Raw genomic sequence first — 106666 nt, 5'->3', positions numbered from 1 at the left:
CGACGTTCATCGTCGTCATGCCGCTCACCACCTGGCCGCCGCCGAAGACCTTGGCCTCCATGGTCATCCGGCTCGCACCCCGCTTCATCATCTCGTTGATGAGCAGTTCCATGGCATAGGAGCCGTAGCGGCCGGAGTCACCGGCGCCGTCGGGCAGCATGAAGTGGTTCATGCCGCCCACCTTGGCATTGCGGTCGTAGATGCAGGCCGCGATGCAGGAGCCGAGCGTGGTCATGATCAGCATGTCTTCGTTGTGCACGAAGTACTCGCCGGGCAGGATCTTCACCGCATCGTTCTTGAAGTGGGCGTCGTAGAAGAAGAAGGAGGCCTCGCCGGGCTTGCGGGGGGCGGCCTTCAGCCGCTCGAGCCGTGAGGGCGGCGGGCTGGTCGTCGAGAGAAGGGCCATGGGAGGATCCGGTTTCGCCAGGAGGTGAGGGTGCGTTCGCCCGGGGCGTCAGACACGCTCGTAGATCGTCTTGCCACGCAGGCGGAAGAGATCCTTCGATTCAGTGAAGTTCTCGGAATGGCCCACGAAGAGCAGGCCGCGGGGTTTCATCACCGCATGGATGCGCTCCAGCACCTTGCGCTGCGTGGGGGCGTCGAAGTAGATCATCACGTTGCGGCAGAACACGATGTCGAACGGTTCGCCGAGCGACCATCGGGTGTCCATCAGGTTGTGGACACGGAACTCGATGAGCCGCGCGAGTTCGGGTTTCACCCGGATCGAGCCGCTGTTCTCGCCCTTGCCGCGCAGGAAGTGGGCACGCAGCCGCTCGGGGGTGAGGCCGCGTGATTCGGCGGTGTACACGCCGCGGCTGGCCGTGGCCAGCACCTTGGTGTCGATGTCGCTCGCGATGATGCGCACCGGCGCATTGGCGCCCAGCGCCTCCACGCAGGTCATGGCGATCGTGTAGGGCTCCTCGCCGGTGGAGGCGGCGTTGCACCAGATGCGCAGGTTCTGCCCGGCGCGCGCCTTGAGGTCGGCCAGCAGGGAAACGAAATGGTGCTCCTCGCGGAAGAACGAGGTGAGGTTGGTGGTCAGGCAGTTGACGAACTCCTGCCATTCCTGCTCGGCGGCGGCGCCGGTGGCGCTCTGCAGCCATTGCAGGTAGCGGGCGAAGGAGGTCTGGCCCGTCTCGCGCAGGCGGCGCGAGAGGCGGCTGTAGACCATCGCCTGCTTGCCGGCATGCAGGCTGATGCCGGCGCGCTGGTAGATGAGGGCGCGCACGCGCTCGAAGTCCTCGGCACCGAAGGCGAATTCCTGGTCCCCGCCGGGTTGGGCCAGGCTGCGCAGGGCGGCCAGTTCGGCAGGAAGTGCAGCGCTCATGAAGGCTCCAGGGTTGAACGGTTGAACGCATCCGCACCGCGGGCAACGCGGTTCGGACGTGTTGGGTATATCGGCCAGGAGTCTGCGGAGCTTGAGGTGTGTCAAACGACCGAGGTGCGCCGGAATCGAGGTGCATCTCTCATTCCTCGGGCCGGAAGCCGCTGCTAGACTGCGCCGCATCAGGCCGTCTGCAGTGAATCCGCCCCTCCATTCCGACCCCTCCGACCCGGCTGCCGCGCCGTCGCCGGCCGCGCCTTTCCGACAGGAAGAGGGCCCGCAACGGCTCAACCTGGCGCCCGCGCTGCAGTTGCTGGCCCAGTCGGGGCACCGCCTGGACAACGCCGGCCCCGAAGGTTCGGCCGCCTGGCTTCAGGCCGTGGTCGACGCCTTGTGCGACCTCTCCAGCCGCGATCCGCTCACCGGGCTCGCGAACCGCCGGCATTTCGAGCTGGCGCTGTCGCGCGAGATCGACCGCGTGGCCCGCGTGGGAGAACCTGCCCTGGTGCTGGCCGTCGACATCGACCGCTTCAAGCAGGTCAACGACACCCACGGCCATGCCGCGGGCGACCAGGTCATCCGCTTCGTCGGCGACGCGCTCCTCGACTGCGTGCGCCCCATGGACACGGTGGCCCGCTACGGTGGCGAGGAATTCGCCGTCATCCTGCCCAACTGCCCGCCTGCCTTCGGCCAGGCCGTGGCCGAGCGCATCCGTCGCAAGGTGGAACGAGGCAGCGTGCGGCTGCCCACGCAGCAGGACCTGGCCGTGACGATCAGCATCGGTGGCGCCTTCGCACCACAGTGGGTGCGATCGTCCATCGCGCTGTGGATGGAGCGGGCCGATCGCCAGCTCTACCGGGCCAAGGCCGAGGGCCGCAACCGCGCCTGCCTGGAGCAACCGCCGGTGTCCATGGTCACCGCAGAAGAAAAGGGGCTGCTGTTCGGCACGTCCCAGTTCCACGACTTCGACTCCCAACCATGACAACGCCCACCACCTCCTCCAGCCCGCTCGCGGCGAGCGCAGGCAAGCGGGCGCGCATCGTGGCCGTGACCAGCGGCAAGGGCGGCGTGGGCAAGACCTTCGTGTCCGCCAACCTGGCCGCGGCGCTGGCCCGCATGGGCGAGCGTGTGCTCGTCCTGGATGCCGATCTCGGACTGGCCAACCTCGATGTGGTCCTGAACCTGTCGCCCAAGATCACCCTGCACGACGTCTTCACCGGCCGGGCGCAGCTGGCCGACGCCATCCTGCCGGCGCCGGGCGGTTTCTCGGTGCTGCTGGCCGGGTCCGGCCTCGTCGAGTACTCACGCCTCACGCCCGAAGTGCGCGACCAGCTGCTCGAGATCATCGAGACCGTCGCGCCTCGCTTCGACCGCATCATCATCGACACCGGCGCCGGCATCTCCGACGTGGTGTTGTACGCCGTGTCGCTGGCCGACGAGGTGCTGGTCGTGGCCACGCCCGAGCCGACATCCCTCACCGACGCCTATGCCACCATCAAGGTGCTGGCCACCCAGCAACAGCGGCATGCCGTGCTGATGGTCGTGAACCAGGTCGGCCGCGCGGGCGAGGGGCGTGCCATCCGCAGCCAGCTGCAGCAGGTGGTCGATCGCTTCGTCACACCGATGCTGGCCGCGCCCGCCCAACCGTTCCGACTCGAGCTGATCGGCGAGATTCCTTCCGACCCCTCGGTGCGCGAAGCGGTGCAGAAACGCCAGTTGATGATCGAGACTTTCCCCGGGTGCGAAGCCGCCAAGGCCATCGTCGCCATGGCCACCCGCCTGTCCAGCCCCTGATGTCTGCTCCCTACGACACCCCCTTCGAATGGATCGGCGGCGAGTCCGCCGTGCGCGCGCTCGCCGACCGCTTCTACGACCTGATGGACCTGGAACCCGGCTACGTCGGCATCCGTGCATTGCACCCGCCTTCGCTGGACGACTCCCGGCAGAAGTTCTTCTGGTTCCTCTGCGGGTGGCTCGGCGGACCGGCGCACTACGTCGAGCGCTTCGGCCATCCGCGGCTGCGTGCGCGGCACATGCCGTTCACCGTGGGCCTGCGCGAACGCGACGAATGGCTCGCCTGCATGGCCCAGGCCATGGAAGAACTCGGTGTCGACCCCGATCTGCGCGCCCGGCTGAACGACTCCTTCTTCAAGACGGCCGACTTCATGCGCAACCGCGGCGGCTGAGCGCCGGTCCCTCGTCCGGCGACGCCGACGAGGAGACGATATGCTGCGGGATGCCAGCCAGCCGCCCATCCCTGCCCGCAAGGGACCCCCACCGCCATTCCTTCCTCTCCGGCGGCGGCCGGATGGGCGCGCTGATGCGGGCGCAGGACTGGGCCGCCACGCCGATGGGACCGCCGGACGGCTGGCCCCAGTCGCTGCGATCGATGCTGTCGGTGTGCCTCAACTCCCCGGTGCTCGGCACCGTCCTGTGGGGCCCCGAGTTGCGCATGCTCTACAACGACGCCTACATCCCTTCCATGGCGGACCGGCATCCCGCCGCGCTCGGTCGGCCGGTGGCCGAGGTCTGGGACAGTGCGTGGGAGCAGGTTGCGCCGGCGTTCATGCACGCCATGGCCACGGGCGAAGGTTTTTCGCAGCGCCATGTCGAGCTGCCCATGATGCGGCGCGGTCGAGCCGAGGTGACGTGGTGGGATTTCAGCGCCTCGCCCATCCGTGGCGAGACCGGTGAGATCGTCGGGTTGTTCAACCAGGGCTTCGAGATCACCGAGTCGGTCCTGGCGGCGCGGCGCGCGGCGGAGGAGGCGGCACGGCAGCGGCTGATCTTCCAGCAGATGCCCGGATTCGTCGGCCTCATGAAAGGACCCGAGCACGTCTACGAGTACGTGAACGACGCGTTCGTCCACATCGCGGGTGATCGCCCGCTGGTGGGCCAACGCTTCAAGGACGCCTTTCCGGAGCTGGCCACGCAGGGGTTCCACGCGCTGGTCGACGACGTCTACCGCAAGGGGGAGGCGTTCTCGGCCCAGGGACTGCGCATTCGCCTGACCGGTGAAACCGAGGACCGCTACGTCGACCTGCTCTACCAGCCCGTCCGGGACGAGCATGGCACGGTGGCCGGCATCTTCACCGGTGGCTACGACATCACCGAACGGGTTCGCCTCGAGCGCCGCCGCGATGCGCTGGCCGCGTTGACCGACCGCCTGGCCGGCGCTGGCCAGGCGGGCTATGAGGGCGCACGGATCGTGGGCATGAACCTGCAGGCCAGCCGGGCGGCCTACGGGACCGTGCAGCACGACACCGGAGAACTGGACGTCGCGCGTGACTGGGTCGCCGATGGTGTGGAGTCGCTGGCCGGCATCACGCCGCTGGCCGCCTACGGCGAGCACATCGACGCCCTGCGGCGCGGCGAGGCAACGGTGGTGCAGGACGTCCGGCTCGATCCGGGTGTGCCGGACCCCGAGTCGGCGTCGGCCCTGGAGGCGCTGCACGCCCGGTCCTTCGTCAACGTGCCGGTGCTCGAAGGCGGACGCCTGGTGGCGGTCCTCTTCGTGCACGATGAGCGGGCGCGGCACTGGACCGCCGAGGAACTGGCCTTCATGCACGAGGCTGCGTCACGAACGCGCACGGCGGTCGAGCGGGCCGCCGCCGAGGCCGAGCTGCGATCGAACGAGGAGCGCTACCGGTTGCTGAACGCCGAGCTGGCCGAGGCCAGCCGCATGAAGGACGAGTTCCTGGCCACGCTCGCCCATGAACTGCGCAATCCCCTGGCCCCGGTGCGCAATGCACTGGCGCTTCAGCGGCTGCGCGGGGACGAGCCGGCGGTCATCGCGCAGACCCGGGCCCTCATGGAGCGACAGTTGCAGCACATGGTCCGGCTGATCGATGACCTGCTGGACCTGTCGCGCTTGAGCCGGGGCACGGTGGAGCTGCAGACCGAGCGGGTGTCACTGGCTTCGGCCATCAGCCTGGCCATCGATGCGAGCCGCCCCTTCATCGAACAGGCCTCGCATGAACTTTCGCTGACGCTGCCGGGCGAGGACCTGGTGGTGCTGGCCGATCCGGTGCGACTCGCGCAGGTCATCACCAACCTGCTCAACAACGCCGCCAAGTTCACACCTACCGGCGGCCGGCTGTCGGTCTCGCTCGAACGGGAAGGCGAGTGGGCGCTGATGCGGGTGGCTGACAACGGCATCGGCCTGCGCGCCGACCAGCTCGACCGCATCTTCAACATGTTCGAGCAGGTCGATCGATCGCACGCCCAGGTCAGCGGCGGGCTGGGCATCGGCCTCACGCTGGTGCGCCGCCTCGTCGAGGCCCAGGGCGGCCGCGTGGACGCCCGGAGCGAGGGCCTGGGCCTCGGCAGCGTGTTCCTCGTGCGGCTGCCGATCGCCGCGCCATTGACCGCCAGCCGGGCAGGAGCAGGGGCGGAGAGCGGGGTGGCGGCCGCACGTGGCCTGGCGCAACGCGTGCTGATTGCCGACGACAACGAAGACGCCGCACAGAGCCTCGCCATGTTGATGGAAATCGCGGGCCACGAAACCCGGGTCGTCTCCGACGGGGCGAGTGCCGTCGCCATGGCGCGCGAGTTCCGGCCGCATGCCGCCATCCTCGACATCGCGATGCCGATCCTGGATGGGCTCTCCGCCGCAAGGTCGATCCGGGCCGATGCCGCGGGCGGTGACGTCTTGCTCATCGCGCTCAGCGGGTTCGGCCAGGAAGCGGACCGTCAACGGTCCACCGAGGCCGGATTCGACGCGCACCTGGTCAAGCCGGTGGACCATGGTGACGTCGAACGCCTGCTGCTTGCTCATGCCGGGTACGGCCGTCGCCCGGCGCCGACTGCGGACTCGGCGCCTTGACGGCGCGTCGTCCCGGGTCGCTCCGGGTCAGCGTGTCGAGGCGCCCGCCTCGAACCAGCGCTTCAGCAGGTCGCGCTCGGCGTCGGTCATGCCCGTCGCGTTGTTGAGCGGCATCTGCCGCAGCGTCACGACCTGCTGGTGCACTTGCACGGCATGGCGCGCCACCGAAGCGGCGTCGTCCAGGGCGATTCCCTTGTTGGCAAGGCCGGCGTTGTGGCAACCGATGCAGCGCTCGGCAAGCACGGCCTGGACGGCGGGCCAGGTGGCCGACGTCGGCGTGGAGGCGGCGGCCTGCGGGCGTGCCGCGGGCGCCATGCCGACGATCACACCGCCCAGCAGCGCAACCCCGAACCACGCCCAACGCCACGGCACCGGCTGTCCGAAGGCCAGCGCCTTGTGACGCAGCACGAATGAGAGGCGGATGAGCGCACCGGCCAGCATCACCAGCACCAGCCAGAACCAGTTGTGGGGCGACCCATGCAGGAAACCGAAATGGTTGCTGAGCATCGCGATCAGCACCGGCAGGGTGAAGAAGGTGTTGTGGACGCTGCGCTGCTTGCCGCGGCGTCCATGCACCGGGTCGACCGGCTGGCCGGCGCGCAGCGCGGCCACCACCTTCCGCTGGCCGGGGATGATCCAGAAGAACACGTTGCCGCTCATGGTCGTGGCGAGCATGGCCCCCACGAGCAGATAGGCGGCCCGCCCGGCGAAGAGCTGGCAGGCGAGCCAGGCGGAGGCGACCACGAGCACGAAGACGAGCGCGCCGACCACCCTGTCCCCGTGGGCACGCTGGCCGAAGAGCCGGCAGATGAGGTCGTACAGCGCCCAGAAGCCCGCCAGCAGGCCGAGGGCCGAGGCCACCGCGGCCGCAGGCGACCAGTCATGCACCGTGCGGTCGATCAGGAAGGTGCTCGCGTTGAAGAGATAGAGCACGGTGAACAGGGCGAATCCGGTCAGCCACGTGGAATAGCTCTCCCACATCGACCAGTGCAGACGCTCGGGCAGCGTCCGGGGAGACACCGGGTACTTCTGCTGGTGGTAGAACCCACCGCCATGCACGGCCCACAGTTCGCCGCCGATGCCCTTGTCACGGGCCGAAGGGTCCGCCGGCGGCGTCAGGCTGTTGTCGAGCGCGACGAAGTGGAACGAGGCGCCGATCCATGCCACGGCGGTGATGACGTGCGCCCAGCGCAGCAGCAGGTTGAGCCAGTCAAGCAGGTAGACGTCCATCAGCGGCGCGCTCGTTTTGTATACAGAATCGGCGACGCCGCTCAGCTGCCGCGGTAGGTGGTGTAGGACCAGGGGCTGGCGAGGAGCGGCACGTGGTAGTGGGGCTGCAGGGCGTCCATGCCGAATTCGATCGGCACCTCTTCAAGAAAGGGTGGCTCGGCCAGCGTCGCACCGCGCCCGCGGAAGTAGGCGGCCACCTGAAACACAAGACGGTATCGGCCGGGACGGAACGCGTTGGCATCGAGCATCGGGCCGCCCGCCCGCCCATCGGCGTCGAGCGTGACCTCGCGCAGCAGCACGGCGCTGGCGCCATCCAGGCGATAGAGGGCGACCTGCATGCCTGCGGCAGGGCAGCCGTTCATCGTGTCGAGCACATGGGTGGTGAGTTGGGCCATCGTCGGTCGACACCGGGGGTTGCAGCAGTCTCAAAAGTGTATACAGTTTGTGTGCCCACGCAAGCCCGCTCCAGAGCGCTGCCCGCCCATGCCCCGAACCGGCCCTGTTCCCCGCAAATCGCGTGCCCCGGCCTTGTCCGTGGTGCCCGGCCCCGGTGCGTCCGGCCGCGACATCGCGCAGCGCATCATCGACGCCATCACGGCCGCCATCGTCGAGCGCCGCCTGATGCCCGGCACGCGGCTCGCAGAACAGAAGATCGCCGACATCTTCAAGGTTTCACGCACCATCGTGCGGCAGGCGCTGCACCAACTCAGCCGCGACAAGCTCATCACGCTCGAGAAATCCCGCGGCGCGCGCGTGGCCCAGCCCAGCGTGGAGGAGGCAAGACAGGTGTTCGAGGTGCGCCGCATGCTCGAAGGCGCGATGATTCGCCGTGTCGCCGCCGGCCTCTCCGCCGAGCAGGTCGCCCTGCTGCGCCGCCATCTCGAGGCGGAGCGCGCGGCGGTGCAGCGCACTGATGTGCCCGGCCGCACGCGGCTGCTCGCCGACTTTCATGTCACGCTGGCCAGGCTGCTCGGCAACGACACCCTCGCCGACATCCTGCGTGACCTTCTCTCGCGCAGTTCGCTCATCTCGCTCATGTACCAGTCGGCCCATTCGGCCGAGCACTCCTGGGCCGAGCATGTGGCCATCGTCGACGCCATCGAGCGCCGCGACGCCCGAGCGGCGGAGCGACTGATGGTCTCGCACCTGGAGCACGTGGAACACAACCTGCAGACCCTGCCGCGCGTGCCTGACCTCGCCGCCGTGCTGCGGCCCCATCCAGAAAGCCAATGACCACCTCCGCCGACCTGCCTGCTTCCGCTCCCGGCCCTGCGCCGGCGTACCCGCGCGACCTTGTCGGCCACGGCCGCCACCCGCCGCACGCGCGTTGGCCCGGCGGCGCACGCATCGCCGTGCAGTTCGTGCTGAACCACGAGGAGGGCGGCGAGAACAACGTCCTGCATGGTGACCCGGCCTCCGAGACCTTCCTGTCCGAGATCATCGGCGCGCAGGCGTATCCCGACCGCCACCTGAGCATGGAGTCCATCTACGAATACGGCACACGCGCCGGCGCATGGCGGCTGTTGCGGGAGTTCGAGCGTCGCGGTTGGCCGCTCACCATCTTCGGCGTGGGGATGGCCCTGCAGCGCCATCCGGAGCTGACCCGTGCCTTCGTGGAGGGGGGGCACGAGATCGCCAATCACGGTTGGCGCTGGATCCACTACCAGCAGATGCCGCCCGCCGAGGAGCGCGAGCACATGGCGCTCAGCACCCGCGTCATCCGCGAGCTGACGGAGGGCGCCTGGCCGCTCGGGTGGTACACCGGCCGCGACAGCCCCAACACCCGCCGGCTGCTGGCCGACCAAGGCGGCTACGAGTACGACAGCGACTACTACGGCGACGACCTGCCGCTGTGGATGCCGGTGCTGCGCAGCGATGGCGTCACCGAACAGCGGCTGGTGGTGCCGTACACGCTCGACACCAACGACATGCGCTTCGCCTCGCCGCAAGGCTTCAACACGGGCGACCACTTCTTCCAGTACCTGCGCGACGCCTTCGATGTGCTCTACGAGGAGGGTGATCCCGAAGGCCTGGACCGGCCCAAGATGCTCAGCATCGGCATGCACTCCCGCCTGCTCGGGCGCCCGGGCCGCTTCAAGGGCCTGGTGCGGTTCCTCGACCATGTGCAGCAGCATCCGCAGGTCTGGGTGTGCCGCCGCATCGACATCGCGCGCCACTGGCGAGCGCATCACCCCGCACCGCAGGATGCTTCATGACCCTCGACGCTCTCAACGCCGCGCCGCGTGATGCGGCGGTGCAATGGCTGCAAGGCCTGTACGAACTGTCGCCCTGGGTGGCGGAGGCCGTCGTCGATGAGCGGCCCTTCGCGAGTGCCGCGCAGTTGAAGTACCTCATGGCCCGTGCGGTGCGCGAGGCGCCTCGCGAGGCGCAGCTCGCCCTGTTGCGGGCGCACCCCGAACTGGCCGGCCGTCTGGCAGAGGAGGGCGGGCTGACCGCCGAGTCGGCCCAGGAGCAACGGCGGGCGGGCCTCACGGCCTGCTCGCCCGAGGAACTGCAATGGCTGCGCGACTTGAACGCCGCCTACCGGGCCCGGTTCGGCTGGCCCTTCATCGTGGCCGTGCGGGGCCCGCGCGGCACGGGCCTCTCGCGCCAGGAGATCATCGCCACCTTGGAGCGGCGCCTGGCGGCGCATCCGGACGCGGAGTTCGGCGAGTGCCTGCGTCAGGTGCACCGCATCGCCGAACTGCGGCTGAATGACAAGCTGGGCATCGAGCCGCACCTCGGCCACCAGGTGTGGGACTGCGCCGAGCTGCTGGCCCGGCATACCGACCCGGGGTTCGAACCGCTCGGCCAGCTCACCGTCACCTACCTCACGCCGGCCCACCTCGATTGCCAGGCGCAGCTTCAGCGCTGGATGAGCGACTGCGGGTTCGACGAGGTGGGTGTCGATGCCGTGGGCAACGTGGTCGGGGTCTACCACGGCACAAGCCCCGAGGCTCCGCGTCTGCTGACGGGCAGCCATTTCGACACCGTGCGCAACGCCGGCCGCTACGACGGCCGGCTGGGCATCTTCGTGCCGATGGCCGCCGTGCGCGAGCTCCACCTGCGGGGACGCCGGTTGCCCTTCGCCATCGAGCTCGTCGCCTTCGCCGAGGAAGAAGGGCAGCGCTTTCCGGCAACCTTCCTCGCGTCCAGCGCGGTGACGGGCCGCTTCGATCGCGGCTGGCTCCAGCAGCGAGATGCCGGCGGCCATACCTTGGCCGAGGCCATGGCCGAGGCCGGGCTGGATGTCGATGGCATCGACGCCGTGCGCCGCGATCCCGCACGCTACCTCGGCTTCGTGGAGGTGCACATCGAGCAGGGGCCGGTGCTGACCGAGCTCGACTTGCCGCTCGGCGTGGTGAGCTCCATCAACGGGAGCGTGCGCTATCGCGGCGAGGTGACCGGTGTCGCGAGCCACGCCGGCACCACGCCCATGGACCGCCGTCGCGATGCGGCGTTGGCAGTGGCCGAGCTCGCGCTCTACGTCGAGCAGCGCGCGTCGGCCCAGCCCGATGTGGTCGGCACCATCGGCATGGTGGACGTGCCCGACGGTTCGATCAACGTGGTGCCGGGCCGCTGCCGGTTCAGCCTCGACTTGCGGGCCGGCACCGATGCGGCACGTGACGCCCTGGCCGCCGACGTGCTGGCCGCCCTGCACGGGATCGTGGAGCGGCGAGGCCTGCGTGTGCAGATCGAGGAGACCTTGCGGGCCGCCGCCGCGCCGTCGGACGCCGCCTGGCAGCTGCGCTGGGAGTCGGCCGTGCTGGCCACCGGCGTGCCGGTGTTCCGCTTGCCGAGCGGGGCCGGCCACGACGCGATGAAGCTGCACGAGATCATGCCGCAGGCCATGCTGTTCGTGCGCGGCGGCAATGGCGGCATCAGCCACAACCCGCTCGAGACCGTCACCAGCGACGACGCGCAGTTGGCCGTCGTTGCCTTCCAGCACCTCATCGACCAGCTGGCCCAGGCCATGCCCACGCCATGACGCTTCCCTTCGACGCCCTCGACACCTGGATCGACGCCCACTTCGACGAGGAGGTGGCCTTCCTGCAGCAGCTCGTGCGCGTGCCGACCGACACACCGCCCGGTGACAACGCACCGCACGCGGAGCGCACGGCGGCCCTGCTGGCCGGGTTCGGTCTTGTCGCCGAAGCGCACCCGGTGCCGGCCGACACCGTGCGGGCGGCGGGCCTCGGGTCCATCACCAACCTGATCGTCCGGCGCCGCTACGGGCCCGGCCCCACGATTGCGTTGAACGCCCATGGCGACGTGGTGCCGCCGGGAGAAGGGTGGACGCACGATCCGTATGGGGGTGAAGTGGTCGACGGCCGCCTGTACGGCCGCGCCGCCGCGGTCAGCAAGAGCGATTTCGCCACCTTCACCTTCGCCCTGCGGGCGCTCGAGTCGCTCGGGCTGCCGCTCAAGGGCGGGCTCGAGTTGCACTTCACCTATGACGAGGAATTCGGCGGCGAACTCGGCCCCGGTTGGTTGCTCGCGCAGGGGCTCACCCGGCCGGATTACGTGGTGGCCGCCGGCTTCAGCCACCAGGTGGTGACGGCCCACAACGGCTGCCTTCAGCTGGAGGTGACGGTGCACGGCCGGGCTGCTCACGCCGCCATTCCGGACACCGGCATCGATGCGCTGCAGGCTGCCGTGCACATCCTCCAGGCCCTGTATGCACTCAACGAGGTGCACCGCGGCATCCGTTCGACGGTGCCTGGCATCGCGCACCCCTACCTGAACGTCGGGCGCATCGAGGGCGGCAGCAACACGAACGTGGTGCCGGGCAAGGTGGTGCTGCGGCTCGACCGCCGCATGATCCCGGAGGAGACACCGACCGAGGTGGAAGCCGCGGTGCGGCGTGTCATTGCAGAGTCCGCTGCGGGCTGCCCGGGCGTGACGGTCGAGGTGCGGCGGCTGCTGCTGGCGCATCCGCTCAAGCCCTTGCCGGCGAACCGACCGCTGGTGGACGCGCTGCGTCGCCATGCCGAGGCCCTGTTCGGCGAGCCGGTGCCGGAGCAGGGCACGCCGCTCTATGCCGATGCGCGCCTCTACGGAGAGCACGGCATCCCGGCGGTGATCTACGGCGCAGGGCCACGCACCTTGCTCGAATCGAACGCCAAGCGGGCAGACGAGCATGTCGTGCTCGACGACCTGCGAGGGGCCACCAAGGTGGTGGCGCGCACGCTGCTGGAGCTGCTGTCGGCGACGTGAGCCCCGGCCGGCGCCGGCTCGGGCCTCAGTAGCTGCGGCCGCCTTTGTACTGCGCCGTCGTGCGGGCCTCGCGCTGGGTGGCGCGGTCGATGGCGGCGAAGGCGCGCGCAGCATGGGCGTGGCAGATCGCCAGTCCGAGGGCATCGGCGGCATCCTTGCCGGGCAGGCCCGGCAGCTGCAGCAGCCGCATCACCATCTCCTGGATCTGCGCCTTCTGCGCCTGGCCATGGCCGGCGATCGCCTTCTTCATCTGGACCGCGGTGTACTCCGACACAGCCAGCCCGCCGGCCACCAGGCCGGTGATCGCGGCCCCACGGGCCTGGCCCAGCAGCAGCGTGCTCTGCGGATTCACGTTGACGAACACGATCTCGATGGAAGCGCAGGTGGGTTGGTAGCGTTCGGTGATCTCGCGCACGCCGTCGAAGATGATCTTCAGCCGGGCGGGCAGGAGGCCGGCGTCGACGGCATCGGTCTTGATGGTGCCGCTGGCCACGTAGTGCAGCTGGGTGCCTTCGACATCGATGACGCCGAAGCCGGTGGTCCGCAGCGCAGGGTCAATGCCGAGGACTCTCATGCGCCGAAATACCAGCGGACGGAGTGGAAGAACACCGGTGCGGCAAAGCACAGGGCGGCCACCCGGTCGAGCAGGCCGACGGCGCCGGTGACCGAGCCCTTGCCCCAGCGCTTGACGCCCGCGTCGCGCTTCATCGCCTTCACGACCAGCTCACCGAGGGTGCCGCAGCCGGCCGCGATGGCGCCGATCAGAAAGGCCTGTGGCGGCTTGAACGGCGTGACCCAGTAGAGCAGGCCGCCCACGAGGCCACCGGCCAGGGCGCCTGTGCCCCAGGCACGCCACGAGAAGCTGCGACTGATGTGACGGGCCACCGGGCGGCGCCGCATGCGGCGGCTGGCAAGACCCTGGGCCACCTGCGCGACGGCCACGACGAGGACGATGTACAGCACGAGGAAGGCGCCGCGCTGCTCATAGCCGCGAAAGCTCAGCAGCAGCAGCGCGGGAGCATGGCTCATGCCGTACACGCAGACCATGGTGCCCCACTGGATCTTGGCCGTGCGCTCGAGAAAACGCGTGGGGTCGTTGCCCAGGGCGGCCAGGATGGGCAGCGCCGCGAAGGCATACACCGGGATGAAGACCGAGAAGAGGTTGAACGCCCGGCCGCCGGCCAGCACGTACTGCAGCGGCAGCACGACGAAGAACGCCGCGAGCAGGGCGCGGTGATCCGCCCGGCGGGTGTGGGTGAGGGTGATGTACTCGCGAAACACCAGGAACGACACCACGGCGAAGAGCAGGGTGGCGACCACCGCGCCGAGCGCCCAGGAGATCCAGAACAGCACCGTGCCGATCCACACGGCGCGCAGGTCGCCCACGAGGCGGTCGTGCAGAGCACGTCGTTCCGGCGTCATGTCGCGCAGGGAGCGCATCATGATGGCGATGCTGGCGAGGGTGAGCACGCCGAAGATGGTCACGAAGAGCAGGCCCACCTGCTCGGTGACGGTGAGCTGCCGCAGCGCGCCCATCAGGCGGCCTCCTTCTTCAGCGCCAGCACCGCGTCACGGGCGCGGCTCAGGAAGTTGCGCTTGTCCTCGCCGGGCTCCAGCCGGACCGGTGCGCCGAAGGTGACCGAACAGAGGATCGGCACCGGTACCACCTCGCCCTTGGGCATGACCCGCTGCACGTTGTCGATCCAGGTCGGGATGAGGTAGACGTCCGGGAATTGCTCGGCCAGGTGGAACAGGCCGGCCTTGAATGCCGCCGGATCGCCCTTGTTGCCGCGGGTGCCTTCCGGGAAGATCACCAGCGAGTCGCCGTTGCGCAGCGCTTCGGCGAGCGGCTCGAGCGGGTCTTCGTCCTCGCTGCGCGTGCGGCTCACGTAGACGGCATTGAACACCTCGCGGGTGATCCAGTGCTTGAGCGGCGAGGCGGTCCAGTAGTCCCGTGCGGCGATGGGCCGCGTATGCGCCCGCAGGTCGCGGGGCAGGGCGGCCCAGATCAGCACCCAGTCGAAGTGGCTCTGGTGGTTGGCGAAGTAGATGCGCTGCTCGGCCTTGGGCGAGCAGCCGTGCCAGTGGCCCTGGGCCCCCGTGATGAGGCGGGCCAGGGTGGAGAGGGCGAGGCCAACGGCTTCTGCACGTGTCATGAAGCCGATGTTACCGATGCCTCAATGACGGAAGTGGCGCACGCCCGTGAGCACCATCACGATGCCACGCTCGTTGGCAGCGGCTATCACCTCGTCGTCACGCATGCTGCCACCCGGCTGGATGACGGCCGTGGCGCCCGCGTCCACCACCACGTCCAGTCCGTCGCGGAACGGGAAGAAGGCGTCGCTTGCCACCGCCGAGCCTTGCAGGGTCAGCCCGGCGTTCTCGGCCTTGATGCTGGCAATGCGGGCGGAATCGATGCGGCTCATCTGGCCGGCGCCCACGCCGAGCGTCATGCCGCCGCCGCAGAAGACGATGGCGTTGCTCTTCACGTACTTGGCGACCTTCCAGGCAAACAGCAGGTCGGTCAGTTGCTCGGGCGTCGGCTGCTTGCTGCTCACGACCTTCAGCTCGGAGGTGGCGAGCTCGCGGTTGTCGGCGGTCTGCATCAGCAGGCCGGAGCCGACCCGCTTGACGTCCTGCAGGTTGCGGCCCTGGTCCCAGGCGGTGGCCCCGCCCGGCGGCAGCGCGATCTGCAGCACCCGGGTGTTGGGCTTGGAGGCGAACAGCGCGAGCGCTTCTGGCGTGAACGACGGCGCGATCAACACTTCGACGAACTGCTTGGCCACGAGCGCAGCGCCAGCGGCATCCAGCTCGGTGTTGAAGGCGATGATGCCGCCGAAGGCGGAGGTGGAGTCGGTCTTGAAGGCCTTGCCATACGCCTCGGCGGCGTTGGCGCCCACGGCGACGCCGCAGGGGTTGGCATGCTTGACGATCACGCAGGCCGGTGTGTCGAAGCTCTTCACGCACTCCCAGGCGGCGTCGGCGTCGGCGATGTTGTTGTACGAGAGCTCCTTGCCCTGCAGCTGGCGCGCTGTGACGAGCGAACCCGGAGCGGGGTGCAGGTCGCGGTAGAACGCGGCGCTCTGGTGCGGGTTCTCGCCATAGCGCAGGTCCTGCAGCTTCACGAAGCGGGCGTTGCTCTGGGCGGGATACTCGCTGCGGGTCGGCGTGCCTTCGCCTTCGTAGGTCAAGGCGGACAGGTAGTCGCTGATGGCCGCGTCGTAGTTCGAGATGCGGTTGAACGCCGCCACCGACAGGGCGAACTTCGTCTTCGTGCTGACGCTGCCGCCGGCCTTGAGCTCGGCCAGCACGCCGGCGTACTGGGAAGCGTCGGTCAGCACCGCCACGTCCTTCCAGTTCTTGGCTGCCGAGCGCACCATCGCCGGGCCGCCGATGTCGATGTTCTCGATGGCGTCTTCCAGGGTGCAGCCGGGCTTGGCCACGGTCGATTCGAACGGGTACAGGTTCACGACCAGCAGATCGATGGTCGGGATGCCGTGCTGGGCGATGGCCGCCATGTGCTCGGGCAGGTCGCGGCGGGCCAGCAGGCCACCGTGGATCTTCGGGTGCAGCGTCTTGACGCGGCCATCGAGCATCTCGGGAAAGCCGGTGTGGTCGGCGACTTCGGTGACGGGCAGGCCGGCATCGGCGAGCAGCTTGGCGGTGCCGCCGGTCGAGAGCAGCTTGATGCCCAGGGCGTGCAGTTCGCGGGCGAAGTCGAGGACGCCGGTCTTGTCGGAGACGGAAAGGAGGGCTTGCATGGAGAGCTTTCGGAAGTGGGTCTCACCACGGGGGGCGAGACAGGCGCCCGGCAGGGCCGGGTTGGCGCGCGGGGCGAAGCGCCCCGACGCGTCACTTGATCATCTTGTGGTCGAGCAGCTTGCGCCGCAGGGTGTTGCGGTTGATGCCGAGCCATTCGGCGGCCTTGCTCTGGTTGCCGTCGGCCTGCTTCATGACGACGTCGAGCAGCGGGCGCTCGGTGACCTTCAGCATCATTTCGTACATGGCCGTGGGTTCCACGCCGCGCAGGTCCTTGAAGTAGGCCTCCAGGCTGTCGCGGATGCACTCCTCGATGTGCTTCCTGCTCATCGTGCCTCCGTGGGAAACGCTCCCCAGTGTTGGTTTGTCATGTCGTGTGTTCTTCTTCGGTTGCGGTAGGCACCCCGCCGGCGTTCGTGGGCAGACGCGGGTGCTGACCGGCCAGTTCGTCGAACCAGTCGGTCACGGCCCGGACCTGCGTGTCGCAGGTCTCGAGCGTGTTCATGAAGCGGCGGAAGGACTCGCCGCCGGGCAGGGCGCGCACCGCCCAGCCGATGTGCTTGCGCGCCGTGCGCACGCCGGCGTACTCGCCATAGAGGCCGTAGTGGTCGAGCAGGTGCTCGAGCAGCCAGGCCTTCGCCTCGGCGGTGTTCGGCGGCGGCAGGTGCTCGCCGGTCGCGAGGAAGTGGCCGATCTCGCGGAAGATCCAGGGCCGGCCCTGCGCGGCCCGGCCGATCATCAAGGCGTCGGCGCCGGTTCGGGCGAGGACGTCGCGCGCCTTCTCCGGGGAATCGATGTCGCCGTTGGCCACCACCGGGATGCGCAGCGCCTGCTTCACCGCGGCGATGGTGTCGTACTCGGCCTGGCCGGTGTAGCCCTGCTCGCGGGTGCGGCCGTGCACCGTGACCATGGCGACGCCTGCCTGTTCGGCGGCCCGGGCGATGGCCACGGCGTTGCGCTCGGTGTTGCACCAGCCGGTGCGCATCTTGAGGGTGACCGGCACGCCGCGCGGGGCACAGGCCGCCACCACCGCTTCCACGATCTGAAGCGCGAGCGGCTCGTCCTGCATCAGGGCGGACCCGGCCCACTTGGTGCACACCTTCTTGGCCGGGCAGCCCATGTTGATGTCGATGATCTGGGCGCCGTTGTCGATGTTGTACGCGGCCGCCTCGGCCATCATGCCCGGTTCGGTGCCGGCGATCTGCACGGCGATGGGCGCCACTTCGCCGTCATGGTTGGCGCGGCGCGAGGTCTTGAGGCTCGTCCACAGCTCGCGCCGGGACGTCACCATCTCGCTCACGGCGTATCCCGCGCCCAGCCGCTTGCACAGCTGGCGGAACGGCCGGTCCGTCACCCCGGCCATGGGGGCGGCGAACAGGCGGTTCGGCAGGGAAATGGGGCCGATGTTCATGGCGCGCAGCGGGCGAAAGGGGGGTGGGGTCTGCCGAAAAAAGAGGCAGAGTATAGCCGCTGGCGGCAGGGGGCCGGACGACATTTCCGACTGCGCATAATGCCCCGCCATGGACACCCTGATCGAGTCGATGAAGGCGGTGCTGCTGGTGCCCGCCTACGGCCTCGGGGGGCTCTTCGTTTCCGCCTTCGTGTCGGCGACGCTGCTGCCGTTCGGGTCCGAGGCGGTGCTCTTCGGCCTGCTGCGCCTCGACCCGTCGCTGCTCTGGCCGGCGCTGGCCACGGCCACCCTCGGCAACACCCTGGGAGGCGCCGTCACCTGGTGGATGGGGCGGGGCGCCGAGCGCGCCTACGAGCGCCTGGCCGACGCGCCCCGCCACGATCGCGGCCTGCGCTGGCTCACCCGCTTCGGGCCCAAGGCCTGCCTTCTCGCGTGGGTGCCGGTGGTGGGGGACCCGCTGTGCGCGGTGGCGGGCTGGCTGCGCCTGCCGTTCTGGCCCTGCCTGGCCTACATGGCCGTGGGCAAGTTCCTCCGATATGCGTCCTTGACCGCGTTCACTGCGTGGCTGTAGCGGTGTTGGGGGGATGGCCTGTGCGCGCGGGTGTGGCACGATGGCTGCTGTGACTGAACCGATCCTGCCCCCGTGTTGATGCGCGCTCCGACCCCATCCTCCGCCAAACGGCCCGCGGCCCGTGCCACCGGCACCTGGGCCCGTGCCCGCCGATGGATCCAACGCCTGCTCGGGCGAGCGGCACGGGAACCCGAGGCCCGCACGCCGCGCCGGGCGTCCACCCTCGACAAATCTGAGCTGGAGCGCGTGCGGCAAGACCTGGCGGCGGTGCTCGACCAGCACCCCGAGTCTCGCCAGGTGATGCGCCATGCGCGCGCGCTCGAGCGCGGCCTGGAAAAGCGTGGGCGTTTCGCCCTCGACGACCTGCCCGTCAAGGTGATCCGGCGCGCGCTCGAGCAGCTCGACACCCTGGTCACCGACTGGTCGGTGGAGGGCCTCTCCACCTTGCGCTCCAAGGCCGCCGTGGCGGTGGCCGATCGCGAACGCGTCGAGAACGAACGCGACGCCGTCCGTCGCAGCGCCACCGAAGGCGAAGTGGAAGTCGAGGAGGCGAGCGTCACCACCTTCATGCGCGCGAGCGAGGAGTGGGAGCGCTCGTTCACCGGGCGCAGCGACCGCACGCCGCTCGACGAGGCCGCCGTCGAGCCCGACGCGCCGCCTGCCGGCGACAAGGCGGGTCAGGCGCCGCGCGACTGACCCGGCCGCGGCGTCACGTCAGACGCTGCGCTTGCGCACCGGCGTCTTGCGCGGCGTGGCCGCGGTTTCGCTGCGCGCTGCCGAGCGCTTGACCGGCGCGCGCTTGCTGGCCGCCCGCTTGGCCGCCGCACCCTGCGGCGCGGCCTTGGCTTCGCTCATCGCGGCCACCACGCCTTCCAGCGCGGCCAGGCGCGCCTCCAGCGCCTGCACGTAGCGCGCCGTCGGCACCCCGAGGCGTTCCAGCGCACGCGCCGTGCGGTCCTCGAAGATCGACTCGAGCTTGTCCCACTGCTGCGTGGCCTTGGCGCCCATCTCGCCCGCCATGCCGCTCATTCGGGCGCCGACGTCGCCGAACTTGTCCTCGGCAGCCGCCTGCGTCTTGCGCTGCACGGTGCTGCCTTCCTTGACGAGCGACTCGAAGACCTTGCTGCCTTCGGCCTGGGCCTTGGCGAACGCGCCCAGCCCGGCCAGCCAGATCTGCTGGGCGGAGTCGCGCACGGTGTTCACGAAATCGGGGTTGTCGGTCTTCTTCACCATCGGGGGTCCTTCGGTCGGATGAGGGCCCACTATAGGAGCGGCGTGCGGTCTTGTTTAGGGCGGCGACTCTACGCGGCGCGCTCCTTCGGTCCGCCGCGCCCTACAATTTGCCGGAGTCCCACTTTCTCCTTCTTCGGAAAGCCCGCCAAATGAACAACGAGCCCCCCGCTGCCAAGCCTGCCCCCGAGCTTGACGGCGGCCCCGACCTGTCCCACATCGCGCCGCGCGACAAGGCCGAGATCCTGGCCCAGGCGCTGCCGTACATCCGCAAGTTCCACGGCAAGACCATCGTCATCAAGTACGGCGGCAACGCCATGACCGATCCGGCCCTGCAGCAGGACTTCGCCGAAGACGTGGTGCTGCTCAAGCTCGTGGGCATGAACCCGGTGGTGGTTCACGGGGGCGGCCCCCAGATCGAGGACGCGCTTGCCAAGATCGGCAAGAAGGGCACCTTCATCCAGGGCATGCGCGTCACCGACGAGGAGACGATGGAAGTCGTCGAATGGGTGCTCGCCGGCCAGGTGCAGCAGGACATCGTGGGCCTCATCAACGTCGCAGGTGGCAAGGCCGTGGGCTTGACCGGCCGTGACGGCGGGCTCATCCGCGCCCGCAAGCTGCGCATGGTGGACCACAAGGACCCCACCCTGGTGCACGACGTCGGCCAGGTCGGCGAGATCGTCTCCATCGACCCGTCGGTGGTCAAGGCCCTGCAGGACGACCAGTTCATCCCCGTGATCTCGCCGCTCGGTTTCGGCGAGCACAACGAGAACTACAACATCAACGCCGACGTGGTCGCCGGCAAGCTGGCCGAGGTGCTCAAGGCCGAGAAGCTGATGATGCTGACCAACATCCCCGGCGTGCTCGACAAGTCCGGCCAGCTGCTCACCAACCTCTCGGCGCGCGAGATCGACGACCTCTTCGCCGACGGCACCATCAGCGGCGGCATGCTGCCCAAGATCGCCTCCGCCCTCGACGCCGCGAAGAACGGCGTCAACGCCGTCCACATCATCGACGGCCGCGTGCCGCATTCCATGCTCCTGGAGATCCTCTCGGAGCAGGCCTACGGCACGATGATCCGCAGCCACTGACTGTTGGCCCCCCAGTCGCTGGCGCTCCTGCCCCCAGGGGGCGCCACGGGTCGTCCGGGGGACCCGGACTCGCGTGTGGCTTGAGGGGCGCTTCGCTTCGCTTGCTGGGCTCGGCGGCACGGCCTTGGCACGAGGGCCTGTGTGTGCGGCGCGGGGCGGTGTTGTCGATCGAGCGCCCGCACACAAGAGCTTCTGATCAAGCAGACCTGGAGAGACGTCCTGGCTTGGCGAAGTCCTCGGCGTTCATCGCGCGTAAGACCTTCACATTACCAACGATACGAATAAGCTGAAGCTGGTGTTCAAGCGTTCTTGGTTCCTTTCTGGCGCGCCAGAAAGGGACTCGGCTGCCGGGCCGAGTCCCGGCGCGGCGGTGCCGCCGAGCCTCGTTCCCGTGAGGGACAACGGCCACGGCAAGCCGCTTCGCCTCTAAGCGGCGCGCTGCGGTCGCCGGCCGGAGATGATGAGCGCCAGGAGTTCGTCCTCGGTCGTACCCGCCGTGTCACCTTCGCCGACGAGCCGACCGTTCTTCATGACGGCGTAGCGGTCGGAGAGTTCGGTGACCTCGGCCATGTCGTGCGTGATGAGGAAGATGCCGACGCCGCTCGCCTTGAGGCGGCGCACGAGGTCGGCGACCATGGTGCGTTCGTGCGGGCCGAGGGCGGCGCAGGGCTCGTCCATGATGAGCACCCGCGCATTGAAGTGCAGCGCGCGGGAGATCGCCACCACCTGGCGCTGGCCGCCGGAGAGAAGTCGCACCGGCACGCGAATGTTCGTGAAGTTGGGGTTGAGGCGGCGGAAGACCTCGCGTGCGGCCACCTCCATCGCGTCGTCGTCCATGGTGCCCCAGCGGGTGAGCAACTCCCGGCCGAGGAACAGGTTGGCGACGCTGTCGAGGTTGTCGGCCAGGGCCAGCGTCTGGTGAATGGTCTCGATGCCCAAGGCTTGCGACGCCGCGGGCGACGCGATGCGCGCCGCGTTGCCGTTGACGACGATCTCGCCGGCGTCGATCGGGTAGGCCCCGGCCAGCATCTTCATCAAGGTGCTCTTGCCCGCGCCGTTGTGGCCGAGCAGGGCCACCACTTCGCCGGCGTTCAGGTGCAGCGACACATCGTCGACGGCGCGCACGCCGCCGAAGGCCTTGTGGATGCCGCGCAGCGCGATCAAAGGCGTTGTGGTCATGCCGCCGTCCGATCGCCGGTCCAGCGGCGGTAGAGCACGTCGAACACCACGGCGGCGATGAGCACCTGCCCGATGATGACCATGCGGGTGCCGATGCCCACGTCCAGCAGGAGGAGGCCGCTTTCGAGGAACTGGATGATGAGGGCGCCGAGCACCGAGCCCAGCACGGTGCCGCTGCCACCCGACAACGCGACGCCGCCGATCACCGCGGCCGCGATCACGTAGAGCTCCATGTTGGAGCCGAGCGAGTTGGTCCCCGCGTTCAGGCGTGCGACGGACACGACGGCAGCAACGGTGACGAGCACCGACAACAGCAGGAACAGCTTCAGGACGACCCGGCGTACCGGGATGCCCACCAGCAACGCCGCCTCCGGGTTGCCGCCAATGGCGAACACGTACCGACCGAAGCGCGTGCGTCGCACGATGAAGGCCATGCCGGCCACGACCGTGCCCCAGATGAGCACGGGAACGGGCACGCCCTGCGCCTCCGGCTTGCCGTCCAGCTGATAGGCACAGGTGAGGGCGACGAACCCGACGATGACGGCGACGAGGAACGCCCCCAGCAGCACGTCGAACCACAGCGGCCGCAACGAGAAGCCGTGACGGCCCCGGCTGCGGCGGCGCGCCGCGATGTTGTGGACCACGAGAACGGCCAGCGCCGCAGCCAGCAGCCAACTCCAGGTCGGTCCCAGTGCGCCGTCGAGTCCGCCGCCCAAGGCCAGGAAGTCGGGGTCGGTGACCGGCTGCGTCTTGCCGTCAGCCACGAGGAACGCCGCACCCCGGAAGGACATCAGGCCGCCGAGGGTAACCACGAACGACGGCACGCCGAGGAAGGCCGTGAGCCAGCCGTGGTACAGCCCGACGACGAGCGCGACCGCCAGGCCGGCCAGGGAGGCCGGCACCCAGTGCCATCCCTTGCTGTACTGCAGGAAGGCGATCAGCACGCCGACGAAGCCGAGCACCGAGCCGACCGAGAGGTCGATGTGGCGGGCCACGATGATGAGCACGACCGCGGTGGCGACGATGCCGACGACGGCGGTCTGCTGGGCCAGGTTGTAGAGGTTCTCCGGCGTGAGGAACGCGCCGCTCAGCATGTGGAAGACGACCGCCATCGCAACGAGCACGGCCGCCATCAAGGTCAGCCGCAGGTCGAGGGCGCTGATCTGCAAGTGGTTCAACATCGTGGAAAGGGGCGCAACGTCGTCGACAAGGACGTCGGCGCGCAGGCGCCGACGTCAGCGGGGTCACTTGCAGGCGGCTGGCGCCGTGGCCGCGGCCACGTTGCGGCAGAGGTCGGCCTTGCTGATCCAGCCGGCCTGCACCACGGTGTCGAGGTTGGCGGCCGTGATGGCCACCGGCTTGAGGAACTTCGAATTCATCGACACCTTCTTCTCGCCCTCCGCCCAGGTGACGGCGCCGGCGACCGGCTTGCCGGCGGCGAGCGCCACCGCGGCGTCGGCTGCCTCCCGTCCGAGCACGCGGGCATCCTTCCAGACCGACACGGTCTGGAGTCCGAGCGCCACCCGGTTGAGCGCCGCATGGTCGCCGTCCTGGCCGGAGACGGGCACGCCGCGGATGCCGCGTGCGGACAGCGCGGCAATGGCGCCGCCGGCGGTGCCGTCGTTGGACGCGACCACGGCATCCACCTTGTTGCCGTTGCGGGTGAGGATCTGCTCCATGTTCTTCTGCGCCACCTCCGGCTTCCAGCCCTCGGTGTACTCCTCGCCGACGATCTTCACCGCGCCCTTGGCCACGGCGTCGGCCAGCACTTCCTGCTGGCCCGCGCGCAGGAAGTCGGCATTGGGGTCGGTGGGCGAGCCCTTGATCATCACGTAGTTGCCGCTGCCCTTGGCGGCGAGAACGGCCTTGGCCTGCAGGCGGCCCACCTCCTTGTTGTCGAACGTGATGTAGAAGACGCCGGGCTGTTCGATGAGGCGGTCATAGGCCACCACCGGCACCTTGCGCTGCTTCGCCTTGGCCAGCGCCGGCACGATGGCGTCCTTGTCCATGGCGAGGATGATCAGCGAGGTCGCACCCTTGGCCAGCAGGCTGTCGATGTCGGAGATCTGCTTCTCGGGCGAGCCGCCGGCGTCGGCGCTGATGTACTTGGCACCCAGCTTGGCCAGCTGCGCCTTGATCGCGGCCTCGTCGGTCTTCCACCGCTCCTCCTGGAAATTCGACCAGCTCACGCCCACCGTGGCCTGCGCCAGGGCGGTGCTGGCCAATGCCGAGAACATGGCGCCCGCGAGCGCTTTGTGAAAGGTCTTCATGTCGGTTCCCCCAGCTTCGATGGATGCGTCGCTTCGATTGCCCGGACGCTTGAGGCGAGGCCGCTGTGTGCCGGCTCGGGCGCAGTATGAAGCGGGGTAGCCGGGGGGTTGAGAGAGGAGAATCCCTTAGTTGGTTTGAGGGTCGAACTAAAGAAATGCGGTTTCGGGTCGCGGATTTCGGGGACCGGTCCGGTGGGCCGAACCCGCGGCGCGAATGCGCAGCCGGCCGGTGAAGCGGCCGGCGTGGCCGCACGGTCAATCGATGGCGACGCCGTAGTAGTCGTGGACGCGGCGCCCATACGTGTCGTTGAACTCGGGGTCCTCACCCATGCCGTACTTCGGGGCGCGGTCGAGCTGCGCCTTGTCGAGCGGGACGACATAGCCGTCCCGCTCGGTGTCGTAGGTCAGCAGTTGCCACGGCACGGGGTAGCGGTCGGTGCCCATGCCAAGGAAGCCGCCGAACTCGAGGGTGGCGTAGCGAACCTGGCCCGAGACCTTGTCGATCACGAGGTCGTCGATCGAGCCCAGCTTGTCCCCGCGGTCGTTGTAGACGGTGGTGCCCTCGACGCGCGAAGCCGCGATGCAGGGACGTCCGGTGGTTTGGGTGGTGGCAGTCATGGCGATCTCCTCAGGTGGTGGGGGCAGCGACATGCCGCCCCGTCCAACCGCCTTTATCGCGCCATGCGATGCCCATGACCACCCGGGCAGCGCCCCGACTGCAGGTAGGAAGCTCCCTACTGCCGCCATCGGGCCAGCCCTGGCCCGCTTGCCACGCGGGCTCGCCACGGAATAACTCCACGGCGCGACGACGCGTCGCTGTCACATCCTCAGCATGCCACCCGGTCAGCCGCCGCGAGGGCTGAGCGTCAGCGCAGCAAGGTCAGGTCCACCGCCTGGGCCATCGCGGCGTAGCCGGCGTCGTTCGGATGCAGGTGGTCGCCGCTGTCGTATGCCGCCTTCAAGGCGGAAGGCCGCGACGGGTCGCGCACGGCGGCATCGAAGTCGACCAGCCCGTCGGCATGGCCCGGGGTACGGATCCAGGCATTGACGGCTTGCCGCTTGGTTTCCCCCGCGGTGCTGAAATAGCGGGCGCCCTCGTAGGGGAGCAGGGTGCCGAGGATGACCTTCACGCCTCGGGCGCGGGCCTTGCCGATGGCGGTGCGCATGGCGTCGATCAGCGACTCGGCCGACACGGCCTGGTCGGGCGCGAACTGGGCGAAGCCGATGTCGTTGACGCCCAGCAGCACGACGGCGTGCGTCACACCCGAGACCTCCAGCACGTCGCGCACGAAGCGGGATTCGCCGCTGGGCCCGATGACGTCGTTGAGCCAGCGGTTGCCCGAGATGCCGGCGTTGACCACGGACATGCGCAGGCCGGCGGCCTTCAACCGGTCGTCGAGAACATCGGGATAGCGGCGGCTCTGGTCGGCACTGGCCGCATAGCCGTCGGTGATGGAGTCGCCGAAGGCCACCAGCACCGGCGGGCGGCCCTGCGCGATGACGTCCACCCCGGCGAGCCAGTGATACGAGCCGAGGAACTGCGGATAGGGGAAGGTGGTGGCGCTCGCCAGCGCCCCTGGCACCACGTAGGCCGTCTGCCTTGCCAAGGTGTGCTGGGTGCCGAAGGGCGCGGCCCCGCTGGCCTGGATGCTGACGGCGAGGAGGCTTTGGGCGCTGACCGGCAGCGCCACCGTATCGCTCCAGAGTTCGGTGCCCGGTGCAAGCGTGATGCGTGCCAGTCCGTTGTGGGTGACGGCCCGATCGGTGGACGGGTCGATGCTGGAGGCGGCGGTGGCACGTGCGATGCGGACGGCGTCGAAGGTGACAGGTGTGCGGCCGAAGCGATTGGACAGTTTGACCCGGACCCCATCGCCACCGAGCGATGCCCGCACCACCTGGCGCAGAGTCTGGCCCTGCAAGCCGGCCTCTTCAGGTTTCTGCCATCCAGGCAGCGGAATGCGCTCGAAGCGGTCCTGCTGGGAGGCATTCCAGGTCGCGACGTAGTCGGTCGGCGGGCCGGCGAACCAGGCGCAGCCCGAGAGCCCGCTGAGCGCTCCCGCGGCCAAGGCGCCGGCGAGCCAGGCGCGACGAGTGAGGAATCGAACCCGGGAGAGCAGGGGGTGCATGCAGGCCTCCATTGGCGTCGCATCTTTGTAGCGCCGGCCCGGCCCTGCAACAATGCGGCAAACCCCCTCCACGATGTCTCCGAATGTCCCGACCCCGCACCGTGTGGCTGTTCGACCTCGACAACACGCTGCATGACGCGTCCGCAGCGGCCTTCGGTCCGACCAACCAGGCCATGACCGACTACATCGTCGAGCATGTGAAGCTGCCGCACGCCGAGGCGTCGGCTTTGCGCCAGCACTACTGGGACCGCTACGGCGCCACCCTGCTGGGCCTGGTTCGCCACCACGGGGTCAAGGCCCATCACTTTCTCGAAGAGACGCACCGCCTGCCCGGGTTGGAGGCGCGGCTGCGCACCAGCAGCCATGACCGCGCCGCGCTGCGGCGGCTGCGCGGCCGCAAGTACATCCTGACCAATGCGCCGCGCGCCTATGCCTTGCGCGTGCTCACCACCCTCGGGTTGCTGGACTGCTTCGACGGCATCCTGTGCATCGAGGACATGCACATGTTCGGCCATCCACGCCCGAAGCCTGACGCACGCATGCTGCGCTTCGTGGCAGCACGACTCAAGACGCCACCATCGCGCTGCATCCTGGTCGAAGACACGCTGCAGCACCAACGCTCGGCACGCGGCATCGGCATGCGCACGGTGTGGATGCAGCGCTACCTGAAGGGTGCGAAATCCAGCACGGAAGTCGGTGTTCACCCTTGCCCGAGGCCCCCCTATGTGTGTGCCAGAATCCGGGCGCTACGGGAGCTCCAAGGGTTCTGACAACCCCTAGTTTCAGCCCGTGATCCGCCCGCTTTTGGCCCGTTTCGCCAGTGAATTCGCGTGCCGGTCCGGCCGCATCGAACTGCCCCTGTCGTGTGTGAACAGACCCAGAGACTGCAATGACCGACACCTCGCCCCGCCCTGAAGATTCGGTCGCAGTTCCCGCCGGCACCGTCGAGGCCCCTGCCCGCAAGCGCCCGAAGCCGGGCGAGCGCCGGGTGCAGATTCTCCAGACGCTCGCGGCCATGCTGGAGCAGCCGGGCGCCGAGCGCATCACCACGGCGGCCCTGGCCGGCCGGCTGGAGGTGTCGGAGGCGGCCCTGTACCGACACTTCGCGAGCAAGGCGCAGATGTTCGAGGGCCTGATCGAGTTCATCGAGCAAAGCGTGTTCACCCTCGTGAACCAGATCGCCGAACGCGAACCGTCCGGGGCGATGCAGGCGCGCCAGATCCTCACGGTGGTGCTGCAGTTCAGCGAAAAGAACCCGGGCATGACGCGCGTCATGGTGGGCGACGCCCTGGTTTTCGAGAACGAGCGGCTGGTGACGCGCATGAACCAGTTCTTCGACCGCATCGAGTCACAACTGCGCCAGAGCCTGCGCAGCGCGGCCGAGACCACCGGGTCGGCGTCACCGACCGTGGATGCCAATGCGCAGGCCTCGGTCCTGACCGGCTTCGTCGTCGGCCGACTGCAGCGCTACGCCCGCTCGGGCTTCAAGCGCAACCCGGTCGAGCACCTGGACGCCGCCCTGAACCTGCTGGTCGGCTGAGGCCCGCGCGGCCGGGGTGCCGCGCCCGCACCGGACGGCGTCTCATCGATGAGCGGAGCGGCGAATGCCCGCCCCAGGCGGACCGGCTTCACTGCACCATCTTCACGTCTGCCTGCGCCCGCAGCGTGGCCAGCCGCGCCTGCACCTTGTCGTGCAGCACCTTCGGCACGAGCCATGCACTCGCTTCCTTCAGGTCGGGTCGCTTGGCCGACGTCCGCCGGGCGTCGAGCCGGACGACGTGCCAGCCGATGTCGGTGTGCACCGGCGCGGTGGCATGGCGGCCGGGCTTGAGCTTGCGCACGACCGCGGCCACCTCGGGTTTCATTTCGTGAACGGCCCGCCAGTCGAGTGAACCGCCCTGCGCGCGCGTCCCCTCGTCGATCGAGTGCTCGCGCGCCAGGTCAGCGAACGGCTTGCCGCGGCCCAGCTCGGCGATGAGCTCGCGGGCCTGCGCTTCATCGGCCACGACGATCTGGCTCAGCTTGAAGTCGTGGGGCGGCACGTCGGTGCGGTAGACGGCCTGCAGCTCGGCCGGTTTCACCTGCGTCTGGGCGATGAGGTGGCGCACGTACATCCGGCCGCCCGCCGTCTTGGCCTGGAGCTCGGCCTCGGCCATCACCGACGGGTTCTTGTCGAGTCCGCGTTCGCGCGCCTTGTGGGCGAGCAACTCCACCATGACCAGTTCGTCCAGGGTGCTTTCGCGCCCGACGATGCGCGTCGCAGCCTTGCTGCTCCCCGACGATGGCGCCGGACCCTCGATGCCGTTGCGCGCGAGCACGAGCTGCTCGAGCATGGCCCGGGACACCGGCCGCCCATCGATCGTCGCCACGTCGCCCGACACGTCATCGAGCGGCTTGTCATCCAGCGGCTGCAGCAGCTTCACGTCGGCGGCCTCGCGCCACGCCGCCACCTGTGCATCGACCTTCTCCTGCACGATGCGCGGCGTCAGCCACTCCCGGGCCGCTTCGAGCGTCGGCGGCTCGGTGCTCTTGCGAGACTCGAGCAGGATGACGTGCCAGCCCGAGTCGGTCTGCACCGGCGTGCGGGTGTAGTCGCCCGGCGCGAGCGTGATGGTGGCCTCGGCGAATGCGGGCACGAACGCGGTCGCGTCGGACGTGGGCAGCAGCCCGCCATGCTCGCGGGTGTCCTTGTCCAGGGACAGCTCGCGGGCCAGCGCCTTGAATGCCGCTCCGCCTTGCAACCGGCTGATGGCCTTGCGGGCGGCCGCTTCGTCGCGCAGCAGGATGTGGCGGGCGCTCACCAGGTGCTCGGTCTTCATCTCGCGGTGGCGCGCGGCCACCTCGGACTCGTCGGCCTGCGTCTCCTGGGCGAGCAGGCGCAGCAGGCGCTGGCCCAGCACCTGGTCGCGCTGGAATTCGAGCTCGGCCCGGGCGAGCGGATGGCGGGTCAGACCTTCCGCCTCCGCCCGCTGCATCAGCAGCTCCATCTGGATGATGTCGTCGAGCGCCCGCTGCCGGTCAGCGAGCGTGACGGGTGCGAGGGGGCGGCCGGGTGCCGTGGCGGCTGCCGCGCCGGCACGTTGGTTGAGCAGTTCCACGAGGGTGGTCCGCTGGACTGGCTGGCCATTCACCCAGGCCACCGGGGTGTCCTGCGCCTTGTGGGCGGCCGTTGCGGCCGAGCCGAGGGTCAGCAGGCAGGCGGCCAGGCCCATGCGCAGCGTGCGCTTTCGATCAAACAGCATCGTCAAGTCTCCATCGGTTTTCTTGTGTCCGTCACGCGGCCGGGCGGCGGTGACGGTGCCGGCACTTTGCACCGAACCGAAAACCCTACGCAAGCAGGCAAACCCGGCGGCCCGTGCGGTCGGGCAGGGCGGGGCACCAGGGCGCCGGCCGGTAAACTGGCCGGCTTCGCTGTTTGCCTGCCGCCGCCGATGCCCCTCGCCCCTGACGCCCTGCAACACCTCATCACCCGCGCCGAGGCGCTGATCACGCGGCTGGAGGCGGTGCTGCCGCATCCGCTCGAAGCGCCGGACTGGTCCGCCTCCGTGGCGTTCCGCTACCGCAAGCGCGCCGGTGGCAGCCGGCTCGAACCCGTGCGCCACGTGGCCCACATCCGCCTGGACAACCTGGTGGAGGTCGAACCGCAGAAGGAGCGGCTGCTGCGAAACACCGCGCAGTTCGTCGGCGGGCACCCGGCCAACAACGTGCTGCTGACCGGCGCCCGCGGCACCGGCAAGAGCTCGCTCGTGAAGGCCTGCCTCAACGAGTTCGCTGACCAGGGCCTGCGCCTGATCGAGGTCGACAAGGCCGATCTCGTCGACCTGCCCGACCTCGTGGACCTGGTGGCGGAGCGGCCCGAGCGCTTCATCGTGTTCTGCGATGACCTGAGCTTCGACGACGGCGAAGCCGGCTACAAGGAACTGAAGTCCATCCTCGACGGCACCGTCTCGCAGGCGGCCGACAACCTCCTCATCTACGCCACCAGCAACCGGCGCCACCTGTTGCCCGAGTACATGAAGGAAAACCTCACCTACAAGCACACCGAGGACGGCGAGGTCCATCCCGGCGAGGGCGTGGAGGAGAAGATCTCGCTCAGCGAGCGCTTCGGCCTGTGGGTGAGCTTCTACCCCTTCAGCCAGGACGAGTACCTGGCCGTGGTGGCGCAATGGCTGCGCGGATACGGCGTGTCCGAAGAGGACATCGTCGCCGCGCGCCAGGAAAGCCTGGTCTGGGCGCTGGAGCGCGGGTCGCGTTCGGGTCGCGTGGCTTTCCAGTTCGCCAAGGACTTCAGCGGGAGGCGCGGATGAGCGGCGAGCGCGCGCCCGTCGACGTGGCCGTCGGCGTGCTGATCGACGGCGATGGCCGCTTCCTGCTGACCTCGCGGCCGGAGGGCAAGGTCTACGCCGGCTACTGGGAGTACCCGGGCGGCAAGCTGGAGGCCGGCGAATCGGTGGAAGCGGCATTGCGCCGCGAGCTGCACGAGGAGCTCGGCATCACCATCGGCGCCGTGCACCCCTGGCGCATCGAGCTCGTCGACTACCCTCATGCCCGGGTGCGACTGCACTTCTGCAAGGTCTACGAGTGGTCCGGCGACTTCGAGATGCGCGAGCAGCAGGCCATGGCCTGGCAGACCTTGCCGGTGGCCGTTCGACCGGTGCTGCCGGGCACGGTGCCGGTGCTGCAGTGGTTCGCCGAGGAGCGCGGCTTCGCGGGCGCGACACACGCCGCATGATGGTTACACTGGCCCGATGAATTGGCTCGACGACATCCAGTGGGACCCCCAGGGGCTCGTGCCCGTGATCGCGCAGGAAGTCGGCACGAACGACGTGCTGATGTTCGCCTTCATGAACCGCGAGGCACTGGCCCGCACCGCCGAACTCGGTGAAGCGGTGTACTGGAGCCGCTCACGCAAGCGCCTGTGGCACAAGGGCGAGGAATCGGGGCACATCCAGACGGTGCACGAGATCCGGCTCGACTGCGACAACGATGTGGTGCTGCTGAAGGTCACCCAGCGCGGGCACGAGCCGGGCATCGCCTGTCATACCGGCCGGCACAGCTGCTTCTTCAAGAAGTACGAAGGCGGCGCCTGGCAAACGGTCGAGCCGGTGCTGAAAGACCCGGAGCACATCTACAAATGAGCACCTCCCACGGCAACGACACCCTGGCCCGGCTTGCGGAAGTCATCGCTCAGCGGCGCGGAGGCGACCCTGACAAGAGCTACGTCGCCCGCCTGTTCGGCAAGGGCACCGACGCCATCCTCAAGAAGATCGGCGAGGAAGCCACCGAGACCGTGATGGCCGCCAAGGACGGCGACCCGAAGAAGGTGGTCTACGAGGTGGCCGACCTGTGGTTCCACTCGATGCTCGCCCTCGAGGCCTTCGGGCTCAAGCCGGCCGACGTGCTGGCGGAACTGGAGCGGCGCGAGGGACTCTCAGGGCTGGAGGAGTTCGCATCCCGCAAGCTCCAGGCAAGGGAAGGGGACGGCACATGAACGAACTGATCAGCCTGACTCAGAAGGAACGGTCGCTCAAGACCATCGGCCACATCAGCTACGCGCTGCACGCCTTCGTGGCCGTCTGCGCCTTGCTGCCGGGCGCCCAGGCGAGCATCGTGCTGCTGATCGTGGCCTTCGTGCTCGACCTGGTGAAGAAGGATGATGCGACCGGCACGTGGCAGGAGTCGCACTTCCGCTGGCGCATCAGCACGGTCCTGTGGGCAGGTGTGGCCTATGTGGTCACGGCGCCCCTGTGGCTCCTGCTCGTGGCCCCCGGCTGGATCGCCTGGACCTTGATTTCCATCTGGTTCCTCTACCGCATCGTGCGGGGCTGGGTGAACCTCAACTCCAACACGCCGCTTCCGAACTGAGGGTGCCGCCTCCCATGAACGTCGACCACAACTGCATCTTCTGCAAGATCGTCGCGGGCCAGATCCCGAGCCGCAAGGCCTACGAGGACGACGAGTTCCTCGTCTTCCACGACATTGCGCCATGGGCGCCGGTGCACCTGCTCATCATCCCCAAGGCGCACATCGCTACACTTTCCGACATCGACCCGTCACAAGACGCTGGCATGCTGGGCAGGATGCTCGCCCTGGCGCCGCGCCTGGCGCGCGAGCATGGTGCGACCAACGGGTTCCGCACCATCATCAACACCGGGTCCGACGGCGGGCAGGAGGTCTATCACCTCCACATGCACGTGATCGGTGGGCCCCGGCCTTGGGCCAAGGGATGATGTCGGCCGTCAAGCCGCCGCATTCTTCCTTCGCCTAAAATCCTCGTATTCCTTCAGGAGATCGTCATGGGTTCGTTCAGCATTTGGCACTGGCTCATCGTGCTGGTGATCGTTGTGTTGGTGTTTGGCACGAAGAAGCTGAAGAACATCGGCTCCGACCTGGGTGGCGCCGTCAAGGGCTTCAAGGACGGCGTGAAAGACGGCTCGGCCAGCGCCGACCCGGCCGCTCCCTCCCAGCAGGTCACGACCAACAAGGCCGCCGACCCCAACACCGTCGACGTGGAAGCAAAGTCCAAGTCGTGAGCTTTCGCACGCGCCTGGCGCTGCGCTGAACCGGGCGCCCCTCCAGCATGATCGACTTCGGTTTTGACAAGATCGCCCTCATCGGCGCGGTCGCGCTCATCGTCATCGGCCCCGAGAAACTGCCCCGGGTGGCCCGCACTGTCGGCCACCTCATCGGCAAGGCGCAGCGCTATGTCTCTGACGTGAAGGCCGAGGTGAACCGCTCCATCGAGCTCGACGAGCTCAAGAAGATGAAGGGCGAGTTCGAGGACGCGGCCCGCAACGTCGAGAAATCGGTGTCGGAGCAGATCCACCAGACCACGAGCGAGCTCAACAGCAGCTGGAACGATGCCGAGCCGGCGCCCTTCAGCGGGGACTACCACGAAGGCCTGACCCCGCCGGTCCCGAGCTACAAGCACCCCAAGAAGAACTGGCGGCTGCGCCGTACGGCCATGCCGCAGTGGTACAAGCAGCGCAACGGCGTGCGCCATCGCGCGCAGTCCGGCGCCGCCCGGGTGGCCCGCTTCCGCCCACCGCGTTCATCGGCTTGACCGATGACCCCCGACCACATCGCACGTTGCCCGACCGCGGGCCGGGATTCCCATGAATGACGAACTGGAAGGGACCGAACAGCCCTTCGTCTCGCACCTGATCGAACTGCGGGACCGCCTCATCCGTGCGGTCATCGCCATCGGCGTGTGCTTCGGGGCACTGGCCCTGTGGCCGGGCCCCACGGGCCTGTTCGACCTGCTCGCCATGCCCATGGTGTCGAGCCTGCCGTCCGGCGGCGCGATGATCGCCACCAGCGTCATCTCGCCGTTCATGGTGCCGCTGAAGGTGACGCTCATGGCGGCCTTCCTGCTGGCGCTGCCGGTCGTGCTGTACCAGGTATGGGCCTTCGTCGCCCCGGGCCTGTACCTGCACGAGAAGAAGCTCGTGCTGCCCCTCGTCATCTCCAGCACGCTGCTGTTCTTCCTCGGCGTGGCGTTCTGCTACTTCTTCGTCTTCGGGCAGGTGTTCACGTTCATCCAGAGCTTTGCCCCGAAGAGCATCACCGCCGCGCCGGACGTCGAGGCTTACCTCAGCTTCGTGATGAGCATGTTCATCGCCTTCGGTGCCGCCTTCGAGGTGCCCGTGGTGGTGGTGCTGCTGGCCCGCATGGGCCTGGTGTCGATCGAGAAGCTCAAGGAGTTCCGCGGCTACTTCATCGTCATCGCCTTCATCATCGCGGCCGTCATCACGCCGCCCGACGTCGTCTCCCAGCTGGCGCTCGCCATCCCGATGTGCCTGCTCTACGAGGCCGGCATCTGGGCCGCCGTCATCTTCATCCGCAAGACGCAGCCGCCGGCGGACGAGGACATGCCGGTCGCCTGAGACTGCCTGCCGGAACCTGCGGGGGTCAGCAACAGGCGGGGTCAGGCCCGCCAATTCGCATCCGTTGGCCTCGCACCCCTCACGAAGCGGCTGGACAGCAAGGCGGGGTCAGGTCCGCCATTTCGCACCGTCCGCGCCCCGCCCATTGAGCAGCTGCTGAAATCAATCGCGGCCCCACCTGGACTTCGCGAGGGGCTCGCTCACGCCAAGAGCTGCGAAATGGCGGACCTGACCCCACAGCTTGCGAGTCCACCGCCTGACCAGGTCGCCGGGTTTGAATAAACTGGGTTCATGCACGGTTCGATTGCCAGGAAGAGCGCATCGCCATCGTCGCCCGCTGCAGCGGACGTCTCCAGGCGATTCAGCGAAGAGGGCTGTGTGCGCCTGCGAGGCCTTCTTCCGGCCTCGCGCTTGGCGGGCGCCCGTGAAGAGATACTGGAGCGGGTCGAGCGTTGGCTGGGCGCGTCGGGATATGGGCGGCTCCGCAAACTTCCCGTCTTCCAGCAGATCACGCGCCTTGGCGCCGCGGTGAAACCTCGAGCACTGCAGGACCTTCTGCTGACGCCCGCGTTGCTTTCGCTGGTTGCGGAACTCGGTGATTCAGCACTGTCGACTCAGGCAGATATTCAATTCCTGCTGTCGCCACCCCTGCAGGGTGACTGGACGCTTCAGGGCTTGAACTGGCACGTCGACGTGGCCACGGCGTCGCCAGACCGACTGCCTGGCATCCAGGTGTTCTTCCTTCTCGACGATGTCGCGCCTCGCGGCGGAGCCACGCTCGCGCTGGCGCGTTCACATCGCCGCGAGGTCCGGACAGCCGCCCGCGGCACGGCACTCCGGAGCGCGCTTAGAGCGGGGGCGGACGCCGACCATCTGCGTCAACTGGGCGTGGAGGTGGTCGAGATGTGCGGCCGGGCGGGCGACGTCTTCGTGATGGACATGCGCGTCATGCACACACCATCGATCAACGCGTCGAAGAACCTGCGCATGATGGCGACGACCCGGTTCCTTCGCCAAGGCTGAAGGGATTGGCGGGGGGGCGCTCGTGATAGTACGCATCGCCCGCCCTCAGCTCACTCCGGCTGCACCTGCCGCGGCGGGGCCTTCGGCCGTTGTGCCACGGTCACCTTCAGCTCCAGCGCCTTGTCGCCGCGCTGGACGCGGATGGTGGTCACCTCGCGGGGCTTCAAGGCGGCCACGGCGGTCAGGAGCTGCGAGGTGTTGGTGACATCGGCGTCGCCGACCTTCACCACCACGTCTCCCGGGCGCAGGCCGCCGGCGCTGGCCGGGCCGTTCTGCAGCACGCCGGTGATCAGCACGCCTTCCTCGATGGGCAGGTTGAAGGTCTCGGCGATCTCGGGCGTCAGGTCGCGCGGTTCGACGCCGATCCAGCCTCGGGTCACCTGGCCGTCCCGGATCAGGCCTTCCATCACCTGGCGGGCGGTGGTGACGGGGATGGCGAAGCCGATGCCCATGCTGCCGCCGCTGCGGGAGTAGATGGCGGTGTTGATGCCCAGCAGGTTGCCCTGGGCATCGACCAGGGCGCCACCCGAGTTGCCGGGGTTGATGGCGGCGTCGGTCTGGATGAAGTTCTCGAAGGTGTTGATGCCGAGCTGGTTGCGCCCGAGGGCGCTCACGATGCCGGAGGTGACGGTCTGGCCCACGCCGAAGGGGTTGCCGATGGCGAGCACGACATCGCCCACTTCGAGCGTGTCGGCGCTGCCGAAGGTGATGACGGGCAGCTTGTCCAGGTCGATCTTGAGGACGGCGACGTCTGTCTCGGGGTCGGTGCCCACCACCTCGGCGCGGGCGCGTCGCTGGTCGGCGAGTTGCACCTCGATGTCGTCGGCGCCCTCGATGACGTGGTTGTTGGTGAGCAGGTAGCCCTCCGGCGAGACGATCACCCCGGAGCCGAGCCCGACCTGGGGCTGCGTCTCGTTGGGTCCCTGGTCACCGAAGAAGAACTTGAACCAGGGGTCGTTGCTGTGCGGGTTGCGCGCTGGCGCCTTGCTGGCCGTGATGCTGACCACCGCCGGGGTGGCGCGCTTGGCTGCGGCGCTGTAGCTCTGGGCGCGCAGTACGCCGCTGGCAGAGTCGGCGGGCGCCTCGATGATGGACACGATGTTGGGCAGCATGCCCTGCTGGCCGCTGCGGCGCAGCCAATCCGGCTTCAACGTGGCCACCACGAACAACACCGCCACCGACACGGTGACCGCTTGGGAGAAAATGAGCCACGTTTTGCGCATCACCGAGATCCTGTTCCATGACCCCACGCACCGACATCGAGTCGTACTTGAACACCCTGCTCGAGGTGGGGAAGTTCCGAGATTATGGGCCGAACGGCCTGCAGGTCGAGGGTGCGCCGCAGGTGCAGCGCCTGGTCTCCGGCGTGACGGCCAGCCGCGCGCTGATCGAGGCGGCGGTGGCGCACGGAGCCGACACCCTGCTCGTGCACCACGGCCTCTTCTGGAAGGGCCATGACGGCCGCATCACCGGCTGGCTCAAGCAGCGCATCGAACTGCTGCTGCGCCACGGCATCAACCTCCTGGCCTATCACCTTCCGCTGGACGCCCACGCCCTGTACGGCAACAACGCCCGGTTCGGCGAGCGGCTGGGATGGCAGGCCGACGGCCGCTTCGGCGAACAGGAGCTGGGCTTCATCGGCACGGCCAGCGAGCCGCTCACCGCAGGCGCCCTGGCCGCCCGGGTGGCCGAGCGACTGGGCCGCGAGCCGGTGCTGGCCGAGGGCGAGGCAGGTCGCCCCTTGCGCCGCGTCGCCTGGTGCACCGGCGGTGCGCAGGGCTACTTCGAGTCGGCGATCGCCGCGGGCGCCGACGTGTTCCTGACGGGCGAGATCTCCGAGCCGCAGGCGCACCTCGCGCGCGAGACGGGCGTCAGCTTCATCGCCTGCGGCCACCACGCGAGCGAGCGCTATGGGGCGCCTGCGCTGGGAGCGCACCTGGCCGAGCGTTTCGGCCTCGAGCACACCTTCATCGAGATCGGCAACCCGGCATGACCGCTCAGGGCTCCCTGCTCATCACCCAGGGCGACGTCGCGGGCATCGGCCCGGAGGTCGTCGCACGGGCCTTCCTCTCCGGCGCGCCGAATGGCCCGGCCGTGGTGGTGGGGGACGTCGGCGTGATGCGGCGAGCGGTCGCCTGCATCGGCGGCGGCCTGGCGGTACTGCCCGTGACATCACCGCAGTTGCCGGCGGACTGGCCCGCGGATACGGTGCCGGTGTGGCAGGTGCCGGGCCTGCCGCCTGACCTGGCGTCGGTGCCCTTTGGTCGCATCGACGCGCGCGCAGGCGCCGCCGCGGCCGCCTGCATCGAGGCCGCGGTGCGTGTCGTTCGGGCCGGGCAGGCGAGCGCCATCGTCACGGCGCCCATCCACAAGGAAGCGCTGGCGGCGGCCGGTGTGCCCTACCCGGGCCATACCGAGATGCTGCAGGCGCTGTCGGTCGACGCCGGCGCGCCACTGCCACCAGTGCGCATGATGCTGGCCAACGACGAGCTGCGCACGGTCCTCGTCACGATCCACATGTCGCTGCGGCGCGCCATTGATGCGCTCGACTTCGACGGCGTGCTGCAGACCATCCGCATCGCCCATGGCGCGATGCAATCGGCCGGCATCGCCAGACCCCGGATCGCCGTGGCCGGCCTCAACCCGCATGCGGGTGAGGGCGGCCACTTCGGGGACGAGGAACTGCGCTTCATCGGCCCGGCGGTGGCCGCTGCGCGCGCGGACGGCATCGACGCCCAAGGGCCCTTCGCGCCCGACACGGTCTTCATGCGCGCCCGCCACGTGGCCTCGCACCCCGGCGAGTTCGACGTGGTCGTGTCCATGGTCCACGACCACGGACTCATCGCGGTGAAGTACCTGGGCGTGGAGCAAGGCGTGAACGTCACGCTCGGCCTGCCCTTCGCTCGCACCAGCCCCGACCACGGCACGGCCTTCGACCTGGCAGGCACCGGCCGGGCGGACCCGTCCAGCCTGCTGGCGGCGATGCGCATGGCGCGCGAGATGGTGGCCCAAGGTCGAGAGCGCGCGCCGGGCTGAAGTCCGGCCGGCGCCGTGCTCGACCGTGCCGCGAAAGACCGGGTCGACCGGCGTTCGGCCGGGCGGCGCCCGGCTCAGCGCTTGCCGAGTGGCGCGCGGTCGCTCGGCTTCTCGGACTTGCCCTTGGTGAGCGCGGCGAGCTGCTTGCGTGCCCGGGCCGTGGCCCGCTCCATCAGGTAGGCGCTCTCGAAGGCCCGGAAGCGGCCCGTCTCGCACATGCGGGTCAGCATGCGCGAGGTGAGCGACACCGTCTCGGTGTGGCGCTTGCCGCGGGTGAACACGAAGAAGGCCCGCCCCGGGCTCACGTAGCTCAGGCGCACCTTCTGCCATTCACCGTTGAGGTTCATCTGGTAGGCGAAGCCCAGGCGCACGTGGTCGATCAGGCCCGGGCCCTGGGTGGGGGCCTCGGCCGGGTCGGGCGGGGCGTCGAGGTTGATGTCGATGCCGAGCGCCGACAGGTCGATGTCCAGGTCGGCCGGCGCCGTGTCGGGCCCGCTCGGGGCCGGCTCCGTGTCGGGGCCGGCGGACAGGTCGATGTCGATCTCGCCCGACCAGTTGACCGCGCTCTCCTCGACGAGGCCGATGCGCTGCGCTTCCTCGGGGGTGAAGTGCGGTTCGATGGGTGCCGAACCCGAGCTGGTCATGGGCACGTCGCGCAGCAGCGCGTCGGGCTCGGGCACCGGCGTGTTGAAGACGCCTTCCAGCTGCTTGGCGAGGAGGTTGTATTCGAGCTCGGTGAGCGGCTGGCCCTTCAGGGACTCGGCGTGCGCCGGCAGCAGCTTGCCGAAGAACTCCTTCTGTGCCGCTTCCGGCCAGCCGATGAGCCGAAGGCCCTCGTTCAGGTCCTTCATCAGCGGCGGCAGCTGCATGAGGAACTTCTTGCGCAGCGCCGGCGAGCCCTTGGGCTGCACGCTCATGACGAGGTCGCGCCCGGCGCGCTTCAGGCGCTGCACGAGCTCGGACTGCGGACCTTCCTTGCGCGTGCCGTGCGCCAGCGCTTGGCTCCACACCTGCGCCAGGAAGTCGCGCAGGTAGTCCTGCAGGGGCAGGGGCACCAGCGCGGTCCGGAGCTGCAGCATGTAGCGCTGCTGCACGCGAAGGTCGGTCTCCTTGTCGTTGACGACCGACACCGCTTCGGATGACTGGTTGGCGTCGTCCTTGGCCTGCTGGGCGATGAAGTGCTCGAGCGCGTTGACCTTGGCGGTGTAGACCTCCATCTGGTCGAAGTCGCCCTGGACGATCTCCTGGACGAGGTCGCGCACGCGGGCCAGGAACTGCTTGCCGGGGCCGCTGTCCAGGTCCTCGAAGGCAAGCGCCAGGGAGGCGATGCGGTTGACGAAGCGCCGCACCGGGTGCTTGCGCGACGAGAAGAAGGTCTGGTCGGCCAGCGCGACGCGCAGCACGGGCAGCTGCAGGCGTGCGATCTGGCGGGCCATCTGCGGCGGCACCCGCGGGTCGGACAGGATCTGGTCGAAAAGGCTGCCGACCACGTCGATGACCATGTGGTCGAGCGTGCCGGTCGAGGCCTCGCGCAGCTCGTCGCGGTGCGCGCGGATCATGTTCACGGCCATCAGCGCAGGCTGGCCGCCGCCGCCTCCGCCTCCGCCTCCGCCCGCACCCGTGCTGCCGGCGCGGCTTGCCCCGAAGCCGCTCGCGCCCGCATCCATCGGCATGCTGCCCGTCGCGCCGTCCGTCAGGTCGGCGGGGCGGCTGGCGAGGAAGGTCAGCCGCCGGATGAGGGTCATCAGTTCGGCGTCGGCCTGCGGCGAGACACCGGGCCGGGGGGTGAAGCGTCCGCTGGCCGGGCCGGGGCCGCGGCCCGAGGTGCTGGCGTTCCAGTTGCCCGGCCCGCTGCGCACGCCGCTCACCGAGGGATGGCCGCCGGGGCCGGTCTGGTGGGGCAGGGCGCCGCTGTCGAAGCCCGATGCGGAGGTGGGGCCGAACGCGCCGGCGCGGGTGGAGGTGCCGGTGTCGCGGAGGGTGTCGTAGCCGGAGATGACGCGGTCGCGCGTCATGTCGTTGCCGGGGCCTTCGACTCCTCGAACCGACAGGCTCACCGGCACGATGCCGCGGGCCCGGAAGTCCTTGACGATGTCGGCGTAGCAGGTGGGCATCACCTTGGACAAGGCGTTGCCGAGTTCGCGGGCGATGAGCTTGCGCGTCTCGAGGTCGTTGGTGACGCTCGTGATGCCGCGGTAGACGGCGGCCCCGACGATTTCGGGGCGCAGCGGATTGCGGTCGTGGTCGGCCCGGCCGAGGCCCAGCATCGCGCCGGTGTAGGCCGCCAGGTCGCGCAGCTCCCATTCGCAGCCGTGGGTGATGGCCTGGGCGATGCGGTCGCCCAGCATCTGCTCCTCGACCTGGCTGTCGTCGACGAGGCTGAGCGATTGCCAGTCGGTCTCGGCCAGGCGGCGGCTGTCGCGGTCCGGGTTCACTTCGCGGGCGAGCCGCTTGCTGAGCGTGTCACCCAGCACGAGCACGTAGGTGCTCATGTTGCGCCGCAGGTCGATTTGGGCGGTGATCAGCGCGTCGCGCTCGATGATGCGCGTGGACGCCGACGCCAGGATGCCCAGGTGCGTCGCCACGCGATCCGCCACGGCCGCGGTGGTCGTTCGGATGTGGTTGATCGCCGCATCGAAGGCGGCTTGGGATCGTGGATCGGTCAGGTTCATTTCGAACAGAGACGCGGGAACAGGCGCGCAGGCGGCCAAGCCGACGCGCAGGTCCTGCAAGTATGAGCCCAAACCAGGGCCACCCGCTGCGCGGGCGCAACACCCGTGATTCGCCGGGTGCCAAGCAGTTCACGCCCCGCAGCCCCCGGGGCAGGCGACCCCGGGATGGGGGGTTACCGCTTCAGGGAATCCCGGATCTCGCGCAGCAGGGCCACTTCCTCGGGCGGCGCGGCCGGCGGGGGCGCCGGCTCGTTGCGCTTGAGGCGGTTGATCTGCTTGACCATCAGAAAGATGATGAAGGCCAGGATGATGAAGTTCACCAGCACCGTCAGGAAGTTGCCGTAGGCGAAGAGCGGCACACCGGCCTTGGTGAGCGCTTCATACGTCATCGGCCCGCTGTAGCCCGCGGGCGGGTCGGACAGCATGATGAAGTAGCTCGAGAAATCGAGCCCGCCGACCACCTTGCCCACGAGCGGCATGATCAGGTCCTTGACGATCGAGTCGACGATGCGCCCGAACGCCGCGCCGATGATCACGCCCACGGCCAGGTCGACGACGTTGCCCTTGATGGCGAACTGCTTGAACTCCGAGACGAAACTCATACCTCTCCCTCCTGTTGGTTGGCAGCCGCCGGTGGCGACCCGCCGCGTATTGTGACCCCCGCTGATGATCTTTGCGAAGCCGGCCATGACGAGGCCGAGGCGCACCCGGCACGGGCGACCTGAATCACCTTGTTGACGGTTCGCAACCCCGCTCAAGCGAACTCTTCGTCGCACCCCTTGACACCTCCATTAGAATTCCGGGTTACCCAAGATCAGAAGTCTTCGTTCGAGGAATCCCATGAGTGACCAGCAAGTCGACAGCGGTAAACGCACGTGGCTCATTGCCTCCAGTTGTGCCGGTGTGGCGGGAGTCGGTGCCGTCGCCGTCCCGTTCGTGAGCACCTTCCAGCCGTCCGAGCGCGCACGCGCCGCCGGCGCCGCTGTCGAGGTTGACATCGGTGGCCTCAAGGAAGGCGAGAAGCTGACCGTCGAATGGCGAGGCAAGCCCGTCTGGGTCGTGCGCCGCACGAAGGCCCAGCTCGACGCCCTCGCCAAGATCGAGGGCCAGCTGGCCGACCCGAACTCCGAGCGCAAGCCCGCCGAGCTCACCCCCGAGTACGCGCGCAACCAGTACCGCTCGATCAAGCCCGAGTTCCTCGTGGCCGTGGGCATCTGCACCCACCTCGGCTGCTCGCCCTCGGACAAGTTCACCCCCGGCCCGCAGCCCTCGCTGCCGAACGACTGGGAAGGCGGCTTCTTCTGCCCCTGCCACGGTTCGACGTTCGACATGGCTGGCCGCGTCTACAAGAACAAGCCCGCACCGGACAATCTCGAAGTGCCGCCCCACATGTACCTGTCTGACAGCCGCCTGATCATCGGCGAAGACAAAAAGGCCTGACCGCAGTCAGACACGGCATTCCAGGAGATTTTCCCCATGGCTGAATTCAAACAAGTCGCCGCCAACGCCCCGATGGGCGAGAAGCTGATGAACTGGGTCGACAACCGGTTCCCGGCCAGCAAGCTCTACAAAGAGCACATGAGCGAGTACTACGCTCCGAAGAACTTCAACTTCTGGTACATCTTCGGCTCGCTCGCCCTGCTGGTGCTGGTCATCCAGATCGTCACCGGCATCTTCCTCGTGATGCACTACAAGCCGGACGCCAACCTGGCGTTCGCCTCGGTCGAGTACATCATGCGCGATGTGCCCTGGGGCTGGCTGATCCGCTACATGCACTCGACGGGCGCCTCGGCGTTCTTCATCGTCGTGTACCTGCACATGTTCCGCGGCATGATCTACGGCAGCTACCGCAAGCCGCGCGAGCTCGTCTGGATCTTCGGCTGCGCGATCTTCCTGTGCCTGATGGCCGAAGCCTTCATGGGCTACCTGCTGCCGTGGGGCCAGATGTCGTACTGGGGCGCCCAGGTGATCGTGAACCTGTTCGCCTCGGTGCCGTTCGTCGGCCCGGACCTGGCGCTGCTGATCCGCGGTGACTACGTCGTCTCCGACGCCACCCTGAACCGCTTCTTCAGCTTCCACGTCATCGCCGTGCCGCTGGTGCTGCTGGGCCTCGTCGTCGCGCACATCATCGCGCTGCACGAAGTGGGCTCGAACAACCCGGACGGCGTCGAGATCAAGGCCAAGAAGGACGCCCTGGGTCGCCCGCTCGACGGCATCCCGTTCCACCCGTACTACACGGTGCACGACATCTTCGGTGTTGGCGTGTTCCTGATGGCCTTCTCGGCGATCCTGTTCTTCGCACCGGAGTTCGGCGGCTACTTCCTCGAGTACAACAACTTCATTCCGGCTGACCCGCTCAAGACCCCGCTGCACATCGCGCCGGTCTGGTACTTCACGCCGTACTACTCGATGCTGCGTGCCACCACGACCGAGCTCGTCTACGTGCTCGTCGCCCTGGTCGCTCTGGGTGCCGTCGTGGCGCTGGTGAAGGGCCGCTTCTCGGCGATGGGCAAGATGATCATCGCCGTGGGTGCACTGGTTGCGTGTGCGCTGCTGCTGGTCTTCGAGCCGAAGTTCTGGGGTGTGGTCGTGATGGGCGGCGCCGTCGTCATCATGTTCTTCCTGCCCTGGCTCGACTACGCCGAAGCCAAGTCCATCCGCTATCGCCCGACCTGGCACAAGTGGATGTACGCCGTTTTCGTCTTCGTCTTCTTCGTGCTGGGCTACCTCGGCGTGCAGCCGCCGTCGCCGGTCGGCGAGCGCGTCTCCCAGATCGGTACGCTGTTCTACTTCGGCTTCTTCCTGCTGATGCCGTGGTGGAGCCGCATCGGCCAGTCGCGGCCCGTGCCCGACCGCGTGACCTTCCACGCCCACTGAGTCGACGCCCAACGGAATCCACACCATGAAGAAACTGATCCTGATTTTCCTGGCGTCGCTCTGCATGTCGACGCAGGCGTCCGCGGCTGGCGGCGGCGTGGCCTGGGACAAGTTCCCGATGGCCAAGATGACCGACGTCGCGGCGCTCCAGAACGGCGCCAAGCTCTTCGTCAACTACTGCCTGAACTGCCACTCGGCCGCGTTCATGCGCTATAACCGCCTGCGCGACCTGAACCTCACCGAGGAACAGATCAAGCAGAACCTGATGTTCACGACCGAGAAGGTCGGCGAGACGATGAAGATCGCCATGGACCCGAAGCAGGCCAAGGACTGGTTCGGTGGCACGCCGCCCGACCTGACCGTGATCGCCCGTTCGCGCGCGGACATCGGCAAGGGTTCGGGTGCGGACTACCTCTACACCTACCTGCGCACCTACTACCGTGACGACACCAAGGTCACCGGCTGGGACAACCTCGCCTTCCCCAACGTCGGCATGCCGCACGTGCTGTGGGAGCTGCAGGGCCAGCGCGCGGCCAAGTACGTCGAGGAGAAGGACCCGCACGGCGGCACCGAGACGCATCACCGCTTCGTCGGCTTCGAGCAGATCACGCCGGGGACGATGACCACCCAGCAGTACGACGACACCGTGGCCGACCTCGTGGCCTACATGCAGTGGATGGGCGAGCCGGCCCAGCACCACCGCGTGCGCCTGGGCGTCTGGGTGCTGATCTTCCTGGCGATCTTCACTGTCATTGCCTGGCGCCTGAACGCCGCCTACTGGAAAGACGTCAAGTAAACCGACCGGCCCGACGGGTCGCCGCTTGGCGGCCCGTTGCCCGGCATGTTCCCGTGCGACGACGGAGTAGAGGCCGCCCTGGCGGCCCGTCTGCTCCGTTTGCGCTTTTCACGACTTCATTGCCAGCCCAAAAGGAGCCGTCACCATGATGGTGCTTTACTCCGGAACGACCTGCCCCTATTCGCACCGTTGCCGCTTCGTTCTGTTCGAAAAGGGCATGGACTTCGAGATCCGCGACGTCGACCTGTTCGCCAAGCCCGAAGACATCGCGCTGATGAACCCGTACAACGAGGTGCCCATCCTCGTCGAACGCGACCTCATCCTGTACGAGTCGCACATCATCAACGAGTACATCGACGAGCGCTTCCCGCACCCGCAGCTGATGCCAGGGGATCCGGTCGCCCGCGCCCGCGTGCGCCTGTTCCTGCTGAACTTCGAGAAGGAGCTGTTCGCGCACGTGAACGTGCTCGAGTCGCGCGGCGCCAAGCCGACCGACAAGCAGCTCGAGAAGGCCCGCGCCCAGATCCGCGATCGCCTGACGCAGCTCGCGCCCATCTTCCTCAAGAACAAGTTCATGCTGGGCGACGACTTCTCGATGCTCGACGTGGCCATCGCCCCGCTGCTGTGGCGCCTGGACTACTACGGCATCGACATGTCGAAGAACGCCGTGCCGCTGCTCAAGTACGCCGAACGCATCTTCTCGCGTCCGGCCTACATCGAGGCACTGACGCCGTCCGAGAAGGTCATGCGCAAGTGAGCGCGTTGCAGCACGAGATCCTGGTCCCATGATTCCTTCCGCACCCGGCAACAGTGGCAGCTCGACCCGCCCGTACCTGATCCGTGCCCTGCACGACTGGTGCACCGACAACGGCTTCACGCCGTACATCGCGGTGTTCGTCGACGCCAGCGTGCGGGTGCCGATGGAGTACGTGAAGAACAACGAGATCGTGCTCAACGTGGGCTTCGAGGCCACCACCGGCATGAAGCTCGGCAACGAGTATGTCGAGTTCAAGGCCCGCTTCGGCGGCACCTCGCGCGACATCGTCGTGCCGGTCGACCACGTGATCGCCATCTACGCCCGTGAGAACGGGCAAGGCATGGCGTTCCCGGCGCCGACCGAGGCACATGTGCCGTCGGCGGTCGAGCCGCCGGGTGGCGAGGCCGGCCCATCCGGCGAGCGGGCGGCGCCTGCGGGCGGGCTCCGCCTGGCCAGCACGGACCGGCCGGCTCAGCCGCAGACGCAGCCGCAGCCCGCCGATGTCGAGCGGGACGCAGGCGACGACGAGACGCCGCCCGAACCGCCCGCACCGGGCACCGGGCGTCCCTCGCTCAAACGCATCAAATAGTGACCGGCTTCGGCCGCTAGAATCACAGATTCAGCCCTTGTAGCTCAGCTGGTAGAGCAGCGGTTTTGTAAACCGAAGGTCGCGGGTTCGATTCCTGCCGGGGGCACCATCTCCAGACGTCGCGCGCAAGGCGTGACGTGCATCACGCAAAAGCGCGCCCGAGCCCGGGTGATGCGCTTCAAAATCATCTGAAGTCGTTCGGTGCCGTGCCGCTTGCAGCCCGCTGCTGCCTGGCCTGTGCGGCGGCTTGGCCGCGGCCGGTAGCCGGCGAGCATGCTCAGACCGGCGCATTCGCCCGAGGCAAACGGTTACCGAACCCTCAAACGTATTGAAGTAACCTGCAGTCCCCGTGCCCGGAGGGCCTCTTCCAGGCGCGGCATGAGTTGACGCAGCTTCGACGCCACGGCGGCATTGGCGACCAGCAGGGTCCAGCCCTCTTCATCGAGCGGGCCGGCCTTCAGGTGGGGACCGAGCGCTGACGGCACGACCGATCGGACGACCGCCAGGCGGGCCTCCGATTCCTTCAGCAGGTGCTGGAGGCGGGCGAGCGGCGAGCTGCGGCTCATCGCCTCTTCGATGCGAAGGGCGTTGGGGGTCATGGGGCGCCGAGGGTTCACCGCAAGGAGTTTAACGAGATGCAGATCCTGATCACCCACGGGACACTGGCCAAAACCCGGGTCCTGAGCTTCAACCGCCTGCAGCTGGCAGCCGGCCTGCTCGCGCTGGTGATCCTGCTGATGGGCCTGTCCGGCACCATCTACCACGCGGTCTTCCTGAAAGCCGCACGGGAGGGATGGCCCGTCGTCAGCCAGGTGGTGCGCCTGGTCGTGCGCGACGAATTCGCCCAGCGCGACCGCTTCATGCGCGAAAACCTCGACGCCATGGCGCGCAAGGTGGGCGAGATGCAGGCCAAGCTCGTGCGCCTGGAGGCCATGGGTGAGCGGGTGTCCGGCCTGGCCGGATTCAAACCCGATGAACTGCGCCAGATGGTCGCACCTTCCGCGCCGGCCAAGCCGGGTGGGCAAGGGGGCCCGTTCATTCCCGCCTCGTCCCCGTCCCTCGACCAATTGAACGCGCTGGTCGCCTCTCTCGATCTGACGGCCGACCAGAGCAACGATCTCTTCACGCTCGTGGAGTCGCGGCTCTTCGAGCGCCGCCTGGCCTCGCTGATGATTCCGAACTCGCGCCCGGTGGATGCGCCGGTGGGCTCCCGCTTCGGCTTCCGCAGCGACCCCTTCACCGGCCGCGCCGCCCTGCACACCGGGCTCGACTTCGCAGCCGACACCGGCACCCCGATCATGGCGGCGGCTGGCGGCGTGGTGCGCTCGGCCGACCTGCACCCCGCGTACGGCAACCTGCTCGAGATCGACCACGGCAACGGGCTCGTCACCCGCTATGCGCATGCCTCGCGCATCCTGGTGAAGCCGGGCGACCTGGTCAAGCGCGGCCAGCGAGTCGCCGAAGTGGGGAGCACGGGCCGATCCACCGGGCCGCACCTGCACTTTGAGGTCATGGTGGAGGGGGTGCTGCAGGACCCGGCGAAGTTCCTCGCCGGCAAGGGCCTCGAGCCGTTCGATCTGCCGCATGGCGCCCACGCGGCGCAGGCCAAGGCCCCCGCGGCCGGCCACTGAAACCCGTCGCCGGCCCGTCCTGGGCACGGCGAACCCCGGTGCTAAAATCCGCGGCTTTGCCGCCGAGCCGACGTGATGGGCGCGCTCCCTCGAGGGAACGTACCGATGCTCGACGGCTCCATCGAGCCTGTGGGTCGGGTGATGCCCGGCCCTTTCGCATGTTCGCCCGCTGCCTTCCAGCCCCTACTTCCCCCAAGCTGCATGTTGCCCAAGCTTCTCACCCAGATTTTCGGTAGCCGCAACGACCGGCTGCTCAAACAGTACCGTCAGGTGGTGCAGCGGATCAACGCCCTGGAGCCGCAGTTCGAGGCCCTGGACGACGCGGCCCTTCAGGCCAAGACGGTCGAGTTCAAGCAGCGCGTGGCCAATGGCGAAAGCCTCGACCAGCTGCTGCCCGAGGCGTTTGCCGTGGTCCGTGAAGGTGGCAAGCGCGTGCTGAAGATGCGGCACTTCGACGTGCAGCTGATCGGCGGCATGGCGCTCACCAACGGCAAGATCGCCGAGATGCGCACCGGCGAAGGCAAGACGCTGATGGCCACCTTGCCGGTGTACCTGAACGCCCTGACCGGCAAGGGCGTGCACGTCGTGACCGTCAACGACTACCTGGCCCGGCGCGATGCCGAGTGGATGGGCAAGCTGTACAGCTTCCTGGGCCTGACCGTCGGCGTGAACCTGCCCAACATGCCGCGCGAGCAGAAGCAGACCGCCTACGCCGCAGACGTCACCTACGGCACGAACAACGAGTTCGGCTTCGACTACCTGCGCGACAACATGGTCTACGAGACGGCCGACCGCGTGCAGCGCGGCCTCGAGTACGCCATCGTCGACGAGGTCGACTCCATCCTGATCGACGAGGCCCGCACGCCGCTGATCATCAGCGGCCAGGCCGAAGACCACACCGAGCTCTACGTGCGCATCAACGCCGTGGTGCCCAAGCTCAAGAAACAGATCGGCGAGCTCGACCTGCGCACCGGCGAAGGCGTCATCGAGCCGGGCGACTTCACGGTCGACGAGAAGTCGCACCAGGTCTACCTCACCGAAGACGGCCACGAGAATGCCGAGCGCATCCTCTCCGAGGCCGGCCTGCTGGCCGAAGGTGCCAGCTTGTACGACGCCGCGAACATCTCGCTGATGCACCATGTGTACGCCGCACTGCGCGCGCACAACCTCTACAACCGCGACCAGCACTACGTGGTGCAGGATGGCGAGGTGGTGATCGTCGACGAGTTCACCGGCCGCCTCATGACCGGCCGCCGCTGGTCCGACGGCCTGCACCAGGCCGTCGAGGCCAAGGAAGGCGTCAAGATCCAGAGCGAGAACCAGACCCTCGCCTCGATCACCTTCCAGAACTACTTCCGCATGTACGGCAAGCTCGGCGGCATGACCGGCACGGCCGATACCGAGGCCTACGAGTTCCAGGAAATCTACGGCCTCGAAACCGTCATCGTCCCGCCGAACAAGCCCACCGCCCGCCGCGACGAGCTCGACCTCGTCTACAAGACCGACCGCGAGAAGTACAACGCCGTCATCGAGGACATCCGCGACTGCCACAAGCGCGGCCAGCCGGTGCTCGTGGGAACCACGTCCATCGAGAACTCCGAACTGATCTCCGGGCTGCTCAAGCAGGCGGGCCTGCCGCATCAGGTGCTGAACGCCAAGCAGCACGCCAAGGAGGCCGAGATCGTCGCCCAGGCCGGCCGCCCGGGTGTCATCACCATCGCCACCAACATGGCCGGCCGCGGCACCGACATCGTGCTGGGCGGCAACGTCGAGCGCCAGGTGCAGCTGATCGAGGCCGACCCTTCGCTGTCGCCGGAAGAGAAGGCCGCCCGCGCCAAGCAGCTGCATGACGAGTGGCAAGGCCTGCACGAGCAGGTGAAGGCCGCCGGCGGCCTGCGCATCATCGCCACCGAGCGCCATGAGTCGCGCCGCATCGACAACCAGCTGCGCGGCCGTTCCGGCCGTCAGGGCGACCCGGGCTCCTCGCGCTTCTACCTCTCGCTCGAAGACTCGCTGATGCGCATCTTCGCGGGCGACCGCGTGCGCGCCATCATGGACCGCCTGAAGATGCCCGAGGGCGAGGCGATCGAGGCCGGCATCGTTTCGCGCAGCATCGAGAGCGCCCAGCGCAAGGTCGAGGCGCGCAACTTCGACGTGCGCAAGCAGCTGCTCGAGTACGACGACGTCTCCAACGACCAGCGCAAGGTCATCTACCAGCAGCGCAACGAGATCTTGGAGGCGGCCACGCTCGACGAGCAGGTCACGAACCTGCGCAAGAGCACGCTCACCGACGTCGTGCGCACCTACGTGCCGGCCGAAAGCCTCGAAGAGCAGTGGGACCTGGACGCCCTGGAGCGCGTGCTGCGCGATGAGTGGCAGCTCGAGGTGCCGCTCAAGGCCACCGTGGAAAAGAGCAATGCCATCACCGACGACGAGATCGTCGACATGGTGGTCAAGGCCGGCGACACCACCTTCGACGAGAAGCTGCAGCGCGTCGGCGCCGACCAGTTCCTGCCGTTCGAACGCATGATCTTCCTGCAGTCGATCGACCAGCACTGGCGCGAGCACCTGGCCGCCCTCGACTACCTGCGCCAGGGCATCCACCTGCGCGGCTACGCCCAGAAGAACCCGAAGCAGGAATACAAGCGCGAGGCCTTCGAGCTCTTCAGCCAGCTGCTCGACGTGGTGAAGATGGACGTCACCCGCATCCTGATGACGGTGCGCATCCAGAGCCAGGAGCAGGCGGCCGAAGCGGCCGAGGCCATCGAGGACCGTGCCGAGGCCATCAGCAACGTCACCTACACCCACCCGGCCGAGGACGGCAGCGTGGTCCAGGAGGCCGATGCGAGCACCTTCCCTGGCGGCGGCCTGCCCAAGGTCGGCCGCAACGACCCCTGCCCCTGCGGCAGCGGCAAGAAGTACAAGCAGTGCCATGGCAAGCTGACTTGATCGCCCCGCGACGCTGACCCGAGCTCCACCGCAGTGGAGTTCCGACACGGAGCCTTCGGGCTCCGTTTTTTCTGGCACGGTACTTTGCGATCGGCGCGCTTGGCGTTACGCTGGCTGCGCGCCGAGTGGCAAGGTGCCTACCGCATGACCAGCATGCGCGCCGGCTCCTTTTCCACTCCTTTCCACCGACCGCCCCCGAGTCCCGACATGCCCGTCAACCTGCAAGCCCCCAACCCCAGCGACCTGTTCCCCGTGCCCGGCATGAAGCTCGGCATCGCCATGGCCGGGGTGCGCAAGGCGAACCGACGTGACCTCACCGTCATCACCCTCGCCGAGGGCTCGCAAGTCGCGGGCGTGTTCACCCGCAACCGCTTCTGTGCCGCGCCCGTGCAGCTGTGCCAGAAGCACCTCGCCGCAGGCGTCGGCACCCGCGCCATGGTCGTCAACACCGGCAATGCGAACGCCGGCACGGGCGAGGACGGCCTGGTGCGCGCCTTCTCCACCTGCGTGGCCCTCGCGCGGCATCTCGAGCTGGCCCCGGAGCAGGTGCTGCCGTTCTCGACCGGCGTCATCATGGAGCCGCTCCCGAATGACCGCATCGCCGCCGGCATGCCTGCCGCCATCGCGGACTTGAAGGAAGATAACTGGGCCGTCGCCGCCGAGGCCATCATGACCACCGACACGCTGCCCAAGGCGGCGTCGCGGCAGATCACGCTCGGTGGCCGCACGGTGACGATCACCGGAATCAGCAAGGGCGCCGGCATGATCCGCCCCAACATGGCCACCATGCTCGGCTTCCTCGCCACCGACGCGGCGCTCGCGCCCGGCCTGGTCCAACAGCTCGTGACGACCGCGGCCGACCTGTCCTTCAACCGCATCACCATCGACGGCGACACCTCCACCAACGACTCCTTCGTCGTGGTGGCCACGGGTCAGGCCGGCAACGCGCCCATCACTTCGCTGGACAGCGGCGATGGCGCACTGCTGCGTGACGCCGTCGTCGCCGTGGCTCAACAGCTGGCGCAGGCCATCGTGCGTGACGGCGAAGGCGCGACCAAGTTCATCACCGTGCAGGTCGACGGCGGCCGCACCGAAGACGAGTGCCGCCAGGTGGCCTATGCCATCGCCCACTCGCCGCTCGTGAAGACCGCCTTCTTCGCCAGCGATCCGAACCTGGGCCGCATCCTCGCCGCGGTCGGCTACGCCGGCATCGCCGACCTGGACCAGACCCGCATCGACCTCTTCCTCGACGACGTGTCGGTTGCCATCGACGGCGGCCGCAACCCGGCCTACCGCGAAGAAGATGGCGCGCGAGTGATGAAGCAGGCCGAGATCACCGTGCGGGTCAACCTGAAGCGCGGGCCCGCAACGTCGACCGTCTGGACCTGCGACCTCAGCTACGAGTACGTGAAGATCAACGCGGACTACCGCAGCTGAAGCCGGAGCATCCATGGGTGACGCCGCCGACCTCGTCTTCCTGAAGCCGCACACCAAGACGCTCTCGCCCGGCTTCACCGTGCGGCGCACGTTGCCGGCCGTGCAGCGGCAGGCCGTGGGCCCGTTCCTCTTCTTCGACCATTTCGGTCCGGTCGAGGCAGGGCCTGCGGACGACCATGACGTGCGTCCCCATCCCCACATCGGCCTGGCCACCGTCACCTACCTCTTCGAGGGCGCCATGATGCACCGGGACAGCACCGGCGTGGTCCAGCGCATCGAACCGGGTGCGATCAACTGGATGACCGCCGGCCGCGGCATCGTGCATTCTGAGCGCACGCCGGACGACCTGCGGGCCGTGACGCGCCGAAGCCATGGGCTGCAGCTGTGGGCCGCCCTGCCGGCCGAGCATGAGGAAGACCCGCCGGCGTTCAGCCACACTGGGGCCGACGCCATTCCGGGCGTGACGCAGGATGGCGCCACGCTGCGCATCCTGGTGGGTGCCGCATTCGGCGAACGCTCGCCGGTTCCCACCTTGTCGCCGGCCTTGTATGTCGACATGGCACTATCGCCGAGCGCGACGCTGACGGTGCCGGACGCCGCGCCCGAGCGGGCGCTGTATGGCATCGATCAAGCGTTCCTGCTCGACGGCACGCGCATCGAACCGCAGCAGATGGTGGTGCTCCCGCCAGGCGCAACGCCAACGCTGACCGCACCGGACGGCGCGCGCCTCGTCCTGATCGGCGGCGAGCCGCTCGGCCACCGGCACATGTGGTGGAACTTCGTGTCCACGCGCAAGGACCGCATCGCCCAGGCCGCCGACGAGTGGGCGGCGCAGCGGATGGGGCAGGTGCACGGGGAAACGGAGTTCATCGAGGCGCCGGTGTTTCGGCCGCGTTAAAAGGGCCGGGCGGGCGGCGCATTGGCCGGCATGGGCACGGACCGAGCGCTGGCGACTGCGCCGTGATTGGTCATCGGTCCTCTGTCCTCGGTCCTCTGTCCACGGTTCTCGGCAACGCGGCGCCCGCTAAGCTCTGCGGCCAGTCCCCACAATGATCCGTTCGCTCGGGACCGAGACCTTCGCGTCGGTGCCCGGAAGCATGCGCAACCGTGGTCAGGCCTCCTGCCTGAGGATCACCTCCCCTCGTGGTTTGACCGATGCCTGCACGGAGCGGCCGGCATCGCGGTCAGAGGGCATCCAGCGGACTTCGAATGCCCCGGCCTCCACGGTTCAGCACGTGGGTGTAGATCATGGTGGTGCTCACATCGCTGTGGCCCAACAACTCCTGCACCGTCCGGATGTCGTAGCCCGACTGCAGCAGGTGCGTGGCGAACGAATGCCGTAGCACGTGGGGCGACACGGGCTTCGCGCACTCCGTGCGCCGCGCCGCTTCACGCACCGCCCGCTGCACCGACTCCGGCTGCACATGATGGCGGCGCTCGACACGCGGCTCGCTGCGCGGATCGACGGACCGAGCCGCCGCAGGGAACACCCACTGCCACCCCCACGCGCGGCCCGACTTCGGGTACTTCACGGCCAGCGCATGCGGCAGGTGCACATCGCCGAACCCCGCAGCCAGGTCTCGGTCATGCACCGCCTTCGCGCGGCTCAGCTGCGCTCGCAACGGCTCGATCAGGTTCTCCGGCAACACCGTCACCCGGTCCTTGTTGCCCTTGCCTTCGCGCACCACGATCTCCCGCCGCGCGAATTCCACGTCCTTCACCCGCAGCCGCAGGCATTCCATCAGCCGCATCCCCGTGCCGTAGAGCAGGCTCGCGATCAACCACATCGGCCCGTTCAGCTGCCCCAGCAGGTCCCGCACCTCCCGCTCCGTCAGCACCACCGGCAACCGCTTCGGCGTCTTCGCCTGCACCACCTCATCGAGCCAGGGCAGAGAGAGGTCCAGCACCTGCTTGTAGAGGTAGAGCAGTGCGGCCTTGGCCTGGTTCTGCGTCGAGGCGGACACGCCGCGCACCTCGGCCAAGTGCGAGAGAAAAGCTTCCACCTCGCCAGGCCCCAGGTCGCGCGGGTGGCGCATCTCATGGAAACGGATGAAGCGGCGGACCCAATCGACATACAGCTGCTCGGTGCGGATGCTGTAGTGGCGAGTGCGGAGGTGCGTGCGCAGCTGGTCGAGCAGGCGGGGCGGCCGCGGCGGGCCGATGAACGCGGCTCCGTCCTCCTCGGGCGTTGCGGCATCGCTTGTTTCCATCCGCTGATTCTTAGGCCTCCCTTCGGCGCATAGCCTTCGCCAGTGCGCCGTTTAGGGCGGATGCTGTTAGGCGACGTTCGGCAGGGAGCCGCAAGGTCGGGGCGATATGCCGCCTATTCCGTTAGGTGCGACGAGCAGCGGTCGCATTTCTCGATCTCTTAGGCTTGGTCGAGTTGCTCGACCTGCGATGGCGTAGCATCCTGAGCAATCTAATTGACGTTAGGCCCGGTGAGGAAAACGTTGGGAACGTTAAATCTACTTCCGTCCAGATCGTCGCGGGCTCTTCTTCTACCCATCGTTGGTGTGGCGAGTTTTATTTGCTTCTGGGTATTGAGCGCCGATGTGGATTGCGGAATTCAGCGGTTGATGTGCGGCGCATTGTTTGGCGTAGCAGGTATTGCGCTAGTTGCCGGCCTGGGTTTCGGCGCGCTGTTCACGGCAGTTCTTATTCTCCTGAGCTTCGCCGTTTCCTGTGTCTACAGAGGCGCGAAGGTTCTTGAATCTGGTTACAGGGCTTGGCCTGTCTCAGGCATTCTCATCGCATTGCACTTCGCTGCATTTTGCTTTCTCAATCTGCTGGGCACTTTACCTATTGGCTGGGACTGGTGGCATGGGGCGTTCGGTGTTCTCGCCTCGCTTAGGGATGGGCCGGTGATTTATGTGGGACCATGAGCATGGCAATGCCTAACCCCTCCATCGAGCGGACGCGCCGCGGCGGGCTTCGCCCACCGCGCCCCGCCGCTCATGTCAAACGTTAGACCCCAAGGCCACCGGCATGGATGAACGAGCGCTGAAGATCCTGTTGGATGCATTTTGGGCGCCTGGAGGCTGGAAGGCCGATACCGAGCAGGGTGCTTCATCGGAGGACCTCGCGTATGCGAAGTCGAAGCGGATGATGTTCGAACCGCTCGAGCTGGATCACGCCGAGACTCTGAAGCAGCTCTCGAGCTTGGTCGAACGGCTCAATCGGCGCAAAGTTGCTGATGCTTTCCTTGCCAGCCTTTCATCGCGCAGGCTCGATTGGCGCTCTGCCCTGGGAAGCTACGCAGTGTTCCAACACCTCCCGGCCCACAATGCCGGAACCGGTGAACATCGTTGTCAGGTCTGCGGCTTCTATCTGCGCGAGCGCGTGCAAGACTTGAACGTTCTAAATTTCGAACGATTTAAGTGGGGTGGCGTACGACACGACCAAGTAGCGTACGCTGCCTTGGATCTGGGCCTTTTTCTGGAAGCCGCCATTCCCAGTCCAACCGTCGAGGACATCCGGATCTTCCGAACAATGGTCTCGGCAATCGACGCTGCACCGTCAAAGGCTACTAGTGGAGCGCTGCACTCGTACTTCGGGAAGGTTCTGAAGTCCAACAAGGCCGAACGCGATGTCGTGATCGCAATACTCGGCTTCTGCGGAATCCTTGGAACTCCGGCTCATCCCGGCTTCTCGGACGCGTTCGTACCAATCGATCAGCGCCAACTTCCCGACCGGCACTTCGTTGACATGCCATACCCGGCCTGCTGGTGGCGCGCTGAGTCTGGCATCAATCAATCCAAGCTTGCAGAGTACTTTGGCCATGTGTTGTGACGTGTGGCCTAACCCATCCATCGAGCGGACGTGCCCCGGCGGGCTTTGCCCGCCGCGTCCCGCCGCTCATGTCAAACGTTAGGCTCGCATGCAAAGGTGAAGGCCGGAGCGGTTCGGATGCTGCTAGTCGTGCCGGCAACGCTCCTGTTGTTGGCCATGCCGAACGAGCGCGGCGCGCATGGCTCCGTCGTCTGCTTCTTCGCGCAAATCGAGCAACGCAGCGGCATGCGTCGCCGCTCGCCATGGCGGGCGCTTGTAGGGTAGGGGGCAATCAGAATGGCAAGCGACTTGAGGGATCCTACAGTTGCGCCGAGGCACGGCAATGAACACCGGCGGCTCGTTTGGCTTTGTTTCCTCACGCTTGGCATATATGGAGCTTACGCAGTCCTTCGTGACGGGCACATCATCGGGCGGTTGACGGGCAAACATTGCGTGGGATTTGCAAAAGGTGTGCTTCTCACGGTGCTCACCTTGGGCATATTTCCGGGCATCTATGTCGTCGTACTTGCGTTTGATTTGCAACGCTATTCGGAGGCGCGCAGCACCGTCGGACGGCAACGCTATTTGGGTTCTATGGTTTTGGCGGGGGATGCTCTATCCTTGGCGCTCGCTGTGGCGTCTGGTGGCTTGGCCCTCGTGCTTTCAGTGGTCCTGTGGACCTATTGCTGCTACCTCCTTTCCCGCGAACTCGCCCTGTATGGCTCCGCTGCAGCCTAACCCCTCCATCGAGCGGACGCGCCACGGCGGGCTTCGCCCACCGCGTCCCGCCGCTCATGTCAAACGTTAGGCTCGCATTCACAAGTGAAGGCCGCGGTCGATCGTGACGTTGTGCTCCGCTCCGGCGCCGCTCGTGCTGTTCGCCTTGAATCCGTGACGCTGCCCTCGCCAGGGCGCCGATCATGCCGTTCGCCCGACGATCGATGCGAGCTTGGACCGATGGAGGTTGACGGTTTGTATCCTATAGAATACAGTTCGCCATGCGCGTTCAGATCACTGAGGTCTATCGAGATTGGCTCAATGGGCTCAGGGATCGCGCAAGTCGCGCTCGTATCCAAGTGCGCGTTGATCGTCTTGTGCATGGCAATCCCGGACAACATCGCAATCTCACTGACGGTGTCTCCGAGCTCAAGATCGACGTAGGTCCCGGGTACCGGGTCTATTACACAGAGAGGAACGGTGAGCTCATCATCCTCCTGGCCGGCGGAGACAAGTCCAGTCAGGCACAGGACATCAAAGCCGCAATTGCGCTTGCACGAAACCTCTAGGAGTATCGCGATGGCCAAAGCAAAGCCCGCCCAAAAGACCAAGACTGTCGCCTACGATGTGGCAGAACAACTGCGTACGCCTGAAGAGATGGCGGCTTACCTCGATGCTTGGTTCATTGAGGCGCCTGACGACGCTTCGGGAATCGCCCGAGCACTAGGCGATATCGCTCGCGCCAAAGGTATGACAGAAGTTGCACGTGATGCGGGCTTGAGCCGAGAAAGTCTGTACAAGGCTCTCAGCGAGAACGGAAACCCAAGCTTCGCCACAGTTCTGAAAGTTGCTCGCGCGCTGGGCGTTCGTCTGCACGCGGAGGCCGCGTAGGCCCGGCGTGCCAAGGCGGTGAGGCCTAACCCATCCATCGAGCGGACGTGCCACGGCGGGCTTTGCCCGCCGCGTCCTGCCGCTCATGTCAAACGTTAGGCTCGCATTCACAGGTGCAGGCCAAGGCCGTTCGTGACGCTGCTACTCGCGCCGGCTAAGCTCGTGTTGTTCGCCGTGCCAAACGGCGCGAGCGCGGCGCGCATGGTCACGGCTGGCCTGCTTCTTCGTGGAGCTCAGGCCAACGCCACCGGCATGTGGCGCCGGTCTTCATCGCCGGTGCTGGTAGGGTAGGCCGTCAGTTGGTGCGCCGGCTTGCTGGGCCATCATCTATTCGCGCGCTCGCGCAACGTTCGCCTACTGCATGCCGTCCCTTGCCTGGTGCTCCGGCAAGGCAGCGCAAGCGCGCGGCAGAACGGACAAGCCGGCGTTGTTCGTGGCGCTGGGCATTGTGTTCGCCGGCAACTTTGGCAAGAACCGCAGAGGTCGGCGTAAAGCGGGCCGCGTCGGCACCGCTCCCTCGCTGCCAGCAGCTGTGGCATTCGCAGGCTGCAGTGTCGGTTTCCAAGTCTTCTGCTCGGCCTGCGCGTTATGCTGCTCGCCACCTTGGCGGTGCTGCGGCTTGTGTTTGAAGAGGTTCAGGTATCGGCCCGCCTAACCCATCCATCGAGCGGACATGCCGCGGCGGGCGTTGCCCACCGCGTCCCGCCGCTCATGTCAAACGTTAGGCTCGCATTCACAGGTGAAGGCCAGAGCCGTTCGTGACGCTGCGGTTCGCGTCGGCTTCGCTCGTGCTGTGCGCGTTGCCAAACGTCGCGAGCGTCGCGCGTCTGTGTTCGTTGGCCTGCTAGCCGCGAAGCTCGGGCAATGCATGCAGTAGCTTTCGCGACTTGTCGTCGTCGGTCGCCCGAGGGCAAGCTCTGGCCATGCGGTGAGCGGCTCGTTGCGCAGCTATTGGTTTCTCGCTCAGTCGTGCCGTTCCTTCACATCGAGCGGTGCTGGGTCCTGTGCTTCGGCAACGCCCTGAAAGTTCGCGAGGGAAGGGCCGCGCCGGAGTGGCTCGTGGCGCTGGGCATCGTGTTCGCCGGCAACGCCGGCAGTCAACCGCAGAGGTCGGCGTAAAGCGGGCCGCGTCGGCGCCGTTCCCTCACTGCTAACAGCTGCGGCATTCGCACGCTGCATTGATCGGTTTCCAAGTTTTCTGCTCGGCCTGCGCGTTATGCTGCTGGCCATCTTGGCGGTGCTGCGGCTTGTGTTTGAAGAGGATCGGGTATCGGCCCGCCTAACCCATCCATCGAGCGGACGTGCCACGGCGGGCTTTGCCCGCCGCGTCCCGCCGCTCATGTAAAACGTTAGGCCTCACGGAGGCGCCATGTCCACTACGTTTGAGGTCTACCCACGCACCACAGTCGCGCCGTCGTTCGCCGAGGTGTTGGATCTCGGGACTCGACGCGTTCAACAACATCTGCTCGCGCGCGGCGTGCGTGCGACGCCAGAACTGGGCGTGACAGTGCAAGGCAACGGCACTCATCAAATGGTGCCGATTGATGTTTCCCGCCCAGCGATCTGGGACTCGTCCGAGTATGCGTGGTTCTTTGTTGATGGGGTCGCTGGGGGCACGGACGTGTCTTACATGTCGATCTCGACCGACGACCTCGACTACTGGAAGTCTGTGCTTGAAGAGCATGGTCCGGCACGGAAACGAAAGGGCGAAATCTTGGCTTGTCTGTCTAGCGGTTCTTACTGGTCGTTCCGACGATCCACCGGGCAACCTGCAGTGATTAACTTCGCTTATGGGATCCTCGCGGCGGTGTTTGCTGAGTTGACCAATGGTTTCGTGTTCTCGGACGATTCGGCGTGGGACTATGAGAGATTCCCTGCCACAGCGGACGAAATGTACGAGTGGTACTTCGATCCGGAGAAGACGAGCGACCCAGGCAAGGCCGACTGGGCGCGAGCTTGTTTGGCCGCCATTGCCGAGGAAGGTTGTGCCTAACCGATCCGTCGATCGGACGTCACCAAAGCCGCTTCGCCACTTAGGTGCCGCCGCTCATATCAAACGTTAGAGATTACGATGACAAACGTTCTTGCACTGCTCATAGTTGCATCAGGATTCTCGGCGGCTGTCGAAACGAAGTCGGGCTTCGTCGAGCGAACGTTCTCGAATACTGCCGCTGGCGTGGAGGAGTTCTTGGACTTCGCGGAGCCACTTGCTGAGGCAGCCGGACAACCGATTAAGGTCTGCACTGTCACCCTGACGGAGGATGGCGGTGCGGTCATGGATTGGTTGCTCGAAGAGTCCATGGGACCAGCGTCACTTTCAACGCAGGCCTATCTGAAGTACGCGAAGAAGCACAACGAATCGGCTGACTCGCCCACTACGGTTGCAAAGGCATGTTTGGCGCTACTTCCGATTCGACCAAGAAAATAGCGATCGTACGTGGCGCGTGATCTCTAACCCTTCCATCGAGCGGATGTCCAACCGGCTACGCCGGTCGGCCACCGCTCATGTCAAACGTTAGGCGTCAATAACACCGCCATGGATCTTCAAAGTCGTCTTCGCTTCATCCTCAGTTCCTTGTCGCGCCAAGGTTTCGATGCGCGTCCTCTCGTCTTCCGACCACCTGCATCCGAGGCGGAGCTCGTCGAGGTCGAGCATCAGCTTCGAATCGAACTTCCTTCCAGCCTGCGGGATGTGCTCGCGTTTGCTAGTGCGCATGTCGAGTTTCGCTGGTTCGCACCTAAGGACAGGCGTTTCCCGGAGCCGTTTCATCAGAACTTCTCGGGCGACATACATTGGTCTCTACCTCTATTGGTCCAGTACGCCCGAGACAAGCAGCAGTGGATTGAAACCGTATTCAAGAATCCAGATGATCCCTACGATCGGGTGTGGCACAACAAACTCGCGTTCCACGAAGTAGGGAACGGTGACTACCTTGCAATCGACCTTGACGCAGCTTTGCAAGGGAGGGTTGTCTACCTGAGCCACGACGACGGGCAAGGCCACGGCCATGTCCTTGCAGCATCGTTCGCCGAACTGCTTGAAGCCTGGGTGCCTCTGGGGTGTCCGGGCGCAGAAGACTGGCAATGGATGCCCTTCACCGATAACTTCACAGGCCCGATCGATCCGGCGTGTGCGAACGCAAGGCAATGGCGTGAGCTACTCCGACTTGACGCCTAACCCTTCCATCGAGGGGACGTCCACAAGCGGGCTTCGCCCACTTGCGGCCGCCCCTCATGTCAAACGTTAGGCTCGCACTCACAGGTGAAGGGCGGAGGCCCTCGTAACGCCGCATGGCATCTCGTCCCCCAGCCGACTCGAATTGATCTTTCTCCGCAGACGGATATGAATCGCACACATTGGCACCTCACCTCGGGTGTTGTCTGGCTCGTCACAGTCTTGGTCGTTGCGGTCAACACCGTTTCGCATACCGCTGACTTTGGAGCGAACCAGTTTCGTTCGCAGCTCGCGTCCCTAATGGCAGCTGTGGGTCTTGGGGCAATCTTCCTATCGTGGGCGAAAGCCGATGCGCCGGCGCATGGCAAACCCGAGGCGTCAGCTTTCGTCTTCGCCGCGCTTTGGCCGATTCTTTTCTTTGTTGCGCATGTCGCTTACCTTTTCTACACAAGAGGTTTGCGCAATGGAGTTCTCGCGATTCTTAAGTTTGCCTGCTTTGTCATGGCGTCCCTCATCGTGCTATTCGTCGCAGGCCGGCTCGGGAGTTCCATCGTCAACTAGTTCGCTCTGGCAGTGCACTTCGGCGCGGCGTGAACGCAGGTCCGTCGGGTGTCGTGCCGCCAGGCTGTGATTAGGTGTTCAGGAGGGTACGCCGCTTCTGATTGCCGGCGGCCGCGGGGCGATCCTCCCGTCGTGACCGCGTGGCGATAGGTTAGGGCTACTGTCGGCCCGTGCGCCCCATTCCTCGGAATTCGTTTGTCAGGCACTGCTATAGTGTTGATGCATGCCGGCCTTGCTGATTATCAGTTAGCCGGATTTGCGATTAAAGAACAAACGACCATGGGGAAGCCGTGAATATTTTCAAAGCAAGCATTTTGGTGTGCAGTACATTGCTGTCCGCCTGCGTAACACGTTATTCTGTCCCCGAAAACTCGCCAACGGCGTCGCTGAATATAAGCACGACTAGGATCGGTGTGAGAGTGCAAGTTTATGACGATGTCGCTTGCACGAAGAGTCCGTATGGCAACAGACTGGCATCCTTTTTCTTGGACGGCTCGGATCCACGTACCGGCGTTGACAAGTTGATCGCTGCGGAAAAGGACTTTGTTCACACCTACGCATATTCGGTGATATATCCTTCTGGAGATACGCAGTGTAACGTTACTATCGCATTCAAGCCGACTGCCGGGCAACGGTATAAATCACGATTCAGCGTCCAAGGGAACCAGTGCGGCGTGACAGTCGAGCGATACGCTGACGCGAAAGGCGGCTCGGACACAGTGCCTGAGGAAACGGTTCGCCAGATCAAGCCAGCCTGCGTAAACAATCTGACGGACTGAGCATGCGGTCATTTATAGGAACAGCGTTCCAGCTCGGCGGGAGGGCGGTCGCGCTGCCCCTAGGTGGCGAGGTAAGCTGGTCGGCAATTTGGCGGTGCTCCGGCCTCTGTTCGACGAGAGGTTAAGTATCGGCCCGCCTAACCCATCCATCGAGCGGACGTGCCCCGGCGGGCTTCGCCCTCCGCGTCCCGCCGCTCATGTCAAACGTTAGACCGCAGAATGCAGATTGATCAACCCACTTGGTGCCTGACAAGTCCGCGCTGCGCCTGTTGTGCGCTGCAAGGAAAGTTGTGCTTCTCGGCATGCCCAAAATGCGGTGCCGTTGTCCTAGTGTGCGATGAGGTGGGGACTGTGTATCCGATGCTCGGAGATTTGGAGCACGCCGTGCATTTTGGCTGGCAAGATCCGGCATGTGTCTGCCCGAGCTGCCGTGAAGTTCCAATTGTGAAGTTTCGGAATCCCACATCAAGCGAGATCCAAGCGCTTGGCTATCAAGTTGGCCAGTATGAGTAGCCCGCTGCGGTCTAACAAGTCGTTCGACACGGACACGCAACAGCATTGCGCCGCGAGCCGTGCGCGGAAGCATACGTCTCGCGGCGCAATGCCGCTGCGTGCCGGTCAACTCCGACGTTAGGCTCTAGACACTGCCATGTCGAAGGTTCTTCGAATACTTGTCATGTCCGCGGTTGCGCTCGTAGTGGCGCCAGTGGTTCTCAGAAGGCTGTTCCTCGCACCGGTTCTTCGATTGACAGCGTTCGCGGCTTGGCAGCTAACTCTCGGGCGCAGGGGCGTCCGCGCATTGGCGGTGTACTCGAACAGTCCCAGATGGCAGGGCCACTTCGAAACGCATGTTGTTTCGTCGCTTGGCAAAAAGGCAATGGTCGTCAACATCACCTCGCGGTCCGATTGGCTCAGTTCGAAAGGTATCGCCCGGAAGGTGCACAGCACACGGGGAGGCGGGCAGAATCACACACCGATCGTGATCTGGTTCCCTCGTGTGCTGGGCCGAGTCGAGGTCGTTCGCTTCTACGAAGGCTATGGGCGCGCTGCACACCGAAGAGAAGATGACCAGCTGCTCGTCGCTGCGGTGAGAAGAACTCAGGATCTCGTCAATGCATCGGCCTAACCCATCCCTCAAGCGGCATCACCAAAGCGGCTTCGTGACTTTGGAGTCGCCGCTCTTTTCAAACGTCAGGCCGCCACAATGCAAGCCACCTTCTCTCTAACCGACTCCGACTTCGCCCGACTCCAGAAGATCGTCTCGAAGCGGTTCCGTTCAAGTGGTTCGGCATTCACGTTTGCGTTCGTACTCCGAGTGCTCGTTTGGATGTGCATTGGGTCGGCGGGGGCGGCGTACGTAAGAGTAATGCAGGCGTTCCCAGAAGCGTCACCCGCGCTCGAACGGCTCGCGGTCTTGCTCGTGATCGCTGTTGTCGCCATCATGGCCACGCCGTATGCGGCGCAGAGCGCGTTCAGGCGGCAGACGCTTGCCCCCGACGGCGCCTTTCTCTCCGAGCAGACGGTCTCCCTCTCGGATTCGCACCTGCGGGTCACCTCGGCCCGTGGAACAACTGAGATCCCTTGGTCGGGCTTCCTTGATCGGGCCGACGATGAAGTCAACTGCTACCTGTTTATTGATCGCATTCAAGCATTGGTCCTGCCCCGCGCAGCAACTTCGGCCTTCGGTGCGAAGCTTGATCAATATAAGGTTCGCCTCAAGAATGCGGCCTGACCTTTCCTTCGAGCGGCCGCGCCACAGGAGGCATCGCCTGCAGCGTCACGCCGCTCAAGTCAAACGCTAGGCATAGATATGTGGGAAGGCCAGGCAACTTCCAGGCGGGCGCAACAGTTGGCAGGTGTCGCGCTTGCGGTGGCCTCGTTGCCGTTCGCGTCGCTTGGCGCATTCGGAGTCTGGGTTTGCATCGTCAGAACTGGAGCAACACACGCGGTGGTCGCAACTGCGGCGGTGGCGCTGTTCGTTGGACTGTGGGGACTAACGATCGCGTATCGAATCTTCTTCGGTAGAGGTGTGCGTCGGGCCGGCGGAGTGATGTCGCCGCTGGCCCTTCGGGTTGGTGGTCTGTCCTCGCTGGCCCTTGCAACCATCTTTTCATACGATGCCTTGGTGAATAGCAAGGGGAGCGTAGTGGGAGTTGCCGCTACGCTGTTCATTTCGTTCCTGTTCTTCGTCGCGGCCCGGCACCGGGGCGCAATGCGTTCCACGGAATAGGCATGGTCGAGACGCCCATGGTGTTCCAACACAGAAGGTGATTGCATGTTGATTCGGAGCCCGAGTGCAACGCGGCCCAACCCATCCATCGAAGGGACGTGCCACGGCGGACTTCGTCCCCCGCGTCCCGCGGCCCATGGCAAACGCTAGACGCCAAATATCATGGACGCACACCCGTCGCCATACCTCAGCAATAGCCGCCGCTTGCCCGATGTTCTGGCAGCAATTCAGCTCATGGGTGCGTACACGTTTTCCAGTCTCAAGTACGAAGCCTGGGTCGACAAGCTGGGCGGACCCTTAAGCGCCAAGGATTGGAGAGTCATCTTCTCCGAGCACCCTGAGTTCTTTCGCCTAAGCGATGAATGGGTTTCGCTGCGGTGGCGTCACGGCTACGACCGCACCTACAGTCACGAGCAAGGTCGCGATCTCACGCACGATGAGATCTCGACTCTTGGCGAAGATCAAAGGGGCAAGCTCACTCGAAAGCCTCTCACGTCCGACCAGCTTGAGGCACTGATGAAGACCGCCATTGAGTTGCACAGCCGAGAAATTGCTCACCAACAGGAGCGCCGATGGTTGTCCCCGCTACTTTTCGGACTTCTCGGCATCGTCTTAGGCAGCATCTTGCAGGCCGCACTCAAGTGACGCGTAACCCTTCAATCGAGCGGACGTGCCACGGTGGGCTGCACCCACCGCGTCCCGCGGCCCATCTCGAGCGTTGTTCATCATGAGCGACACCGCAGCGAGTCCTGCGCTCGTACTCTTTCTTCTTGCCCTGATGGCTGCTGCATGCACAGCATTCTTCGGCTGCCGCTGGATCTTGCAATCGCATCGGCTCCAACACTTGCCACGCCCAATCGTCTGCGCTGCCCTGTGGGCTCTGCCGTCTGCCCTCCTTCTTCTCTCAACACTGCCGCTTGCGAGGCACCCGAGAGATCTGCTTGAAGTCTCACCACTGCTTCTCGTCATTGCATTCCTCGGCTTGTGCTTCGGAGGAATCTTCCGCTTGCTGACGCGATCAGGAATCAAAGGGTATTGGTACCAAAGAGCATTCGTCGGCGGTCTTGTAGGCTTGGCCGTGGCGGTCGCGTGCGGGGCAATGGTCCACCACTTTCTCACTGGGTGGGGTGGGCCTGGAGGCGGGGGCTTCCGGCGCCTAGGCATCGCCGAGGCGACCCTGCTGTTTTCGTGGCTCGTTCCTCTCTTGGCCATGGTTGGCATTGCCACGCCGCTCCGGGCAGTGATGCCTGACCCTTCCAATGCGCGGCAGGTCCCAGGGCTCTCGCCCCTGCACGTGCCTCATATCAAACGTTAGAACAGACCGAATGACCTGGCTCGTTCCGCTCCTCTTGCTGGCGGTCGCAAACGTCGCCGTGTCCACCGCTGTTGCCAAGAGTCATCTGTACAGTCACGGGCAGGTAGTAGCCCAGTTGTGCATCGTTTGGTTGGTACCGGTAGCTGGGGGGCTTGTCGTCGGCTTGTTCTTGTGGGGGCAACGCTTCCCGGGAAAATCGCGGTTGGGGCAGGGCGCAGACCCGGCGAGTTGGCAGAACGCAGAGAATCCGCCGCACCTACAAGGGGACTGAAATGAGCTGGCCCCCTGAATGACCGGACGCAGCCTATCGCTTATCTTACGGATAGGAATAGGACTGTGAGTATGACTAGGCATACGGAGACCATCGAGGTCATCACGAGGGACCAGCGCCGCAGGCGTTGGTCCCTGGTCGAGAAGGCCGCGCTGGTGAAGCGCACGTACGAGCCCGGCATGAGCGTGTCGCTCGTGGCCCGACAGGAAGGCGTGTCGGCCAGCCTGCTGTTCCAGTGGCGCAAGCTCGAACGGCAAGGTGCTCTGACGGCCGTCTCCGCCGGCGAGGCCGTGGTCCCGGCGTCGGAGCTGGCCGCGGCGCGGGTGGAGATCGCGAAGCTGCAGCGCGTGCTCGGCAAGAAGACCTTGGAGAACGAGATCCTCAAGGAAGCAGTGGAGTACGCCGCCGAAAAAAAGTGGATTGCGCGCTCGCCCTTGTTGCCCGGGGACGAGGAATGACGCGCGTGTGCGAGGCACTCGGTTTGGCGCGATCAAACGTTCATGCACGCGCGAACCGATCCGAGTCGTGGGCCGATGGCCGCACGCAGCGAACGCCCGACACCGACGAGCAGTTGCTGACGGACATCCGCGAGCAGATCGCTGCGTTGCCCAGCTACGGCTATCGGCGCGCTTGCGCGCTGGTGAACCGCCAACGCGCGAGGGTCGGCGGAGCGCGCGTGAATCCAAAGCGCGCGTACCGCGTGATGTCCGGCAGCGGGCTGCTGCTGCCCAGAGCCCCAAGGCGTCGCCAGTCCAGCAGGCCTCATGAGGGCAAGGTCGCGGTGCCGGCGAGCGATCTGCGCTGGTGTTCCGACGGGTTCGAGATCAAGTGCGACTCCGGCGAGACGGTGACGGCGACCTTCGCGAAGGACTGCTGTGATCGAGAGATCCTTGCCTTCCGCGCGTGGAACGGCAAGGGCCTGCCTGGCGAGCCGGTCTGCGAAATGCTCATCGAGGCCGTGGAGAAGCGCTTCGGCAGCGTTGAGGCGATCCCTGCCACGCACACGCTGGAGTTCCTCAGCGACAACGGCAGCGCGTACATCGCTCACGCTACGAGGAACGTGGCCAGGTCGCTGGGACTCAAGCCGATCAACACGCCGGTCTGCAGCCCTCAGAGCAACGGCATGGCCGAGAGCTTCGTGAACACGTTCAAGCGCGACTACGTCAGCCGGATGGACCTGAGCGATGCCGTCGTCGTGCTGGCGCAGCTTCCGGCCGCGTTCGAACACTTCAACGAGATACACCCGCACTCGAGCCTGAAGATGAAATCGCCGCGCGAGTTCAGGCGGCACCTTGCTGAGCAATCCCGCCGCGCTCAGCTCGAACAACCGGCGCTACATTGCGCATAGGCTGCGTCCGGGAATGCAGGGGCAAGATCATGAAATGAGCTTTCACCCTTTCTTGAAGCGAACGCCTGACGGCGCTGACTTCGTCAAACGTCAGGCGTCGGAGGTCCACAATGGAATCGTTCGGCATCCGCTTCAGGAGTGACCGCCTTGACCTGTATCCGCCGCTCGTAGCGATGTTCGAGGCATTCAAGCAAGCCCAGATTCACGAAGAGTTTGGCGAAGTCGACGAGTCGGAAGCCAGGCTAGCCGCGCCAGCGCGGACGTTCTTTCACTGGCCGACCAAGTTGGAGCAAGAAGAATGGTCAGCCGTCCGCGCCAGCCATCCCACGATCGTTACCCGACCCGAAAACGCGTGGGGTCAGTAATGGAACTCCGGCAGCCTCTTGGATGCCCATCAGCCACGCACCTCGGTAGGATTGACCTGCTCGGCTTCTTCGAGCCATTCATTCCTGGAGGACGGCTCGGTTGGGGACGGGGCGATATTGCTGTTTGAACTCGTTCGGGGTCAAGTACTCCAGACTGCTGTGCGGGCGGACTGCGTTGTAGTGGCGACGCCAAGCCTCAATGACGACCGCCGCCTCTCGGCGTGAGCGGAACCACTCCAGCGAGAGGCACTCGTCCCGGAACTTGCCGTTAAAGCTCTCGTCGGTTCCGTTCTGCCACGGCTTGCCGGGATCGCTCAGGGACGTCGCGATGCCCGCCTGGGCGATCCACTCGAGGATGGCGTGGCTGACGAATTCGGGGCCGTTGTCCGAACGCATGAACAACGGCGCACCGTGCAGGCTAACCAAGCGCGTCAGCACCTCTATCACACGGGCCGATCTGATGGACCCCGCGACGTCGATGGCGAGGCATTCACGGGTGTACTCGTCCACAACCGTCAGGCACTTGATCTGCTGCCCTGCGGCCGTCGTGTCGAACACGAAGTCATAGGCCCAAACCATGTTCGCTTTGAACGGCGTGTGCGCCCGAGGCCTGCCTGCAGCGATCCGGCGCCTCGGGCGCCGCTTGGGCAGGAGCAGCTCTGCTTGGCGCCAGATGCGATGCGTGCGCGACCAGCTCAGCTCGAAGCCTCGACGGCGCAGGAAAATGCGAATGCGCCGGTAGCCATAGCGTGGGTACTGCCCGGACAGCTCGCGCATGGCAGCGACGATGGGCGCGTCCTTAGCTGGCAATGTGGGTTCGTAGCTCAATGTCGACCTCGCCATTCCGATCAGCCCACAGGCTCGCCGCTTGGACAGGCCTCGCTGGCATGCGAGGTCTACCTGCTGGCGCCTGCTCTGCGGGCTCACCATTTTTTTGCGTTGATCTCCTTGAGCACCTCGATGTCGAGCGCCGCCTCGGCGAGCAGCTTCTTCAGGCGGCCGTTCTCCAGCTCCAGTGCCTTCAACCGCTTGACGTCGGCAGCCTCCAGCTGGCCAAAGTGCTTGCGCCAGGCATAGATGCTCGCCTCGCTGACCTTGTGCTTCTTGGCGACCTCGCCGACGCTCGTGCTGTCGGCCTCTCGCAGGATGGCGACCATCTGCTCTTCAGTGAATCGACTCTTTCTCATGGGCTCCTCTCGGATGGGGAGCCATCTTCCTAGAAATTATTGGTCCGAAGAAACCGGGCAGGTCAGGGGGCTCGTGCCGCTATGTGGTGCTGGACAACCTCAAGGAAGGCGTGCTCAAGCCGGATCTCTACGAGCCGCTGCTCAACCCGGTATACGCCGCAACGCTGGCCCACTACGAGGTCGTGGCCGACCCGGCGCGGGTGCGTGACCCCAACCGCAAAGGCACCGTGGAGAACGCCATCGGCCACACGCAGGCCACGGCGCTCAAGGGCAAACGGTTCGAGACCATCGAGGAGCAGAACGCCTACCTGGAACACTGGGAGAGCAAGTGGGCTGCCTCGCGCATCCATGGTTCAGAGCGCCGGCAGGTGCAGGCCATGTTCGAGGAGGAACGCGCCCACCTGCAGCCGCTGGCCGAGTGGCCGATGCAGTACTTCACCGACCAGCAGCGCACGATCTGGGATGACGGCTGTGTGCGCGTCGATCACTGCAGCTACGCAGCACGGCCAGCCACCATCGGCACGAAGGTGCTGGTGCGGCTGTACGAGCGTCGACTGGAGATCCGTGACCCGCAGACCCAGGCGCTGCTACGCACGCATGCGCGCGCCGAGCGACCCGGCACTGTGGTGCTGCCGGAGGCCGAGCGCGTCTTCAACCCCTCGCGTGAGACGCGCTCGATCCTGAAGCAGGCCAACGCCATCGGCGCGCAGGCCGCGCGGCTGTGCCAGATGCTGTTCGCCATCGAGGGTCGAGTGGGCCAACGCAAGCTGTGGGGCATCGTTCACTTGGCCGACCGCTACCCACGGCAGATGGTGGACGCCGCGTGCGCGCAGGCGCTTGACGACGGCCTGCACAGCTACCGCCACGTGAAGGCCATCACCGAGCGCTTGGTGGCCGCTGCGCTGCAGCGCATGGACGAGGCCGCGGCGGACGCCGCGCAGGCGTCGGTGACCACGCAGAACCACGACCTCATCCGCAGCCCGCAAGAGTACGGCGACCTGTTCGCCATGGCTGCCGCGTCCATCCCTCAAGGAGACCTCTTCGCATGAACACGAACGACATCGAACTCACACTGCGCAAGCTGCGCCTCTCGGGCATGGCCGAGACCCTGCAGACCCGCGTGATGCAGGCCCAGGCCGCCCAGGAGCCCTTCATGGACACGCTGGCCGCACTGCTGCAGGACGAAATGGATCGTCGTCGGAGTCGACTGATGGCGCGGCGCTTCAAGCTCTCCGGGCTGGACGAGCGGCCGCAGGTTGCCGACTTCGACTGGCGCTTCAACCCGAAGCTGCCGCGGGCGGCCTGCTTCGAGCGGCACACGTTGAAGTTCGTCGGAGAAGGGGCCAACGCGCTGATCGTCGGCAAGCCCGGCACGGGCAAGAGCCACATCGCCAAGGCCGTGGCCTACCAGGCCACCTTGCAGGGCTACGACGTCTGCTACGTCGAGGCCGACAGCGCGTTCGCGCGCTATGGCATCGCCGACACCGAGGAACGCGCGCGGCAGCTCAAGAGGTGGGTGAGCGCCGACCTCCTGGTACTCGACGATCTGTTCCTCCCCCGGCGTATCAGCGAGCACGCCGCCGATCTGCTGCAGACCCTCGTGCACCAGCGCTACAAGCTGCGCCGGTCAGTCGTCATCACCTCCAACCGCATTGTGCAGGACTGGGGCCGATACCTCGGCGACGCGACCATGGTCACCACCGTCCTGGACCGGCTGATGCACCGCTGCGCGATGCTCGAGTTCGAGGGCAGGAGCTACCGGCTCAAGGAGGCCGCCGCGCGGCTGGCCATCACCTCAGACCCCGCATAATTGCCCCATCCTGCCTGGAGCAGTTTGGGGTGGCCATCGGGCGTGCAGAACAGCGCGCGGAGGCTGAGCTCAGCAGGCCGGCTCTCCCCCGCGCCGGAGAGCCTGGGGCGACGGCGCTCGCAGCCCGCTCAGATGCTCGCTGCACTTGAGCCCCTCACCTCTAGACAACAGAAGCTTGCCGCAGCTAGACTCTCTACTCACGTGAAGCCAACTCTGTTGGCCCAACTGCTGGTCAGCCCTTTCACCAGCGCGCCGTTTCGCCGGGGCTCTCGTTCTCGTCAGCTGAATACTCAGCGCACGTCGTGAGGCGTGTCCCGTTCTATCCCTCCGGCCGCTGAAGCCAGAAGCGTTGGAAGCACTGACACCAAAGGCCATTGAGGCGTGCCACTGCGGGCAGCCGAGCCGGCAGCCCGCAGTGCCCCCCCGTCTCAGCGAGACGACACCGTCGCCACCCCGTTGTGGCCGACGGCAACGAAACGTCCGTTCCCGAAAGCGACGGCCAGCAATCGACCGGTGACGCCGCTGTCCCGCAGGTGCCACTTCGGCCCGCCGGAGCCGGTGACCACCTGGCCGCTCTCACTCGAAAACACATACCGGTCCTGTCCATGGGCAAGTGCGAGGAGACCCCCCGCGCCGGCCGGCATGTAGAGCGGTGTCCAAGAGATGCCGTCCGGGCTCTCCAGTGCAAACGGGCCGACGGCGATGAACCGTCCCGCCGCGTGGATGACGGCCCGCAGGTTGTAGCCCACCGCGTTCAAGGGAACACCGACGGCCCCCTGTTCGGTCCATGTCTGACCGTCCGTGCTGGTGGCCACGAACCCGCGATCGCCAACGACCATGTAGCGGCCGCCGCCGAACGCGACGGCCTGGACCATGGGATCACCGTTCAAGCGTGCCAGCAGAGACCAGCTCGAGCCATCGAGACTTTCGTGCACCTCGCCGGCGGTGGTCACCGCGAGGAAGCGGCGGCCGTCGTGGACCAGGCTGGCGCAGATCCCGATGACCTCGCCAGAAAGGGCCGGCGTCCACGTTCGCCCCCCGTCATTGCTCGACGTGAAGGCCGCGGCGCCAGGCTCTTCCCACTCCGGATTGGCACGCAGATCGACCCCTTGTCCGCACGCCGCGACGACGCCGCCGCCATGCGCCACGGCGCGAGCATCCAGGAAACGGGTCATCGGGCCGATGGTGAGGTGGCGGCGCTCCCAGGCCAGCCCGTCGGCGCTGACCAGGGCCCAGCCGCGGCTCGAGACTGCCACGAACTGGCCGTCCGCGACGGTGATGGATTGCAGGTGACCGGGGCTTCCTTCCACGGTGTCCACCCAATCGCTGCCGTTGGCGCTCGAGCCGATCGCGCCGAGGCGGGAGACGCGCACGTATCGGTCCGGCGACGCGGCCACCTTCGCGAAGTGGTGGTGCAGATCCGGCGCCACGCGCGTGAGCCACTGCTCACCGTCGCTTGAATAGGACATCGATTGCTGGCCAGACGCGAAGAAGAGGCCGCCTGCGAAATTGATGGGGCCCGCCACGTCGGCACCGGCATTCACCTGGCGCCAGTTCTGCCCGTCGACGCTGATGAACTGTGTGGATCCACCCCAGCTGGCGACGAAGCGCCCGTTGCCGAATGCCATCGACCGAATGCCCGCTGGCGCCGTCGGAATCGGCGTCCACGCGAGCGCGTCCGTGCTGACCCATGTCCTCCGATCCAGGAAGGAATCGCTGCTCGCGACGAACACGCCATTGCCGTACGCGATGGCACCGCCGCCTCCGGACAGAGTCCGGCTCCAGACCTGGCCATCCGGGGACACGTGCGTGCCGTCCGCCGCGACGACGACGTACATGCCGTTGGCGTGGAACACCTGCTGCACATTGCCGGTGATGGGCGCGCGGGGCAATTCGGACCACGACTGTCCGTCGACGCTGGTCCAATGGGCACCGTAGTCCCCCACCGCGAGCCACCCCTGGGCGCCCCAGGCGACGCCTGCCAGAGGTTTCGTCCCTGCGGGCAAGCGCTGTGGCGACCAGGCCAATCCGTCGCGGCTGTACATCACCAGCCCTTCGCTGGGTCCGACGGTTTCGCTCAACTGGGCGTCGGTGTAGCTGCCGACCGCAACGAAGGCGCCGTTCGCCCAGGCGACGTCACGCCAGCGCCCGGCCGGCGGGCGAGCGCGGGTCCAGGTCAGGCCCTGCACCTCGACGGGAGACAAGGACAGCGTCACACGGCCAAGCCCGCCTCCGGTGAAAGGCAAGGAGGCCGTCACCGTGACTTCGGCGGCAACGTTGTGCTCCTCTGGATCGGGCGGCAGGTAAATCACCGAAGCCCCCTGGCCTGTGCTGAGGCTGCCGGGACCTTGCAGTTCCCAGAGCGGCGTCTCGGTGCTGTTGCGGACTGTCGCGTGGAGTGTGACGCCTGCACCACCGGTGGACACCGACATGCGTTCGGCCGACACGGTCACCTCGGGGCGGGGCGGTTCCGTCACGGCGGCGGGAGTGGCTCCACCGCCCCCGCCACCGCACCCTGCCAACGCCACCAACAGACCCGCTGAAAGCCAATGGCGCATCCGGTCGACGAAACCGACGCGCGCGCCCCACCTTCCTCGGTGCCCGAGCACGTTTTCCTTGTCCACGTGGAACCCCCTGATGTTTTTTCGTTATTGACGCGGTGTCTACGCACGGCAGTGGATGCAGCGCGCAGCCCGTGGCCGCATTATGAACAGACCGCCCATGCGGTCAACGTTCAGATCGAGGGCGGCACGGCAGACCCCGCATAATTGCCCCGTCCTGCCTGGAGCAGTTTGGGTGGCCATGAGTGGAGCAGTTTGGGGTGGCCATCGGGGATCCGACCATTGATCTCTATTGAACTGACCGGACGTGAAAGGCTCCGCGCACCATGCCCCACCCCTCAGACAACCGACAGATCTCTCGCATGCGGAATCTCATTGCCCTCGCTATCGCACTGCTGACCGCAGTGGCCGCGTACGCGCATTGGCCGAATGCTGCATTGCCCGAAGGCGTGATGGCGGATCGGGTCGTCGTGCACAAGGCGGAGCGGCGGCTGCGACTGTACGCAGGCGGGGCACTGCTGCGCGAGTACCGCGTCTCGCTCGGCTTCAACCCGGTTGGAACAAAAGAAGTCGAAGGTGATGGCAAGACGCCTGAGGGCAGCTATGTGATCGACAAGCGAAACCGGAAGAGCCAATATCATTTGTCTTTGCACATTTCATATCCCAGCGCTGAACAGGTCGCTAGAGCGAGGGCATCGGGTGTCGACCCCGGCGGTCTCATCATGATCCACGGTATTCGGAATGGCTTGGGGGCCATCGGGCGCCTGCACTTGATCTCCGACTGGACGGCCGGGTGTATCGCAGTGACGAACGATGAGGTCGAGGAGATCTGGCGCATCGTCCCGGATGGAACTCCCATCGAGGTCAACGCCTGAGGTGAGCACGCTTTTGCCCTTTCGATGGGCAGAGGTCCTCCGGCTGCTGTGCTCGTACACAGCGCATGTCGCATGTCGCATGTCAGGACCGCGCGTTGCGGTCCGCGAATCCGAGAGGGCGCTGATGAACCAGGCAGGCGGGGTTGTCGACCCGCTCGAAGCATTCCGCGCAGGGAGGCGCTTGCGTGGCACTGCGCATCAAGCTGGAGGAGAGCGAACGAATGAAATACCTGTGTCTGTGCTACTACGACCCGGCAGTCGCCAACGCCTTGTCGGCTGACGAGGCGCAAGAGCTTGCTGCGGTCTGCAAACCGCACTACCGGATGTGGCAGGAGTCCGGGCGCCTCGGTGCCATCGGAGCCCTGTCGGATCCGCGAGCATGGAAGACGATCCGGCCAATGGACTCGTCCGGCGACACCGACGCCGACCCGCAGGTTGCGGACGGGCCGTACCTACCGGACGGGCATCGCATCGGAGCGTTCTTCTTCGTTGAGGCATCGAACATCAACGAGGCCGCAGAGATCGCCGCCAAGCATCCGAGTGCCCACGCGGGCAGGTTTCTGGGCGGGGGCATCGAGGTCTGTGTCTGCGAGGGGTGCGACGAGCTTGCGCCCAACGCAAGTGCGGACTGAACTTGCCGGCAAGGTCCGTGACGTCGGCTTGCCCCCCCACGAATTTTCGCGTCGATGCTGGACGCACTTCTCGGCGCCGAGATGGCGTCTTCGCGGCTCGAATGAGGATTGGCGATGCAGGGTACCGGTAGTTTTGTGAGCGCGACGCCCGTGCTGGCGTCCTTGGACATCAATAGAAGTGTCGACTTCTTCTGCGCCAAGCTCGGTTTCGCCGAGGTCTACGCTGAGCAAGGGTCTTACGGGATCGTGTCCGCTGGACCCGTGAGCATTCATTTCTGGGCTTGCTCGGACAGGAGAATTGCTGAGGCGACAGCGTGCAGAATCGGCGTCCAAGGGATCAGCGAGCTGTTCGCGCGGTGCACCGGGCATGGGATTGTTCACCCCAATGCTCCTCTGGCCATGACACCGTGGGGCAACATGGAGTTCGGCATCCTGGACCCCGACGGCAACCTCGTCACCTTCCATGAGCCACAAGCGGATTAACCGGCCGTCTAGCACCCAGCCGGTGCTCGTATTCACCGTTGCTCCGAGCGCGTTCGCGTCACATGTCGGGAAACAAGGCGTATGTCAGAGTCACATGAATCCATAAGCAAGTTCCTGAGTCTTGTCTTGAGACATTCTCCAGAAACGATCGGCCTGCAGCTGCACGAAGGCGGCTGGGCCAGCATCGACGCACTCATTCGACTGGCTACCGCGCATGGACGCCCCCTGTCTCGCCAGTTGGTTGAGCAGGTCGTTCGCGAGAGCGAGAAGCAACGGTTTGCGTTGAGTGATGACGGTCTGTCGATCCGCGCCAACCAAGGCCACTCGGTCAAGGTCGAGCTGGGACTCGTCAAGGTCGTGCCGCCTGATGAGCTGTTTCACGGCACAGCGACCCGGTTCCTTGATTCGATTCGTTCCAACGGTCTCTGGCGCGGGTCGCGGCACCATGTGCACTTGTCTGAAACTCGCGATACAGCCAGTGACGTCGGCAAGCGGCATGGCAAGCCGGTAGTTCTTTCGGTCCGGGCAGGAGCAATGCACGAGTTTGGGTATTCCTTCTTCCGGTCTGAAAACGGGGTGTGGCTGACCGAGTCGGTCCCTTTCGAATTCCTCGCCTTCCCGTCGGATGTCTGACCTTTCCACTCAGCAGGAGTGCCAGGGGCTTGTTCCTGGGCGCCACGGGACTTGTCGTCCGCTCGACGCGGTGCCCAAGGCCGCTGACGGTGAAGCAAAGGAGGAGTCTGTCACCGGGGGCCTTGACCCCCGCAGCTCGTGACCATGGGATTCCGGTGGCTTGACGTGCGTAGTACAAGTCGGAGTTGCGGTGCAAGTCGAAGCCAAGTGGCTTCCATCCATGGGTCGGCCTGACGCGGCAGAGGCGAGTCGGACGCCGCGCCTGCTGTTGAACCCCAGTCCGGCCCGCTTTTGCCAAAGGAACTCATCTTGAAGCTTGGCTACACCATCATCTACGTGCCCGATGTCGCGGCGTCCCTGGAATTCTTTGAAGCGGCATTCGGCATGCAGCGCAAGTTCCTTCATGAGAGCGGCACCTACGGCGAGCTTCAGACCGGTGAGACGACGTTGGCCTTTGCCGCACATGAACTCGGCGAGATGAACTTTCCTGCTGGGCATGTGCATGCCAGCAGTTCGGCCCAACCGCTGGGTTTCGAGATCGCCCTCGTGACCGACAGCGTTCACGAGGCACATGCCAAGGCTGTCTCGACTGGCGCCATGGCGCTGGCGGCGCCGCAGCAGAAACCGTGGGGACAGGTCGTCTCCTACGTTCGGTGCCCGGATGGCGTTTTGGTCGAGCTGTGCACACCCGTCGGCGCCTGAATCCGGCGGTGAGGTTCACGTCGACGGCCGCCCGCCGAACGACGACGGAGCGACGACCTGCTGCTTATGCAAGGCGGGATGAGGATCAGGTTCATGCGGGTCCAAGAACGGCGGGCGGTCCGCGCCTCACGTCGGCGGCCGCATGATCGAAGCCTGGCCTCCCAACACCTCGCAAAGGTCCTTTCATATGCCGCTCGACAAGATCAAGTGCCAGGCGTTCTGGTCGCAGTTCCTGGATTCGCTGGCGCCTGAGGACCCCAGAAGAAGGGCGCAGCCCGATGCCTTCGGCTTTGGCGGTGAGGGTGAGCTCGCCGATGAGTTGGCAAGCCTCGTGGTGGCCGGCAAGAAGCGCGCGACCACGAGCCTCCCTGTGGAGTACACCTCGCTGGGTGAGCCGCTGCCGAAGAAAGGGGACCTCAGCATCATTCTCAATGGGGCGGGCGACCCCGTCGCCATCATCGAACGAACGCAGGTCGATGTCGTGCCATTCGCGCGAGTCACCGCGACGTTTGCGGCGCGAGAAGGTGAAGGCGATGGCAGCCTCGCCTACTGGCGAGGGGCCCACAAGGAGTATTTCGCCCTGGTTTGCGAGAGGCTCGGTGGCGCGCTCGATGATGCGACGCCCGTCCTGTGCCAGTCGTTCGAAGTGCTGTGGCCTCCTTGTGCCGGTCGAGGGCCGGTCGTCTGATCCGCGCGAGCATTACCGTGCCGCCGATGTCTTGCCGAAGGTCGACGAGGTGGACCTGCGCTGCCAGGTGACCAGCGACGCCGCGCCGCGCCTGTCCGCGAGGGTGAACCACCGACCAGTGCCATACTGCCGAGCGACGAACCTCCGAGTACCTCGCGGGAGCAATTGGGGCCGGGCCGAATGCCATCGGCCATCCGTTTGAACTGAAACCATCTGCGCCAATGCCAGCGGGCGCCCCGCGCTCCTCCGCATCTCCTCATGACAAACGTTGAACGGTGCCATGGACATCCAGAAGCTTGAACTTCATGACGCAGAGCTGCTGGGCCTGGCGATGGATACGCGACGCGGGACTGTTGAGGTTGCCTTGGCTTTCTATGCCGACGCCGAGGCCCGCGAACGAGTCCTGGGCACACTCCGTTTTGCTGACGTCCGTCGCATCAATCAGCTGATCGACCTGAATCAACTCAGGAATCACGCGGGTGCAGGCAATGTGACCCAATGGGTCACCGGCGAGACGCCTGGCACGAGCTACATCTTTCTGGCTCGTGGCCTGATCGAGGTCGAAGCCGGATCGGTAGAGCTGGTGGTCTCGTGAGCGGCAGTCCCGAGGTCCGGTCGCGTGGCTGGGCTCCCTCATGGGTCGGCCGTTCTCACTCACCATTCGGAAGCGTCGCAGCGGACATGGCCCTGCAAGCCGCCCCCGTCGGGACGTAGAGCGCATTCATGCCCAAACGCCAAGTCAAGCAGATCAGCTGGGAAGTCGAGAGCGAGCGGCTTGTGGTGACGCCCGCCATGCGACGGAGAGTCCACAAAGCCGTGCTGCGGCATGCAGACAAGGTACTGGCGCGGTTGGCGGATGCGTCCACCGACGAAGAACTCTTCCATGCGTTGCCGCGAGCCGCATCGGCCGCGTATCACCTGGGACGCCTTGACGACGCGGAACGGTTTGCGCGACGCTGCATCTCGCTGGCCCACCAGTTCAACGAGAGCTGGAACTGCGGCAACGCGCTCCATGCCGGGCATACCGTCTTGGGTCTGATCGCCCTGCAGAGAAGGTGCATTCCCGTGGCGATCGAAGCGCTGCACGCGTCCGGCGCCGTGCGCGGTTCACCGCAGCTGGGGTCGTTCGGCCCGACGATGCAACTCGCGAGGAAGCTTCTCGAGGAGGGCGAATCCGAGACCGTGCTGGCCTACTTCGAGCAATGCCGCTCGTTCTGGAAGTGCGGCAGTCTCTGGCTGTCAATCTGGGAGAAGAAGGTCAAGCGTGGCGCCATTCCGAATTTCCTCATGAACCTCCACCGATGAGGCGGCGATGCGGGTCGATATGCCAGCTCCACGCTTCAGCCTGAGGTCCGGCCCTGCCGCTGGGCCTGTCGCCGCGATGGGAGCAGCGGTCCCAAGCCACCCCACGTCCGCGCTCTGCGAGGCCATCTGCTCCAGCTACATCGCCACGCGCCGAGTCGACCCCGACATCGTGGCGTGTGCCCCGGCGCTCCCGAGCCGCGCCCGGAGGAACCGCCGAGCCGGTGGACATGGCAGGTCACGACCGCCTCGGGTGAACCTGCACGGTTAGTCTTATGGCAAAGAATCTGTCACCCCGTTCTGTCGACGATTCGGCCCCATCTGCATCTCTCAGTCGACTGAACAACCTGGGTGCGACGTCGGCGCAGTTCCTTGTTTGCGCCGGTATCACGTCGCACGAGCAACTTGCGCGGCTGGGTGCTGTCAAGGCGTATGCCATGGTCAAGCGAGTGGAGCCGCGCGCCAGTCTGAACCTGCTGTGGGCGCTGGAGGGCGCGCTCAGCGGGCTCCACTGGCAAGAGGTTGCGAGAACTCACCGCACCAGCTTGCTTCTTGCGCTGGAGGCTTACGAAAATGAGAAGACCGGCGGCCCCGTGGGTAGACCCGCCGCGATCCGGGCGGCAACGGGAGAGAGTGAGTGAAAGAAGGCATTGGATTCGTTCTCGCCACGGTGATGCAGGTCCCTCTTGTCTTCACAGGGGGGCACCCGCAGTAGGCGCCAGCCTCCGGAGTTCGCGCCGCGCCGTGCGAGCGAACGGCAGGGAAGGGCGACGTCCGCGGCCTTGTCATTCAAGCGCAATCGCCAGTGTGTGCTCAACGCACGGCGGTGGATGATTGGGGGCGTGCTACGCGCTCCCTGCGCCGGCCGCCATCTGGTAGACCGCGTCACTGACCTTGCGCCGCCCGTCGACTACAAGGAGTTGTTGCCCATGCCAAAGATCCACCTCATCGAGGGACCCGTCGGCGCCGGAAAGTCAACGTTCGCTGCGGCGCTGGCGGCCCGCCTTGGCGGCGTTCACATCGCCCTGGACGACTGGTTCGTGAGGCTCTTCAGTCCGGACCGGCCGAGCACCGACCTGCTGCCCTGGTACATCGAGCGCAAGGCGCGTCTGCTCGACCACATCTGGCGTCATGCACAGGCGCTGCATGCTTGCGGCGTGCCGCCGGTGCTGGAATTGGGCCTGGTGGAGCGGCGCAGCCGCGAGGCGTTCTACGAAAGAGCCCAGGATGCCGGGGTCGAGTTGGCGGTGTCCTGGCTGACCGCATCGCGTGACGTGCGGCGCGAGCGCGTGATGCGCCGCAATGTCGAACAAGGGCCGACGTTCTCCATGGTGGTGCCGCCGTCCTTCTTCGAGCTGGCCAGTGATGCGTGGGAAGAGCCCGACGAACGGGAGGTGGCTGAGCATGCGATCGAGAGAATTTCGACCGAGCGTTGAGCGCGTGGGGCGGTGACCGAGGGGCTGGTGCGTAAAGCTTGGCGCTGTCCACTACAACGCTGCCCGCGCCGCGGCCGCCTCGACTCCTTGACCACGAACGAGTTTGAACAACAATAGCGCTTGGTCGGCAGCCGAAAGCGCCTTGCACCAATGAATGGTTGGAAACGCCGAGCAGTTCACCGGCTCTTCCTCCAAGGGCAGCCATCGGCATCCAGGCGTTGTCCTTCCCTTCAGCCGCTAGAGTGATACGTTAAGCCGGATGGATATTCCTTTCAGATTTGTTCGCTGGTGTTTCATCGCTGGCGCCTTCGTGTTGGTCGCGACGTGGTTCCTCCTCCCGACAAAGCTTCAGCTTCACAAGGCTCGGGAATCCACGCCTGTGGCAAGGCGCATCGAAATGAAGGGCATCGCCTATCTCGTACTGTCCGGAGCGGCGCATGCGGAGATCCGAATTCGCTGTACCAACGCGCCAGGTCTTTGCCGAGAACCGGTTCCGGCCACTGCGGTCTTGCATGTCTGGCTTCAGAACGTCGGCTTGGCAGGCCATTGGGTCGTGCTGCAGAGTACAAAGGGAAGACAGTGGCCTCTCCGGAATCTCAGAATTCGCTGTACCGGATCGCGAAGATCTTTTGGGGTTTGGGCGCGTTGTTCAGCTCGGCCCTGGTGGTCATGTCGTTGTACTTCGCTCCTTCCAATCCCGGCCCAGCACTGGCTCGGGGCTCGTTGAAGGGGTGAGAGGACGCTTCAGTCCTGCGAAGGCGATGCGTTGAATGCTGATTCCGCTTTGGCGGACCTACCCGCCAAACTGGCATTGCCGACCGGATGCTGCGGCCTGGGTCAGAAGCGAAGCTTGCCGTTGAAGGCCGGCCCAGCCCTGCAGGAATTTGGTTGGGGCCAGCCGAGCATCCTGCCGCATGTTTCCGAGGCTTGCGATACTCAGGAGAAGCACATGAAACCCGAGCACTCGACGCAGACGAACGTCTTGTTTGTCTGCAGCCGGAATCAATGGAGAAGCCCGACCGCGGAGCGGGTATGGCGCAAGCATCCGGCGCTTTCGGTGCGCTCCGCCGGAACAAGCCCGAACGCCAGGCACCCGGTGTCGGTGAGCGATCTGACATGGGCGCAAGTCGTCTTCGTCATGGAAGAGAAGCACAAGTCCCGCTTGTTCAGTGAGTACCGGCGTTTGGTGGAGAACTTGCCCATCCACGTGCTCGACATCCCGGACGAATACAAGTACATGGATCCGGAGCTCGTCGAGCTTCTCAGCCAGTCGGTTGGGGCGATCCTTGACGCGCCGGACGGATCATGAACTTCGGACGACTGGACCTGCAGGCCGCGGAGTTGCTTGGCGTCACGATGGGCACGCGGCGACGGACCGTCGAGGCCAGCTCGGCCGACTACCCATCAATGCAGCGCCGAGCCCGCTGTTCGAACATGCCGCATTGCCAAGAGCGCAAGCTGCCGATGAGAGTCATTGCTTCCACCCTTTTGGTCTGCCTGTCGGCGGCAAGTGCAGCTCTGGCCGAAGTGCCTTCCGGGAGCGCAGGTACGCATGCCGGAAGCGAGCCGCCGATGCTGGAAAAGAAGAGCTGCGCCACGCTTCAGTACCCGATCGCTTCTTTGCGCGCGGAGGAAACGGGTCGAGTGGTGGTGCAGGTCACCGTTGGCGCGGAGGGTCAGGCGCGGTTTCCGAGAATCATCAGACCTTCAGGATTCCCTCGGCTGGACGACGCTTCGGTCGCCTACGTGCTGACCTGTCGCTTTGATCGCGCCGGGTCCGGTGATGCGGCGGCGGACCTGAATGTCATCGTCCCGATAGAGTGGCGGATCGAGTCGCCTCACTCGCCCGCCGGCGCCTGGCGGTGAGCCGTGAAGTCGCCAGCAAGCCAGCTCTTCAAAACTGAGGGGATCTGACGCGCTGGCAACGCGCTCATCGAGACCCGCTCAGCAGGGCCACATGCGTTCGGCAACAGCACCTTTGGCGCGGCGTAAACCCACGGTCCTTGCGTCGGAGATCATGCGCGGCGACCGGGCCTCGGCACCTCAATCGACTTCCATGGTTGCCAGCACGCTATGCTGGCCGCAGTCGCGGCAGTGATACCGCCCACGCGTGAAGACCCCGACATCGTTCTGCCTGAGCCTGCGAATGGCCCTGCAGAAGCAACCCGGCGCACATGTCCATGCTCCTCCTGGCCTCCGTCCTGATTTTCCTCACGGGCCTCGCCCATTCGTACCTCGGCGAGCGCTACATTCTCATCCGGCTGTTCAAGAGAACGACCTTGCCCAAGTTGTTCGGTGACACGGCGTTCACGGTGGGCACGTTGCGTTTTGCCTGGCATCTGACAACCTTGGTCTGGTGGAGCGTGGCGGCGATGTTGTTTGTGGCGGATCGAGGGACTCTGTCCGAAGAACATGTCCTGACGATCATCGGTACGACGTCGCTCTTGTCTGCATCGTTGCCGCTGTGGTTCACCCGCGGCAAGCATCTTTCGTGGCTGGTATTTCTGGTGGTCGGCGCGCTTGCTCTTCTGGCCCGCGGCGGATCTTGAGGGGAGCGCCGGGACGGCCGATCCATGTGATCACTGTCATTCCGCCGAGCGTCTCGCCGCTCCAGATGCTCTCACCCCTAAGGCCTGATCGCAGGACCCGCTCATGCTCAAGACAATTGGCAATGCTGTCCGCAAGTTCGATCCCGTCTATGCGGTACTGGTTTCAACGGTGGCACTGGCGGACGGATCGCGAACAGCCCATGGGCAGACGGGCCGATGATCAACAACTTCGCACGCGAGATGGGCATGTTGGCGATCTCGTTCTCGCGTCCCGACGAAGTCGTCCCGTTCATCGTTGAAACGGCCAACCGTCTCGGTGTCTCGGTGTCTCGGTGGCTGATGGCCAGACCGGCGGGATTCATCGCGCGTAGCGCGGCAAGCCATCCAGGCGCCGGCAGGGACGCAGCCCGAGCGTTTTTTCATGGCCGCTGAAGCTCCGACGAGAAGGCCAAAGACATCCCCACAATGAACCTCTCGTAGCGGCTTGTCGGAACTTTCGGATCGCCGAACGCCCTGCAGTCAGAATCGCTCCACCAGCGCTTGAATTCCTCTCTCCATGGCCTACCTCCGTTGCCGATTTTCCCTGCGGATTGCCGCCCACGGCGCCGCGTGCCTCACCGCTTTGCTCTTGGCCGGATCGGCCATGGCTGAACCGCAACCGGCGCAGGTCGGCGGTCGGATCGATGTGCGGCAGATTGACCCGACGACGCTGTTGTTCGCCGTTGCCGAGGCCGTCAACTTCAACGTGGTCTCGACAGTGCCTCAAGCGGATGTCCCGGCGTCGTTCGCGACCGACTATGCATCGATCGACGACCTGTTGCGCAAGCTGGCGAATCATGTCGCGCTGCGGGGAGTCATACTCGGTCGGCGCATCCTCGTCCTGTCGCCGTGCCTTGCGGGCGAAGTCGAGAACCTGACTCCAGGCTCGGGCGGGCGATTCTCAGCACGCCTGCCGGATGCCACCGTTGGAGAGATCGTCGATGCGGTCGCCTCGACGGAGGGTGGTGGAGGGGGCGAGCCCGAGTTTGTGCCTCGGGCAAGCCGGGTCGTCGTCCGCGTGCTGAACGTTTCGGGGGATGATGTCCTCAGGGCGATCGCCGCTGCATTCGGGGGCACGGGCGCACAGTCCGTCGGCGGGGCCGTCGCCCAGGGAACTTGCACCGCACTCGAAGACGAGGCCGCGTCCGCCGCGAAGCGCCGGGCACGCGCGCTGCGTGAAGCCACCCACGGCTGCGCAGAGCGCCAAGACAGCGGGCCGAAAAGCTGCCAGCCGCTGACGACATACGAGCTGAGCCAGTTGACCTCCCGCGGGTACATCGAGGGTTACGGCAGGCGCTTCGCCTTCATCCAGGCGCCTGACGGTTCGGTTCATGTGGTTCGACCCGGCATGACGGTAGGTAGAGAAGGCGGGCAGGTGCTCGACGTCACACGGACCGAAGTCACCCTGAGCGGCCCCGCCGCCCAAGCCCTTGTTCGTCTGCAGCACTGGGCCGTCCCGTCGGGCTTGTCAGCGCGGTGATCGCGCCGCCGATCGCGTCCGTGAATGGGTCGAGCGTCGGGCAGCGCTGGCTCTGGTTCGGCTCGGTGGATGCTGCTTCAAAGGGCCGCGCTTGCGCACATGCAGGGCTGTGACATTTGCACGTCGCAGCGATCGGCTGCGGTGCGGCAGGTCATGCGACACAGGTAAGCTCGCGCCGCCAAGAGCGCTTTGAGGCGGAGCGCGAAGCAAGTATGCGTTCCCGGTCGAGCTGGACTCAAGCCTCGCTGGACCCAGATGCAACGTGCGGGCGACCGCGGTCTGCGGATGGGAACGAATTCAACTCAAAAACGGGGAGTACGCATGCGCTGGTTGTCACTTCTTGTCGGCGCGGTCTTTGCCGCAGCCGGCCTCAAGGCACTGTTCTTCTTTGATCCAAACACAGCGGCGCTCTCGCGCCCCGCACTGGTGGCGGTATCGCTGGGCGGCGCAGCCCTGTTCTTCTTCCTGTTTGTCCGGACCAGCAGGGTGAAGCGAGACCTGTCCGAGTTCGAATCGTGGTTGCAAGCGAACGGTGAAAGGATACTGGCCGGAGGGGCGTCGTACCGGGGCGCTCGAATCACCGGCGATACCGAAGTGACGCGGTTTCTTCTGGCGGCAAGCGTGGTGATCTTGTCCTTCAAGATTCCCTCACGCTATTACGTTGCTGGGCGTGACAACGTGGGATTCACCAAGATGGGCTACACGGTGGCCAGCCTGCTCTTCGGGTGGTGGGGCATTCCATGGGGCCCGATCTACACCGTTCAAGCCTTGGCCAAGAACCTGTCCGGCGGCGACAGAACGACGGTACGAAGCTACCTCATGCTGCACGCCCGCGCCTAGCGTCCCGTCGAGGGCTACACCGCTTGACCCGCGCCATGCCGCTCACCGCGAACCCGCTCGTTCGGCGTTAGCGACGAGCGAGAAATTTGCCCGGCGCGCCTGGGGCCGTGGGCGGTTGCACTGACGGGCCGACGGCAGGCGCACTCCTGGAGGCTGGTCGACCCGGCCGACGGCCGAGGCGAGCCCGGGCCGTCGGCAGCCCCAATCGCTCCAGCGGCGTCCGAACGAACGCGCCGCCACAGCCCACCCTCGGTTCCAGTTCGGGTCCCCTGAGCGACGTTGTCGATGTCCTCGCATCAAACTCAAGGGTTCCATCATCCGCTCACCATGCACCTTCTTCGCAGACTGTCCGCCCTCGCCGCCATCCTCTTTCACTTCAACGCTGGTGCGTTTGCGCAAGGCGCGCCCTCAGCTGTCGCCTCGCGCGACAACTTCATGGTCGTCGTTCGCGAGTCGGCCGGGGCGAATCGGCTTGATGACGCGTTCAAGCCGATGGGCAAGACCAAGGGCCGGTTGCCCGACGGGCGGGAGATTGAAATCGAGCTGGCCTCATGGGAGTTCATCGGGGACACGCACATCCGCTTCGTGTTCGATGGCCCTCGGAGCATGATCAACGCCACACCGGCGGACCTTGAGCGCTTGGGAATTGCATCCGTGGACGAAGCCCTCGCGCTTGCCATCGGGAACATCAAGCGGGTGTACGGCAATCCCGTTGCTTCGCCGTGGGAAGCAGGGCTCATGCAGGTTCGCGGCGCGTCCCCTGATCTCGTCAGCTCCTACTTCCTTGACCGCGCCTTCTGGCAGGCACTGCTCGGCGAGCACCCGGGCGGCGTGGTCGTCGCCGTGCCGAAGCGGGGAAGTCTGCTCTACGCTCCCTTGAGCGATGAGGCCGCCGCGGGACGTCTTCGTCGCGGCGTTCGCCAGCTGCATGCCAGCAGTGGCAGGCTCGGGGTGTCGGCAGCCCTCTATCTGTTCAAGGACGGCCGGTGGTCGGTGTTGCAGGCGGCGCCCGCGCCGTGAGGTTTGCCTTCGGCCAACGCCCATCGCGCTGTGGGTCGCGCCGCATGCCTGGTGATCTTCGTCCGGGCTCAGCGGGTGGCGCCTGCGCACTGCGTGTAGACAAGCCATCTCATCGTGGAGCAGGGCAACCGTGATCTTCGGGCGCTACACCTGCCCCCACTGCGGAGGCGGCCTGTCGAGAACACTGCTGGGTGACAAGCCGACGCCGGCGAAGAAGGAAAGGCCGGTCTTCCAGTTGCCACTGCTGCCGCTGCTCGGCGGCATTGTCCTGGCCGGCCTGGGACTGTCATTGAGCCATCCCGGGATCGGTGTACTGGCCACCGCTGCGATCGGGCAGTGGATCAACTGGCGGTACTTCACATGGCTGCAGTGCGATGCCTGCTCGCGGTGTCTTGTCAGCGGCCAGCTCGGCCCCTACCCGCGACGAACTCGGCCGTGGTCACGCGATGAGGTGAGGCGGCTCGGCAGAAGGGTGGTCGGGTGCGTGGCGATCCTGCTCGTGGTGCTGGGGCCGACCTGGTTCGTGGAACGAATGACCCAGGCGAACTGCGATGCGACTTGCGGCGCGGCCGGGCGCACCGGCGAGGCATTCCTGTACAAATGCAAGTGCGTGACGGTGAAGAAGTAACGCGCAGCGGGCGAGCGGGCCAGGCGATCGAGAACCCGGGCAACGGACACCGAAACTGCAATGAGGTCCTGCGCCGGCCTCGGAGCGGTGTGATCGAGTCAGGTGCAAATGGCTGCGAGGGCCTTACCATGACGAGGTCCGTTCAGCGCCGCCCTACGGGCGGGGCCCGTGAACATGGGAAGCTCAAGAAGGAGAAGCAATGGTCGAGGGCGTTTTCCATCTTCTTGCCGAGTTGGTGCCAGTCGGCCTGGCCTACACCGGGCGCGCGGTGGTGAAAGCCACCCGCGTGGGACGCTGGCGCGCAGTCTGCTTGAATGGCAGTGAGGACAGCGTCTACGGGATGGCCGGGGCCTTGTCGTTCAAGCGCGATGGGGAGCGTGTGATCACCCGCCTGGGCTTGACGTTCGTTGGCGGCTCCTTTTATGCGCTGATGGCGTTGGCCGTCATCGGCTTGATGTCCTGACTCATGACGCAGCGCCATGGCGTTTCGCCGCGATATGCTGGGCCTCCTTGCGCTGAATCCGCGGACACCTGACCGATGGCCTACGAGACGACCCTCATCTACACGGAACGCGTGCTGCGTGACGCGGCCCGTGCGTTCTGGCGGCGCTCGCTCGGCATCGGGTTCGTCATCGCGCTTGTCGTCGTGGCACTGGGTCTCGTGATGCTGGTGGCGCAGGGCGACGCGTCGTGGTTCGCGGGTGCGCTTGCCATGATCCTCTTCACAGCGATGTCGTTTGCGGTGGCGCTCTACTTCACCCACTATCGCCATGCGCTCAGCAAGCTTCGAAGGATGGGCGATGCGCGGGCGGTGTTCCTCGCTGACGATTCCTCTTTCACCTTCACCTCGAACCTCGGGACGGCCTCCCTGCCGTGGTCCTCGGTCAAGGCGCTCTGGCAGTTCGACACGGTCTGGTTGCTGCTGTACTCGAAAGCTCAGTTCAGCACTTTGCCGCTCGACTGCGTGTCCGAAGAACTGCGTTCGTTTGTCGCTGAGCGCGTTCGACTCGCGGGAGGCCGGGTCGCCGCCTGATGCAGGAAGTCGAGCCGAATCTTGATGCGCACCTCCGACCGTGAATCGTCGCCTGAACCCGGGCTGCCCTGGTGGTTCTTCCCGGCCCTGGGTTACGCGTCGACGGTCTCGGCCGTGTGGGGATACAGCACGGTCGCCTGCGGAGGCGTCGGCCACGGCGCATTGGCGACGCTGCTGACGCTGTGCCTGGTGATGTTCGTCAGCTCCAAAGTGCTCGCGGTGGTGCTGCTGGTGTTCGCGAGCAGCACGGGCGTGGCGCTCGCACTCTCGGCGCATCGTTGGTTCAGTGAACGGAGGGAATTGCTGTTCTTCCTCCTTCCGGTCGCATCGCTGCTGATCGGTGCGGCCGTGGGCATGGCGTTGGACATGAAGGTCCAATGCTCGCTCGGGTCGTGGCGGTAAGCTCGGGCATTCGCGGAGCTGGGCGATACGGCGGCGCGAGGCGCGCGTCTCAGGCCGGTGCAGGCCCCCGGCTCACCGGTGTCCTGCGACGGCAAGGGCTCCCTTGGACCGCTCGGCAGCGCATGATGATCGGTCGGGTCAGTGAGATGCCACGGCAGCGTGCCATGGCGCGCATGGTCGTTTCGGAGATGAACGATGTCCACGTCGAGGCAGATCGCAGCCCTGGTCGGGCCTACCCTGGTGGCGGTGCTGCTCGCCGAGTTTCCGCTGGTGCAACCCCATCTCTACGATGCGCAGACGCCGCCGGTGATCTACCTCTCGGGCGTTCTCCTGTTCGTCGCCGGGCTGGCCATCGTCCGCGTGCACAACACCTGGGCGAAAGACTGGACCGTGCTGGTGACGCTCTCAGGCTGGGCGTTCCTGCTGCTCGGATTGGTTCGCATGTTCGGCGCGGTTCACTACCGGAATGCGGTGGGGAACGCGAGCAGCTGGCACTTCATGGCGCTCGAAGCGGCTTTGCTGGGGGCAGGGCTGTTCATCACGTACAAGGGCTACCGCCGGCCAGCCGGCTGAACTGGGTGCGGCGCCTCGTGCTGCAGCGGCAGCGTGATTGCCGACCCTGCAGCGGGATCGAGCTGTTCGATCCATTGCCATCAATACCACCGCCACTACAACTACGTTGGGAGCATCCGTGCAACGCTATGTCGCATTCCTTCGGGGCGTGAGCCCGATGAATTGCAAGATGCCGGAGCTCAAGCGCAGCTTCGAGGCGGCCGGCTTCGTCGACGTGAGGACGTTGCTGTCGAGTGGCAATGTGGCGTTCTCCGCGTCTCCCGCGGTCGTGCCGGAACTGGAGGCCGCCGCAGAAGAGGCCATGAAGCGGGTGCTCGGCAAGGCATTCCTGACCATCGTGCGCCCCTCTTTCTTTCTGCGGTCGCTCGTTGAAGGCGCGCCCTTTGCCGAGTTCGCGCTGTCCGCCAACGCCAAGCCCGTGGTGACCTTCCTGCGTCGGCCGCACGAGGGGGTTGTCGCGCTGCCGGTCAAGCAGGGGCAGGCGGCCATCCTCGGCCTGGAGGGCACGGAAGTGTTCTCGGCCTATGTGCCGGACGAGAAGGGACCGATCTTCATGACCTTGCTCGAGCGGACGTTCGGGAAAGACATCACCACCCGAACGCTGGAGACGGTCAGGAAGTGCTCGGTGGCATAGGTCGAGCTGCCGCCGGCGAACGGGAGCTTGGTCCGGCGCCTGCCGTGCCGCACTGGCCCTGCTGATGCGCAGCGACTTCGGCTGCAGTGTCATACGCTTCCCGGAATCGGGTGATCTTGCCCTCGTGCACCGTATAGACGTGGAACCAGTGGTCGTCGATCACCCGGTCAGTGGCGCGGACCCGGACCCGCGACTCGCCAAGCACCACGACCTTGTCGCCCTGAGCCAGGAAGTCGGTGGGCTGGAAGCGTTGCACGTCCTCGAGTTCGTTGAGCTGGGTGAACCAGGCCGCGACGGCCCGTGGTCCGCGGTGGGTGCCGGCGAAGGGCAGAACGTCCGGCGGACCGGGGGTGGCCCATTCGACGTCGTCCGACAGCAGGGCCATGAAGCCCTCGGCATCTTGGGCGCCAAGCCGTTCGAACGCGCTCTGGACGACCTGCAAGTTTTCTTTCTCAGCCATGTTCTGCTCCGAAAGACGGGGTGCGCTCCCGGCAAGGATTGTTCCTTCGCGCCCGGTCGCGGGCGTCGGCGGTGCTGGAATTTTCACGGCGACGCGGATTGCATGGCATCGAAGGCGTTACGCCGTCCCGTCGTGCCGACGACAATGTGACCGGCGCGCCCGTTTGTGAAGGACCATGGCCTCCGACTCCACCATCACCCTGCTGTGTCTGCGTGCCGGCCTGACCGCGCTTTGCCTGGTCCTGCCCGTGCATTCGCAAGCGTCGGGGCTGGCCGCGCCGGACTGGTCGCAGCAGTTGCGCAGCAGGGGCGCAGACCGTGTCAATGCGAGCCTGCTCGCCCAGCCCGCGCACATGGCAGCCCTGAACCAGCGCGCGGCCGACTGCGAGCCCGCGGCGGTCGGCCTCGCCGTGGGACTGGTGCGGACAACGCTGCCGAAGGCAGCCCGTCTGCACGAGGAATCGCTTCGCGTGGCCGTGGGCACATGCACCGAACTCGTACTGGCCCAGCTGACGTCAGGCGAAGTCCCGCGCATCTGCGCCTCGGCATCCTCGTGGACCATCACCCAGACGGCGCGCGAGCTGAGGCGACGGATCGCCCAGCTGGACCTCGACGAGGCGGGTCGCCCGAGCGAGCGGGGCAAGGCGTGCCGTGCCGCCTACCACCATGAACTTCACCACACGCGCGTTTCCCTGAGAGTGGCGCGACCGGACCGAGCGGGCCGTTGACGGCGGCGGGCCCGGCCCGCGCGAGGGGCCGGCGCTGCGCCGATGCACCGCGGCAACGGGTCGCTTGGCGCACCCGTGGCGGCGGAGGCAGGCATCCGGAAGAGCGGTATGCTGCTCGCCGGCTCGCCGGCGGCATGGCCCCCGAGCCTTTCGATCAACGACCTGCGCCCACCATGAAACGTCTTATCGCCGCATTGCTTTCACTTGCACTGGTCGCCCTGACCGGCTGCGCCACGGAACCGCCCAAGCCGATGTTCACCGAGGCGGCCACCCAGAGCCTGCCGCCTCCGCCGCGTGACAAGGCGCAGGTCGTGTTTCTGCAGCCCATCAACTCGATCCAGGGCGCGGCTCCCGTGGCCCTGTACGACGTCACCGACAGCGGTCGGACGCTGCTGGCCATCACCGGTGCGCACAGCAAAGCCGCCGTGCTCCTGTCCCCGGGTCAGCATCGCCTGATGGCCAATCACTCCGGGATGATTGCGCACTACCTGGATGCGAACGTCGAGGCCGGCAAACGCTACTACGTGCTCGTTCGCTTCATCTATGGCCGCGGGTTCCAACTGCGTCCGCTTCAGACCGCGGGCGGATCGGACTACAGCGTCCAGTCCAAGGACTTTCCTTCCTGGGTTTCCAATACCCGCTTCGTCGAGGCCACGCCGGAGGGCCGGGCGTATTTCGAGAAGATCAACGACGCCGTGACGAAGAGCCAGGCCGAAGGCTGGAAGACGTGGCTCGAGAAGACGGACCAGGAACGGGCCCAGCTTACCTTGCGTCCGGACGACGCGACGGTGCAGTGACGCGGTGACATTGCAAGGGTAGAGGATGGATCGCACGCCCCGCGCCGAGCCGACCATGGCGCAGCCACCGCGCGCAGGACTGCAACTGGCGTTCGACGCCGACCTCGAAACCTGGGCGGAGGGCATGGACTACTGCGCCGTGCGCGTGCCAGCGCAGATCACCGAGGCATTGGGGACGCGCGGCCCCGTCCTTGTGATGGCGCGGGTCAACGACTCCGCCCCGTTCCAGGTGAGCCTCTTTCCAGTGGGAGGCGGTCAACACTTCATTCGCATCAAGGCGAAGGTGCGTCAGGAAACCGGCACGAAGGTGGGCGACCGCATTCACCTCCGCGTCACCGTCCTGGACCGGGCCGAGGTGTCGATCCCGGAGGACCTCATGCGTGCGCTCAAGGCCGAAGGTGCGGTGCGGGCCTTCGAGTCCCTGACGCCGGGCCGACGCAGCTACCTCATCCGACGTATCGACGATGCGGTCAAGCCGCAGACGCGAGCCCGGCGGATCGCGGAAGCGGTGGAGGCCGCGCACGAACGACATGCCGTCGACGACGCATCGGATGCCTGAGCGGACGCTCCGTACCGCCGCACCGCTGCGGATCGTCACCGCGCTGTTGCTGGCGGTCGCATGGGGAGGCGCCTGTTCACAGACGCGGTGGGTCATCTGTGAACTGTCGGTACACGTGGACGAGGTCCAGCGTGCAGCACAACGCATCGCCGGGCGGGTGGCGGCAGTGAAGGCGCCGGCCGGGGCTCAGTGTCCGCGCGTGGACGAACGCATCTCCTTCCTTCCGGAGACCCCCGACTACCAGAGCGTTCTACCGCGCAGGCGATGGCCGAAGGTCGGTGCCGTCGCGCGAGTGTGCTACCGCTACCTGATCGGATCCTGCAAGCATGCGGAGGTCTGCAAGATCGAGCACCACTCGGTTCTGCCATGAACTGACCGACCATGCCGAGCCGAGCCCGGTCAGGCACGGCGCCGTTGACCGAGGTGGTCTCAAGGTCACGACGCGCCTTTCATTCTCGAAGCGGCGATCCCACCTTGTTGAAGTGGCTGTATGAATGTACAGTGCCGCGGTGCCATCCGGCGTTCACAACAAAAAGGAGCTTCCATGCTGGACCACATGACATTCCGCGTCCGCGACATTGCCCGCGCGAAGGCCTTCTACAGCGCCGCCCTGGAGCCTCTCGGCTATAGCGTCTGCTTCGAAGGCAACTACGGCGCCAACATGGTCGGGTTCGCCTACCCGGACGCTTCCCAGCCGGACGGCAAGAAGGCGGATGTCTGGTTCATCGACGGCCCTTCGCCGCACGGCGGGCCGGCTTCCACATCGGGCTGCCACCTGGCATGGCGGGCCAGCAACCGCGCGCAGGTCGATGCCTTCTACCGAGCGGCCATCGCGGCCGGCGGCAAGGACAACGGCGCACCCGGGTTGCGGCCGGACTATCACGCCAACTACTATGGCGCGTTCGTCATCGACCCGGAAGGCAACAACATCGAAGCGGTTTGCCATCTGCCCGAGTGACGAAGATCGGGAATCGCGCGGAAGCGGTCGACTGAACCCAGGGAGCGATGAATGGCAACGCAAGAGAGGACGCCAGGGAAGGGGCCAGGGAACGGGCCAGGGAAGGGACCAGAGAAGGGACCAGAGAAGGTCAAGGGACCGGCCTCCTACTTTCCCTCCATCGAGAAGACCTACGGCAAACCGATCGATCACTGGATGCAGGTGCTCGAGGATGCCGGGGCACTGAAGCACATGGAGCTGGTGGCGCACTTGAAGACGGAGCACCAACTGGGCCATGGCCACGCGAATGCCCTGGTCGCCTGGCACCTGGCCCGAAAGCCATAGCGCATTGCGATTGCACGGGCGCCGAATCGCGCTGTCCGTGAGCAGGTGCTGGGGCAGCATGCCCCCGCGCTGACAGTGCTCATTGCCGGCATCTTCGACGAGGCGTGGTTGCTGGAGATCGAGGCCATCGCCGCCGAGTAGCTGGCACACTGAGGCATGCTCCCCTTCGGCCCGACCTGGAAGCTGGCATGCCACGGGGACCGCGCCCGGACCGTGCCACGAACCTCGGCGCCCACCGCGATACCGCCATGCAGCTGACGCTCGAACCCCTGGCCTGGCTCTTCACGGCGGGCGTGCTCGCGCACAACCTGGAAGAGGCGTTGTACCTGCCGGCGTGGTCCCGTACCGCCGGACGTTGGCACGCGCCGGTGGGCCGCCGCGAGTTCGCGTTCGCGGTGACGGTGCTGTCGGGCGTGCTCGTCGTCCTGGCCACCTTGGCGTTCTCCGCCGAAGCGAAGAGCCTCTGGGCGCATCTGTTCACCGGGTACGTGTTCGCGATGGTGGTCAACGTCCTCGTGCCGCATGTGGCGGGCACCGTCGCACTGCGCCGGTACCTGCCCGGCACGGCCACCGCCGTCCTGTTCAACCTCCCTCTCGGGGGGCTGTTCCTCCACCAGGCGCTGGCGCAGGGGTTTGTCGACGGATCCCGCCTGGTCTGGTTCGCTCCCGCGACGGCTGTGCTTCTGCTGGCGTCCATTCCGCTGCTGTTCGCACTGGGGCGGCGCCTGCTGCGCGTGTCGACCTGAACGCGCACGCTCCTCGGCCTGCGGCCGCCGCAAACGGGGCGATCAGCGGCACCTGAGGGATACGGTGAGGCGTGGCGCGGCGGTATGCTTGACGCGTCCGGCCGTGGGGCGTCGGGAGAGCCCAAGCTCCAGGGTGTCGCCGCAAGGCGGGACCCGATCGGCCACTTCATCCGTTGCATCCGGAGGCCCCGTGCACAGTCATCCCCGATTCATCCTCGTCGCCGCCGCGCTGGTCGGCGCCCTCGGCAGCGCGTCCGCCCAGACCCAATCCTTCCGCTGCAAGAATGATCTCGTCAACCTCGGCGACTCGAAGGCATCGGTGCTGCAGAAATGCGGAGAGCCGGTCGTGAAGGACAGCTTCTGCAAACCGGTGGAGGCCAGCACCGCGACGCGCTCGGCCAACGGCTCGACCGTCGTCAACGTCGACAGCTGCCAGCGGGTGGACGACTGGACCTTCAACCCGGGCCGTGGCCAGTTCATGACCTCGCTGCAGTTCGAATCCGGCAAGCTCGTCACCATCCGCTACGGCGATCGGGTGAACTGAGCACACTGCCGTTTCGCCGCACCGCGCAATGACTCACCGTCGCGCCGCCGGCGAGCGCGACGGCGCTTTTGTCCGGCCTTGTCAGCCACCGGAGATCATCTTGGGAACCTGGTCCGTACTGCCTTTTGGAAACGACGACGCCGCCGACTGGGCCTATGCGCTCGAGGAAGCAGAAGGCCTGGAGCCCATCGAGGAAGCCTTCGATGCGGTCCTCCAGGTGGGCACGGCGTATCTCCAAGTCCCGGAAGCCGCAGGTGCCGTGGCGGCGGCGGAACTGGTCGCCTGCCTGCTCGGCCGACCGGGCGACACCGAGACCTACACCGAGGCGGCCGACGCGTGGCTGCAGCAGTCGCCGCCCGCGCCGGGCGACGAGCTGCGACAGAAAGCGCTCGCCGCGCTCGACAGAGTGACCGCTGCCGACTCGGAACTCGATGAACTCTGGGCCGAGGGCGATGACCATGGGGCCTGGCTCGCCGCCATGGCGGACCTGCGGGAACGCCTGGCCTGATCGGCCCCTGGTCCGGCGGTTTGGTCCGGACCCTCGTCGCGTATGCGGCGTGCGGATTGTCTCGGTCCGGTCGGGCAGTCCGTGGTGGTCGTCGGGGTATGTCTGCTGCGGCCATTCAGGTTTCACGCAGGGCGCACGCCGGGACCTCCACCACCTGACCACTGGTGGTCGCCACGGTGCTTGGGTTATCGTGATCGCCTCGTGATACGGGAGTGCCGATGCGTCGCCATTCAGGAAGCTGCCTTTGCAACGGAGTGCGGTTCGCCGTCCTCGGCGACCTGCCGCCGGTTCAGGTCTGCCACTGCGGCCAGTGCCGCAAGGCACAGGGCACCGCCCTCGCCACCAACGTCCCCGTTCGGCGTCACGACTTCGTGCTGGAGCAGGGTGAAGACCTGCTGAGCTCGTTCGAATCGTCGCCCGGCAAGCACCGCGTCTTCTGCCGCACCTGCGGCTCGCCCGTCTACAGCCGGCGCGACGCACTGCCCGACATCCTGCGCATCCGCCTGGGCCTGCTGGACGGGCCGACGGACGTGAAGGTAGCGGCCCAGTACTTCGTCGGCGAGAAGGCGGCGTGGTGGCCGATCGACGATGAGGTGCCGCGGTTCGAGACCGGGCCGGAGTCCCGGCGGCTCGGGTGATGCGGCCGGGAAGGCCGTTTGACAAGACCGCCGCGCGCGAACCCTGCAGCGGTGCGCCGCCATCCAACAAGGAGGTTTGACATGCCAAAGACTGCGTCTACCGACGACCTGCTCGGAACCCTGAAAGCCCGTTTCGAAGCCCATGCCGAGCGCCATGCGGGCCTTGCGTGGGACGAGATCCAGACGCGTCTGGAGAATCACCCGGCAGCGCTGAAGGCGCTGGCCGGGATGGAGGCCACCGGCGGGGAACCCGATGTGATCGGCCGGGACCCGTCCACGGGCCGGGTGGTCTTCTGCGATTGCTCGGCAGAAACCCCGACCGAGCGCAGGAGCCTTTGCTACGACGGCAAGGCACTCGCCGCGCGCAAGGAAAACAAGCCACGGTCCAGCGCGCTGGACGAGGCCCGGGCGATGGGGGTGGAACTGCTGACCGAGGCCCAGTACCAGGCGCTGCAGGCCCTGGGCGATTTCGACACGCGCACGTCCAGCTGGCTTGCCACACCGGACGAGGTGCGCAGTCGGGGCGGGGCGCTGTTCGGCGACAAGCGGTATGGGCGCGCCTTCATCTATCACAATGGCGCCGATTCGTACTACGCGGCACGCGGCTTTCGCGGCTGGATCGAGGTGTGAGCGGGAGAAGCGCTTCACCGGGCCGGACCGCGCGGCGATCCACCGGGTGCCAGCTCCACGTCAGCCCGCTCAATGCTTCCGCGCCGGGCAGGGCCTTGGCCATCCGCGCCTGGCCACGGGCCACACTGCTGCCGGTCTAGTTCGCGGCGAAGCGAACAGGCGTCGGACGGAGCGCCTTGGCGACGCGGCACAATCCGCACCGTGCTCCTCTACGTGTTCGACCTCTTTGGTGTCGCCGTTTTCGCGGCCAGTGGCGCGCTGGCCGGCATCGCCGCCGGCCTCGACGTGCTCGGCGTGCTCGTGCTGGCCTCCATCACGGCGGTCGGCGGTGGAACGCTGCGCGATGTGCTGCTCGGGCGTCATCCGATCTTCTGGATCCGGGATTCGGTGCCGCTCTACACCATCATCGCGGCCACCGCCGCCACCGTCGCCTGGGTGCACTACCTTCCCGTGCCCATGGACGCCCTGCTGGTGGCGGACGCGCTCGGTCTTGCGATGTTCGCCGTCTCCGGAGCGCAGGTGGCCGAGAAGGCAGGCTGCCGACCGCTCGTGGTGGTGCTGATGGGTACCCTCACCGGCTCGGGTGGCGGGGTGCTGCGCGACCTGTTGTCCGCCAAGGTGCCGCTCATCCTGCGCCAGGACATCTACGCCTCGGCCGCCATTGCCGGCATCGGGGTGTACCTGCTGCTGCGGGCGGCCAAGGTGCCCACGGCGGGGGCCTTCGCGGGCGGCTTCATCACCGTCGCGGCCACTCGGCTGGCGGCCATTGCCTTCGAGCTGCGCCTGCCCACGTTCGTGCTGCCGGGCTGAGGTTCAGCGCGGCCAGACGCCGCGCGTTGCAAGCGGTTCGAGTGGCGCAACGTCCGCTGTGCCGTGCGGCCCGTGACGCCGGAGCGGGTCTTCCTGCCTCTATGATGCGCATCACTGCGGCCCCTTCGACGGCGGCAGCGCGTGCACGACATCGAGCCTGCCGGCCAGGCGCGAACCACAGGAACAGTCCGACGGAGCGATTGATGAATCCGCACATCACGGTCTTCACCCTGGGCGTCGACGACCTCGAGCGGTCGGTCGCCTTCTACCGCGACGGCCTCGGCTGGACGACGGCCGGCATCATCGGCACGGAGTTCGAGCACGGGGCGGTTGCCTTCTTCCAGCTCCAGCCCGGCCTCAAGCTCGGCCTGTGGCCGCGCGCCAGCATGGCGGCCGACAGCGGCCTGCCCGTGTCGGCCGGCGAGGGGCCGCCCGCCTTCACCATCGGCCACAACGTGAATTCCGTCGAGGAAGTCAATGCGGTGATGGCCCGCGCCGCTCGCGCAGGCGCGCGCATCGTGAAGGCGGCGCAGGCGACGTTCTACGGCGGCCACGCCGGCTACTTCCAGGACCCGGACGGCCACGTCTGGGAAATCGTCTTCAATCCCGCCTTCTCCGCCACGGACTGACCTTGAGCCCATCCCTTGGGCGCAACGCCCGCGCCTCGGTCGCGACCGATGCTTGAATTCCTGATCGAGGTACTTGGCGAGTTCCTGTTCCAGGCGGTGGGCGAGGTCTTGCTCAACCTGGGCGCTCACGCCGTGGCCGAACCCTTCCGTCGGCACGCCGATCCATGGCTTGCCGCGCTCGGCTACCTGATCCTCGGCGGGCTGCTGGGTGTGGCCAGCCTGTTCGTGGTGCCCCACCTGTTGGTCGGAACCCCCTGGCGGGTGGCGAACCTCGTGCTCACGCCGATCGCGGTGGGCGGGCTGATGGCCGCCCTCGGCGCCTGGCGAGCACGCCGCGGCGAGCCGTTGCTGCGGATCGACCGCTTCGCCTGCGGCTACCTGTTCGCGCTTGCCGTCGCGCTGGTTCGCTTCTTCTCCGCTCAATGAGGCCGGCCGCACTGAAGGCCGCTGGGGAATCCCGCTTGGCGTCATGGCAAGTGGCCGTCATCGCGCGGAGCCGAGCACAATCGTGGCAGCGTCCCGGCCCATTGACTTCCCGAGTGAACCGCCATGCCCGCTGAACCTGTTCGCCGCGCCCCTGTCGTCTTGCCGCCCGGCGGCGGTCGTACCTATGCCATGGGGGCCATCCAGGCCGTGTTCAAGGCTGACGGGGCCGAGTCGGCCGAGCGGTATTCCATCTCGGAGTGGTGGCTCGAGCCGCACACCACCGGGCCCGGCGCGCATTCGCACGAGGAAGACGACGTGTTCTACGTGCTTGCCGGCACGATGAGCATCCTGGTGGACGGGGCTTGGATCGATGCGGAGCAGGGCGCTTTCGTTCTGGTGCCGGGTGGCATGCAGCACGACTTCGAGAACCGTGGCGACGTGCGCGCCGGCGTGCTCAATTTCTCCGCGCCGGGCGGCTTCGAACCTGCCATGCCCGAGATCCGGGACTGGTTCCTGGCCCATCCGCCCGGACACGCCGGCACGTGAGCCGGCTTGCCCAGGACGAGACCGCTCGGCTGCCCGGCGTGCCGTTGTCCGCAGCGCCTGCCGGCACCGGACCGGGCGCCTCATCGTCATCGCCCGCCAGCGATGGGCGCAGCGCGAGTCGTGTCACGCTGCTGGCCCGCACCCTGTCCGTCGTCGGACATCCCGCCTTGCTGATGCCGGCTGCGGTGGCGGGCGGTGCATGGTTTCACCAGGCGCCCGTCCGGGCGCTTGCCGTCGGCGCGGCCGCGACGCTTGCCGTTTCGGCTTGCGTGATGGGCTTCAGCGCGTGGCGGGTGCGAACCGGTCGCTGGCAACACCCCGACGCCTCGGTTCCTGTCGAACGGCATGAACTGAACCGGTTCCTCCTGCTGCTGTTGCTGGGCGGCGCCGTGGCGCTGGCCGCCGCGGGCGAGGACGGTGTGATGGCCGCGGGCCTCGGACTGAGCGGTGCCATCGTGGCATTCGCCCAACTGCTGCGACGCTGGATGAAGGTCTCGCTGCATGCGGCGTTCGCGGTGTTCTCTGCAGCGTTGCTGTGGCCCGGCCCACCGGCCTTTGCGCTGGTGTTGTTGCTCGCCCTGGGGGTGGGATGGTCCCGCTGGTGGCTGCGCCGCCACCGTGCGGTGGAAGTGCTGACAGGCTGGGCCACCGGGGCGGTTGCAGGTCTTGCGGTCAACCTGCTGGCAGCCGGCGCGACCGGGTTGGCATGAGAGCCTGGGCCGCGGTGCTCGGCATCGCCGCGCTCGCATGCCTGCTTGCGGGCATCTGGCTGCTGGCGGAGACGGCGGCCTTCTACTGGAGCGATGCCTACGCGCCGGGCGTGGCGCCGTATGCCATCACCGTGCGCGGCGTGGAGGCGGACGGCTCGGCCATTTTCGTGCCGGCGCTGCTGCTCCTCGGCCTCGCCGCATTCCTCGGCAAGTTCGCCCTCAACCTGTGGCGCGATCCATGAGACCGCGTCGCCCCACTGCGCCTTCGACCTGATCGCAACAGACCATGATCCACGACACACCCAAGTCCCCCGACGTCTCCGCGACGCATGACGATGCGCCGCTGCACGAGGCGTTCACCGGCCCGGCGCTGCACCCGCGGCTGCGCTGGTACCAAGAGCCGACGACCTGGCGGCTCGACGCCGACGGGCTGCGGCTGCGGTCCGAGGCCGGAACCGATTTCTGGCAGCGCACGCACTATGGTTTCGAGGCTGACAACGGCCATCTGCTCGGCCTGGAGACCACGGGTGATTTCGTGCTGACGACCCGTGTCACCTCCCGGCCCGTCCACCAGTACGACCAGGCCGGCCTGATGGTGCGCCTGTCGCCGCGGTGCTGGCTCAAGACCTCGGTGGAGTTCGAGCCCGACGGCATGAACCGCCTGGGGGCCGTGGTCACCAACGCGCAGTACTCGGACTGGTCCACCCAGCCCCTGGCGAAGGCGATCGACACGGTGTGGTTCCGCATCCGCGCCGAGGCCTGCGACTGCATTGTCGAGTCGTCCATGGACGGCCGGCAGTGGGAGCAGATCCGCATGGCACGGCTGCTCGACCGTGCCGCAGCGCCCTCGATCGTCGCCGGGCTCTATGCCTGCAGCCCCAAGGGCGCTGGACACGAGGCGGTGTTTTCCTTTCTCGACTTCAAGCCCGGGCGTATCGCGCCCTGAGCGACGCGGCCCTCGCTGCGGGAGGGGCTGAATTGCCGGATACTGCGACCCCACGCCAGCCGGTACCATCAGCCGCGCCGGCACCACCATCACAGGGAGCGTTTCATGGGCTTGGCTTTCGTCGCGGACATCGTGGTCGGGCTCGTTGCCGCACTGCACGCCTGGTTCCTCGTGCTGGAGATGTTCCTCTGGGACAAGCCGGCCGGACTGCGGGCCTTCGGTCAGTCGCTCGAGCAGGCGCGGGCCACCAAGGTGCTGGCGGCCAACCAGGGGCTGTACAACGGGTTCCTGGCCGCGGGACTGGTCTGGGGACTGACGATGGGCACCGCGGGCTGGCAGATCAAGGTGTTCTTCCTGCTGTGCGTGCTGGTGGCGGGCCTCTACGGCGCCGCGACTGCCAGCCGCAAGATCCTCTACATCCAGGCCCTGCCGGCCGCCGTCGGCCTGCTGCTGCTGTGGCTCGCGCGCTCCGGCGCCTGAACGGCCGTACACCGCGCGGCCGCGTTGCAAGGCGATGACCTGGCCGCAGGCGCTCGCCCGACTGTGGGCGCTGCCCTGTTCGCTCGTGGGCAGCCTGCCTGCGCTGGTGCTCCTTGCCTCGGGCGGAAGCGCACGCTGGCGGCAGGGCGCGTGGGAGGTGACCTACCGCGAACGCCTGGCCGATTGCGGGCGCCGCGCCGGCCGCCTGCCGTTTCGGGGCATCGTGTTCGGTCACGTGATCCTGGCGGTCACCGCGGAGGAACTGCGCCACATCGGACCCCATGAGCGGGGCCACGTGCGGCAGTACGAACGCTGGGGTTTGATCTTCTTCGCTGCGTATCCGCTGTGCAGCCTGTGGCAGTGGCTGCGCGGGCGCCGGCCTTACCTCGACAACCCGTTCGAGGTCGAGGCACGCGTCAAGGGTGATGGCCGCGGCGGTATGCCATCGGCATGACGGCCCGATGGGCCGGCGCTATGCTCTGCGGCGGCCCGGGCGCGCTTCAAGCCTGACCTTCCGACCGCGCCAACAGGATCCTCGTCATGGCATTTCTCGATCACCGGATTCCACCTCCGCTCGTGGGCGTTGCGGTGGCTGCGGGCATGTGGGCGGCGGCTGGCGTCGGGCCCGCGCTGCCCTTGGCCAACGGCTTGCGGTACGGGCTGATTGCGCTGCTGGTGGCGGCGGGCCTCGCCTTCGATCTTTCCGGCTTGCGCGCGTTCCGCACCAAGCGCACCACGGTCAACCCGCTTCGTCCCGAGCGCGTGAGCGCGATGGTGACCGACGGCGTCTACCGCTGGAGCCGCAACCCCATGTACGTCGGCATGGTGCTGTTCCTGCTCGCCTGGGGCGTGTACCTGTCGGCGCTGCTGCCCTTCCTGGGCCCGCTGGCGTTCATGGTCTACATCACCGTCTTCCAGATCCGGCCGGAGGAGCGGGCGTTGCGCGAGCGCTTCGGCAGCGAGTTCGATGACTATGCCGCGCGGGTGCGCCGCTGGCTGTGACCTGCGGACTGATGGCGCAGGGCGCTTGATGCCGCAGCGGGAGTCAGTAGACTGCGCCCGATCGGTAGCAGTGCGATGACGAAGAGGTGGAGATGACGTGATGGACGAGCAGACCCTGCTGGCAATCGAGGAGCGCTTTTGGCGGGGCGGCGCCGAGCACTATCGCCAGGCCCTGGCCGCCGACGCGCTCATGGTGTTCGCGCCGCCCGCAGGGGTGCTGGACCGCCGGCACCCTTGCATCCATCGAGCAGGCGCCGCGATGGCAGGCGGTCAGCTTCGCCGCCGTGCACGTTGCCCGGCCCGCGGCGGATGTGGTGGTGCTGGTGTACCAGGCCAGGGCCGCACGGGAGAACGGCGCCGCGCCATACGACGCGCAGTGCAGTTCCGTCTACGTGCGCCAGGGCGCGGAGGGATGGCGCCTGGCCCTGCACCAGCAGACGCCGCTGCAAGCCTCGGCTTCGCAATGAAGGGCGGCCTCGCATGAGCCTGGCCGCCAAGCCCTATCTGCAAAGCGTGTCGCTGCGTCCGGACGTCGACGTGGACACGGGCGACTATCCGTACGGCATTCCCGCCGTGCGCGAGATGGGCGAACTGCGCTTTCATCCGGACGTCACCTTCTTCGTGGGTGAGAACGGCGCCGGCAAGTCCACGGTGCTCGAAGCCATCGCGATGGCGCTCGGCTTCAGCCCCGAGGGCGGCACGCGCAACTTCCGCGTGGCCACCACCGATTCCGTCTCGTCGCTTCACGAGTCGCTGCGCCTCTCGCGCAGCTTTCGCAAACCCCGCGACGGGTACTTCCTGCGTGCGGAGAGCTTCTTCAATGTGGCGACCTACATGGACGAGGTCGGCTACCTGGAAGGCTACGGCGGAACGTCGCTGCACCAGCGTTCCCACGGCGAGGCCTTCATGGCGCTGTTGCTGCACAAGTTCAAGGGCCAGGGCCTGTACCTCCTGGACGAGCCGGAAGCGGCGCTCTCGCCGAACCGGCAGCTCGCGGCCCTGTCGGCCATCCACGGGCTCGTGCAGTCGCAGTCGCAGTTCATCATCGCGACCCATTCGCCCATCCTGCTCGCCTATCCCAACGCCCGCATCCTGCTCTTCGACGGCACGGGCGTCACCGAGGTGGCCTACGAGGACACCGAGCACTATGCGGTCACGCGCGACTTCCTCAATCACCATCCCCGTCGCATCGCGCAACTGCTCGACGACCAGGACGGAGCGCTGAGCGAGGACTGATCCCAGCGATGGGCACGACGCAGGGAATGCGTCGTTCACGTCGAATTTCGGATGTGACGGCGACGAACATTTGCCTCTGACGCACGGCGTTTCATATTCCGGACCGTGCGGTGTTACAGAATGCGCGGTTCCCACTGACCGGACCGCTTTGCGATGGAATACCGAAGAGAGATCGATGGCTTGCGCTCGCTGGCCGTGCTACCCGTGCTGCTGTTTCATGCCGGCACCCCGGGGTTCGACGGCGGCTTCGTTGGCGTCGACATCTTCTTCGTCATCAGCGGCTTCCTGATCACCTCGATCATCCTGGCGGAGAAGGAGGCGGGCCGCTTCACCATCGGGCGCTTCTATGAACGGCGTGCCCGCCGCATCCTCCCGGCGCTCTTCGTGGTGATGTTCGCCTGCATCCCGTTCGCCTGGCTCTGGCTGCTGCCGGCCGACATGCACGGCTTCTCGCAGAGCGTGGTGGCGGTGCTCTTCTTCGCCTCGAACCTGCTGTTCTGGCGCAGTGGCGGCTACTTCGGAAACGCATCCGAGCTCAACCCGCTGCTGCATACGTGGAGCCTCGCGGTTGAGGAACAGTACTACCTCTTCTTTCCCGTGTTCATCATGCTGGCCTGGCGCTGGGGCAAGCGCTGGATGGTGTGGACGCTGGTGGTGGCCTTCGTGCTGAGCCTCGGGCTCGCCCACTGGGGCGCCTACAACAAGCCCAACTCCGCCTTCTATCTGCTGCCCACGCGCGGATGGGAACTGCTGATCGGCGTCTTCATCGCGTTCCACCTGGCCCGGGCGGACCGTGTGCCGCCGCGCCCCTCGTTCGCCCAATGGGGCAGCCTGGCGGGCTTGCTGCTGATCGTCGTGTCTGTCACCGTGCTCGACAAGACCACGCCATTCCCCAGCCTCTATGCCTTGCTTCCCACGGTGGGCGCCGGCCTGATCATCCTGTACGCCTCGCCCGACACCTGGGTCGGACGTGCCCTGGGCAGCAAGGTCCTGGTGGGCATCGGCCTCGTAAGCTACAGCGCCTACCTCTGGCACCAGCCACTCCTCGCGTTCGCACGGCATCGCAGTCCGGCGGAACCGACCCTGGCGCTGATGCTGGGCTTGATCGGCGTGTCGCTCTTCCTCGCCTTCCTCAGCTGGAAGTACGTGGAGGCGCCGTTCCGTCGCAAGCAGATCGGCAAGCGACCGGCCCTTGCCATGGCCGGGGTGGCTGCGGCCGGGCTGCTCGCATTCGGCATCGCCGGCGCGCGCAGCGAGGGCTTCGCGCAGCGCTTCCCCGAACTGCAGCCCTACCTCCGGGACGGTGCGTGGTCGGACGCCTTCAGCGCCGACGCCGAATGCCTGCGCAAGTTCAAGGGCGACCACTACTGCCGCATCAACCAGGCGGCCAGCGACCCGACGGACGCGCTGATCGGCGACTCGCATTCCAACCATTTCCACCCCGGCCTGGATGCCTACCTGAGTGCGCGCGGCCGCAACCTGTTGCACCAGGGCGTGGGTGGCTGCGTGCCGCTGCTCGACATCGACATCGGCAAGCACCCGGTGCATGGCTACCTGCGCTGTCATGCACGTACGGCCGCGCTGTACGAGGCGATCCTCGCCGCCCCCTCGATCCGAACGGTCTACCTGAGTTTCCATCACGCCGCCTACCTGCGGGAGGACGTCGACCTGTTCGACGTCAAGGGCGAGCTGCCCCGAAGCCTGGCGCGGGAGGTCTTCCTCGGGCGGGCGCTGCAACGGACGGTGGCCCGGTTCGAGGCGGCGGGCAAGCGGGTGGTGGTGCTGTACGACATGCCGAACCTGGCCAAGGGCGAGCCCGCACGCTGCCTGATGCGCAGCACGCGCGAACCCGGAACCGCACCCTGCCGACAGCCCGGCATCTTCGAGCTGGACTTCGCGGGCTACGATCGCGTGCTGGCGCAGGGCGCGGCGGGGACGGGGCTCCAGGTCTTCCGCACCCACCGCTTCCTGACCGGCTTTCCGCAGTCACTCACCGGAGACTGGCTCTACCGCGACAACACCCACCTGTCGTACAAGGGGTCGATGTTCTTCACGGACAAGTACGATTTCTGAGACGGGTTGCAACCGCACCCGCGAACGGCGCGATGCCGGAAAGGCCACCATGCACGTCGACACCCTCGAGGCGCTCCGCGCCCTGTACCCGGCGCCGAAGGAACGGGCGGTGAAGAAGGAGATTGCCGCGCTCGACGTGCATTGCCGCCGCTTCATCGCGCTGTCGCCCTTCGTGCTGCTGGCGACGGGCGATGAACAGCATCGCCTCGACGCCTCGCCGCGAGGCGGCGCGCCCGGCTTCGTGAAGGTGACGGTGGACGGCAGCCTGCTGATTCCCGATGCGCCCGGCAACAACCGCCTCGACTCGCTCGAGAACATCGTGGCCACGGGCCAGGTCGGGCTGCTGTTCCTCATTCCGGGCTTCGATGAAACGCTCCGGGTCAACGGCCGCGCCGTGGTGTCCCTCGACGAGCAGGATCTCGCGGCCTGCACCGACGAACGCCGCACACCCCGCACGGTGGTGCGGGTCACGGTGCAGTCCGCCTACCTGCATTGCGCCAAGGCATTCCTGCGTTCGCGCCTCTGGGAGCCCTCGGCCCGGCAGGACAGGGAGCTCCTTCCCACGGCCGGGCAGATCATCGGCGACCAGATCGGCATCGTGGTGCCCCCCGAGTCGCGAGAGGACATGCTGCGGCGCTATGCGCCGGACCTCTGAGGCGGTGTCGCCACGTCCCAGCCGCACGGGAACGCCGCCACCATGAGGGTGAAGCCTTTCGTCGAGGTGGACGGCACGCCGTTCACCGCCACGGCGGCCGACGTGCGAGCCGTCCGCGGCGAGCCGATGCGGGCCGAGCGCAACGCGGTCGGCCTGAATGCGCTCGACTATGGCGAGGTGGTGTTCCGCTTCCAGGACAACGGCCGCCTGGAGGAGATCACGGCGCGGTCGCCGGTGCTGCACCTGGGGACGGTGGCGGTGCCGTTCGCGGCGTTGGCGGACTTCGTGGCGGCGCAGGACCCGGAGGCGTTCCGTCGCGCCGGCTTCGTCGTCAGCCCGGCGTTCGGTCTGGCCTTCGACCCGACCGAGCCGCCCTGGGTCACCGCGCTGGCGGCGCACTGCCTTGATGAGTGGCGCGCCCTCTGAGAAACCCGGGTCTGGCCGGCGTGGCACGGCTTCGCTACGATTCCAACCTCCCACGCAGACCTCAGGAGCCCGCCACCATGCAAATCGGCAACCTGTTCAACGACGCCATCCCTCCGGGTCAGGGCGAACGTTTCGACACGCTGCTGTCCCACCGCAACCTGGTCGTCGAGCGCATCCTCAGTTCGGCCGACATCTCGCCGGCCGAGCAATGCCAGGCGCAGGACGAATGGGTGCTGCTGGTATGCGGTGAGGCCGACCTGGAGGTGGCCGGTGCCCCGGTGGCCTTGAAGGCCGGGGACCATCTCTTCCTGCCGGCGGGCACGCCGCACACAGTGCGCCGCGTCGCCGAGGGCAGCCTGTGGCTTGCGGTCCATCTTCATCCGGAGGCCGCGCCGGTGCGAGCGTCCACCGTGCCATCGGTTCCCGCTGAAGTGGCCGGGGCGTTGCATGGAGCGGCTTGAAAGCCCTGGCGTTCGGCGGCTTGGCGGGCAGTGCCTGTGCGGCTCGGTGCGTTATGCGGTGGACGACGCATTCGAGTACGCGTTGAACTGCCACTGCGGCAATTGCCGCCGGGCCACCGGTTCGGCCTTCAAGGCCTTCGCCGGCATTGCGCGTGACCGGCTGGCGCTCACACACGGGCAGGGCGGGTTGCTGATCCATGGTGCGCCGGAGGCGGGCGACATCCGCTGCAGGGCCTGCGGGTCACTGCTGTACTCGATCGTCCGCGATGGCGCCTATGTCCACGTCACGCTGGGCACCCTGACCGACGCGCCAACCATCCGGCCGGGTGCCCACATCTTCACGGCCTCCAAGGCCAGCTGGTTCGACATCACCGATGACCTGCCCCGGTTCGCGGGCCACGTGATGGCCGAGGACGACCAGCCGGCGGCGCCTGCGGCTGCCTGACGTGCATCGCCTGCCGCAACCTGTGAACCCGAGCGCGCAGGTCCCCGGCGGCCGAACGGCCCGCTGAGCAGCCGTCATCCAGGGCGTGGAGAATGCGGGTCCGACCACGCGCCCGCC

121 protein-coding genes, 1 tRNA gene and 4 pseudogenes (1 of these 126 running past the window's edge) are annotated in these 106666 nt (G+C 66.7%); 101 read left to right on the top strand and 25 right to left on the bottom strand.

Going from position 1 to position 106666, the window contains the following annotated elements; genetic code table 11:
- Positions 1–406, bottom strand: the 5' portion of a protein-coding gene (cheD, locus tag ACSQ2F_RS14625; RefSeq protein WP_436024028.1) for a chemoreceptor glutamine deamidase CheD. Its footprint begins 236 nt before the window's first position; only the first 406 of its 642 coding nucleotides appear in the window; its start codon is at positions 404–406; its stop codon lies off the left edge, out of view.
- Positions 407–454: 48 nt separating this feature from the next.
- Positions 455–1327, bottom strand: coding sequence for a CheR family methyltransferase (locus ACSQ2F_RS14620; protein WP_436024026.1), 873 nt, complete (start codon positions 1325–1327; stop codon positions 455–457).
- Positions 1328–1520: 193 nt separating this feature from the next.
- Here ACSQ2F_RS14620 and ACSQ2F_RS14615 point away from each other — a divergent pair, with 193 nt between their 5' ends.
- The 4 genes from ACSQ2F_RS14615 to ACSQ2F_RS14600 are packed head-to-tail and all read left to right on the top strand — an operon-like array spanning position 1521 to position 6149.
- Complete coding sequence (locus ACSQ2F_RS14615; protein WP_436024024.1) at positions 1521–2306, top strand: GGDEF domain-containing protein; 786 nt, start codon at positions 1521–1523, stop codon at positions 2304–2306.
- Entirely contained in the window at positions 2303–3118 is an 816-nt protein-coding gene (locus tag ACSQ2F_RS14610; protein ID WP_436024022.1) for a MinD/ParA family protein, read from the top strand. Before ACSQ2F_RS14615 ends, ACSQ2F_RS14610 begins: the two co-directional genes overlap by 4 nt.
- Complete coding sequence (locus tag ACSQ2F_RS14605) at positions 3118–3510, top strand: group II truncated hemoglobin (protein ID WP_436024020.1); 393 nt, start codon at positions 3118–3120, stop codon at positions 3508–3510. Before ACSQ2F_RS14610 ends, ACSQ2F_RS14605 begins: the two co-directional genes overlap by 1 nt.
- A 50-nt stretch (positions 3511–3560) precedes the next feature.
- Entirely contained in the window at positions 3561–6149 is a 2589-nt protein-coding gene (locus ACSQ2F_RS14600) for an ATP-binding protein (protein WP_436024018.1), read from the top strand.
- A gap of 27 nt (positions 6150–6176) precedes the next feature.
- On the opposite strand, the gene ACSQ2F_RS14595 is transcribed toward ACSQ2F_RS14600, so the two are convergent.
- A complete protein-coding gene (locus ACSQ2F_RS14595) occupies positions 6177–7379 on the bottom strand; it encodes a urate hydroxylase PuuD (RefSeq protein WP_436024016.1) in 1203 nt (400 codons plus the stop codon).
- 41 nt (positions 7380–7420) lie between these two features.
- Positions 7421–7774: a hydroxyisourate hydrolase gene (uraH, locus tag ACSQ2F_RS14590; RefSeq protein ID WP_436024014.1), complete on the bottom strand. Its 354-nt coding sequence runs from the start codon at positions 7772–7774 to the stop codon at positions 7421–7423.
- Between the two features lie 88 nt (positions 7775–7862).
- Here uraH and ACSQ2F_RS14585 point away from each other — a divergent pair, with 88 nt between their 5' ends.
- Genes ACSQ2F_RS14585 through ACSQ2F_RS14570 form a run of 4 tightly spaced genes read left to right on the top strand, consistent with a single transcriptional unit; the run spans position 7863 to position 12596 of the window.
- Positions 7863–8612: a GntR family transcriptional regulator gene (locus ACSQ2F_RS14585; RefSeq protein WP_436024012.1), complete on the top strand. Its 750-nt coding sequence runs from the start codon at positions 7863–7865 to the stop codon at positions 8610–8612.
- The gene (gene puuE / locus ACSQ2F_RS14580; RefSeq protein ID WP_436024010.1) at positions 8609–9595 is read left to right on the top strand and encodes an allantoinase PuuE; all 987 of its coding nucleotides are present in this window, start codon (positions 8609–8611) and stop codon (positions 9593–9595) included. Before ACSQ2F_RS14585 ends, puuE begins: the two co-directional genes overlap by 4 nt.
- A complete protein-coding gene (gene uraD / locus ACSQ2F_RS14575; RefSeq protein WP_436024008.1) occupies positions 9592–11367 on the top strand; it encodes a 2-oxo-4-hydroxy-4-carboxy-5-ureidoimidazoline decarboxylase in 1776 nt (591 codons plus the stop codon). The genes puuE and uraD overlap by 4 nt, the downstream gene beginning before the upstream one ends.
- Positions 11364–12596 carry a M20/M25/M40 family metallo-hydrolase gene (locus ACSQ2F_RS14570; protein ID WP_436024006.1) on the top strand — a complete coding sequence of 411 codons (1233 nt, stop codon included), beginning with the start codon at positions 11364–11366 and terminating at the stop codon, positions 12594–12596. The genes uraD and ACSQ2F_RS14570 overlap by 4 nt, the downstream gene beginning before the upstream one ends.
- Before the next feature lie 25 nt (positions 12597–12621).
- Here the strand turns inward: ACSQ2F_RS14570 and ruvC are convergent, their stop codons facing one another.
- The 6 genes from ruvC to dusB form a co-directional block, all read right to left on the bottom strand.
- Positions 12622–13170 carry a crossover junction endodeoxyribonuclease RuvC gene (ruvC, locus tag ACSQ2F_RS14565; protein ID WP_436024004.1) on the bottom strand — a complete coding sequence of 183 codons (549 nt, stop codon included), beginning with the start codon at positions 13168–13170 and terminating at the stop codon, positions 12622–12624.
- Positions 13167–14132: a phosphatidate cytidylyltransferase gene (locus ACSQ2F_RS14560; RefSeq protein ID WP_436024002.1), complete on the bottom strand. Its 966-nt coding sequence runs from the start codon at positions 14130–14132 to the stop codon at positions 13167–13169. The genes ruvC and ACSQ2F_RS14560 overlap by 4 nt, the downstream gene beginning before the upstream one ends.
- Positions 14132–14752: a lysophospholipid acyltransferase family protein gene (locus ACSQ2F_RS14555; RefSeq protein ID WP_436024000.1), complete on the bottom strand. Its 621-nt coding sequence runs from the start codon at positions 14750–14752 to the stop codon at positions 14132–14134. The genes ACSQ2F_RS14560 and ACSQ2F_RS14555 overlap by 1 nt, the downstream gene beginning before the upstream one ends.
- 21 nt (positions 14753–14773) lie before the next feature.
- Positions 14774–16357 carry a bifunctional phosphoribosylaminoimidazolecarboxamide formyltransferase/IMP cyclohydrolase gene (gene purH, locus ACSQ2F_RS14550; protein ID WP_436023998.1) on the bottom strand — a complete coding sequence of 528 codons (1584 nt, stop codon included), beginning with the start codon at positions 16355–16357 and terminating at the stop codon, positions 14774–14776.
- Between the two features lie 91 nt (positions 16358–16448).
- Complete coding sequence (locus ACSQ2F_RS14545) at positions 16449–16685, bottom strand: helix-turn-helix domain-containing protein (protein WP_436023996.1); 237 nt, start codon at positions 16683–16685, stop codon at positions 16449–16451.
- Positions 16686–16722: 37 nt separating this feature from the next.
- Positions 16723–17766 (bottom strand): tRNA dihydrouridine synthase DusB, encoded by a 1044-nt coding sequence (dusB, locus tag ACSQ2F_RS14540; protein ID WP_436023994.1) that lies wholly within the window; start codon positions 17764–17766, stop codon positions 16723–16725.
- 109 nt (positions 17767–17875) lie between these two features.
- On the opposite strand from dusB, the gene ACSQ2F_RS14535 reads away from it, so the two are divergent.
- On the top strand, positions 17876–18337 hold the full coding sequence (locus ACSQ2F_RS14535) for a YqaA family protein (protein WP_436023992.1): 462 nt from the start codon (positions 17876–17878) through the stop codon (positions 18335–18337).
- Positions 18338–18415: 78 nt separating this feature from the next.
- On the top strand, positions 18416–19033 hold the full coding sequence (locus ACSQ2F_RS14530; protein ID WP_436023990.1) for a hypothetical protein: 618 nt from the start codon (positions 18416–18418) through the stop codon (positions 19031–19033).
- Between the two features lie 18 nt (positions 19034–19051).
- On the opposite strand, the gene ACSQ2F_RS14525 is transcribed toward ACSQ2F_RS14530, so the two are convergent.
- Entirely contained in the window at positions 19052–19570 is a 519-nt protein-coding gene (locus tag ACSQ2F_RS14525) for a phasin family protein (protein ID WP_436023988.1), read from the bottom strand.
- A 149-nt stretch (positions 19571–19719) separates the two neighbouring features.
- Between ACSQ2F_RS14525 and argB the strand changes: the two genes are divergently transcribed.
- On the top strand, positions 19720–20658 hold the full coding sequence (argB, locus tag ACSQ2F_RS14520; protein ID WP_436023986.1) for an acetylglutamate kinase: 939 nt from the start codon (positions 19720–19722) through the stop codon (positions 20656–20658).
- A 426-nt stretch (positions 20659–21084) separates the two neighbouring features.
- On the opposite strand, the gene ACSQ2F_RS14515 is transcribed toward argB, so the two are convergent.
- The 5 genes from ACSQ2F_RS14515 to ACSQ2F_RS14495 all read right to left on the bottom strand — a co-directional run bounded on the left by ACSQ2F_RS14515 (position 21085) and on the right by ACSQ2F_RS14495 (position 26233).
- Positions 21085–21837 (bottom strand): ATP-binding cassette domain-containing protein, encoded by a 753-nt coding sequence (locus ACSQ2F_RS14515; RefSeq protein ID WP_436023984.1) that lies wholly within the window; start codon positions 21835–21837, stop codon positions 21085–21087.
- Positions 21834–23018: a sugar ABC transporter permease gene (locus tag ACSQ2F_RS14510; RefSeq protein ID WP_436023982.1), complete on the bottom strand. Its 1185-nt coding sequence runs from the start codon at positions 23016–23018 to the stop codon at positions 21834–21836. Before ACSQ2F_RS14510 ends, ACSQ2F_RS14515 begins: the two co-directional genes overlap by 4 nt.
- A gap of 63 nt (positions 23019–23081) precedes the next feature.
- Positions 23082–24107 (bottom strand): D-xylose ABC transporter substrate-binding protein, encoded by a 1026-nt coding sequence (gene xylF / locus ACSQ2F_RS14505; RefSeq protein WP_436023980.1) that lies wholly within the window; start codon positions 24105–24107, stop codon positions 23082–23084.
- A gap of 255 nt (positions 24108–24362) precedes the next feature.
- The gene (locus ACSQ2F_RS14500) at positions 24363–24725 is read right to left on the bottom strand and encodes a PRC-barrel domain-containing protein (protein ID WP_436023978.1); all 363 of its coding nucleotides are present in this window, start codon (positions 24723–24725) and stop codon (positions 24363–24365) included.
- 248 nt (positions 24726–24973) lie between these two features.
- Positions 24974–26233 carry an SGNH/GDSL hydrolase family protein gene (locus tag ACSQ2F_RS14495; protein ID WP_436023976.1) on the bottom strand — a complete coding sequence of 420 codons (1260 nt, stop codon included), beginning with the start codon at positions 26231–26233 and terminating at the stop codon, positions 24974–24976.
- 83 nt (positions 26234–26316) lie between these two features.
- Between ACSQ2F_RS14495 and ACSQ2F_RS14490 the strand changes: the two genes are divergently transcribed.
- Together ACSQ2F_RS14490 and slmA are read left to right on the top strand one after the other, a co-directional pair.
- Entirely contained in the window at positions 26317–27003 is a 687-nt protein-coding gene (locus ACSQ2F_RS14490; RefSeq protein WP_436023975.1) for a pyrimidine 5'-nucleotidase, read from the top strand.
- Between the two features lie 119 nt (positions 27004–27122).
- On the top strand, positions 27123–27773 hold the full coding sequence (gene slmA / locus ACSQ2F_RS14485; protein ID WP_436023973.1) for a nucleoid occlusion factor SlmA: 651 nt from the start codon (positions 27123–27125) through the stop codon (positions 27771–27773).
- A gap of 88 nt (positions 27774–27861) precedes the next feature.
- Here slmA and ACSQ2F_RS14480 read toward each other — a convergent pair whose 3' ends face one another.
- The gene (locus ACSQ2F_RS14480; protein WP_436023971.1) at positions 27862–29475 is read right to left on the bottom strand and encodes a peptidylprolyl isomerase; all 1614 of its coding nucleotides are present in this window, start codon (positions 29473–29475) and stop codon (positions 27862–27864) included.
- A 189-nt stretch (positions 29476–29664) separates the two neighbouring features.
- Here ACSQ2F_RS14480 and ACSQ2F_RS14475 point away from each other — a divergent pair, with 189 nt between their 5' ends.
- The 11 genes and pseudogenes from ACSQ2F_RS14475 (at position 29665) to ACSQ2F_RS14425 (ending at position 35142) form a co-directional block, all read left to right on the top strand.
- Complete coding sequence (locus ACSQ2F_RS14475) at positions 29665–30540, top strand: ATP-binding protein (protein ID WP_436023969.1); 876 nt, start codon at positions 29665–29667, stop codon at positions 30538–30540.
- A complete protein-coding gene (locus tag ACSQ2F_RS14470) occupies positions 30537–30965 on the top strand; it encodes an NUDIX domain-containing protein (RefSeq protein WP_436023967.1) in 429 nt (142 codons plus the stop codon). The genes ACSQ2F_RS14475 and ACSQ2F_RS14470 overlap by 4 nt, the downstream gene beginning before the upstream one ends.
- Positions 30966–30981: 16 nt before the next feature.
- Entirely contained in the window at positions 30982–31371 is a 390-nt protein-coding gene (gene hisI / locus ACSQ2F_RS14465; protein WP_436023965.1) for a phosphoribosyl-AMP cyclohydrolase, read from the top strand.
- A complete protein-coding gene (locus ACSQ2F_RS14460) occupies positions 31368–31724 on the top strand; it encodes a phosphoribosyl-ATP diphosphatase (protein WP_436023963.1) in 357 nt (118 codons plus the stop codon). Before hisI ends, ACSQ2F_RS14460 begins: the two co-directional genes overlap by 4 nt.
- Positions 31721–32098: a DUF4870 family protein gene (locus tag ACSQ2F_RS14455; protein ID WP_436023961.1), complete on the top strand. Its 378-nt coding sequence runs from the start codon at positions 31721–31723 to the stop codon at positions 32096–32098. Before ACSQ2F_RS14460 ends, ACSQ2F_RS14455 begins: the two co-directional genes overlap by 4 nt.
- A gap of 14 nt (positions 32099–32112) precedes the next feature.
- Positions 32113–32463 carry a histidine triad nucleotide-binding protein gene (locus ACSQ2F_RS14450; RefSeq protein WP_436023959.1) on the top strand — a complete coding sequence of 117 codons (351 nt, stop codon included), beginning with the start codon at positions 32113–32115 and terminating at the stop codon, positions 32461–32463.
- Positions 32464–32529: 66 nt separating this feature from the next.
- Entirely contained in the window at positions 32530–32766 is a 237-nt protein-coding gene (gene tatA, locus ACSQ2F_RS14445; RefSeq protein ID WP_436023957.1) for a Sec-independent protein translocase subunit TatA, read from the top strand.
- A gap of 47 nt (positions 32767–32813) precedes the next feature.
- A pseudogene (gene tatB, locus ACSQ2F_RS14440) lies at positions 32814–33036 on the top strand (Sec-independent protein translocase protein TatB); the annotation flags it as partial.
- A gap of 95 nt (positions 33037–33131) precedes the next feature.
- Positions 33132–33296 (top strand): annotated as a pseudogene (gene tatB / locus ACSQ2F_RS14435) (Sec-independent protein translocase protein TatB); the annotation flags it as partial.
- Positions 33297–33348: 52 nt separating this feature from the next.
- Positions 33349–34119, top strand: coding sequence for a twin-arginine translocase subunit TatC (gene tatC, locus ACSQ2F_RS14430; RefSeq protein ID WP_436023955.1), 771 nt, complete (start codon positions 33349–33351; stop codon positions 34117–34119).
- A gap of 291 nt (positions 34120–34410) precedes the next feature.
- Positions 34411–35142, top strand: a complete 732-nt coding sequence (locus ACSQ2F_RS14425) for a phytanoyl-CoA dioxygenase family protein (RefSeq protein ID WP_436023953.1) — start codon at positions 34411–34413, stop codon at positions 35140–35142.
- A 50-nt stretch (positions 35143–35192) separates the two neighbouring features.
- Here the strand turns inward: ACSQ2F_RS14425 and ACSQ2F_RS14420 are convergent, their stop codons facing one another.
- Complete coding sequence (locus ACSQ2F_RS14420; RefSeq protein ID WP_436023951.1) at positions 35193–36365, bottom strand: S1C family serine protease; 1173 nt, start codon at positions 36363–36365, stop codon at positions 35193–35195.
- Between the two features lie 17 nt (positions 36366–36382).
- Between ACSQ2F_RS14420 and ACSQ2F_RS14415 the strand changes: the two genes are divergently transcribed.
- A complete protein-coding gene (locus ACSQ2F_RS14415; RefSeq protein ID WP_436023949.1) occupies positions 36383–37135 on the top strand; it encodes a Nif3-like dinuclear metal center hexameric protein in 753 nt (250 codons plus the stop codon).
- Positions 37132–38178 carry a 4-hydroxythreonine-4-phosphate dehydrogenase PdxA gene (pdxA, locus tag ACSQ2F_RS14410; protein WP_436023947.1) on the top strand — a complete coding sequence of 349 codons (1047 nt, stop codon included), beginning with the start codon at positions 37132–37134 and terminating at the stop codon, positions 38176–38178. Before ACSQ2F_RS14415 ends, pdxA begins: the two co-directional genes overlap by 4 nt.
- Before the next feature lie 74 nt (positions 38179–38252).
- Here pdxA and ACSQ2F_RS14405 read toward each other — a convergent pair whose 3' ends face one another.
- Together ACSQ2F_RS14405 and mscL are read right to left on the bottom strand one after the other, a co-directional pair.
- Positions 38253–40850 (bottom strand): DUF1631 family protein, encoded by a 2598-nt coding sequence (locus ACSQ2F_RS14405; RefSeq protein ID WP_436023945.1) that lies wholly within the window; start codon positions 40848–40850, stop codon positions 38253–38255.
- 173 nt (positions 40851–41023) lie between these two features.
- On the bottom strand, positions 41024–41452 hold the full coding sequence (mscL, locus tag ACSQ2F_RS14400) for a large conductance mechanosensitive channel protein MscL (protein ID WP_436023943.1): 429 nt from the start codon (positions 41450–41452) through the stop codon (positions 41024–41026).
- Between the two features lie 238 nt (positions 41453–41690).
- Between mscL and petA the strand changes: the two genes are divergently transcribed.
- The 6 genes from petA to ACSQ2F_RS14370 all read left to right on the top strand — a co-directional run bounded on the left by petA (position 41691) and on the right by ACSQ2F_RS14370 (position 45978).
- The gene (gene petA, locus ACSQ2F_RS14395; RefSeq protein ID WP_436023941.1) at positions 41691–42290 is read left to right on the top strand and encodes a ubiquinol-cytochrome c reductase iron-sulfur subunit; all 600 of its coding nucleotides are present in this window, start codon (positions 41691–41693) and stop codon (positions 42288–42290) included.
- Between the two features lie 36 nt (positions 42291–42326).
- Positions 42327–43727 (top strand): cytochrome b, encoded by a 1401-nt coding sequence (locus ACSQ2F_RS14390; protein ID WP_436023939.1) that lies wholly within the window; start codon positions 42327–42329, stop codon positions 43725–43727.
- Positions 43728–43752: 25 nt separating this feature from the next.
- The gene (locus tag ACSQ2F_RS14385) at positions 43753–44523 is read left to right on the top strand and encodes a cytochrome c1 (protein WP_436023937.1); all 771 of its coding nucleotides are present in this window, start codon (positions 43753–43755) and stop codon (positions 44521–44523) included.
- Positions 44524–44668: 145 nt separating this feature from the next.
- Entirely contained in the window at positions 44669–45280 is a 612-nt protein-coding gene (locus ACSQ2F_RS14380) for a glutathione S-transferase N-terminal domain-containing protein (protein WP_436023935.1), read from the top strand.
- A gap of 28 nt (positions 45281–45308) precedes the next feature.
- The gene (locus ACSQ2F_RS14375) at positions 45309–45869 is read left to right on the top strand and encodes a ClpXP protease specificity-enhancing factor (RefSeq protein WP_436023933.1); all 561 of its coding nucleotides are present in this window, start codon (positions 45309–45311) and stop codon (positions 45867–45869) included.
- Positions 45870–45902: 33 nt separating this feature from the next.
- A tRNA-Thr gene (locus ACSQ2F_RS14370) sits at positions 45903–45978 on the top strand.
- A gap of 199 nt (positions 45979–46177) precedes the next feature.
- On the opposite strand, the gene ACSQ2F_RS14365 is transcribed toward ACSQ2F_RS14370, so the two are convergent.
- Entirely contained in the window at positions 46178–46468 is a 291-nt protein-coding gene (locus tag ACSQ2F_RS14365; protein WP_436023931.1) for a DciA family protein, read from the bottom strand.
- Positions 46469–46504: 36 nt separating this feature from the next.
- On the opposite strand from ACSQ2F_RS14365, the gene ACSQ2F_RS14360 reads away from it, so the two are divergent.
- The 4 genes from ACSQ2F_RS14360 (at position 46505) to ACSQ2F_RS14345 (ending at position 52784) form a co-directional block, all read left to right on the top strand.
- Positions 46505–47500 (top strand): M23 family metallopeptidase, encoded by a 996-nt coding sequence (locus ACSQ2F_RS14360; protein ID WP_436023929.1) that lies wholly within the window; start codon positions 46505–46507, stop codon positions 47498–47500.
- 201 nt (positions 47501–47701) lie between these two features.
- Complete coding sequence (gene secA, locus ACSQ2F_RS14355; protein WP_436023927.1) at positions 47702–50449, top strand: preprotein translocase subunit SecA; 2748 nt, start codon at positions 47702–47704, stop codon at positions 50447–50449.
- A gap of 207 nt (positions 50450–50656) precedes the next feature.
- Positions 50657–51886 (top strand): bifunctional glutamate N-acetyltransferase/amino-acid acetyltransferase ArgJ, encoded by a 1230-nt coding sequence (gene argJ / locus ACSQ2F_RS14350; RefSeq protein ID WP_436023925.1) that lies wholly within the window; start codon positions 50657–50659, stop codon positions 51884–51886.
- A 13-nt stretch (positions 51887–51899) separates the two neighbouring features.
- Entirely contained in the window at positions 51900–52784 is an 885-nt protein-coding gene (locus tag ACSQ2F_RS14345; protein WP_436023923.1) for a pirin family protein, read from the top strand.
- A gap of 286 nt (positions 52785–53070) precedes the next feature.
- Here the strand turns inward: ACSQ2F_RS14345 and ACSQ2F_RS14340 are convergent, their stop codons facing one another.
- A complete protein-coding gene (locus tag ACSQ2F_RS14340) occupies positions 53071–54096 on the bottom strand; it encodes an integron integrase (protein ID WP_436023921.1) in 1026 nt (341 codons plus the stop codon).
- Positions 54097–54426: 330 nt separating this feature from the next.
- Between ACSQ2F_RS14340 and ACSQ2F_RS14335 the strand changes: the two genes are divergently transcribed.
- From ACSQ2F_RS14335 to ACSQ2F_RS14280, 12 genes are all read left to right on the top strand, one after another.
- A complete protein-coding gene (locus tag ACSQ2F_RS14335) occupies positions 54427–54768 on the top strand; it encodes a hypothetical protein (protein ID WP_436023919.1) in 342 nt (113 codons plus the stop codon).
- 103 nt (positions 54769–54871) lie between these two features.
- Positions 54872–55675: a hypothetical protein gene (locus ACSQ2F_RS14330; protein ID WP_436023917.1), complete on the top strand. Its 804-nt coding sequence runs from the start codon at positions 54872–54874 to the stop codon at positions 55673–55675.
- Between the two features lie 432 nt (positions 55676–56107).
- On the top strand, positions 56108–56392 hold the full coding sequence (locus ACSQ2F_RS14325; RefSeq protein ID WP_436023915.1) for a hypothetical protein: 285 nt from the start codon (positions 56108–56110) through the stop codon (positions 56390–56392).
- Positions 56393–56652: 260 nt separating this feature from the next.
- Complete coding sequence (locus tag ACSQ2F_RS14320) at positions 56653–56940, top strand: type II toxin-antitoxin system RelE/ParE family toxin (protein ID WP_436023913.1); 288 nt, start codon at positions 56653–56655, stop codon at positions 56938–56940.
- Positions 56941–56950: 10 nt separating this feature from the next.
- Complete coding sequence (locus tag ACSQ2F_RS14315; protein ID WP_436023911.1) at positions 56951–57262, top strand: addiction module antidote protein; 312 nt, start codon at positions 56951–56953, stop codon at positions 57260–57262.
- 1369 nt (positions 57263–58631) lie between these two features.
- The gene (locus ACSQ2F_RS14310) at positions 58632–59255 is read left to right on the top strand and encodes a hypothetical protein (protein WP_436023909.1); all 624 of its coding nucleotides are present in this window, start codon (positions 58632–58634) and stop codon (positions 59253–59255) included.
- 78 nt (positions 59256–59333) lie between these two features.
- Entirely contained in the window at positions 59334–59690 is a 357-nt protein-coding gene (locus ACSQ2F_RS14305; protein WP_436023907.1) for a hypothetical protein, read from the top strand.
- A 108-nt stretch (positions 59691–59798) separates the two neighbouring features.
- On the top strand, positions 59799–60440 hold the full coding sequence (locus ACSQ2F_RS14300) for an SMI1/KNR4 family protein (RefSeq protein ID WP_436023905.1): 642 nt from the start codon (positions 59799–59801) through the stop codon (positions 60438–60440).
- A gap of 2541 nt (positions 60441–62981) precedes the next feature.
- Positions 62982–63509, top strand: coding sequence for a YcxB family protein (locus tag ACSQ2F_RS14295; RefSeq protein ID WP_436023903.1), 528 nt, complete (start codon positions 62982–62984; stop codon positions 63507–63509).
- 660 nt (positions 63510–64169) lie between these two features.
- The gene (locus ACSQ2F_RS14290) at positions 64170–64652 is read left to right on the top strand and encodes a hypothetical protein (RefSeq protein WP_436023901.1); all 483 of its coding nucleotides are present in this window, start codon (positions 64170–64172) and stop codon (positions 64650–64652) included.
- Between the two features lie 1012 nt (positions 64653–65664).
- Positions 65665–66941, top strand: a protein-coding gene (locus tag ACSQ2F_RS14285) for an IS3 family transposase (RefSeq protein WP_436021831.1) whose coding sequence is annotated in 2 segments (ribosomal slippage) — positions 65665–65995 and positions 65995–66941 — 1278 coding nt in all. Because the reading frame shifts where the segments join, the coding sequence is not laid out codon by codon here.
- Between the two features lie 110 nt (positions 66942–67051).
- Entirely contained in the window at positions 67052–67306 is a 255-nt protein-coding gene (locus ACSQ2F_RS14280; RefSeq protein WP_436023899.1) for a hypothetical protein, read from the top strand.
- A 78-nt stretch (positions 67307–67384) separates the two neighbouring features.
- Here ACSQ2F_RS14280 and ACSQ2F_RS14275 read toward each other — a convergent pair.
- Positions 67385–68493 (bottom strand): IS3 family transposase gene (locus ACSQ2F_RS14275; protein WP_436023897.1). Its coding sequence is split into 2 segments (ribosomal slippage): positions 67385–68235 and positions 68235–68493, totalling 1110 coding nucleotides; the frame shifts between segments, so codons are not numbered across the junction.
- A gap of 65 nt (positions 68494–68558) precedes the next feature.
- Between ACSQ2F_RS14275 and ACSQ2F_RS14270 the strand changes: the two are divergent.
- Both ACSQ2F_RS14270 and istB read left to right on the top strand, forming a co-directional pair.
- Positions 68559–69542 (top strand): annotated as a pseudogene (locus ACSQ2F_RS14270) (Mu transposase domain-containing protein); the annotation flags it as partial.
- A complete protein-coding gene (istB, locus tag ACSQ2F_RS14265) occupies positions 69539–70303 on the top strand; it encodes an IS21-like element helper ATPase IstB (protein ID WP_436023895.1) in 765 nt (254 codons plus the stop codon). The pseudogene ACSQ2F_RS14270 and the gene istB, both read left to right, overlap by 4 nt.
- 428 nt (positions 70304–70731) lie before the next feature.
- On the opposite strand, the gene ACSQ2F_RS14260 is transcribed toward istB, so the two are convergent.
- The gene (locus ACSQ2F_RS14260) at positions 70732–72780 is read right to left on the bottom strand and encodes a hypothetical protein (RefSeq protein ID WP_436023893.1); all 2049 of its coding nucleotides are present in this window, start codon (positions 72778–72780) and stop codon (positions 70732–70734) included.
- Positions 72781–73226: 446 nt separating this feature from the next.
- Between ACSQ2F_RS14260 and ACSQ2F_RS14255 the strand changes: the two genes are divergently transcribed.
- From ACSQ2F_RS14255 to ACSQ2F_RS14145, 23 genes are all read left to right on the top strand, one after another.
- A complete protein-coding gene (locus tag ACSQ2F_RS14255; protein ID WP_436023891.1) occupies positions 73227–73739 on the top strand; it encodes a L,D-transpeptidase family protein in 513 nt (170 codons plus the stop codon).
- Between the two features lie 185 nt (positions 73740–73924).
- Complete coding sequence (locus ACSQ2F_RS14250) at positions 73925–74371, top strand: YciI family protein (protein ID WP_436023889.1); 447 nt, start codon at positions 73925–73927, stop codon at positions 74369–74371.
- 114 nt (positions 74372–74485) lie between these two features.
- Positions 74486–74854: a bleomycin resistance protein gene (locus tag ACSQ2F_RS14245; RefSeq protein ID WP_436023887.1), complete on the top strand. Its 369-nt coding sequence runs from the start codon at positions 74486–74488 to the stop codon at positions 74852–74854.
- A gap of 81 nt (positions 74855–74935) precedes the next feature.
- Positions 74936–75487: an RNA 2'-phosphotransferase gene (locus tag ACSQ2F_RS14240; RefSeq protein ID WP_436023885.1), complete on the top strand. Its 552-nt coding sequence runs from the start codon at positions 74936–74938 to the stop codon at positions 75485–75487.
- A gap of 309 nt (positions 75488–75796) precedes the next feature.
- Positions 75797–76189, top strand: coding sequence for a VOC family protein (locus ACSQ2F_RS14235; protein ID WP_436023883.1), 393 nt, complete (start codon positions 75797–75799; stop codon positions 76187–76189).
- 142 nt (positions 76190–76331) lie between these two features.
- Positions 76332–76877, top strand: a complete 546-nt coding sequence (locus ACSQ2F_RS14230) for an ASCH domain-containing protein (RefSeq protein ID WP_436023881.1) — start codon at positions 76332–76334, stop codon at positions 76875–76877.
- Positions 76878–77157: 280 nt separating this feature from the next.
- Positions 77158–77472: a hypothetical protein gene (locus tag ACSQ2F_RS14225; RefSeq protein WP_436023879.1), complete on the top strand. Its 315-nt coding sequence runs from the start codon at positions 77158–77160 to the stop codon at positions 77470–77472.
- 128 nt (positions 77473–77600) lie between these two features.
- Positions 77601–78182, top strand: a complete 582-nt coding sequence (locus tag ACSQ2F_RS14220; RefSeq protein ID WP_436023877.1) for a hypothetical protein — start codon at positions 77601–77603, stop codon at positions 78180–78182.
- A gap of 272 nt (positions 78183–78454) precedes the next feature.
- Positions 78455–78820, top strand: a complete 366-nt coding sequence (locus ACSQ2F_RS14215; protein WP_436023875.1) for a TfoX/Sxy family protein — start codon at positions 78455–78457, stop codon at positions 78818–78820.
- Positions 78821–79108: 288 nt separating this feature from the next.
- Positions 79109–79615, top strand: coding sequence for an AAA family ATPase (locus ACSQ2F_RS14210; protein WP_436023873.1), 507 nt, complete (start codon positions 79109–79111; stop codon positions 79613–79615).
- Between the two features lie 766 nt (positions 79616–80381).
- Positions 80382–80924 carry a low molecular weight protein tyrosine phosphatase family protein gene (locus ACSQ2F_RS14205; RefSeq protein ID WP_436023871.1) on the top strand — a complete coding sequence of 181 codons (543 nt, stop codon included), beginning with the start codon at positions 80382–80384 and terminating at the stop codon, positions 80922–80924.
- On the top strand, positions 80921–81481 hold the full coding sequence (locus ACSQ2F_RS14200) for a TonB family protein (protein WP_436023869.1): 561 nt from the start codon (positions 80921–80923) through the stop codon (positions 81479–81481). The genes ACSQ2F_RS14205 and ACSQ2F_RS14200 overlap by 4 nt, the downstream gene beginning before the upstream one ends.
- A gap of 308 nt (positions 81482–81789) precedes the next feature.
- Positions 81790–82164 (top strand): hypothetical protein, encoded by a 375-nt coding sequence (locus tag ACSQ2F_RS14195; protein WP_436023867.1) that lies wholly within the window; start codon positions 81790–81792, stop codon positions 82162–82164.
- Between the two features lie 216 nt (positions 82165–82380).
- Positions 82381–82596, top strand: a complete 216-nt coding sequence (locus ACSQ2F_RS14190; protein WP_436023865.1) for a hypothetical protein — start codon at positions 82381–82383, stop codon at positions 82594–82596.
- A 124-nt stretch (positions 82597–82720) separates the two neighbouring features.
- On the top strand, positions 82721–83683 hold the full coding sequence (locus ACSQ2F_RS14185) for a pilus assembly protein PilP (RefSeq protein WP_436023863.1): 963 nt from the start codon (positions 82721–82723) through the stop codon (positions 83681–83683).
- Between the two features lie 321 nt (positions 83684–84004).
- Complete coding sequence (locus tag ACSQ2F_RS14180; RefSeq protein WP_436023861.1) at positions 84005–84523, top strand: hypothetical protein; 519 nt, start codon at positions 84005–84007, stop codon at positions 84521–84523.
- A gap of 279 nt (positions 84524–84802) precedes the next feature.
- Positions 84803–85543, top strand: a complete 741-nt coding sequence (locus ACSQ2F_RS14175; RefSeq protein WP_436023859.1) for a hypothetical protein — start codon at positions 84803–84805, stop codon at positions 85541–85543.
- Between the two features lie 130 nt (positions 85544–85673).
- Positions 85674–86171, top strand: coding sequence for a hypothetical protein (locus ACSQ2F_RS14170; RefSeq protein ID WP_436023857.1), 498 nt, complete (start codon positions 85674–85676; stop codon positions 86169–86171).
- 199 nt (positions 86172–86370) lie between these two features.
- A complete protein-coding gene (locus tag ACSQ2F_RS14165; protein ID WP_436023855.1) occupies positions 86371–86634 on the top strand; it encodes a hypothetical protein in 264 nt (87 codons plus the stop codon).
- 75 nt (positions 86635–86709) lie between these two features.
- Entirely contained in the window at positions 86710–87204 is a 495-nt protein-coding gene (locus ACSQ2F_RS14160; RefSeq protein WP_436023853.1) for a YcxB family protein, read from the top strand.
- A 24-nt stretch (positions 87205–87228) separates the two neighbouring features.
- On the top strand, positions 87229–87606 hold the full coding sequence (locus ACSQ2F_RS14155; RefSeq protein ID WP_436023851.1) for a hypothetical protein: 378 nt from the start codon (positions 87229–87231) through the stop codon (positions 87604–87606).
- Between the two features lie 195 nt (positions 87607–87801).
- Positions 87802–88179, top strand: coding sequence for a hypothetical protein (locus ACSQ2F_RS14150; RefSeq protein WP_436023849.1), 378 nt, complete (start codon positions 87802–87804; stop codon positions 88177–88179).
- A gap of 37 nt (positions 88180–88216) precedes the next feature.
- Positions 88217–88813, top strand: a complete 597-nt coding sequence (locus tag ACSQ2F_RS14145; protein ID WP_436023847.1) for a DUF1697 domain-containing protein — start codon at positions 88217–88219, stop codon at positions 88811–88813.
- On the opposite strand, the gene ACSQ2F_RS14140 is transcribed toward ACSQ2F_RS14145, so the two are convergent.
- Positions 88791–89273, bottom strand: coding sequence for a nuclear transport factor 2 family protein (locus ACSQ2F_RS14140; protein WP_436023845.1), 483 nt, complete (start codon positions 89271–89273; stop codon positions 88791–88793). The genes ACSQ2F_RS14145 and ACSQ2F_RS14140 overlap by 23 nt on opposite strands.
- Before the next feature lie 175 nt (positions 89274–89448).
- Between ACSQ2F_RS14140 and ACSQ2F_RS14135 the strand changes: the two genes are divergently transcribed.
- The 28 genes and pseudogenes from ACSQ2F_RS14135 (at position 89449) to ACSQ2F_RS14000 (ending at position 106549) form a co-directional block, all read left to right on the top strand.
- Positions 89449–90000, top strand: a complete 552-nt coding sequence (locus ACSQ2F_RS14135; RefSeq protein WP_436023843.1) for a hypothetical protein — start codon at positions 89449–89451, stop codon at positions 89998–90000.
- Between the two features lie 173 nt (positions 90001–90173).
- Positions 90174–90797: a hypothetical protein gene (locus ACSQ2F_RS14130; RefSeq protein WP_436023842.1), complete on the top strand. Its 624-nt coding sequence runs from the start codon at positions 90174–90176 to the stop codon at positions 90795–90797.
- A 25-nt stretch (positions 90798–90822) separates the two neighbouring features.
- A complete protein-coding gene (locus ACSQ2F_RS14125) occupies positions 90823–91356 on the top strand; it encodes a YdeI/OmpD-associated family protein (protein WP_436023840.1) in 534 nt (177 codons plus the stop codon).
- The gene (locus ACSQ2F_RS14120; RefSeq protein ID WP_436023838.1) at positions 91328–91726 is read left to right on the top strand and encodes a hypothetical protein; all 399 of its coding nucleotides are present in this window, start codon (positions 91328–91330) and stop codon (positions 91724–91726) included. Before ACSQ2F_RS14125 ends, ACSQ2F_RS14120 begins: the two co-directional genes overlap by 29 nt.
- A gap of 174 nt (positions 91727–91900) precedes the next feature.
- Positions 91901–92314: a VOC family protein gene (locus ACSQ2F_RS14115; RefSeq protein ID WP_436023836.1), complete on the top strand. Its 414-nt coding sequence runs from the start codon at positions 91901–91903 to the stop codon at positions 92312–92314.
- A 126-nt stretch (positions 92315–92440) separates the two neighbouring features.
- Positions 92441–92638, top strand: a pseudogene (locus ACSQ2F_RS14110) (DUF4287 domain-containing protein); the annotation flags it as partial.
- A 188-nt stretch (positions 92639–92826) separates the two neighbouring features.
- Positions 92827–93384, top strand: coding sequence for an HXXEE domain-containing protein (locus tag ACSQ2F_RS14105; RefSeq protein ID WP_436023834.1), 558 nt, complete (start codon positions 92827–92829; stop codon positions 93382–93384).
- Between the two features lie 190 nt (positions 93385–93574).
- Positions 93575–93928, top strand: coding sequence for a DUF2845 domain-containing protein (locus ACSQ2F_RS14100; protein ID WP_436023832.1), 354 nt, complete (start codon positions 93575–93577; stop codon positions 93926–93928).
- A 100-nt stretch (positions 93929–94028) separates the two neighbouring features.
- The gene (locus ACSQ2F_RS14095) at positions 94029–94436 is read left to right on the top strand and encodes a DUF4259 domain-containing protein (protein WP_436023830.1); all 408 of its coding nucleotides are present in this window, start codon (positions 94029–94031) and stop codon (positions 94434–94436) included.
- Between the two features lie 218 nt (positions 94437–94654).
- Positions 94655–95074, top strand: a complete 420-nt coding sequence (locus ACSQ2F_RS14090) for a GFA family protein (RefSeq protein WP_436023828.1) — start codon at positions 94655–94657, stop codon at positions 95072–95074.
- Positions 95075–95155: 81 nt separating this feature from the next.
- Positions 95156–95704, top strand: coding sequence for a DUF4256 domain-containing protein (locus tag ACSQ2F_RS14085; RefSeq protein WP_436023826.1), 549 nt, complete (start codon positions 95156–95158; stop codon positions 95702–95704).
- Between the two features lie 201 nt (positions 95705–95905).
- On the top strand, positions 95906–96514 hold the full coding sequence (locus ACSQ2F_RS14080; protein WP_436023824.1) for a trimeric intracellular cation channel family protein: 609 nt from the start codon (positions 95906–95908) through the stop codon (positions 96512–96514).
- 203 nt (positions 96515–96717) lie between these two features.
- The gene (locus ACSQ2F_RS14075; RefSeq protein WP_436023822.1) at positions 96718–97143 is read left to right on the top strand and encodes a VOC family protein; all 426 of its coding nucleotides are present in this window, start codon (positions 96718–96720) and stop codon (positions 97141–97143) included.
- Between the two features lie 48 nt (positions 97144–97191).
- Positions 97192–97569, top strand: a complete 378-nt coding sequence (locus ACSQ2F_RS14070) for a hypothetical protein (RefSeq protein ID WP_436023820.1) — start codon at positions 97192–97194, stop codon at positions 97567–97569.
- A gap of 123 nt (positions 97570–97692) precedes the next feature.
- Positions 97693–98115, top strand: coding sequence for a cupin domain-containing protein (locus ACSQ2F_RS14065; protein WP_436023818.1), 423 nt, complete (start codon positions 97693–97695; stop codon positions 98113–98115).
- Positions 98112–98825, top strand: coding sequence for a hypothetical protein (locus tag ACSQ2F_RS14060; RefSeq protein WP_436023816.1), 714 nt, complete (start codon positions 98112–98114; stop codon positions 98823–98825). The genes ACSQ2F_RS14065 and ACSQ2F_RS14060 overlap by 4 nt, the downstream gene beginning before the upstream one ends.
- The gene (locus ACSQ2F_RS14055) at positions 98822–99067 is read left to right on the top strand and encodes a hypothetical protein (RefSeq protein ID WP_436023814.1); all 246 of its coding nucleotides are present in this window, start codon (positions 98822–98824) and stop codon (positions 99065–99067) included. The genes ACSQ2F_RS14060 and ACSQ2F_RS14055 overlap by 4 nt, the downstream gene beginning before the upstream one ends.
- Before the next feature lie 44 nt (positions 99068–99111).
- Entirely contained in the window at positions 99112–99771 is a 660-nt protein-coding gene (locus tag ACSQ2F_RS14050) for a DUF1349 domain-containing protein (RefSeq protein WP_436023812.1), read from the top strand.
- A gap of 111 nt (positions 99772–99882) precedes the next feature.
- On the top strand, positions 99883–100251 hold the full coding sequence (locus ACSQ2F_RS14045; protein ID WP_436026827.1) for a DUF1304 domain-containing protein: 369 nt from the start codon (positions 99883–99885) through the stop codon (positions 100249–100251).
- A 34-nt stretch (positions 100252–100285) separates the two neighbouring features.
- Positions 100286–100705 (top strand): signal peptide prediction, encoded by a 420-nt coding sequence (locus ACSQ2F_RS14040; protein ID WP_436023810.1) that lies wholly within the window; start codon positions 100286–100288, stop codon positions 100703–100705.
- An 86-nt stretch (positions 100706–100791) separates the two neighbouring features.
- A complete protein-coding gene (locus tag ACSQ2F_RS14035) occupies positions 100792–101253 on the top strand; it encodes a methyltransferase family protein (protein ID WP_436023808.1) in 462 nt (153 codons plus the stop codon).
- Between the two features lie 284 nt (positions 101254–101537).
- Positions 101538–101720, top strand: a complete 183-nt coding sequence (locus ACSQ2F_RS14030) for a hypothetical protein (protein WP_436023806.1) — start codon at positions 101538–101540, stop codon at positions 101718–101720.
- Between the two features lie 13 nt (positions 101721–101733).
- Entirely contained in the window at positions 101734–102489 is a 756-nt protein-coding gene (locus tag ACSQ2F_RS14025) for an AAA family ATPase (protein ID WP_436023804.1), read from the top strand.
- Between the two features lie 153 nt (positions 102490–102642).
- Complete coding sequence (locus tag ACSQ2F_RS14020; protein ID WP_436023802.1) at positions 102643–104562, top strand: acyltransferase family protein; 1920 nt, start codon at positions 102643–102645, stop codon at positions 104560–104562.
- A gap of 49 nt (positions 104563–104611) precedes the next feature.
- Entirely contained in the window at positions 104612–105217 is a 606-nt protein-coding gene (locus tag ACSQ2F_RS14015) for an MSMEG_1061 family FMN-dependent PPOX-type flavoprotein (RefSeq protein WP_436023800.1), read from the top strand.
- A gap of 42 nt (positions 105218–105259) precedes the next feature.
- Entirely contained in the window at positions 105260–105643 is a 384-nt protein-coding gene (locus tag ACSQ2F_RS14010) for a hypothetical protein (protein ID WP_436023798.1), read from the top strand.
- A 77-nt stretch (positions 105644–105720) separates the two neighbouring features.
- The gene (locus ACSQ2F_RS14005; RefSeq protein ID WP_436023796.1) at positions 105721–106104 is read left to right on the top strand and encodes a cupin domain-containing protein; all 384 of its coding nucleotides are present in this window, start codon (positions 105721–105723) and stop codon (positions 106102–106104) included.
- Complete coding sequence (locus ACSQ2F_RS14000) at positions 106091–106549, top strand: GFA family protein (protein WP_436023794.1); 459 nt, start codon at positions 106091–106093, stop codon at positions 106547–106549. Before ACSQ2F_RS14005 ends, ACSQ2F_RS14000 begins: the two co-directional genes overlap by 14 nt.
- Positions 106550–106666 lie beyond the last annotated feature (117 nt).

Origin of the sequence: Rhizobacter sp. LjRoot28 (assembly GCF_964253025.1) — a bacterium.
Lineage (GTDB): Bacteria > Pseudomonadota > Gammaproteobacteria > Burkholderiales > Burkholderiaceae_C > Rhizobacter.
This window is presented reverse-complemented; position numbering and strand designations above follow the sequence as displayed.

Excerpts from the sequence above, each read along its gene's own strand:
- ACSQ2F_RS14620 (WP_436024026.1), bottom strand. The coding sequence starts at position 1,327 with ATGAGCGCTGCACTTCCTGCCGAACTGGCCGCCCTGCGCAGCCTGGCC.
- ACSQ2F_RS14610 (WP_436024022.1), top strand. The coding sequence starts at position 2,303 with ATGACAACGCCCACCACCTCCTCCAGCCCGCTCGCGGCGAGCGCAGGC.
- ACSQ2F_RS14605 (WP_436024020.1), top strand. The coding sequence starts at position 3,118 with ATGTCTGCTCCCTACGACACCCCCTTCGAATGGATCGGCGGCGAGTCC.
- ACSQ2F_RS14600 (WP_436024018.1), top strand. The coding sequence starts at position 3,561 with ATGCCAGCCAGCCGCCCATCCCTGCCCGCAAGGGACCCCCACCGCCAT.
- ACSQ2F_RS14595 (WP_436024016.1), bottom strand. The coding sequence starts at position 7,379 with ATGGACGTCTACCTGCTTGACTGGCTCAACCTGCTGCTGCGCTGGGCG.
- uraH (WP_436024014.1), bottom strand. The coding sequence starts at position 7,774 with ATGGCCCAACTCACCACCCATGTGCTCGACACGATGAACGGCTGCCCT.
- ACSQ2F_RS14585 (WP_436024012.1), top strand. The coding sequence starts at position 7,863 with ATGCCCCGAACCGGCCCTGTTCCCCGCAAATCGCGTGCCCCGGCCTTG.
- puuE (WP_436024010.1), top strand. The coding sequence starts at position 8,609 with ATGACCACCTCCGCCGACCTGCCTGCTTCCGCTCCCGGCCCTGCGCCG.
- uraD (WP_436024008.1), top strand. The coding sequence starts at position 9,592 with ATGACCCTCGACGCTCTCAACGCCGCGCCGCGTGATGCGGCGGTGCAA.
- ACSQ2F_RS14570 (WP_436024006.1), top strand. The coding sequence starts at position 11,364 with ATGACGCTTCCCTTCGACGCCCTCGACACCTGGATCGACGCCCACTTC.
- ruvC (WP_436024004.1), bottom strand. The coding sequence starts at position 13,170 with ATGAGAGTCCTCGGCATTGACCCTGCGCTGCGGACCACCGGCTTCGGC.
- ACSQ2F_RS14560 (WP_436024002.1), bottom strand. The coding sequence starts at position 14,132 with ATGGGCGCGCTGCGGCAGCTCACCGTCACCGAGCAGGTGGGCCTGCTC.
- ACSQ2F_RS14555 (WP_436024000.1), bottom strand. The coding sequence starts at position 14,752 with ATGACACGTGCAGAAGCCGTTGGCCTCGCCCTCTCCACCCTGGCCCGC.
- purH (WP_436023998.1), bottom strand. The coding sequence starts at position 16,357 with ATGCAAGCCCTCCTTTCCGTCTCCGACAAGACCGGCGTCCTCGACTTC.
- ACSQ2F_RS14545 (WP_436023996.1), bottom strand. The coding sequence starts at position 16,685 with ATGAGCAGGAAGCACATCGAGGAGTGCATCCGCGACAGCCTGGAGGCC.
- dusB (WP_436023994.1), bottom strand. The coding sequence starts at position 17,766 with ATGAACATCGGCCCCATTTCCCTGCCGAACCGCCTGTTCGCCGCCCCC.
- ACSQ2F_RS14535 (WP_436023992.1), top strand. The coding sequence starts at position 17,876 with ATGGACACCCTGATCGAGTCGATGAAGGCGGTGCTGCTGGTGCCCGCC.
- ACSQ2F_RS14530 (WP_436023990.1), top strand. The coding sequence starts at position 18,416 with ATGCGCGCTCCGACCCCATCCTCCGCCAAACGGCCCGCGGCCCGTGCC.
- ACSQ2F_RS14525 (WP_436023988.1), bottom strand. The coding sequence starts at position 19,570 with ATGGTGAAGAAGACCGACAACCCCGATTTCGTGAACACCGTGCGCGAC.
- argB (WP_436023986.1), top strand. The coding sequence starts at position 19,720 with ATGAACAACGAGCCCCCCGCTGCCAAGCCTGCCCCCGAGCTTGACGGC.
- ACSQ2F_RS14515 (WP_436023984.1), bottom strand. The coding sequence starts at position 21,837 with ATGACCACAACGCCTTTGATCGCGCTGCGCGGCATCCACAAGGCCTTC.
- ACSQ2F_RS14510 (WP_436023982.1), bottom strand. The coding sequence starts at position 23,018 with ATGTTGAACCACTTGCAGATCAGCGCCCTCGACCTGCGGCTGACCTTG.
- xylF (WP_436023980.1), bottom strand. The coding sequence starts at position 24,107 with ATGAAGACCTTTCACAAAGCGCTCGCGGGCGCCATGTTCTCGGCATTG.
- ACSQ2F_RS14500 (WP_436023978.1), bottom strand. The coding sequence starts at position 24,725 with ATGACTGCCACCACCCAAACCACCGGACGTCCCTGCATCGCGGCTTCG.
- ACSQ2F_RS14495 (WP_436023976.1), bottom strand. The coding sequence starts at position 26,233 with ATGCACCCCCTGCTCTCCCGGGTTCGATTCCTCACTCGTCGCGCCTGG.
- ACSQ2F_RS14490 (WP_436023975.1), top strand. The coding sequence starts at position 26,317 with ATGTCCCGACCCCGCACCGTGTGGCTGTTCGACCTCGACAACACGCTG.
- slmA (WP_436023973.1), top strand. The coding sequence starts at position 27,123 with ATGACCGACACCTCGCCCCGCCCTGAAGATTCGGTCGCAGTTCCCGCC.
- ACSQ2F_RS14480 (WP_436023971.1), bottom strand. The coding sequence starts at position 29,475 with ATGCTGTTTGATCGAAAGCGCACGCTGCGCATGGGCCTGGCCGCCTGC.
- ACSQ2F_RS14475 (WP_436023969.1), top strand. The coding sequence starts at position 29,665 with ATGCCCCTCGCCCCTGACGCCCTGCAACACCTCATCACCCGCGCCGAG.
- ACSQ2F_RS14470 (WP_436023967.1), top strand. The coding sequence starts at position 30,537 with ATGAGCGGCGAGCGCGCGCCCGTCGACGTGGCCGTCGGCGTGCTGATC.
- hisI (WP_436023965.1), top strand. The coding sequence starts at position 30,982 with ATGAATTGGCTCGACGACATCCAGTGGGACCCCCAGGGGCTCGTGCCC.
- ACSQ2F_RS14460 (WP_436023963.1), top strand. The coding sequence starts at position 31,368 with ATGAGCACCTCCCACGGCAACGACACCCTGGCCCGGCTTGCGGAAGTC.
- ACSQ2F_RS14455 (WP_436023961.1), top strand. The coding sequence starts at position 31,721 with ATGAACGAACTGATCAGCCTGACTCAGAAGGAACGGTCGCTCAAGACC.
- ACSQ2F_RS14450 (WP_436023959.1), top strand. The coding sequence starts at position 32,113 with ATGAACGTCGACCACAACTGCATCTTCTGCAAGATCGTCGCGGGCCAG.
- tatA (WP_436023957.1), top strand. The coding sequence starts at position 32,530 with ATGGGTTCGTTCAGCATTTGGCACTGGCTCATCGTGCTGGTGATCGTT.
- tatC (WP_436023955.1), top strand. The coding sequence starts at position 33,349 with ATGAATGACGAACTGGAAGGGACCGAACAGCCCTTCGTCTCGCACCTG.
- ACSQ2F_RS14425 (WP_436023953.1), top strand. The coding sequence starts at position 34,411 with ATGCACGGTTCGATTGCCAGGAAGAGCGCATCGCCATCGTCGCCCGCT.
- ACSQ2F_RS14420 (WP_436023951.1), bottom strand. The coding sequence starts at position 36,365 with ATGCGCAAAACGTGGCTCATTTTCTCCCAAGCGGTCACCGTGTCGGTG.
- ACSQ2F_RS14415 (WP_436023949.1), top strand. The coding sequence starts at position 36,383 with ATGACCCCACGCACCGACATCGAGTCGTACTTGAACACCCTGCTCGAG.
- pdxA (WP_436023947.1), top strand. The coding sequence starts at position 37,132 with ATGACCGCTCAGGGCTCCCTGCTCATCACCCAGGGCGACGTCGCGGGC.
- ACSQ2F_RS14405 (WP_436023945.1), bottom strand. The coding sequence starts at position 40,850 with ATGAACCTGACCGATCCACGATCCCAAGCCGCCTTCGATGCGGCGATC.
- mscL (WP_436023943.1), bottom strand. The coding sequence starts at position 41,452 with ATGAGTTTCGTCTCGGAGTTCAAGCAGTTCGCCATCAAGGGCAACGTC.
- petA (WP_436023941.1), top strand. The coding sequence starts at position 41,691 with ATGAGTGACCAGCAAGTCGACAGCGGTAAACGCACGTGGCTCATTGCC.
- ACSQ2F_RS14390 (WP_436023939.1), top strand. The coding sequence starts at position 42,327 with ATGGCTGAATTCAAACAAGTCGCCGCCAACGCCCCGATGGGCGAGAAG.
- ACSQ2F_RS14385 (WP_436023937.1), top strand. The coding sequence starts at position 43,753 with ATGAAGAAACTGATCCTGATTTTCCTGGCGTCGCTCTGCATGTCGACG.
- ACSQ2F_RS14380 (WP_436023935.1), top strand. The coding sequence starts at position 44,669 with ATGATGGTGCTTTACTCCGGAACGACCTGCCCCTATTCGCACCGTTGC.
- ACSQ2F_RS14375 (WP_436023933.1), top strand. The coding sequence starts at position 45,309 with ATGATTCCTTCCGCACCCGGCAACAGTGGCAGCTCGACCCGCCCGTAC.
- ACSQ2F_RS14365 (WP_436023931.1), bottom strand. The coding sequence starts at position 46,468 with ATGACCCCCAACGCCCTTCGCATCGAAGAGGCGATGAGCCGCAGCTCG.
- ACSQ2F_RS14360 (WP_436023929.1), top strand. The coding sequence starts at position 46,505 with ATGCAGATCCTGATCACCCACGGGACACTGGCCAAAACCCGGGTCCTG.
- secA (WP_436023927.1), top strand. The coding sequence starts at position 47,702 with ATGTTGCCCAAGCTTCTCACCCAGATTTTCGGTAGCCGCAACGACCGG.
- argJ (WP_436023925.1), top strand. The coding sequence starts at position 50,657 with ATGCCCGTCAACCTGCAAGCCCCCAACCCCAGCGACCTGTTCCCCGTG.
- ACSQ2F_RS14345 (WP_436023923.1), top strand. The coding sequence starts at position 51,900 with ATGGGTGACGCCGCCGACCTCGTCTTCCTGAAGCCGCACACCAAGACG.
- ACSQ2F_RS14340 (WP_436023921.1), bottom strand. The coding sequence starts at position 54,096 with ATGGAAACAAGCGATGCCGCAACGCCCGAGGAGGACGGAGCCGCGTTC.
- ACSQ2F_RS14330 (WP_436023917.1), top strand. The coding sequence starts at position 54,872 with ATGGATGAACGAGCGCTGAAGATCCTGTTGGATGCATTTTGGGCGCCT.
- ACSQ2F_RS14320 (WP_436023913.1), top strand. The coding sequence starts at position 56,653 with ATGCGCGTTCAGATCACTGAGGTCTATCGAGATTGGCTCAATGGGCTC.
- ACSQ2F_RS14315 (WP_436023911.1), top strand. The coding sequence starts at position 56,951 with ATGGCCAAAGCAAAGCCCGCCCAAAAGACCAAGACTGTCGCCTACGAT.
- ACSQ2F_RS14310 (WP_436023909.1), top strand. The coding sequence starts at position 58,632 with ATGTCCACTACGTTTGAGGTCTACCCACGCACCACAGTCGCGCCGTCG.
- ACSQ2F_RS14305 (WP_436023907.1), top strand. The coding sequence starts at position 59,334 with ATGACAAACGTTCTTGCACTGCTCATAGTTGCATCAGGATTCTCGGCG.
- ACSQ2F_RS14300 (WP_436023905.1), top strand. The coding sequence starts at position 59,799 with ATGGATCTTCAAAGTCGTCTTCGCTTCATCCTCAGTTCCTTGTCGCGC.
- ACSQ2F_RS14295 (WP_436023903.1), top strand. The coding sequence starts at position 62,982 with ATGCAAGCCACCTTCTCTCTAACCGACTCCGACTTCGCCCGACTCCAG.
- ACSQ2F_RS14290 (WP_436023901.1), top strand. The coding sequence starts at position 64,170 with ATGGACGCACACCCGTCGCCATACCTCAGCAATAGCCGCCGCTTGCCC.
- ACSQ2F_RS14280 (WP_436023899.1), top strand. The coding sequence starts at position 67,052 with ATGGAATCGTTCGGCATCCGCTTCAGGAGTGACCGCCTTGACCTGTAT.
- istB (WP_436023895.1), top strand. The coding sequence starts at position 69,539 with ATGAACACGAACGACATCGAACTCACACTGCGCAAGCTGCGCCTCTCG.
- ACSQ2F_RS14255 (WP_436023891.1), top strand. The coding sequence starts at position 73,227 with ATGCGGAATCTCATTGCCCTCGCTATCGCACTGCTGACCGCAGTGGCC.
- ACSQ2F_RS14245 (WP_436023887.1), top strand. The coding sequence starts at position 74,486 with ATGCAGGGTACCGGTAGTTTTGTGAGCGCGACGCCCGTGCTGGCGTCC.
- ACSQ2F_RS14240 (WP_436023885.1), top strand. The coding sequence starts at position 74,936 with ATGTCAGAGTCACATGAATCCATAAGCAAGTTCCTGAGTCTTGTCTTG.
- ACSQ2F_RS14230 (WP_436023881.1), top strand. The coding sequence starts at position 76,332 with ATGATCGAAGCCTGGCCTCCCAACACCTCGCAAAGGTCCTTTCATATG.
- ACSQ2F_RS14225 (WP_436023879.1), top strand. The coding sequence starts at position 77,158 with ATGGACATCCAGAAGCTTGAACTTCATGACGCAGAGCTGCTGGGCCTG.
- ACSQ2F_RS14220 (WP_436023877.1), top strand. The coding sequence starts at position 77,601 with ATGCCCAAACGCCAAGTCAAGCAGATCAGCTGGGAAGTCGAGAGCGAG.
- ACSQ2F_RS14215 (WP_436023875.1), top strand. The coding sequence starts at position 78,455 with ATGGCAAAGAATCTGTCACCCCGTTCTGTCGACGATTCGGCCCCATCT.
- ACSQ2F_RS14210 (WP_436023873.1), top strand. The coding sequence starts at position 79,109 with ATGCCAAAGATCCACCTCATCGAGGGACCCGTCGGCGCCGGAAAGTCA.
- ACSQ2F_RS14200 (WP_436023869.1), top strand. The coding sequence starts at position 80,921 with ATGAACTTCGGACGACTGGACCTGCAGGCCGCGGAGTTGCTTGGCGTC.
- ACSQ2F_RS14195 (WP_436023867.1), top strand. The coding sequence starts at position 81,790 with ATGTCCATGCTCCTCCTGGCCTCCGTCCTGATTTTCCTCACGGGCCTC.
- ACSQ2F_RS14190 (WP_436023865.1), top strand. The coding sequence starts at position 82,381 with ATGATCAACAACTTCGCACGCGAGATGGGCATGTTGGCGATCTCGTTC.
- ACSQ2F_RS14185 (WP_436023863.1), top strand. The coding sequence starts at position 82,721 with ATGGCCTACCTCCGTTGCCGATTTTCCCTGCGGATTGCCGCCCACGGC.
- ACSQ2F_RS14180 (WP_436023861.1), top strand. The coding sequence starts at position 84,005 with ATGCGCTGGTTGTCACTTCTTGTCGGCGCGGTCTTTGCCGCAGCCGGC.
- ACSQ2F_RS14165 (WP_436023855.1), top strand. The coding sequence starts at position 86,371 with ATGGTCGAGGGCGTTTTCCATCTTCTTGCCGAGTTGGTGCCAGTCGGC.
- ACSQ2F_RS14160 (WP_436023853.1), top strand. The coding sequence starts at position 86,710 with ATGGCCTACGAGACGACCCTCATCTACACGGAACGCGTGCTGCGTGAC.
- ACSQ2F_RS14155 (WP_436023851.1), top strand. The coding sequence starts at position 87,229 with ATGCGCACCTCCGACCGTGAATCGTCGCCTGAACCCGGGCTGCCCTGG.
- ACSQ2F_RS14150 (WP_436023849.1), top strand. The coding sequence starts at position 87,802 with ATGTCCACGTCGAGGCAGATCGCAGCCCTGGTCGGGCCTACCCTGGTG.
- ACSQ2F_RS14140 (WP_436023845.1), bottom strand. The coding sequence starts at position 89,273 with ATGGCTGAGAAAGAAAACTTGCAGGTCGTCCAGAGCGCGTTCGAACGG.
- ACSQ2F_RS14135 (WP_436023843.1), top strand. The coding sequence starts at position 89,449 with ATGGCCTCCGACTCCACCATCACCCTGCTGTGTCTGCGTGCCGGCCTG.
- ACSQ2F_RS14130 (WP_436023842.1), top strand. The coding sequence starts at position 90,174 with ATGAAACGTCTTATCGCCGCATTGCTTTCACTTGCACTGGTCGCCCTG.
- ACSQ2F_RS14125 (WP_436023840.1), top strand. The coding sequence starts at position 90,823 with ATGGATCGCACGCCCCGCGCCGAGCCGACCATGGCGCAGCCACCGCGC.
- ACSQ2F_RS14120 (WP_436023838.1), top strand. The coding sequence starts at position 91,328 with ATGCCGTCGACGACGCATCGGATGCCTGAGCGGACGCTCCGTACCGCC.
- ACSQ2F_RS14115 (WP_436023836.1), top strand. The coding sequence starts at position 91,901 with ATGCTGGACCACATGACATTCCGCGTCCGCGACATTGCCCGCGCGAAG.
- ACSQ2F_RS14105 (WP_436023834.1), top strand. The coding sequence starts at position 92,827 with ATGCCACGGGGACCGCGCCCGGACCGTGCCACGAACCTCGGCGCCCAC.
- ACSQ2F_RS14090 (WP_436023828.1), top strand. The coding sequence starts at position 94,655 with ATGCGTCGCCATTCAGGAAGCTGCCTTTGCAACGGAGTGCGGTTCGCC.
- ACSQ2F_RS14085 (WP_436023826.1), top strand. The coding sequence starts at position 95,156 with ATGCCAAAGACTGCGTCTACCGACGACCTGCTCGGAACCCTGAAAGCC.
- ACSQ2F_RS14075 (WP_436023822.1), top strand. The coding sequence starts at position 96,718 with ATGAATCCGCACATCACGGTCTTCACCCTGGGCGTCGACGACCTCGAG.
- ACSQ2F_RS14070 (WP_436023820.1), top strand. The coding sequence starts at position 97,192 with ATGCTTGAATTCCTGATCGAGGTACTTGGCGAGTTCCTGTTCCAGGCG.
- ACSQ2F_RS14065 (WP_436023818.1), top strand. The coding sequence starts at position 97,693 with ATGCCCGCTGAACCTGTTCGCCGCGCCCCTGTCGTCTTGCCGCCCGGC.
- ACSQ2F_RS14055 (WP_436023814.1), top strand. The coding sequence starts at position 98,822 with ATGAGAGCCTGGGCCGCGGTGCTCGGCATCGCCGCGCTCGCATGCCTG.
- ACSQ2F_RS14050 (WP_436023812.1), top strand. The coding sequence starts at position 99,112 with ATGATCCACGACACACCCAAGTCCCCCGACGTCTCCGCGACGCATGAC.
- ACSQ2F_RS14040 (WP_436023810.1), top strand. The coding sequence starts at position 100,286 with ATGACCTGGCCGCAGGCGCTCGCCCGACTGTGGGCGCTGCCCTGTTCG.
- ACSQ2F_RS14035 (WP_436023808.1), top strand. The coding sequence starts at position 100,792 with ATGGCATTTCTCGATCACCGGATTCCACCTCCGCTCGTGGGCGTTGCG.
- ACSQ2F_RS14025 (WP_436023804.1), top strand. The coding sequence starts at position 101,734 with ATGAGCCTGGCCGCCAAGCCCTATCTGCAAAGCGTGTCGCTGCGTCCG.
- ACSQ2F_RS14020 (WP_436023802.1), top strand. The coding sequence starts at position 102,643 with ATGGAATACCGAAGAGAGATCGATGGCTTGCGCTCGCTGGCCGTGCTA.
- ACSQ2F_RS14015 (WP_436023800.1), top strand. The coding sequence starts at position 104,612 with ATGCACGTCGACACCCTCGAGGCGCTCCGCGCCCTGTACCCGGCGCCG.
- ACSQ2F_RS14010 (WP_436023798.1), top strand. The coding sequence starts at position 105,260 with ATGAGGGTGAAGCCTTTCGTCGAGGTGGACGGCACGCCGTTCACCGCC.
- ACSQ2F_RS14005 (WP_436023796.1), top strand. The coding sequence starts at position 105,721 with ATGCAAATCGGCAACCTGTTCAACGACGCCATCCCTCCGGGTCAGGGC.
- ACSQ2F_RS14000 (WP_436023794.1), top strand. The coding sequence starts at position 106,091 with ATGGAGCGGCTTGAAAGCCCTGGCGTTCGGCGGCTTGGCGGGCAGTGC.